General features: G+C 62.7%; 102 protein-coding genes, 2 pseudogenes and 1 riboswitch (2 of these 105 running past the window's edge). Of the genes and pseudogenes, 41 read left to right on the top strand and 63 right to left on the bottom strand.

What is annotated here, in order from left to right; genetic code table 11:
* Positions 1-640, top strand: the final stretch of a protein-coding gene (gene fliI, locus IM737_RS08405; protein WP_236899468.1) for a flagellar protein export ATPase FliI. Its footprint begins 689 nt before the window's first position; the window shows 640 of its 1329 coding nt (coding positions 690-1329); its start codon lies beyond the left edge, outside the window; the stop codon is at positions 638-640.
* A 52-nt stretch (positions 641-692) separates the two neighbouring features.
* Positions 693-1106, top strand: a complete 414-nt coding sequence (gene fliJ, locus IM737_RS08410) for a flagellar export protein FliJ (RefSeq protein ID WP_236899469.1) — start codon at positions 693-695, stop codon at positions 1104-1106.
* Positions 1107-1169: 63 nt separating this feature from the next.
* Here the strand turns inward: fliJ and IM737_RS08415 are convergent, their stop codons facing one another.
* Positions 1170-1817 carry a thiamine diphosphokinase gene (locus tag IM737_RS08415; protein WP_236899470.1) on the bottom strand — a complete coding sequence of 216 codons (648 nt, stop codon included), beginning with the start codon at positions 1815-1817 and terminating at the stop codon, positions 1170-1172.
* Positions 1818-1879: 62 nt separating this feature from the next.
* A riboswitch (TPP riboswitch) is annotated at positions 1880-1976 on the top strand.
* Between the two features lie 70 nt (positions 1977-2046).
* Here IM737_RS08415 and IM737_RS08420 point away from each other — a divergent pair.
* The 3 genes from IM737_RS08420 to IM737_RS08430 all read left to right on the top strand — a co-directional run bounded on the left by IM737_RS08420 (position 2047) and on the right by IM737_RS08430 (position 5435).
* Complete coding sequence (locus tag IM737_RS08420) at positions 2047-3054, top strand: thiamine ABC transporter substrate-binding protein (RefSeq protein WP_236899472.1); 1008 nt, start codon at positions 2047-2049, stop codon at positions 3052-3054.
* 157 nt (positions 3055-3211) lie between these two features.
* Entirely contained in the window at positions 3212-4810 is a 1599-nt protein-coding gene (locus IM737_RS08425) for a hypothetical protein (protein WP_236899473.1), read from the top strand.
* Complete coding sequence (locus tag IM737_RS08430; protein WP_236899474.1) at positions 4797-5435, top strand: ATP-binding cassette domain-containing protein; 639 nt, start codon at positions 4797-4799, stop codon at positions 5433-5435. The genes IM737_RS08425 and IM737_RS08430 overlap by 14 nt, the downstream gene beginning before the upstream one ends.
* 2 nt (positions 5436-5437) lie before the next feature.
* On the opposite strand, the gene IM737_RS08435 is transcribed toward IM737_RS08430, so the two are convergent.
* Entirely contained in the window at positions 5438-7369 is a 1932-nt protein-coding gene (locus tag IM737_RS08435; protein WP_236899475.1) for a hypothetical protein, read from the bottom strand.
* 48 nt (positions 7370-7417) lie between these two features.
* Positions 7418-8707: an adenylosuccinate synthase gene (locus IM737_RS08440; protein ID WP_236899476.1), complete on the bottom strand. Its 1290-nt coding sequence runs from the start codon at positions 8705-8707 to the stop codon at positions 7418-7420.
* 159 nt (positions 8708-8866) lie between these two features.
* Here IM737_RS08440 and IM737_RS08445 point away from each other — a divergent pair, with 159 nt between their 5' ends.
* Positions 8867-9814, top strand: a complete 948-nt coding sequence (locus tag IM737_RS08445; RefSeq protein WP_236899477.1) for a DMT family transporter — start codon at positions 8867-8869, stop codon at positions 9812-9814.
* Here the strand turns inward: IM737_RS08445 and IM737_RS08450 are convergent.
* From IM737_RS08450 to IM737_RS08475, 6 genes are all read right to left on the bottom strand, one after another.
* Positions 9811-10659 carry a DUF3592 domain-containing protein gene (locus IM737_RS08450; RefSeq protein WP_236899478.1) on the bottom strand — a complete coding sequence of 283 codons (849 nt, stop codon included), beginning with the start codon at positions 10657-10659 and terminating at the stop codon, positions 9811-9813. The genes IM737_RS08445 and IM737_RS08450 overlap by 4 nt on opposite strands.
* A 130-nt stretch (positions 10660-10789) precedes the next feature.
* Positions 10790-12373, bottom strand: coding sequence for a phosphoglycerate dehydrogenase (gene serA / locus IM737_RS08455; RefSeq protein WP_236899479.1), 1584 nt, complete (start codon positions 12371-12373; stop codon positions 10790-10792).
* 157 nt (positions 12374-12530) lie between these two features.
* The gene (locus IM737_RS08460) at positions 12531-13706 is read right to left on the bottom strand and encodes a phosphoserine transaminase (RefSeq protein ID WP_236899891.1); all 1176 of its coding nucleotides are present in this window, start codon (positions 13704-13706) and stop codon (positions 12531-12533) included.
* A 1053-nt stretch (positions 13707-14759) separates the two neighbouring features.
* A complete protein-coding gene (locus IM737_RS08465) occupies positions 14760-15002 on the bottom strand; it encodes a hypothetical protein (protein WP_236899480.1) in 243 nt (80 codons plus the stop codon).
* On the bottom strand, positions 14999-15169 hold the full coding sequence (locus IM737_RS08470) for a hypothetical protein (protein ID WP_236899481.1): 171 nt from the start codon (positions 15167-15169) through the stop codon (positions 14999-15001). The genes IM737_RS08465 and IM737_RS08470 overlap by 4 nt, the downstream gene beginning before the upstream one ends.
* Positions 15170-15929: 760 nt before the next feature.
* The gene (locus IM737_RS08475) at positions 15930-16394 is read right to left on the bottom strand and encodes a MarR family winged helix-turn-helix transcriptional regulator (protein ID WP_236899482.1); all 465 of its coding nucleotides are present in this window, start codon (positions 16392-16394) and stop codon (positions 15930-15932) included.
* 49 nt (positions 16395-16443) lie between these two features.
* Here IM737_RS08475 and IM737_RS08480 point away from each other — a divergent pair, with 49 nt between their 5' ends.
* Positions 16444-16977 carry an ester cyclase gene (locus IM737_RS08480; protein ID WP_236899483.1) on the top strand — a complete coding sequence of 178 codons (534 nt, stop codon included), beginning with the start codon at positions 16444-16446 and terminating at the stop codon, positions 16975-16977.
* A gap of 377 nt (positions 16978-17354) precedes the next feature.
* A pseudogene (locus IM737_RS08485) lies at positions 17355-17978 on the top strand (tyrosine-type recombinase/integrase).
* Positions 17979-18270: 292 nt separating this feature from the next.
* Here the strand turns inward: IM737_RS08485 and IM737_RS08490 are convergent.
* Positions 18271-19122 (bottom strand): MurR/RpiR family transcriptional regulator, encoded by an 852-nt coding sequence (locus tag IM737_RS08490; protein ID WP_236899484.1) that lies wholly within the window; start codon positions 19120-19122, stop codon positions 18271-18273.
* A 223-nt stretch (positions 19123-19345) separates the two neighbouring features.
* Here IM737_RS08490 and murQ point away from each other — a divergent pair, with 223 nt between their 5' ends.
* From murQ to IM737_RS08535, 9 genes are read left to right on the top strand one after another with little or no spacing between them, the layout of a single operon-like run.
* The gene (murQ, locus tag IM737_RS08495) at positions 19346-20281 is read left to right on the top strand and encodes an N-acetylmuramic acid 6-phosphate etherase (RefSeq protein WP_236899892.1); all 936 of its coding nucleotides are present in this window, start codon (positions 19346-19348) and stop codon (positions 20279-20281) included.
* Between the two features lie 59 nt (positions 20282-20340).
* Complete coding sequence (locus tag IM737_RS08500) at positions 20341-21861, top strand: ABC transporter substrate-binding protein (RefSeq protein ID WP_236899485.1); 1521 nt, start codon at positions 20341-20343, stop codon at positions 21859-21861.
* Between the two features lie 52 nt (positions 21862-21913).
* Positions 21914-22873 (top strand): ABC transporter permease, encoded by a 960-nt coding sequence (locus IM737_RS08505; RefSeq protein WP_236899486.1) that lies wholly within the window; start codon positions 21914-21916, stop codon positions 22871-22873.
* Positions 22873-23715 carry an ABC transporter permease gene (locus tag IM737_RS08510; protein WP_236899487.1) on the top strand — a complete coding sequence of 281 codons (843 nt, stop codon included), beginning with the start codon at positions 22873-22875 and terminating at the stop codon, positions 23713-23715. Before IM737_RS08505 ends, IM737_RS08510 begins: the two co-directional genes overlap by 1 nt.
* The gene (locus tag IM737_RS08515) at positions 23712-25439 is read left to right on the top strand and encodes an ABC transporter ATP-binding protein (protein ID WP_236899488.1); all 1728 of its coding nucleotides are present in this window, start codon (positions 23712-23714) and stop codon (positions 25437-25439) included. The genes IM737_RS08510 and IM737_RS08515 overlap by 4 nt, the downstream gene beginning before the upstream one ends.
* Complete coding sequence (locus IM737_RS08520; protein ID WP_236899489.1) at positions 25436-26428, top strand: serine hydrolase domain-containing protein; 993 nt, start codon at positions 25436-25438, stop codon at positions 26426-26428. The genes IM737_RS08515 and IM737_RS08520 overlap by 4 nt, the downstream gene beginning before the upstream one ends.
* Positions 26429-26443: 15 nt before the next feature.
* The gene (locus IM737_RS08525) at positions 26444-27562 is read left to right on the top strand and encodes an anhydro-N-acetylmuramic acid kinase (protein WP_236899490.1); all 1119 of its coding nucleotides are present in this window, start codon (positions 26444-26446) and stop codon (positions 27560-27562) included.
* A complete protein-coding gene (locus IM737_RS08530) occupies positions 27559-27990 on the top strand; it encodes a GNAT family N-acetyltransferase (RefSeq protein WP_236899491.1) in 432 nt (143 codons plus the stop codon). Before IM737_RS08525 ends, IM737_RS08530 begins: the two co-directional genes overlap by 4 nt.
* Positions 27987-28856 (top strand): DMT family transporter, encoded by an 870-nt coding sequence (locus IM737_RS08535; RefSeq protein ID WP_236899492.1) that lies wholly within the window; start codon positions 27987-27989, stop codon positions 28854-28856. Before IM737_RS08530 ends, IM737_RS08535 begins: the two co-directional genes overlap by 4 nt.
* A 485-nt stretch (positions 28857-29341) precedes the next feature.
* Here IM737_RS08535 and IM737_RS08540 read toward each other — a convergent pair whose 3' ends face one another.
* The 11 genes from IM737_RS08540 to IM737_RS08590 all read right to left on the bottom strand — a co-directional run bounded on the left by IM737_RS08540 (position 29342) and on the right by IM737_RS08590 (position 43547).
* Complete coding sequence (locus IM737_RS08540; protein ID WP_236899493.1) at positions 29342-30532, bottom strand: ABC transporter substrate-binding protein; 1191 nt, start codon at positions 30530-30532, stop codon at positions 29342-29344.
* A 129-nt stretch (positions 30533-30661) separates the two neighbouring features.
* Entirely contained in the window at positions 30662-32305 is a 1644-nt protein-coding gene (locus IM737_RS08545) for a GMC family oxidoreductase (protein WP_236899494.1), read from the bottom strand.
* 54 nt (positions 32306-32359) lie between these two features.
* Complete coding sequence (locus IM737_RS08550) at positions 32360-33871, bottom strand: GMC oxidoreductase (protein WP_236899495.1); 1512 nt, start codon at positions 33869-33871, stop codon at positions 32360-32362.
* 2 nt (positions 33872-33873) lie between these two features.
* Positions 33874-34989: an ABC transporter ATP-binding protein gene (locus IM737_RS08555; RefSeq protein ID WP_236899496.1), complete on the bottom strand. Its 1116-nt coding sequence runs from the start codon at positions 34987-34989 to the stop codon at positions 33874-33876.
* Positions 34990-34994: 5 nt separating this feature from the next.
* Entirely contained in the window at positions 34995-35876 is an 882-nt protein-coding gene (locus IM737_RS08560) for a carbohydrate ABC transporter permease (RefSeq protein WP_236899497.1), read from the bottom strand.
* Positions 35876-36754: a carbohydrate ABC transporter permease gene (locus IM737_RS08565; protein ID WP_236899498.1), complete on the bottom strand. Its 879-nt coding sequence runs from the start codon at positions 36752-36754 to the stop codon at positions 35876-35878. Before IM737_RS08565 ends, IM737_RS08560 begins: the two co-directional genes overlap by 1 nt.
* Before the next feature lie 115 nt (positions 36755-36869).
* Positions 36870-38126: an ABC transporter substrate-binding protein gene (locus IM737_RS08570; protein WP_442874179.1), complete on the bottom strand. Its 1257-nt coding sequence runs from the start codon at positions 38124-38126 to the stop codon at positions 36870-36872.
* A gap of 87 nt (positions 38127-38213) precedes the next feature.
* Complete coding sequence (locus tag IM737_RS08575; RefSeq protein WP_236899499.1) at positions 38214-39725, bottom strand: aldehyde dehydrogenase family protein; 1512 nt, start codon at positions 39723-39725, stop codon at positions 38214-38216.
* Positions 39722-40501: an enoyl-CoA hydratase/isomerase family protein gene (locus IM737_RS08580; RefSeq protein ID WP_236899500.1), complete on the bottom strand. Its 780-nt coding sequence runs from the start codon at positions 40499-40501 to the stop codon at positions 39722-39724. The genes IM737_RS08575 and IM737_RS08580 overlap by 4 nt, the downstream gene beginning before the upstream one ends.
* Complete coding sequence (locus tag IM737_RS08585) at positions 40494-42095, bottom strand: acyl CoA:acetate/3-ketoacid CoA transferase (RefSeq protein WP_236899501.1); 1602 nt, start codon at positions 42093-42095, stop codon at positions 40494-40496. Before IM737_RS08585 ends, IM737_RS08580 begins: the two co-directional genes overlap by 8 nt.
* 417 nt (positions 42096-42512) lie before the next feature.
* Positions 42513-43547 carry a LacI family DNA-binding transcriptional regulator gene (locus IM737_RS08590; RefSeq protein ID WP_236899502.1) on the bottom strand — a complete coding sequence of 345 codons (1035 nt, stop codon included), beginning with the start codon at positions 43545-43547 and terminating at the stop codon, positions 42513-42515.
* A gap of 491 nt (positions 43548-44038) precedes the next feature.
* Here IM737_RS08590 and IM737_RS08595 point away from each other — a divergent pair, with 491 nt between their 5' ends.
* The 3 genes from IM737_RS08595 to IM737_RS08605 are packed head-to-tail and all read left to right on the top strand — an operon-like array spanning position 44039 to position 48267.
* A complete protein-coding gene (locus IM737_RS08595; protein ID WP_236899503.1) occupies positions 44039-45208 on the top strand; it encodes a Gfo/Idh/MocA family protein in 1170 nt (389 codons plus the stop codon).
* Positions 45209-45229: 21 nt separating this feature from the next.
* Positions 45230-47326 (top strand): FAD-dependent oxidoreductase, encoded by a 2097-nt coding sequence (locus IM737_RS08600; protein WP_236899504.1) that lies wholly within the window; start codon positions 45230-45232, stop codon positions 47324-47326.
* 41 nt (positions 47327-47367) lie between these two features.
* The gene (locus IM737_RS08605) at positions 47368-48267 is read left to right on the top strand and encodes a sugar kinase (RefSeq protein WP_236899505.1); all 900 of its coding nucleotides are present in this window, start codon (positions 47368-47370) and stop codon (positions 48265-48267) included.
* A gap of 162 nt (positions 48268-48429) precedes the next feature.
* Here IM737_RS08605 and IM737_RS08610 read toward each other — a convergent pair whose 3' ends face one another.
* The 5 genes from IM737_RS08610 to IM737_RS08630 form a co-directional block, all read right to left on the bottom strand.
* Positions 48430-48864, bottom strand: a complete 435-nt coding sequence (locus IM737_RS08610; RefSeq protein WP_236899506.1) for a hypothetical protein — start codon at positions 48862-48864, stop codon at positions 48430-48432.
* A gap of 264 nt (positions 48865-49128) precedes the next feature.
* Positions 49129-49638 (bottom strand): hypothetical protein, encoded by a 510-nt coding sequence (locus IM737_RS08615; RefSeq protein ID WP_236899507.1) that lies wholly within the window; start codon positions 49636-49638, stop codon positions 49129-49131.
* Positions 49639-50049: 411 nt separating this feature from the next.
* Positions 50050-51147 carry an alpha/beta hydrolase gene (locus IM737_RS08620; protein ID WP_236899508.1) on the bottom strand — a complete coding sequence of 366 codons (1098 nt, stop codon included), beginning with the start codon at positions 51145-51147 and terminating at the stop codon, positions 50050-50052.
* Between the two features lie 57 nt (positions 51148-51204).
* The gene (locus tag IM737_RS08625; RefSeq protein ID WP_236899509.1) at positions 51205-53733 is read right to left on the bottom strand and encodes an ABC transporter permease; all 2529 of its coding nucleotides are present in this window, start codon (positions 53731-53733) and stop codon (positions 51205-51207) included.
* Positions 53734-53741: 8 nt separating this feature from the next.
* Positions 53742-54443 (bottom strand): ABC transporter ATP-binding protein, encoded by a 702-nt coding sequence (locus IM737_RS08630; protein WP_236899510.1) that lies wholly within the window; start codon positions 54441-54443, stop codon positions 53742-53744.
* A 217-nt stretch (positions 54444-54660) separates the two neighbouring features.
* On the opposite strand from IM737_RS08630, the gene IM737_RS08635 reads away from it, so the two are divergent.
* The 5 genes from IM737_RS08635 (at position 54661) to IM737_RS08655 (ending at position 61020) form a co-directional block, all read left to right on the top strand.
* Positions 54661-55803 (top strand): hypothetical protein, encoded by a 1143-nt coding sequence (locus tag IM737_RS08635; RefSeq protein ID WP_236899511.1) that lies wholly within the window; start codon positions 54661-54663, stop codon positions 55801-55803.
* A 324-nt stretch (positions 55804-56127) separates the two neighbouring features.
* The gene (locus IM737_RS08640) at positions 56128-57903 is read left to right on the top strand and encodes a hypothetical protein (RefSeq protein WP_236899512.1); all 1776 of its coding nucleotides are present in this window, start codon (positions 56128-56130) and stop codon (positions 57901-57903) included.
* Positions 57903-60566: a hypothetical protein gene (locus IM737_RS08645; protein ID WP_236899513.1), complete on the top strand. Its 2664-nt coding sequence runs from the start codon at positions 57903-57905 to the stop codon at positions 60564-60566. The genes IM737_RS08640 and IM737_RS08645 overlap by 1 nt, the downstream gene beginning before the upstream one ends.
* Before the next feature lie 104 nt (positions 60567-60670).
* Positions 60671-60838, top strand: coding sequence for a hypothetical protein (locus tag IM737_RS08650; RefSeq protein ID WP_236899514.1), 168 nt, complete (start codon positions 60671-60673; stop codon positions 60836-60838).
* On the top strand, positions 60835-61020 hold the full coding sequence (locus IM737_RS08655; protein ID WP_236899515.1) for a hypothetical protein: 186 nt from the start codon (positions 60835-60837) through the stop codon (positions 61018-61020). The genes IM737_RS08650 and IM737_RS08655 overlap by 4 nt, the downstream gene beginning before the upstream one ends.
* Before the next feature lie 161 nt (positions 61021-61181).
* Here the strand turns inward: IM737_RS08655 and IM737_RS08660 are convergent, their stop codons facing one another.
* Entirely contained in the window at positions 61182-61766 is a 585-nt protein-coding gene (locus tag IM737_RS08660) for a TetR/AcrR family transcriptional regulator C-terminal domain-containing protein (RefSeq protein WP_236899516.1), read from the bottom strand.
* 920 nt (positions 61767-62686) lie between these two features.
* Positions 62687-63514, bottom strand: coding sequence for an alpha/beta fold hydrolase (locus IM737_RS08665; protein WP_236899517.1), 828 nt, complete (start codon positions 63512-63514; stop codon positions 62687-62689).
* A gap of 116 nt (positions 63515-63630) precedes the next feature.
* Here IM737_RS08665 and IM737_RS08670 point away from each other — a divergent pair, with 116 nt between their 5' ends.
* A complete protein-coding gene (locus IM737_RS08670; RefSeq protein WP_236899518.1) occupies positions 63631-64203 on the top strand; it encodes a TetR/AcrR family transcriptional regulator in 573 nt (190 codons plus the stop codon).
* Between the two features lie 71 nt (positions 64204-64274).
* Here IM737_RS08670 and IM737_RS08675 read toward each other — a convergent pair whose 3' ends face one another.
* From IM737_RS08675 to IM737_RS08715, 9 genes are read right to left on the bottom strand one after another with little or no spacing between them, the layout of a single operon-like run.
* Positions 64275-65714 carry an NAD-dependent succinate-semialdehyde dehydrogenase gene (locus IM737_RS08675; RefSeq protein WP_236899519.1) on the bottom strand — a complete coding sequence of 480 codons (1440 nt, stop codon included), beginning with the start codon at positions 65712-65714 and terminating at the stop codon, positions 64275-64277.
* A gap of 4 nt (positions 65715-65718) precedes the next feature.
* Positions 65719-66807: an ABC transporter ATP-binding protein gene (locus tag IM737_RS08680; RefSeq protein WP_236899520.1), complete on the bottom strand. Its 1089-nt coding sequence runs from the start codon at positions 66805-66807 to the stop codon at positions 65719-65721.
* On the bottom strand, positions 66804-67604 hold the full coding sequence (locus IM737_RS08685) for an ABC transporter permease (protein WP_236899521.1): 801 nt from the start codon (positions 67602-67604) through the stop codon (positions 66804-66806). The genes IM737_RS08680 and IM737_RS08685 overlap by 4 nt, the downstream gene beginning before the upstream one ends.
* Positions 67604-68443, bottom strand: coding sequence for an ABC transporter permease (locus tag IM737_RS08690; RefSeq protein WP_236899522.1), 840 nt, complete (start codon positions 68441-68443; stop codon positions 67604-67606). Before IM737_RS08690 ends, IM737_RS08685 begins: the two co-directional genes overlap by 1 nt.
* A 60-nt stretch (positions 68444-68503) precedes the next feature.
* A complete protein-coding gene (locus tag IM737_RS08695) occupies positions 68504-69514 on the bottom strand; it encodes an ABC transporter substrate-binding protein (protein ID WP_236899523.1) in 1011 nt (336 codons plus the stop codon).
* A 23-nt stretch (positions 69515-69537) separates the two neighbouring features.
* Positions 69538-71004 carry an aldehyde dehydrogenase gene (locus IM737_RS08700; RefSeq protein ID WP_236899524.1) on the bottom strand — a complete coding sequence of 489 codons (1467 nt, stop codon included), beginning with the start codon at positions 71002-71004 and terminating at the stop codon, positions 69538-69540.
* A gap of 7 nt (positions 71005-71011) precedes the next feature.
* Positions 71012-72049: an LLM class flavin-dependent oxidoreductase gene (locus tag IM737_RS08705; RefSeq protein ID WP_236899525.1), complete on the bottom strand. Its 1038-nt coding sequence runs from the start codon at positions 72047-72049 to the stop codon at positions 71012-71014.
* Positions 72046-73761: an alpha/beta fold hydrolase gene (locus IM737_RS08710; RefSeq protein WP_236899526.1), complete on the bottom strand. Its 1716-nt coding sequence runs from the start codon at positions 73759-73761 to the stop codon at positions 72046-72048. The genes IM737_RS08705 and IM737_RS08710 overlap by 4 nt, the downstream gene beginning before the upstream one ends.
* Positions 73733-74335 (bottom strand): amino acid synthesis family protein, encoded by a 603-nt coding sequence (locus tag IM737_RS08715; RefSeq protein ID WP_236899527.1) that lies wholly within the window; start codon positions 74333-74335, stop codon positions 73733-73735. Before IM737_RS08715 ends, IM737_RS08710 begins: the two co-directional genes overlap by 29 nt.
* A gap of 95 nt (positions 74336-74430) precedes the next feature.
* Between IM737_RS08715 and IM737_RS08720 the strand changes: the two genes are divergently transcribed.
* Both IM737_RS08720 and IM737_RS08725 read left to right on the top strand, forming a co-directional pair.
* The gene (locus IM737_RS08720) at positions 74431-75126 is read left to right on the top strand and encodes a GntR family transcriptional regulator (RefSeq protein WP_236899528.1); all 696 of its coding nucleotides are present in this window, start codon (positions 74431-74433) and stop codon (positions 75124-75126) included.
* Positions 75126-75419 (top strand): DUF1330 domain-containing protein, encoded by a 294-nt coding sequence (locus IM737_RS08725; RefSeq protein ID WP_336886235.1) that lies wholly within the window; start codon positions 75126-75128, stop codon positions 75417-75419. The genes IM737_RS08720 and IM737_RS08725 overlap by 1 nt, the downstream gene beginning before the upstream one ends.
* A 30-nt stretch (positions 75420-75449) precedes the next feature.
* Here IM737_RS08725 and IM737_RS08730 read toward each other — a convergent pair.
* The 8 genes and pseudogenes from IM737_RS08730 to IM737_RS08765 all read right to left on the bottom strand — a co-directional run.
* Positions 75450-75554, bottom strand: a pseudogene (locus IM737_RS08730) (bifunctional methylenetetrahydrofolate dehydrogenase/methenyltetrahydrofolate cyclohydrolase); the annotation flags it as partial.
* Positions 75555-75590: 36 nt separating this feature from the next.
* Positions 75591-76475, bottom strand: a complete 885-nt coding sequence (gene purU, locus IM737_RS08735) for a formyltetrahydrofolate deformylase (protein WP_236899529.1) — start codon at positions 76473-76475, stop codon at positions 75591-75593.
* 34 nt (positions 76476-76509) lie between these two features.
* Positions 76510-77817: a type III glutamate--ammonia ligase gene (glnT, locus tag IM737_RS08740; protein WP_236899530.1), complete on the bottom strand. Its 1308-nt coding sequence runs from the start codon at positions 77815-77817 to the stop codon at positions 76510-76512.
* Positions 77818-77865: 48 nt separating this feature from the next.
* Positions 77866-79194, bottom strand: a complete 1329-nt coding sequence (locus tag IM737_RS08745) for an FMN-binding glutamate synthase family protein (RefSeq protein ID WP_236899531.1) — start codon at positions 79192-79194, stop codon at positions 77866-77868.
* Positions 79195-79201: 7 nt separating this feature from the next.
* Positions 79202-79888 (bottom strand): GXGXG domain-containing protein, encoded by a 687-nt coding sequence (locus IM737_RS08750; protein ID WP_236899532.1) that lies wholly within the window; start codon positions 79886-79888, stop codon positions 79202-79204.
* Positions 79889-79891: 3 nt separating this feature from the next.
* On the bottom strand, positions 79892-80788 hold the full coding sequence (locus IM737_RS08755) for a class II glutamine amidotransferase (RefSeq protein WP_236899533.1): 897 nt from the start codon (positions 80786-80788) through the stop codon (positions 79892-79894).
* 232 nt (positions 80789-81020) lie between these two features.
* Positions 81021-81671, bottom strand: a complete 651-nt coding sequence (locus IM737_RS08760; protein ID WP_236899895.1) for a helix-turn-helix domain-containing protein — start codon at positions 81669-81671, stop codon at positions 81021-81023.
* Between the two features lie 99 nt (positions 81672-81770).
* Positions 81771-82742 (bottom strand): GlxA family transcriptional regulator, encoded by a 972-nt coding sequence (locus IM737_RS08765; protein WP_236899534.1) that lies wholly within the window; start codon positions 82740-82742, stop codon positions 81771-81773.
* Positions 82743-82831: 89 nt separating this feature from the next.
* Here IM737_RS08765 and IM737_RS08770 point away from each other — a divergent pair, with 89 nt between their 5' ends.
* From IM737_RS08770 to IM737_RS08785, 4 genes are read left to right on the top strand one after another with little or no spacing between them, the layout of a single operon-like run.
* Positions 82832-84082: a sarcosine oxidase subunit beta family protein gene (locus IM737_RS08770; protein ID WP_236899535.1), complete on the top strand. Its 1251-nt coding sequence runs from the start codon at positions 82832-82834 to the stop codon at positions 84080-84082.
* A 20-nt stretch (positions 84083-84102) separates the two neighbouring features.
* Positions 84103-84366, top strand: coding sequence for a sarcosine oxidase subunit delta (locus IM737_RS08775; RefSeq protein WP_236899536.1), 264 nt, complete (start codon positions 84103-84105; stop codon positions 84364-84366).
* Positions 84363-87323, top strand: a complete 2961-nt coding sequence (locus IM737_RS08780) for a sarcosine oxidase subunit alpha family protein (RefSeq protein ID WP_236899537.1) — start codon at positions 84363-84365, stop codon at positions 87321-87323. Before IM737_RS08775 ends, IM737_RS08780 begins: the two co-directional genes overlap by 4 nt.
* Entirely contained in the window at positions 87316-87894 is a 579-nt protein-coding gene (locus IM737_RS08785) for a sarcosine oxidase subunit gamma (RefSeq protein WP_236899538.1), read from the top strand. The genes IM737_RS08780 and IM737_RS08785 overlap by 8 nt, the downstream gene beginning before the upstream one ends.
* Before the next feature lie 99 nt (positions 87895-87993).
* Here the strand turns inward: IM737_RS08785 and IM737_RS08790 are convergent, their stop codons facing one another.
* The 6 genes from IM737_RS08790 to IM737_RS08815 form a co-directional block, all read right to left on the bottom strand.
* Complete coding sequence (locus tag IM737_RS08790; protein WP_236899539.1) at positions 87994-89754, bottom strand: SulP family inorganic anion transporter; 1761 nt, start codon at positions 89752-89754, stop codon at positions 87994-87996.
* 5 nt (positions 89755-89759) lie between these two features.
* A complete protein-coding gene (locus IM737_RS08795; RefSeq protein ID WP_236899540.1) occupies positions 89760-90119 on the bottom strand; it encodes a beta-lactamase hydrolase domain-containing protein in 360 nt (119 codons plus the stop codon).
* A 70-nt stretch (positions 90120-90189) separates the two neighbouring features.
* On the bottom strand, positions 90190-91083 hold the full coding sequence (locus tag IM737_RS08800) for an MBL fold metallo-hydrolase (RefSeq protein ID WP_236899541.1): 894 nt from the start codon (positions 91081-91083) through the stop codon (positions 90190-90192).
* Positions 91084-91103: 20 nt separating this feature from the next.
* Entirely contained in the window at positions 91104-91544 is a 441-nt protein-coding gene (locus IM737_RS08805; RefSeq protein WP_236899542.1) for a DUF6691 family protein, read from the bottom strand.
* A complete protein-coding gene (locus IM737_RS08810; protein ID WP_236899543.1) occupies positions 91544-91972 on the bottom strand; it encodes a YeeE/YedE family protein in 429 nt (142 codons plus the stop codon). Before IM737_RS08810 ends, IM737_RS08805 begins: the two co-directional genes overlap by 1 nt.
* Entirely contained in the window at positions 91969-92190 is a 222-nt protein-coding gene (locus tag IM737_RS08815; protein ID WP_236899544.1) for a YgaP family membrane protein, read from the bottom strand. Before IM737_RS08815 ends, IM737_RS08810 begins: the two co-directional genes overlap by 4 nt.
* A 75-nt stretch (positions 92191-92265) precedes the next feature.
* Here IM737_RS08815 and IM737_RS08820 point away from each other — a divergent pair, with 75 nt between their 5' ends.
* Entirely contained in the window at positions 92266-92568 is a 303-nt protein-coding gene (locus tag IM737_RS08820) for an ArsR/SmtB family transcription factor (RefSeq protein ID WP_236899545.1), read from the top strand.
* A gap of 142 nt (positions 92569-92710) precedes the next feature.
* Here IM737_RS08820 and IM737_RS08825 read toward each other — a convergent pair whose 3' ends face one another.
* The 4 genes from IM737_RS08825 to IM737_RS08840 all read right to left on the bottom strand — a co-directional run bounded on the left by IM737_RS08825 (position 92711) and on the right by IM737_RS08840 (position 97058).
* Positions 92711-93499, bottom strand: a complete 789-nt coding sequence (locus IM737_RS08825; RefSeq protein ID WP_236899546.1) for an SDR family oxidoreductase — start codon at positions 93497-93499, stop codon at positions 92711-92713.
* A gap of 17 nt (positions 93500-93516) precedes the next feature.
* Complete coding sequence (locus IM737_RS08830; protein WP_236899547.1) at positions 93517-95010, bottom strand: sugar ABC transporter ATP-binding protein; 1494 nt, start codon at positions 95008-95010, stop codon at positions 93517-93519.
* Between the two features lie 18 nt (positions 95011-95028).
* Positions 95029-95961: a substrate-binding domain-containing protein gene (locus tag IM737_RS08835; protein WP_236899548.1), complete on the bottom strand. Its 933-nt coding sequence runs from the start codon at positions 95959-95961 to the stop codon at positions 95029-95031.
* Positions 95962-96080: 119 nt separating this feature from the next.
* Positions 96081-97058: an ABC transporter permease gene (locus tag IM737_RS08840; protein ID WP_236899549.1), complete on the bottom strand. Its 978-nt coding sequence runs from the start codon at positions 97056-97058 to the stop codon at positions 96081-96083.
* 213 nt (positions 97059-97271) lie between these two features.
* Between IM737_RS08840 and IM737_RS08845 the strand changes: the two genes are divergently transcribed.
* From IM737_RS08845 to IM737_RS08865, 5 genes are all read left to right on the top strand, one after another.
* Positions 97272-98081: a transketolase gene (locus IM737_RS08845; RefSeq protein ID WP_236899550.1), complete on the top strand. Its 810-nt coding sequence runs from the start codon at positions 97272-97274 to the stop codon at positions 98079-98081.
* A complete protein-coding gene (locus tag IM737_RS08850) occupies positions 98081-99049 on the top strand; it encodes a transketolase family protein (protein ID WP_236899551.1) in 969 nt (322 codons plus the stop codon). Before IM737_RS08845 ends, IM737_RS08850 begins: the two co-directional genes overlap by 1 nt.
* Positions 99050-99130: 81 nt before the next feature.
* Entirely contained in the window at positions 99131-100600 is a 1470-nt protein-coding gene (locus IM737_RS08855; RefSeq protein ID WP_236899552.1) for an FGGY family carbohydrate kinase, read from the top strand.
* Positions 100601-100622: 22 nt separating this feature from the next.
* Positions 100623-101573, top strand: a complete 951-nt coding sequence (locus IM737_RS08860; protein ID WP_236899553.1) for a sugar-binding transcriptional regulator — start codon at positions 100623-100625, stop codon at positions 101571-101573.
* 46 nt (positions 101574-101619) lie between these two features.
* A complete protein-coding gene (locus IM737_RS08865) occupies positions 101620-102405 on the top strand; it encodes an SDR family oxidoreductase (RefSeq protein ID WP_236899554.1) in 786 nt (261 codons plus the stop codon).
* 6 nt (positions 102406-102411) lie between these two features.
* Here IM737_RS08865 and IM737_RS08870 read toward each other — a convergent pair whose 3' ends face one another.
* Positions 102412-102768 (bottom strand): DUF2200 domain-containing protein, encoded by a 357-nt coding sequence (locus IM737_RS08870; protein ID WP_236899555.1) that lies wholly within the window; start codon positions 102766-102768, stop codon positions 102412-102414.
* 68 nt (positions 102769-102836) lie between these two features.
* On the opposite strand from IM737_RS08870, the gene IM737_RS08875 reads away from it, so the two are divergent.
* On the top strand, positions 102837-103796 hold the full coding sequence (locus IM737_RS08875; protein ID WP_236899556.1) for an aldo/keto reductase: 960 nt from the start codon (positions 102837-102839) through the stop codon (positions 103794-103796).
* A 3-nt stretch (positions 103797-103799) separates the two neighbouring features.
* Here the strand turns inward: IM737_RS08875 and IM737_RS08880 are convergent, their stop codons facing one another.
* From IM737_RS08880 to IM737_RS08895, 4 genes are all read right to left on the bottom strand, one after another.
* Positions 103800-105710, bottom strand: a complete 1911-nt coding sequence (locus IM737_RS08880) for an ABC transporter ATP-binding protein (RefSeq protein ID WP_236899557.1) — start codon at positions 105708-105710, stop codon at positions 103800-103802.
* Between the two features lie 5 nt (positions 105711-105715).
* Positions 105716-106864, bottom strand: a complete 1149-nt coding sequence (locus IM737_RS08885) for an ABC transporter permease (RefSeq protein WP_236899558.1) — start codon at positions 106862-106864, stop codon at positions 105716-105718.
* A gap of 167 nt (positions 106865-107031) precedes the next feature.
* The gene (locus tag IM737_RS08890) at positions 107032-108024 is read right to left on the bottom strand and encodes an ABC transporter permease (protein ID WP_236899559.1); all 993 of its coding nucleotides are present in this window, start codon (positions 108022-108024) and stop codon (positions 107032-107034) included.
* Between the two features lie 281 nt (positions 108025-108305).
* Positions 108306-110297 (bottom strand): ABC transporter substrate-binding protein, encoded by a 1992-nt coding sequence (locus IM737_RS08895; RefSeq protein ID WP_236899560.1) that lies wholly within the window; start codon positions 110295-110297, stop codon positions 108306-108308.
* Positions 110298-110588: 291 nt separating this feature from the next.
* On the opposite strand from IM737_RS08895, the gene IM737_RS08900 reads away from it, so the two are divergent.
* Both IM737_RS08900 and IM737_RS08905 read left to right on the top strand, forming a co-directional pair.
* Positions 110589-111620 carry a LacI family DNA-binding transcriptional regulator gene (locus tag IM737_RS08900; protein WP_236899561.1) on the top strand — a complete coding sequence of 344 codons (1032 nt, stop codon included), beginning with the start codon at positions 110589-110591 and terminating at the stop codon, positions 111618-111620.
* 124 nt (positions 111621-111744) lie between these two features.
* Complete coding sequence (locus IM737_RS08905; RefSeq protein ID WP_236899562.1) at positions 111745-113010, top strand: HAD family hydrolase; 1266 nt, start codon at positions 111745-111747, stop codon at positions 113008-113010.
* A gap of 16 nt (positions 113011-113026) precedes the next feature.
* Here the strand turns inward: IM737_RS08905 and denD are convergent, their stop codons facing one another.
* The 3 genes from denD to glmM form a co-directional block, all read right to left on the bottom strand.
* Positions 113027-114010: a D-erythronate dehydrogenase gene (denD, locus tag IM737_RS08910; protein ID WP_236899563.1), complete on the bottom strand. Its 984-nt coding sequence runs from the start codon at positions 114008-114010 to the stop codon at positions 113027-113029.
* A gap of 136 nt (positions 114011-114146) precedes the next feature.
* Complete coding sequence (locus tag IM737_RS08915) at positions 114147-114902, bottom strand: outer membrane protein (protein ID WP_236899564.1); 756 nt, start codon at positions 114900-114902, stop codon at positions 114147-114149.
* 172 nt (positions 114903-115074) lie between these two features.
* On the bottom strand, positions 115075-115343 hold the 3' end of the coding sequence (glmM, locus tag IM737_RS08920; RefSeq protein WP_236899565.1) for a phosphoglucosamine mutase. It continues 1075 nt past the right edge of the window; only the last 269 of its 1344 coding nucleotides appear in the window; its start codon lies off the right edge, out of view — the gene reads right to left on this strand; its stop codon occupies positions 115075-115077.

Genomic DNA, 115343 nt, shown 5'->3' on the forward strand with positions numbered 1-115343 from the left:
GGCCGCCTATATGAGTCTGGCGCTATCGGAATATTTCCGCGACCAGGGCAAGCGCGTGCTGTGCATGATGGATAGCCTCACCCGCTTTGCCATGGCGCAGCGCGAGATTGGCCTCGCCATCGGCGAGCCCCCGACCGCCAAGGGTTATCCACCGACGGTTTTCACCGAATTGCCACGATTGCTGGAAAGAGCGGGTCCTGGCACAGCTACGACGGGTTCTGTTACCGGACTCTTTACCGTTTTGGTCGAAGGTGATGATCACAATGAGCCCATTGCGGATGCCGTTCGCGGTATTCTTGACGGGCACATCGTGATGGAGCGCGGGATTGCCGAACGGGGTCGTTACCCCGCCGTCAACGTGCTCCGGTCCATCTCGCGCACCATGCCAGGTTGCGTGCCGGTCGATTTTCGTCCGGTCCTGGCCAAGGCAAGAGAACTCATGTCGATTTATTCCGACATGGAGGAGCTGATCCGGCTGGGGGCTTACCGGAAAGGGTCAGATCCACACGTGGACCGTGCGATCGCCATCTATCCCGCGCTTGAGGCTTTTTTGAGCCAGAGCCGGGAAGAGACGACGACCATCGCCGAGGGCTATAAGATGCTCGAAGCGATTGTTGCCGAAGCGGGCGCGGCGGCCTGATGGGACTGCGTATTGGTCCCGGAACTGACTTGGTGTGTAAGGAGTACAGGTCTTGAAATCGCGCAGCGAGAGCCTCATTCGGCTTAAGAAATTTCAGGTGGACGAGAAGCGGCGTCAGGTCGCTCAGATCGAGATGATGGTCAACGACTTCGAACGCATGGCGTCCGAACTCGACCAGCAGATCGAAATCGAGCACACCAAGACCGGCATCTCGGATGTCGCCCATTTTGCCTATTCGACCTTTGCCAAGGCCGCGCTCAACCGCCGGGACAATCTATTGGCTTCGGCCAACGATATGCGCGGCAAGCTCGAGGCGGCACAGGACGCCTTGGCCGAAGCCATCGAAGACCTCAAGAAGGTCGAACTGCTGGACCAGCGCGAACATCAGCGCGAGGCTGCCGAGCAGCTCAAGGTCGAACAGGCCGAATACGACGAAATCGGCCGGCTCCGCTTCCGCGGGCAGTAAGGTTCTGGCGGAACGCAAACGGGGCCCGCAAGCGCGGGCCTTTTGCGTTGCCACCTCGTGCCACTAAGCCTTCATCAAATCCCACAACCGCTCCTTGCCCAGGATCAGCAGCCACGGCGTCTCGCCGACGGGAATGATCTCTACTCGTCCGCCAATCCCCTCATTGGACGTGCCGATCAATCCGCCAGGCTCGAGCAGCAACCCATCCATTGGATAAAACAAGCCGCTCGACCGCTCGAACCGGATCGGCGCCAACGGATGGATCGACACCCGCTCGCGCAAGTCCGCCTCGAACGACGCCGCCCCGGTAACGGCCAGTGCCACATCTACCTCATCCACCAGCAACAACCGTCGTGTCGGCGCGTATTGCAACACGGCGCTGAGTGCCGCCAACGTATGGTCCAGCCGCTTGCCGGTCATTCCCAGCGCCAGAGTGACCGGTGCCTGCGTCGAATAGAGCGCCTTCTGGAAATCGGTGGTGATCTGCTCGGGAATATGAATGACACGTGTCCGGCTCTCCCACGCCACCCGATCGCTGATGGAATCGAGATCGCCGATGATCGCTACCGGCACCAATCCGGCATCGCCGATCGCATCGGCGCCACCATCGGCACCGACCAGGGCCACGCCTCGCTCCGCCAAGTCCCGCAGCAGACCAGAGTCCACGGCCCCCCCGCCGACAATGGCCATGGGGCCGTCGAATACGACCATTGGCGCATCCGTGGGGCGTACGGAAGTGTCTTGCACTGTCACAAAGCTCTCATTAATTGTGGGGCGTCTCGCTGGGGTGTTCCGGGTTTCCGGAGCTGAGAGTTACCCATTGAACCTGAACCAGGTCATGCTGGCGGAGGAAGTTCGAGATGGCAAGGGCGCCTCTCGTCGCGTCCGCCATTGACACACATCCCCTTCTTCATGGCCGCAACACCGAAGGGAATGACCCATGGTCAAATCTGCCCACCTCGTTGCTGCGGTCCTTACCGGACTGCTTGCTGCCCCGTCTTTCGCCGAAGAAGTGCCGATCCTCAAGATATACACCTATGACGGTTTCGCTTCCGAATGGGGCCCCGGCCCGGGCCTCAAGGCTGGCTTCGAGGCCATCTGCGGCGGTTGCATCGTTGAATGGATCGCTGCCGACAGCTCCATCGGCACGCTGCGCCGTGTCCAGCTCGAGGGCGACACGACCGAGGCGGATCTGATCGTCGGGCTCGACACCGCCATTGCCGGCGAAGCCCGTGATACTGGCCTTTTCGTCGACCATGGCCTCGATCTGAGCGGCCTCGACCTGCCCACGCCGTGGACGGATGCGCAGTTCGCCCCCTTCGACTATGCCCATTTCGCCTTCGTCTACGACACCGATAGCGTTGCGACGCCGCCAAAGTCCTTCGAAGGGCTGATCGCGCTGCCTGAAGATTTCAAGATCGCCATCCAGGATCCTCGCTCCGCCACGCCCGGCCTCGGTCTGGTGCTGTGGATCAAGGCCGCCTATGGCGATCGCGCGCCCGAAATCTGGGCCGGCCTCAAGCCTCATATCCTCACCATCACCCGCGAGTGGAGCGAGAGCTACAATCTCTTCCTCGAAGGCGAGGCGGATATGGCGCTGAGCTACACCACCTCACCCGCCTATCACATCGTCTCGGAGCAAGACGACACGATCAAGGCCGCCCTGTTCGACGAGGGCCACCTGGCCCAGACCGAGGTTGCGGGCATTCTCAAGTCATCCGATCACCAGGAACTGGCCAAGCAGTTCCTGGCCTACCTGACCTCGGTTGATGGCCAGAAGGTCATCCCCACGACCAACTGGATGTTGCCGGTCATCGATCTGGGTGCCGACCTTGACCCCACCTTTGCCACCCTGCCCCAGCCCGCGAAGACGCTTGTGCTGACCGACACCGAGATCGAAGCCAACAGCCAGGCCTGGATCGACGAAATGCTGGCGGCGGTACAGTAGTCCGAGCGAAGATTGTGGTTATGACCACCCCCACCCTCATTTCCTCCCCACAAGGGGGAGCGAAGCTCGCTCCGTTGCGGTGGCCGAACTTTGCCACGGGCCGCAGCCCCATCACCTCCCTCCCCCTTGTGGGGAGGGACCGAGGGGGGGGGTTGTGATGCCTCAACTAGCCCTGCCTCCCCGCCCCCTGCGCGTGGCCTCGGCTATCACCCTCGCGCTGGCCATCACCATCCTCATCGCCCTCGTCCTCTGGGCCATCCTCGCCGCCGCCACCGACAGTGAAGGCTCCGGCTCGCGGGTCGATATCGCCCACCTGCTGCGCATGACATCGATCCAGGCCGGCCTGACCACTGTGCTGTCCCTGGCCGTCGGCACGGCCCTCGCATGGGCGCTCAACCGCCTGCGTTTCCCGGGGCGCGACCTGGTGGTCGGCCTCTTCGCCTCGGCCATCGTCACTCCAGGTATGGTGGTCGCCTTCGGCATGCTGTCGATCTGGGGCCGCAATGGCTGGATCAATCAGGCCAGCGAAGCCCTGTTCGGCGTGCCTTTGGGCAATCCGGCCTTCGGTCTCTCCGGCATCCTCTTCGCCCATGTCATCCTCGACGGCGCCTTCGCCGCCCGCATCATCTTGGCCCGGCTCGACGCCATTCCGACCGCACGCCTCAAGACCGGCCAGTCCCTTGCTCTATCGGCGTGGCAACGCTTTTCCATCATCGACTGGCCGGCTTTGCGCGGCACCCTGCCCGGCCTCGCCGCAATCATCTTTCTCCTCGCCTTCACCAGCTTTCCCATCGTGCTGCTGCTCGGTGGCGGCCCCGCCAACCAAACGCTCGAAGTCGCCATCTATGCCGCCGTGAGGCAGGATTTCGACCTAGTGGGCGCCGTGCGCTTGGCTGCAACACAGATCGCCGTCTGCTCTGTCGTGATCCTGGCGGCCTCCGCTTTGGCACCCATTCCCGCCAGCTTCGGCGCCTCAGTCGCTCCGCGCTGGCGTGACCGCTCCGTGGCTCGGACCCTGCAATGGTTGGTGCTGGCCCTGTCGACCGTGATCTTCGTGCTGCCGCTGGCCTCCGTACTGGTCAACGGCCTCACCACTGGCCTCGGCAGCCTGGTGGCGCAGCCTGCCTTCTGGCGGGCGACAGTCAGCAGCCTCGTCATAGGCTCGGCATCGGCAGTCTTCACGCTCGCCCTGGCACTGCTGCTGGCACTCGGCCGGGCTGCAACGCCCAATCGCCTCATGCGAACCCTGCTCGGCATGCCCGTCTTTGCCTATCTGGCAGTGCCAGCTGTGGTTTTGTCACTCGGCTTCTTCCTGCTTGTTCGTACACTGGGAGTGTCACCTGCCATCGCAGCGCCCTTCGTCGTCATCCTGGGCAACAGCCTGCTTGCACTCCCCTTCGCCATGGCGACCCTCGGACCGCCGCTCGAGGCAATAGCCCGCACGCGCGGCAAGCTGATCCGCTCGCTTGGACTCTCCGGCTGGTGTCAATTCGCCTTTGTCGAATACCCCCTGCTTGGCAAAGATATCGGCATCATGCTGGCGCTGGCCTTCTGCTTCTCCCTCGGCGATCTCGGCGTCATCGCCCTGTTCGGCACGCAGGACTTCCAGACCCTACCCCTGATGATGTTCCGCGCCTTGGGCGCCTATCGCGGCAATGACGCGGCCGCAATTGGCGCATTGCTGCTGCTTGGCACCATCGTCGCCTTTGTGGGTCTGCCCCGCCTCTTCGAAAGGATCGCCAATGCTACGCGTTGACGAACTGCGCTTCGCCCATCCCGGCCAAAGCGAGCCCTACAATTTCAGCTTCATCGCCGCGCCCGGCGAGGTTACTGCGATTTCCGGTGCCAGTGGCTCCGGCAAATCCACTCTGCTCGACTTGCTTGCCGGGTTCCTTACGCCCCTTAGCGGACGCATCGATCTCGACGGCAAGGACTTGCTGGCATTGCCACCGGAAGCCCGCCCGGTCTCGCTGCTGCTGCAGTCGGAAAGCCTATTCGAGCACCTGCGCGCCGATCGAAATATCGAGCTTGGCCTGCCGGCCCATACTGGCCGATCGGAAGCCGCTGCCCGCATCGCACAGGTATTGGCCGAAGTTGGTCTCGAAGATGTCGGCCCCCAGGTCGCCTCGACCCTGTCGGGCGGCCAGAAGCAGCGCGTCGCTCTGGCGCGAACCCTGTTACGCGACCGGCCCGTGCTGCTGCTCGACGAACCGTTTTCAGCGCTCGACGACGAAACCCGCGTCACGACCCGAGACCTGGTTCTGACCCTGACCCGGCGCCACGCTTGGCACACCATTCTGGTCAGCCACCACGCCGACGACGTCGCAGCATTAGCCAGCCGACGCTATCGGCTGGCCGCGGGGCGTTTGCTGGAAGCCTGAACTTACTGGGTCCAGGTACCGAAAACCTTGTCAAACAGCGCCTGTGCCGTCTCATCCTTCTCGAGGGTGATGATGGCGTTCCGGCCAGTGCCATAGACGACCGCCAGATCCATCCACTTGCGGTTCTCGAGCAGGTCGGTATTGGCCGTCGCATCGTCTGGCGATGCGCTCAGAGCGAACAGGAACGAGTTGCCGACGACGCGCGCCGAGGCGCCCACCAGCGGCGTGCCCGGCACGAGTTCCTCATCCTTGAGCAAGACACCCGGCAGGCTGGCAATCGTGCCACCGATAAACGTGTCGTTGACCTCGAAATCCACCTCCATCAGGTGGCTCGCTGGCAGGCTCGGATCGGAGTTCTTGCGAATGGTGACGTTGACGCCCAGATTGCGCGCCGGAATGCTGGCATGGCCAATCAGCGTGGGCAGGCCCAGTTCGTCGACCCCTTCGCTCCATTCCACCGTACCGGAGAACGGCACGGCGCCGGTCGTGCCGCTCGGGCTGGCCTCCAGCAGCAGCGACTGGCTGCCTGCCAGCACCGCCGGATCGACCGAAGCCGCCGGATCATTGGCGGCAACCGTTGTCGCATCCTGTCCCGGAAGCCGCTCCTCGGTCTTAATTTCACCGGTACCCAGATCGGGCAGCGTGGTTTCGTTGCCGGTCGGCACGACTGGCTCAGGAGTAGGCTCCAGCCTGTCCTCAAGCTCCAGACCTTCCAGCGCCGTCGATGGTTCGGTTGCGGCGTTAGTCGCCGTATTGCCGGGCGCCGCCGCAGGATCGGTCGATGACACCGCTGGCGCGGGTTCGACAGGATCGAGCGTGGGCGTCGGCACGGCGGGCGTATCAGTGGCCTCGGCAACAGTAGTTGTCGGCTGATTGAACATCTGGTCGAGGTCGATATAGCCCTCGCGCCACGCCCAGAAGCCGGCTCCGCCGACACCAGCCAGCAAAATCACGAAAACGATCAGGAATATCGTCAGGCCCGGCCCCGAACGTCCGGTAGCAGCAGTCGATGCAAAGCCGCTATCGTCGACCGCTGCACTGTCGGTGCTCCTTGGCGCCGCGAACATCCGGTCAGCCGCAACTTGGGCCGGTTCCGGCAATTCGGGCGTCGTCTCGCCACGGGCTTCGCGATCCAGCGTCTCGATTGCGCTTGCGATCGCGCCTTCAGCCTCGATCGTATCGGCTGGCTGAATGGCCTCGAGCTCGACCTCGCGCACGCTCGACAGAGCCGGCTCGACATGGGCGACAGCCAACGGCGTCACGACCTGAAGCGCGACCGCCTGATTGCCGCTGATCGACGGCTCGATACGGCTGCTGGAGCGAATGGGTTCGGCAGCCGAATTGGCAGCCAGCGGCATCGAATCGCGGCGCGGCTCGAAACTCGGCGATTTGAGCGGCGCATCGATCTGCCGCACATTGGAAGGCGGTGAAGACGGCTCGGATCGCGACGGTCGAGAATCGATCTTGGGCTTGGCCGCCTGCACCTCTGACACCTTGGCGCCAGACGTTGCCGCTGCCTGCTCGATAATCTCTTCGATCGACATCGTGTCTGTCGACTTTTCGGCCACGGGCGCCGGCTTGGGCGCCTCTGGCACCACGACCGGCTTAGTCTCGACGGGCTTTATTGCGGCTGGTTTGGGTGGCTCGACGGGCTTCGGCTCGGGCGGCTTGGCGGCCTCCACAGGCCTGGGCGCCATGGCGTCGCGCCCAAGCGTGATGATCGCCTCGCTGGCTTCCTGCTCGACCTGGCGGATGCAATCCTCAAGCTGCAGACGATGCTGGGTAATATCGCGCGCCGGCAATGGGGGCGTAATCGCCCGCAGTTGACCCACGAGAGCTGAACGCGCCTTCTCATAAACCGCACGACGTGCGGCCCCATTATTCTCTGGCAGCGCCGAGATCGCCCGGCGCAACAGCTCTTTGTAGTCCGCCATTGGTTACTTGGTACTCACGATTGCTGCGACGTGTTGTAACAAAAAAACTTAGTCTTGGAATGGGTCAACCACAAGGATGGTATCCAACCGTTCCGGGCTCGTCGAAAGCATCGCGACCGGAGCCCCGATCAGCTCTTCGATGTATCGGACATATTTGATCGCCTGTGCGGGCAATTCGGCCCAGCTCCGGGCGCCGGCGGTGGTTTCCGACCAACCTTCGAGCGTCTCGTAAATCGGCTTAACCCGCGCTTGTGCCCCCATTGAGGCAGGCAAATAATCAATCCGTGATCCATCGAGCTCATAGGCCACGCAGACCTTGATCTCCTTGAGGCCATCCAGCACGTCGAGCTTGGTGAGCGCGATGCCCGAAATGCCCGAGGTCTTGACCGTCTGGCGCACCAGCACGGCATCGAACCAGCCGCAACGACGCGGGCGGCCGGTATTGACGCCGACTTCACGGCCCACCGTTGCCAAATGGCGGCCGATGTCGTCGTCGAGTTCACATGGGAACGGGCCTTCGCCGACGCGGGTCGTATAAGCCTTGGTGATGCCAAGGACGTATCCGATGGCTGTCGGCCCCAGGCCCGAACCAGCTGCCGCCTGCCCAGCCACGGTGTTCGACGAGGTCACGAACGGATAAGTGCCGTGATCGTTGTCGAGCAACGCACCCTGCGCGCCCTCGAACAGGATACGCGCGCCTGCCTTGCGCTTGTCGTCGAGCACCTTCCACACCTGGTCCATAAAGGGCAGGATTTCAGCGGCGACGGCCATCAGCTCGTCGTAAATCGTCGCCGCCTCAATCTCGACCAGGCCAAGGCCGCGCCGCAGCGCATTGTGGTGGGTCAGCAACCGCTCGATCTTGGCCAGCAGCGTATCGGGCTCGCTGAGATCGATCAGACGGATGGCGCGACGGCCAACTTTGTCCTCATAGGCCGGACCGATACCGCGTCGGGTCGTGCCGATCTTGAGCCCGGAATTGGCGTCTTCGCGGATACCGTCCAGCTCGCGATGGAGCGACAGGATCAGCGGGGCATTGTCGGCGATGCGCAGGATTTCCGGGGTGATCGTGATCCCCTGCCCGCGCAGCTTTGCCATTTCTTGGACGAAGTGGTGCGGATCGACGACCACGCCATTGCCGATGACCGAGAGCTTGCCCTGCACCAGGCCCGAGGGCAGCAGCGCCAGCTTGTAGCTCACGCCATCAATAACCAGTGTGTGCCCGGCATTGTGGCCGCCATGGTAGCGCACCACCACATCGGCGCGCTCCGAAAGCCAGTCGACGATCTTGCCTTTGCCCTCGTCACCCCATTGCGAGCCGACGACAACCACATTAGCCATTGAAATTCTTCTCCAGGATAGGCGCGACACAAAGGGCCCGGCGTCCAGCGCCGCACCCTTCCCCACTTGGACGTCTGTCCCCCCGGCCACCTTGGGTGTGATTTTGATCGTGGCCGAATAACTGCTAAGTCCGACTGTCCATACATCACCCTGAAGACGATGACAAAGCCGCAGACCAACGAAAATCGCGGCATATCGGCCCGCCTGCTCGACCAACCATACCTGCTGCTGATTCTGGCGCCGCTGTTCTGGGGCGGCAATGTCGTGGCCGCCAAGCTGGTCGTCGGCGAGATCGACCCGTTCCTGCTGCTGGCGGCCCGCTGCGTCGGCGCAACACTGTTCATTCTGCCGTTTTCATGGCGATTTTTGAAAGCGGACTGGCCGGTCATCAGCCGCACTTGGCCGCTCCTCATGGCGTTCGGCGCCATCGGCTATGCACTCTTCAACGTGCTGCTCTATGTGGGACTGAGCACAACCACTGGCGTGAACGCCGCTATCGTCCAGGCAGCCCTGCCCATGATGATTCTTGCCGCCAACTTCATTGTTTTCCGCACCCGCGTGAAACCGCTCCAGATCGCGGGCGTCATCATCGCCATCATGGGCGTCATGCTGACTGCCACGCATGGCGACCTCGGCCGCATCCTCGGCCTCGACATCAATGTCGGCGACGGCTTTGTTATTCTGGCCTGCCTCGCCTACACCGCCTACACGCTGGCCCTGAAGTACCGCCCCAATGTCCACATGATGAGCTTCATGGCCGTCGCCTTCTCCGGCGCGGCTCTGACCGGGCTGATCATGTTGCAGCTTTTCGGGAATGGCATAGCTTCGTTCGCCACCATCCCGCAGATGTCGCCCACCGTTTGGGCCGTCATCATCTACGTGATGATCTTCCCATCCATGTTCAGCCAGGTCTTCTATGCGCGTGGCGTCGAACTGGTCGGCCCAAACCGGGCTGCACCGAGCCATAACCTGATCCCGGTATTCGGTGCGTTGGGCTCGGTCATCATCCTGGGCGAGCGGCTGGAGCTTTACCACTACATCGCAGCGATCATCATCGTCGGGGGTATCGTTCTGGCGGAATGGACCGCGCGAGGCAGGCAGATCTAGGTGCCGCGCCGACCGAACTGCCCCCTTGCTGTCGAACGCGGTGCTGCGACCGGAGATGCTGAAATAACCGGCGGGCGAACGGGGCGCGTTGGCGCAGCAGGTGGCGGAATCGAATCGCGCAATGCCTGCGCGCTTTTGGCGAATCCCCAAATTCCCAGGATCAGGAACACGAGCTGGGCAGCAACGAAGTAGAGAGCGAACTGTAATGAGAACGAGAAATCCAGCTCGCTTCGCGATGGATCGAGCGGGTCGTAGGTGACCTCGGCGGCACCAGCCTTGACCGTCCGCGGCGCGGTGTACTCGAACTGGTTTGCCGTGCCGGTGACGATCTGACCGTCCTCGGTCAAGAACTGATAGTGAATTCGTCGGATATCTGGGCCGATATCGGGGGCAGGCTCTGCGCTCAATATCTGGGCAACAACCGTCCGCCCCTGCTCGGCCAACCGATAATCATCGACCAGCGGACCGATGCCGAAGGTCAGCCCATAGGCGCCGTAGAGGGTCCCAGCGCTATAGATGCAGAGCGACAGCAGCCGGGTTGGCGTTGTCGTGCCGACGCCCTCCTCATCATCGGGCAAGCCGGCGCGGATACGCGCCAGCATGAAGGCGACAGCGACGGCAACAATTGCAATGCCGAACATGATAGGCAGGAGGTGTTGCGCCACGACCAGGGTCGCCATGTCGCCACGAAAGCCGCTATGCGGCAGGTCAGAACCCGCCATCGTTGTTGCGATGAACAGTGCGCCGACAAAGTGCACGAGGCCATAGGCCAGAACGCCCAGCCCGGCTAGAGCACCCATTGTGCCGAGTGCCAGAGAAACGCAGTAGCGCATCAGTGAAATCATGAGGCCCCTCCTGCACCACCTTTGGCACAAGGTATCGAGGCGTCAAATCACTGGCTGCCCAGAGGGTTAAGCCTTGGTGGCATGATGGCCCGGGGGTGTGCGCACCACCCGGGCCGGAGTCAGGAAATGCCTAGAACCGCAGCGCCTTAGCTTGCTTGACGCCTTCGAGCGCGGCGATCTCCGCCAGTTGCGGGTCGGTCAGCGTGCCATCGATCGACACCAGCGCGATCGCATCGGCTCCGACATCGGCGCGGCCGAGGTTGAAGTTGGCGATGTTGATGCCGAGCTTGCCGAGCAGCGTGCCGAGACGGCCGATATGGCCCGGCTTGTCCTCGTTGGTCACATAGAGCATGGATGGCGTCAGTTCGGCCTCCATGTTGATATCCTTGACCTGGATTATGCGTGGCTTGCCGTTGGCAAAAATCGTGCCGGCAACGCCGCGGACCTGACGCTCGGTGGTCACCGTCAGACGAATGTAGCCCTCATAGGCCCCCTGGCGGTCACGGGTCGTGGTCTCCACGGAAATCCCGCGATCCTTGGCGATCTGCGGTGCCGAGACCATGTTGATATCGCCCAGCGACGGCTTGAGCACGCCATTGATGGTAGCGGCAATCATCGGCTTGACGTTGAGGTCGGCGACATTGCCCTCGAACTCGATCTTGATCCCGGTGATGGCGGTTTCGGTGAGCTGGCCAGCGAAGGAGCCCAGCGCTTCGGCCAGCTTGACCCATGGCGTCAGGATGGGTGCTTCCTCGGCCGAGATCGACGGGAAATTGAGCGCATTGGTGATTTCGCCGCTCATCAGATAGGCCGAGATTTGCTCGGCAACCTGCAGGGCGACGTTTTCCTGCGCTTCGGTGGTTGCAGCGCCAAGATGGGGCGTGCAGATCACATTGGGCAGATCGAACAGCGGATTGTTCTCGGCCGGCTCTTCAAGAAACACGTCCAGCGCCGCACCGGCCACCTGGCCAGACTTAAGCGCATCATACAGAGCCGTCTCGTCGATGAGACCACCGCGCGCGCAATTGATGATACGCACGCCCTTCTTGGTCTTTCTGAGGGCCTCGGCACTGATGATGTTGCGCGTGGCATCGATCAGCGGCGTATGCAGCGTGATGAAATCGGCGCGTGCCAACAGATCGTCGAGCTCGACCTTTTCGACGCCGAGCGTCTGCGCGCGTTCCGGGGTGAGGAACGGGTCGAAGGCAATGACCTTCATGCGCAGACCAATGGCGCGATCGGCGACGATCGAGCCGATATTGCCGGCGCCGATCAGACCTAGCGTCTTGTTGGTGACTTCGACGCCCATGAAGCGGTTCTTTTCCCACTTGCTGGCGCGGGTCGATGCATCGGCCTCCGGCAGTTGGCGGGCCAAAGCCATCATCATGGCAATGGCATGCTCGGCCGTTGTAATGGAATTGCCGAAGGGCGTGTTCATCACGATAATGCCCTTCTTGGTCGCCGCCGGAATGTCGACATTGTCGACACCGATACCGGCGCGGCCGATCACCTTGAGATTGTCAGCAGCAGCGATGATCTTTTCGGTGATCTTGGAGGCCGAGCGGATGGCCAGACCATCATACTGGCCGATCACGGCGAGCAGCTTGTCCTTGTCCTTGCCCAGATCGGGCAGATAATCCACCTCGACACCGTTGTCCTTGAAGATCTGGACGGCGGTAGGGCTGAGCTTGTCGGAAACGAGAACCTTGGGCATAGGAGCCCTCCTGATGAATGAGTGTGTGGAGAGAACCCCCACCCTAGCCTCCCCCTGAAGGAGGGGGAGGAGTGGCTCCGCGTTCGGGGCAGCATGTTGCCCGAAACTCGATCAGCCCCCTCCCCCTTAAGGGGGAGGTTGGGTGGGGGTGGAGCAGTTAAGCAGCAGCCTTGTTCAAGGCGGTCAGTTCTTCAGCAAACGCATAATCCAGCCACGGCACCAATGCTGCCAGATCCGACGTCTCTACCGTCGAGCCGGCCCAAATGCGCAGGCCTGACGGAGCGTCCTTGTAGGCACCGATGTCATAAGCCACACTGGCCTTATCCAGACGCGACACGATAGCCTTGGCGAACGCCGCCTGCTTGTCGGCATCAAGCGCCGTCACTGCAGGATCAACGATCGAGAAGCACACCGATGTATTGGAGCGGTTGGCCGGGACCTTGCCCAGGAAGTCGACCCAGTCGGTCTTGGCGACCCAGTCGGCCAATACGTTGAAATTGGCGTCGGCGCGGGCCTGCATGGCCTTGAGGCCGCCCAGCGACTTGCCCCATTCCATGGCGTCGATGGCATCTTCAATGCAGATCATCGACGGCGTGTTGATCGTCGCCGCCTCGAAGACTTCCTCAAGCAGCTTGCCGCCCTTGGTCAGGCGGAAAATCTTGGGCAGCGGCCGATCGGGCTTGAACGTCTCCAGCCGTTCGACGGCGCGCGGCGACAGGATCAGCACGCCATGTGCGCCTTCTCCACCCAGCGCCTTCTGCCAGGAGAACGTGACGACATCGAGCTTGGCGAAATCGAGGTTCTGCGCAAAGGCGGCCGAGGTCGCGTCACAGATCGTGAGGCCCTTGCGGTCCGCCGCGATCCAGTCTCCATTCTCGACGCGCACGCCCGAGGTCGTGCCATTCCAGGTGAAGACTACATCGCGGCCGAAATCGACCTGGCCGAGATCGGGAATTTCGCCATAGGGCGCCTTGAGAATGCGAACGTCGTCGAGCTTGAGCTGCTTGCTCACATCGGTGACCCAGCCCTCGCCGAAGCTTTCCCAGGCCAGCATGTCGACGCCACGGGCACCCAACATGCCCCACATGGCCATTTCGACGGCGCCGGTATCGGACGCGGGGACGATGCCGATCCGGTAGTCGGCTGGGACTTCGAGCAGTTCGCGCGTCAGGTCGATGGCGCGCTGGATGCGGGCCTTGCCCGGCTTGGAGCGGTGCGACCGGCCGACCAGCGCATTGGCCAGCGCCTCAACCGTCCAGCCAGGACGCTTGGCACAGGGGCCCGACGAAAAATTTGGGTTTGCCGGTTTCACCGCCGGCGCGATCAGTGGCATTGCAGCCATATCAAGCGACCCTCCCAGGTCTATGCGTCTCGCGTTAGGGCGAGATGTCCTGAGACCGGAGATACGCCCAATGAACGGCGATCGTCAATGGGTCTTCAAGTGTTGGTTTTTTTTGATCTGGTCACCAAAAGATTCCCTTTTGGCCAACCAAAACGGCGCCTCGCAGTCAGCGGATTCAATCAGCTAACCAAATTTGGATCGAAAAAAGCACGCTGCAAAAGCAGACCTTCTGTCCTTGAGGTGCGATGCCCCAGCCGAGCATAACTCTCTCAAACGGCCCTTTGGCTCTTGGCGAGGCCGGTCTCCCTTGACGAGTCTGAACAAGATGGTGGCACGTTGCTCACAGAAGACCGCCTGCACACAGAGGCCGCACCCATGCGAAAACCCGCCCGAGATCCTTTATCGGTGCCCACTGACACGGAAGCTGGCGCGCCTCGCACGCCACCACGCAAAGATGGTCGGCGACCGCTCGTGGTCTACCTCGAACCTTCGTTGATCAAAGATCTCAAAATGGAGGCCCTTGATCGAGACATCAATGTGTATGAGTTGGTCGAGGAAATCTTGAAGAAGCCGAGGGCGCAATCGTAGCCAGTCCACGTGGGACGTACCAATCGGCGCCGCACGTGGTTAGAACGTTTCACTGCCACAATGGCCCCCGGCCAGGTCCCAACCCTTCTGAAACAATCAGTCAGCTTCGGCCTGCCCTTCTGCTTAGCGCCCCATTTCGGCCGTTCAAGTAGCCTTGGCGATTTCCCCAAAAGCTGCCGTCCCCAAAGGTGCGGCAGACGGCTCAAATCGGGTGGAGGGGACAGGCAGTTTTTTGATGCCCAGACAATCAATGCGGACGCTGGATGATCGTCTCGTCAGGGCCGGGAGGCATTCCTTCAGTTCATGGTACCTTCAGGCAAGTGGCGGCCATACTGCTGGTGAAAACTGGTGCCTGAATTGGCCCAAGCTGCCATTGGCGAGTAACCAGCAGAAACGCCCGATGTGGCCACGAGCACCGGACATGGACAGCATGGACAGCCATGGATCACCAAGGCGCTAGCCTGTGATCTTGATCGAAAGCTCTACGTCCCAGAGGAGCTTGCGGGGCTCCACGCGATAGTCGGTCAGGTAGGCCTCGTAGCGGCTGACATAGGACTCCGACAACCCTGGATCGATGGGCTCGAACGCAGTGCAGGTCTCGCGGCCCCATTGCATGAGAGCCTGGTTGCCGCGCAGCCCATTGCCTCGATAAACCAGCGAAGCGTAGCGGCCACCGGGGAGCAGGCCGGGCGTGATCACGGAATTTCCGGCGCCGCCGCGTCGGTGAGAAAGCCCGCCTCGATCTCCATGACAGCGTTCATGTCGCAGTGGTAGTAGCGCAGGAAGTAAGGACCGTCCTCCTGCGTACCGGTGGCCTTGCTCCAGGTCCGCAACGCCTTGAGCGCACGGGTCGCAACTGCAAACATGCCTGAGAACGGAGTATGCAGGCGGATGCCCACGTATCGCCGATCTGGCTTCTCGACGACGCTGATCGGACCGATGATGTTTTCAGCCTTAATATCCCTCTCCCAGAACGCAGCCGCGTCGCCACGACGGCTTGAGTTTGACCCACGTTTGCACGGTGCTGAGCGCTTTTCCTGCTCGACAGCAGTCGACCTCATTTTGTCGTACGGGCCTCAGGGTTCGACATCCTAAAAGCTGCATCCGCCGTTCGCTATCGGGTGCCAGCATCGGTGCCCCTATTTCTGCCCTTGAGGCCCGTTCTTGGCTAGTCCCAGTCATGGAAGAAGATCCGTTACCGCGCGGCCACTTCCGTCCATTGCCATCGGAAAACTGGCGTGCTCATGAACGATTTTCCATAGCCCCACGCTGCGCCGCAGCACGACAGCCTGGAACTGCCCGGCATCCCAGGGACGAACTGAATACACCGTCGCCATGATGCGATAAGGCGTTCGAGCATTCCCATCTTGTTCAACTGGGCGGGCGCCCCACGGGATGGCCTGGGCGGCGGCTGTCCTCGGCACCCTTCCGACCAGGACCTCGTGCCACCGACTGTCCAGTCGCCGGAAACCGGGCACTGCAAGGGCTCGACCGGTCGGCCCTTGCATGATCGAGTTCAAAGCCCGGACCTTCGATCGGGGTCGGACTGCTATGCTTGCCGGGGGCAGATGACACATTCCCGCCTCGACAACATCGGCAGCCGACGCGCTTCAGGCTATAGGCTCGTCACCGGTTCGGATCCGCCTTGGCGATCTCGGTCAACTTGCTGCTCACTTGCCCCAATATCTTCGAGAACGCGTCAAGTTCCGCTACGGACAGGTGGCCGAAGAGCTGCTTGGCAAACTCGGTGGTCTCCGCCTTCAAAGTGGAGAATGCTTGCTGACCCTTTCCTGTCAGAACGACCAGTATCGCCCGTCTGTCGGTGGGATGTGCGGTGCGCTTCGCAAATCCGGTTTGCTCGAGGGCATCGATCAATGTGGTCACATTGCGTGGAGTGACCTTGAGTTGGGCAGCAAGGTCCCGCTGCGTCATCTGCGTGGCTTCGCCGAGGAACCAGAGCACCTGAGCCCTGGTCAGCGTCAGGCCCCGATCGGCGAGGCCACTCTCCATGTCCTCCTCCATCAGCGTCGTAACGAGAAGGAGCTGCGACAGCGTGTCGCTACATTTCGCCGTATGATCATCATCGTGCATATTATACACTATGTGTGCTGCTCAATTAAGTGTCAACCTGGAGTGCTCGATGAAGGTAACGTCGGCCAACGAAAACATCGAGATTATGAGGAACGCCTTTGCCGCCTTGGCGAGGAAGGACATCGACACCTGCATATCGTTTATGACGCCCGACTTCATCATAAACTTGGCTGGCGTACCGTACCAGATGCGTGGCCCCGACGCTTGGCGCAAGAATGCCGAGATATTCTTCAAAGCGTTTCCCGACATCAAGTTCGTCGAGGAGGATATGTTCGCAAGTGGCGACCGCGTTGCGGTGCGGTTCCGCTTCACTGGGACGCACAATGGCGATTTCCTTGGAAATGCCGCCACCGGCAAGAAGGTGTCGTACGACAGCTACGAGTTCTACCGCATCGCCGATGGCAAGATAGCCGAGGAGTGGATCTCCTCCGATATGCTGACCATCCTGACGCAGATCGGCGCCTTTCCCCCGCATCAGCTCATAGCGATGTACCTCTCAGGGTATCGTGTCTGGTTCGCGGCAATTCTTGGATTGGCTGCCGGCGCTGTAGCAGCGCTCACCCTGGGGTCCATGTTTAGTTAGGCCCTAAGGTTGGCCATTTTCTTCGAGGTGCACTTACACCTTATCGCGGTTGGCATGTAATATCTGCGTCCAACAGGAGCATGCCAAAGGCTGGGAGGGGCGCAGCGCGTAGAGTTTTCGGACCTACTTGCATTCCCAAGCGTCCCTGCCAGTATCCACGGAGCCTTCATGGCAATACATGACAGGGCTTCCAGCCCTCGTGTTGTCCACAATTAGCCCAGATCGCTCGCCAAACCCTGCCCGACCCGTCCGGAAAGGTGGGCGTTTTGCCGCCCTTTGCCACACTTTGCATGGCCTTGAATTTCCGGAAGCTCCGCCGCCAGTGAGGTTGCCATAGTCGTTCCTCCCACGGCCGCTTTGGTCGATGGAGAAGAGTGATGGGTATCTCACAGTACGACCCTGCTGCAGCAGGGAGGCCTGCATGGAATGCCGGCAGGCAGGTTGGAGCCAAACGCGCCCTAAAGATCAGGCAGATCTGGTCGATCCGCTTCTTTCTCGACCGAGAAGGCCGGATGAGAGACCGGGCGCTCTTTGATCTCGCTATCGACAGCAAGCTTCGAGGCTGCGATCTAGTGAAGGTCAAGATCGGCGCACTGTGGCTGGACCGGCCATCCGGTCCAAATCGATTGTGATCCAGCAGAAAACGGGCAGACCTGTTCAATTTGAAAACACCTCTGACACAAGAACCAGCCTGCTCGCCTGGCTCGAAAGACGAGGCGGCACGGTCGATGACTTCGCCTTTCCAAGCCGTGTTATTGCGCATGGTCACTTGAGCACCCGTCAATATGCAAGGCTGGTCGATGAATGGGTGAAAGCTATCGGCCTGACGCCTGAGGAGTACGGCACTCACTCGCTCCGCCGCACCAAGGCGTCGCTGATCTATAAGGCAACGGGCAATTTGCGAGCTATCCAGATACTGCTCGGTCATAGAGAACACAGTCCGCTATCTGGGCGTGGACGTCGACGACGCCCTCTCATTGTCCGAGGCGACCGAGATCTAGTGTTCAGCGTTTCGCCGGCGGTCATATGTCCAGTCGGCGAAGCGCCCCATTTCGGCCATTACCATGCTGCGGCCGCTGCCCGAACCGGACATGACCTAGAAGGGGGCATATCGGCACCTTTGCGCCCCATTTCAGACGTTCGGGCAGGCTTTTCGATTTCCTGAAAGCGGACGGTCCGATTCTGACAGCGGGAAAAACCAGACGCTTACCCTACGTTGTCGATTGCCAACCGCCCGACTGATCCGCACGCGCGGCCGTGCTCTCGGCCCCGCGCTCCGCCAGGGTGGACTGATTAACGCGGGTGTGTCACGTCGCGTGTCTTGAGCAGGGCATTGACCGTTTCGTCATAGCTCTGCCGGGCGACCCCCAAAAACAAGCAGTCGACAATGGTTAGCTGCGCGATGCGGCTTACCATGGCGCCAGCGCGCAGCCGGCTTTCGCGCGCATGGCTGATGAGGCGCTCCTGGGCCGCTTCTGCCAGCGGTGAACCGGGCGACCCAGTGACGGCCACTGTCAGCGCCCCCGCCTCCCGGGCGATCTCGATATAACGCACGGTGTCGGCAGTGCTGCCCGAGTGAGAAAAGCCCAGTGCCACTGTGCCCGCGGGCGAGAGCAGGGCGGCCGACCAGGCCTCATGGGAATCGGCCAACAGGAACGCATTGCGCCCGATGCGGAACAGCTTGTGGTGCAGGTCCTGAGCCACGAAATGGCTGGCACCGATGCCGAACAGCAGGATACGGTTGGCGCTGTCCAGGGCGGTGACGACGCGCCCGAGGGCGTCAAAATCGAGGCTGGTCACGGTCTCCTCGATGGCCAGCATTTCCAGTGACGCCAGTTTTGACGCCATTTCTTGCAAGGTGTCGGAGCGTGCGATTTCTGCGCCCAGCGTGATCCCGCCGCCAAACTGGGCGGCTTCGCGCCCAAGCTCGGTTGCCAGCGACATGCGCAGTTGCGCGTAGCCCGACAGGCCCAGCATTCGGCAGAAGCGGACCACGGTCGCGACAGAAGTAAGGCAGGCAGCGGCAAGGTCCGAAATGGTCATATCAAGGACCACGCCGGGATTGTGGCGGATAACGGAAGCGACCCGTTCCATGGCCGGGGTGAGCTTGTCGGACGACGCCTCGATGGTCGATTGTATTCCCAAGCTGGCCACCTCCCCCGTTCAGATGCCTTTCATGCATGAGTCGCAGGCCTGCGACGAGCAACTGTAATGGCGCTGAAACAAATATTCAGGAAATCTTCAATTTCTGAAAATCATTGACACATCTGCCCCGTCCTTTCTAGTCTCCCGCCCAGACCGGTCCAGATCTAAAGGATGATCGATGGTTCTGCCCCCCCCGCTCGGCCCAGCTCGGCGCATCGACAGCATGAGCATCGCTTTCGACGGACAGCGGGCCCTGATGAGCGAACTGGACCTGCTGGTGTCCGAGGGGCGCAATCCCGGCACGATGGGGATCGACATGATGTCGACCCGCGAAATCCTGACCACTATCAACAACGAAGATGCCAGCGTCGCCCACGCCGTGCAGGAGGTCATCCCGCAGATCGAGCGCGCGGTCGATGCGACCGTCACCGCCTTTGGCCAAGGCGGCCGGTTGATCTATTTGGGCGCCGGTACCAGTGGACGTTTGGGCGTGCTCGACGCATCGGAATGTCCGCCAACCTTTGGCGTGCCCTATGGTATGGTCGTGGGGCTCATTGCTGGTGGTCCCGATGCGCTGATGCGCGCCACCGAAGGCGCCGAGGATCGTGCCGAGGATGGGGCAGCAGACCTTACGGCTATCGACTTAACGGCGCGCGACGTCGTGGTCGGCATCGCGGTCAGCGGTCGTACGCCCTATGTCATCGGCGGGCTCAACCATGCGCACGCGGTGGGCGCGGTGACGGTTGCGCTGTCCTGCAATCCCGGCTCCACCATCGCGCAGATCGCCGATATTGCTATCTCGCCCGTCGTCGGGCCCGAGGCCTTAACCGGCTCGACCCGTCTCAAGTCTGGGACGGCACAGAAACTGGTACTTAACATGCTGACCACAGCCAGCATGATCCGCATCGGCAAAACCTATCAGAACCTGATGGTGGACCTGAATGCCAGCAACAAGAAGCTGCTGGCCCGCGCCGTGCGCATCGTCATGCAGGCCACCGATTGCAGCGCGCCCGAAGCTGAGGCGGTGCTGGGAAAGACCCATAACGACGTCAAGCTCGCCATTCTCGTGCAACTGACCGGCCTCGATGTCGGGGCGGCGGGCGCAAGCCTTAAATCGGCCGGTGGCTTTCTGCGCCGCGCCATCGAGGGCGGCACCTAACGGCGGTTTCCAATCCTGCCGGAGTACCGGCAGGCATGTTTTCACAGGAGGGATACCAAATGCACTGGACGAATTCGCGTAAACTTCTCGCTGGCCTGGCCGTTGCCACGGCTTTGTCTAGCGTCGCGCTGGCCGTACCAGCCCAGGCGGCAAGCCTGCGCATGGCCTGGTCGCAGGACGCCACTGGTCTTGATCCACACAAGCAGACGGCGTTCTCGTCGCTGCGCCTGCTCGAGCTGATCTATGAGCCGCTGGTGCGGCTCGACACCGATCTCAATGTCGTCCCGGCGATTGCCACCAGCTGGGAATTCGCCCCTGACGCCAAGACCCTGACCTTCAAACTCGACCCCAATGCCAAGTTCACTAACGGAGCACAGGTGACTCCGGCTGACGTCAAGGCGTCGTTCGAGCGCCTGCTCGATGAAGAGACTGCCGCCGCCGCGCGCTCGAACTTCCTCTCGATCGAGAGCATCGATACGCCCGACGCTGAGACTGTGGTGTTCAACCTCAGCACCGCCGACGTGCCGATCCTCGTCGCCATGGCGACGATCAATGCCGCCATCGTGCCAGCCAGCGAGATCGAGGCGGGCAGCATCGGCACCACCGCTCTGGGGTCGGGCCCGTTCAAGCTCGATTCCTGGGAGCCCAATGCAAGCGAAGTGCTGAGCGCCAATGCCGACTGGGCCGGCGGTGACCTTGCCATCGAAGGCATCACCATCACTGTATTGCCTGACGAAACGGCCATCCTGGCATCGCTACGCGCGGGGCAGATCGACTTTGCCTTGCTCAACGACCCGCTGGTGGCCACCATGGTGCCCAACGAGCCCAACCTGCAGCTCAACCGCGTGACGGGCCTGGCCTATAACGTGCTCCAGCTCAACCCGGCCCGCGCGCCGATGGACAACCTGATGGTGCGCCAGGCGATTTCCTGTGCGGTCAACCGCCAGAGCATCATCGACGCGGCGCTGGCCGGCGAAGGTGCCGTGACCGGTCCGCTGACCATGCCAGCTTTCGCCCAGGACCCGAACAGCCTGTTCTGCTACGAGCAGGACGTGGAAAAAGCCAAGCAGCTGATGGCCGATGCCGGCTTTGCCGACGGCTTCACCGCCAAGGTGATCGCCGCGACCGGCGAGCCGCCGGTGGCGTCGGCAGAGGCGCAGGTGTTGCAGGCGCAACTGGCCGAAATCGGCGTCAATCTCCAGATCGAACTGATGGAGCTCAACGTCTATGTCGACACCTGGCTCAAGGGTGACTTCGACATGGCGGTGGCGCAAAATGGTGGCCGGCCCGACCCCTATCCGATGTACAACCGCTACTTCACCAAGGACGGCAACTTGCAGGCCGTATCGAACTTCGTCGATGACGAAATCGACAGCCTGTTGAAGCAGGGTCAGGCTGAGACCGACCCGGCCAAGCGCCTCGAAATCTTCCATGCCTTCGAAAACCGGCTGGCTGAACAGGCGCCATGGGTCTGGCTCTCGACGGCCTATAGCTATACCGCGCAGCTCAAGACGGTTTCGGGTTATGAAGGTTCCCCGACCGGTACTCTGTTCGGCCTGACCAAGGTCACCCTCCAGTAATCGAACCGGGACCGGCCCCAGGGCCGGCCCCCCCCCGAAAGCGGGCAGTTCCATGAACTATGTGGCGCAGCGGCTGCTGACGTTTCCTCTGATCCTTCTTGGCGCGTCGGTGCTGGTCTTTGTGTCGATCCGGCTGATCCCGGGCGACGCCATCACTGCCATGCTGGGCACCGAGGCAGGAATGATGACGCCGGCGCAGCGCCAGTCGCTGGCGGTGTATTTCGGCATCGACCAGCCGGTCTGGTCGCAATATCTGCGCTGGCTGGGCGGGCTGTTCCAGGGCAACCTGGGAATTTCCTCAATCTATGCCAAGCCCGTGCTCGCCGTGGTGCTTGAGCGGTTCCCGCTCACCCTGCAGCTGGCGCTGATGTCGATGGTCATTGCGCTCAGCGTCGGCGTGCCGCTGGGCGTGCTAGCGGCGACGCGCAATGAGCGGGCGAGCGACCTTGCGGTGCGCGTGCTGGCAATGCTGGGCCAGTCCATCCCCGGTTTCGTCATCGGCATCCTGATCATCTATGTCCTGTCGGTCTATTTTGGCGTCGTGCCATCGATGGGTATTTTCACACCGCTCTTCGTTGATCCACTGGCGAGCCTTGGGCAATTGTTCTTCCCCGCCGTGACGCTGGGCTTTGCCTTTGCTGCGTCGGTGACGCGGATTTCGCGCTCTGCAATGCTGGACGTGCTGAGCGACGACTATATCCGTACCGCGCGCTCCAAGGGCGCATCGGCCATGAGCGTGGTCTGGCACCATGCGCTGCCCAATGCGCTGATCCCGGTGGTGACTCTCTCGGGCGTTGAATTCGGCTACTTGCTCGGCGGGGCTGTCATCGTCGAACAGATCTTTGCGCTGCCGGGCCTGGGGCGACTGGTGCTCGATGCCATAACCCAGCGTGACTATGCGCTGGTGCAGGGCACGGTATTGTTCATTGCATTCAATTTTCTGGTCATCAACCTGCTCGTCGATCTCGCCTATGTGGCGCTCGATCCACGCATCCGCCTGGGGAGCCGCTGATGGGCCTTATGCTGGTTGCGCTGCTGCGTCATCCGTCAGGACGCATCGGGCTGGTCATTATCGGGGTCTATCTGGTTGCCGCGATATTGGGCGCTGCCGGACTGACGCCACATGGCGCGCTGCAGCAGTTCATGCTGGATCGGCTAAAGCCGCCCAGCAGCACCTACTGGATGGGCACGGACCTGCTGGGGCGTGACACGATGAGCCGGCTGATGGTCGGCATCGGCCAGTCGATGATCATTGCCTTCGCCTCGGTTGCCTTCGCTACGATTGCCGGAACCATCATCGGCCTCGTCTCGGCCTGGTGGGGTGCGCTGTGGGACGGCGTCCTGATGCGGCTGATGGACGTGCTGCTGGCCTTTCCAGCGATCCTCTTGGCATTGCTGATCATTGCCATTGCTGGGCCGGGCACGATGACCAGCGTGCTGGCCATCGGCATCGTCTATACGCCGATCTTTGCCCGAGTGGTGCGGGGCCCTGCTTTGTCGCTGAAGCAGCGCGACTTCGTCGATGCTGCACGCACTTTTGGCAGCTCGCAGCGCTACATCCTCAGCCGCCACCTGCTGCTGAACCTGGTGGCGCCGCTCGCCGTGCAGGTGACCCTGGCGCTGGCATGGGCCCTGCTGACGGAGGCCGGCCTGTCCTTCCTCGGACTCGGCACCCAGCCGCCGACGCCATCGCTTGGCCTGATGCTGGCGGAGAGCAAGAACCTGATGCAACAGGCGCCGTGGCTGATGATATTTCCGGCCTTGACCATCATGCTCGGCATTTTGGGCTTCAACCTCACCGGGGACGCGCTGCGCGACATTCTCGATCCGCGCACGCAGAGGAGGACAGCATGACCCCGCTGCTTTCCGCTCACGACCTACGCGTCGGCTTCGGCCGCGATGCCCAGGCCAATGAGGTGGTCAAGGGCGTCAGCTTCGAGCTGATGGCGGGACAGACCCTGGGTATTGTCGGGGAATCGGGCTCGGGCAAATCGGTCACGGCAATCTCGCTCAACCGGCTCATCGATTTCGGCGGCGGCCGAATTACCGGCGGATCGATTACCCTGCAGCGCGCCGACGGCACGTCGCTGGATGTGACAAAGGCCAGCGAGAAGACCATGCGCGGCGTGCGCGGCCGGGACATCAGCATGATCTTCCAAGAGCCAATGACCTCGCTGAACCCCCTGCATACGGTGGGCGCACAAATCGAGGAGGCCTTCCGGCTCAATCGCGGCCTGCGCGGCGCCGACGCGCGGCAGGCGGCGCTAGACGTGCTGGATCGTGTCCGTATTCCGGACGCCAAGGCGCGACTGGAATACTATCCGCATCAGCTTTCTGGAGGCATGCGGCAGCGGGTGATGATCGCCATGGCGCTGGCCAGCAGCCCGCGCCTGTTGATTGCCGACGAGCCCACCACCGCGCTCGACGTGACAGTGCAGGCCCAGATCATGGCGTTGCTGGCCGAATTGCGGGTCGAGACCGGCATGGCGATGATCTTCATCACCCACGATATCGGGCTCGTCGCCGGCATTGCCGATCGGATCATGGTGATGCAGCAAGGTGTGGTGGTGGAGCAGAACGACACCGGCGCCGTGCTCGATAGGCCGCAGCATGACTATACTCGGCATCTGCTCAAGGCGGTGCCGCATTTCAATGCCGGCAAGGCGGCCCGCAGTGACACCAAGCGCGGTGGCCCAGCGGAGCCGATCGTTTCAGTCGATGGTCTGGTTGTGCGCTTCCCTATCGGCAAAGGACTCTTCCGGCGCCGGAGAGCCGTGCATGCCGTTGATGGCGTGGACTTCGACCTGTTACCCGGCGAGACGCTGGCGATCGTCGGCGAGAGTGGCTCGGGCAAATCGACCACAGCACGAGCCCTGCTGGGCCTCGTGTCGCGGCAGCGTGGCGAAATCGCTACCAAAGCCGGGCAGTCGCGACGGCCGATCCAGATGGTGTTTCAGGACCCCTTCGCATCGCTCAATCCAAGACTCAATGTAGAAGAGCTGCTGGCCGAGCCCGCTATCGCCAATGGTCAGCACCTCGACTCCGCCCTGCGCGAACGCATGGGTTTCCTGCTCGAGCGGGTGGGCCTGAGTGCCGATGCGCTGACCCGCTATCCGCACCAGTTTTCCGGCGGGCAACGCCAGCGCCTGTGCATCGCGCGTGCGCTGATGCTCAATCCCGAGGTGGTGGTGCTTGACGAGGCGGTATCGGCGCTCGACGTCTCAGTGCAGGCGCGCGTGCTCGAACTGCTGATCGATCTGCAGCATGAGTTCAAGCTGGCCTATCTCTTCATCTCCCATGACATGGCAGTGGTCGAGCGCATCGCCCATCGGATCGCGGTGATGTATGCCGGCCAGATCGTCGAGATCGGTGATGCAAAGTCCGTCCTGTCGACGCCCCAGCACAGCTATACGCAACGCCTGATCGCGGCAGTGCCCGCCATCGAGCGGCGCAACCAGCATTTCACCATCGACGCGACGCAGGTGCCCTCGCTGGTGCGCCCGCCGGGACATGAACCGCCGCCGGCGCGCTGGCGCGAGGCGGGCCAGGATCATCGCGTGCGGGAGGAGCAGACGTGAGCCGCGCCATCGCCCAGTTCGACGCCGCCTTCGCCATCCTGTCTGCCTCGGTCGAGGCCGGACGCATACCCGGTGGCGTACTGGGGGTGGTCACTGCGGATGGCAACCGGATGGTGCGGGCAGTCGGTTCGGCGCAATTGGTGCCGGAACGGCGGTCCATGCGCGAAGACACGTGGTTCGACCTGGCCTCGCTGACCAAGGTGCTGTTCACCACCGAACGCACCCTGGCGCTGGCAGAAGCGGGCCACATCGACCTTGATGCGCCGCTGACCAGCGTGCTGCCCGATTTCCGCCAGTACAATGCGGACAATTGGGAGCGCAAGGTCACATTCCGCCACTGCCTGGGGCACCAGACGCCGTTCCCGGCAGTGTTCCCGCTCTATACCTATGGCCGTGATCCGGATCTGTTGCGCACCTTTGTGCTGCAGCATGAATGGACCGCAGGCCCGTCGGTCTATTCCGACATCAATTTCATCCTTCTTGGACTGGCGCTTGAGCGTCTCGAGGGGCAGTGGATCCGCGCGATGGACGCCGGCCCCGGTTTCGCATGGTCGGCTGATCCACCCGATACGGCGGCCACCGAAGACTGCTATTGGCGCCACCGCGTGCTGGTGGGTGAAGTCCATGACGACAATTGCTCGGCGCTCCAGGGGGCAGGGCATGCCGGCCTCTTCGGCACCGCCGATGGGCTGCTCGACTTTGCGATGGGCAAGCTCGCATCTGCCGGGCCAGACGCGCTGATCCGCAAGCCCCTCTCGGCCCGCCGTACCCATGGATGGGAGCGGCCCCATGAGGGCTGGTCGGGCGGCGAAAGCTGTTCGCCCGATGCTATCGGCCATACCGGCTTTACCGGCACGGGCCTGTGGATCGATTTCGCCCGCGGCCATGCCTGGACGCTGCTGACCAACCGCATTCACCCCACGCGGCATTTCGACAGCGGCATCATCGCCCTACGCCGCGCCGTAGGCGATCTGATCAATGCCGACTAGACCAGGGAGACGAGGATGGAGCCGATCTGGGCCGTGGGCCTGATGACGGGAACGGTGCTGGACGGGAATATCGACGTGGCGCTGCTGCGCACCGATGGCGAGACCGTGGAGAACTTTGGCGCCTATACCCTGGCACCCTATCCGCAGCGCATCCGCACTCTGCTCGAGGCCACCCTGGATGCAGCACGGAAATGGAATTTCGTGGGACCGGACCCCGCCATCTTTGCCGAGGTTGAAGAGGCACTCACCCGCGCCCAGTCGGCGGCGGTGGCTGACTTGATCGCGGATGCCGGTCTCACCCCGGCCGATATCGGCGTTATCGGTTTTCACGGCCAGTCGGTGCTGCATCGCGCGCCCCAGCCTGGGCGCGTCGGCGCCACGCGGCAATTGGGCGATGGCAGGTTGATGCACGAGCTGCTCGGCATTCCAGTGGCCTATGATTTTCGCTCCGCCGATGTGAGGGCCGGGGGGCAGGGCGCGCCGCTTGCGGCGCTCTACCACCAGGCGCTGCTCCGCAAGATCGGCGCCGATGACGGCCGCACCGCCGTGCTCAATCTCGGGGGCGTCGCCAATGTCACCACCTGGGATGGCAAGGATCATCTGGTGGCCTTCGATACCGGCCCCGCCAATGCCCCGATCAACGACTTCATCAAGGGGCTGGGCCTGGGCGACATGGACCGCAATGGCAATATGGCGCTGCGCGGCACGGTGGACGAGGCCCGGCTGAGTCAACTGTTGACCCACCCCTATCTCTCCGCGCCCTATCCCAAATCCCTTGATCGCTTCGACTTCCTCGCCAGCATGGCCGAAGGGCTGGCTCCCGAAGCTGGCGCGGCCACTCTCACCGCATTCACGGCAGGGGCCGTCGGCAAGGGGCTAGATCTCCTTCCCACGCGCCCCGAAAGGCTGATCGTCTGCGGCGGCGGGCGGCACAATCGGGCCCTCATGGCCATGCTGGGGACGCGCGCCGGGGTTAAGGCCATGCCGGCAGAGGCGGCGGGATGGCGGGGCGATGCCATCGAGGCGGAGTGCTTTGCCTTTCTAGCGGTGCGTGTCCTGCGGGGCCTGCCCATCAGCCTGCCCACCACCACCGGGGCGCCGCATCCGCTGACCGGCGGCGAGCTGGCCGCATGACCATGACCGGCCTTGCGATCAGCGTCAGCGACGATCCGGCGCCGGACGATGTGGCGCGGATCGGCAGCGCGCTGACGGATTTCAATGCGGCCGATGTCGGTCCGGCCGGGCGGCGGCCGCTGGCAGTGTTTGTACATGACGCGGCCGGGGAAATGGTGGCCGGCATTTCGGGCTATACCGCCTGGGGTTGGCTCTATGTGCAATGGCTCTGGGTCTCGGCCGAGATGAGAGGCCAGGGGCTGGCGGGCCGCATGCTGGCGGCGGCGGAGGCGGAAGCCCGCGACCGGAGCTGTCATGGCGCCTATATCGACACCTTCAATCCCCACGGTCTGCACGTCTATCAAAAGGCGGGCTATGCCGTCTTCGGCGCGCTGGCCGACTTTCCACCCGGTCGCACCCGTCATTTTCTTTCCAAGAGCCTTTCATGACCCCGCGCACCAGTGGTCTTGTTCTCAGTGCTGCTGGCATTGCCCTGATGTGTTGTATGGACGCGGTGGCCAAGGCGCTGGGCGCAGAGCTGACCGCCTTTCAGGTGGTGTTCGTGCGCTTTCTCGGCGCCGCCATCTGGCTGGCGCTGTGGATTGCCCTAACCCGCGGGGTGTGGCCGCGCCTGTCAGATCTCGGACGGCAGCTCATCCGCGGTGCCCTGCTTGTGGCGACCGCCACCATGTTCTTTTATGCCGTGGCCAATCTGCCGCTGGCCGTGGTCGCCGCCCTGGGCATGACGGCCCCCCTCTATGTCACCCTCATTGGCGCCGTGGTGCTGAAAGAAAAGCTCGATGCCAGGGCCTGGGCGGCCTTGCTGCTCGGCAGCTGCGGCGCGGCTATCATCATTCTGGGTGGTGGCGCCATCTTGTTGTCGGGCATGGAGGGTGATCTTTTGGCTTGGGCTGCGGCGCTGCTGGCCCCGGTCAGCTATGCCACCATTCTAGCGCTGCTCAAGCACCATTCGAGCAAGGAAGAACCGGCGGCGATGACGCTGGGTCAATCGGTCGTCGCTGCCCTGGTGGCCCTGCCTTTGGCATTGGCGCAGTCCTTTCCCGGCATCAGCCCCATTCTTGTCGGCCAGACCGTGTTGGTGGGGTTTCTGGGCGCTGCCGGTTTCGTGTTGGTGATCAGCGGCCTGCGTTTGGTGCCAGTCTCGGTCTTCGCTGTGGTCGACTATACCGGCCTGATCTGGGCGGCGGCCCTGGGCTTGGTGTTCTTCGCCGAACTACCGGGCCTGGCCTTTTGGGCAGGCGCCGTGTTGATCGTGGGCGCCTGTGTCATCAACAGTCGGCGGAGACTGGCGTAGCAGCAAATGGGACTGCTCATTGGCCCCCAAGCTCACTAGTCAGACTCCGAATGACCGGACTTTGCATTTTGGCGTCTGCGATTTGATGACAGCTAATGCCAAATCCACCCCCAGAAACGGCCTGTCTGAAGCCGGCCCCATTGCGGACGAAGAGTCCGACAGTCCTGAGTGGTTGAAAGGGGGCCGATTCCGGACAGTCCGGTTTCGGTGCCGTGAGTTCGATAGCCGCCGTTCAGCACTTAATCAGCAGCCCGCCATTGCAGGCACTTATGGCCAGTCACGGTATGGTGCGCACAACTTCCGCCATGGGATGCTGCTGGTATCGGTTCGACGAACGACATGGGCGGCGCAGCGAGTGCACATTATTCAGGGCCTGCGGAGCAGGTTGGCGAGGATGTGGCCCGAAGAGGTGACGGATTCTGTCCAGCAGGATGTTCACTAGGTCCAATGGGCCGGCCGAATCAGCGGGCGGCCCATCAGCTGCTTCAGCGCAATGAATCGACAGCGGCGGCGAGCATGTTCGCCGCTTCGGTCGAAGAGGCGTCGGAGTTGAAGTGGGTGGTCACCACATCGCTGATGGCACCCACGACGGCGCTTGGCGCGGCATGAGTGAACGCAACAGTGGGCAAGGCCGTACCCGATACCGCAGCGGCCTCAAAATCGGCTATGGCGTCGAGGGCACATTGGTCGAAGCCCTCGGTGGAAACGCCCTTGACCGCCGGAATAGACCCCTTGGCGATGTTGAACTTGCGCTGCACTTCGGGATCCATGATCGCATTGGCAAGGATCGCCTGCCCAGCGCGTGCTTCGTCGCTGGGCTGGGTAAACATCGAGAAGGAGTTTACCAGGAACACGAAGTCGCCATCTGTGCCCGGCGAAGGGAAGCACAGGTAATCCTCGCCTGCCACCTTGCCGGCATTGGTGAACTCGCCCTTGGACCAGTCGCCCATGATCTGCATCGCGGCTTTGCCTTCGATGATCATGGCAGTTGCTAGGTTCCAGTCACGCCCGGCGAAGTTCGCGTCCACCATGCCGCTAAGCACGCGCATTTGGTCAAACACCTGCACCATAGTCTCGCCGCCGAGGGTTTCAGCGTCCAGGTCGATGAAGGCCTTCCGATAGAAATCGGGACCGCCGATACCGAGTGCCACGCTGTCGAACAGGGTCAGGTCCTGCCAGGCTTGGCCGCCATGGGCCAGCGGGATGATGCCGGCCTCGGCAAAGCGCTGGGCAAGGGCATTGAACTCCTCCCAGCTCGTGGGCGGTTCGGCGCCGATGGCTTCGAATGCGGCCTTGGACGCCCAGACCATGTTGACGCGATGCACGTTGGTCGGCGCCGACACCCAGCGTTCGTCGATATAGGTGAACTCCTTGACGGGGTCGGGCAGGATTTCGGCCCAGTTTCCCGCTTCGGCGACGTCCTTGAGATCGGTCAGCATGCCGGCGCCGGCCCAATCCTTGATGTCGTAGCCCAGCATCAGCATTGCCGCGGGCTGGTTGCCGGCCGCGTTGCGCGCCTTCATGGCAGTGATGGCCTGTTCGCCGCCGCCGCCGGCGATTGGGGCGTCGAGCCAGGTCACGCCCTGGGCTTCAACCGCTGCCTTGACTTCGGACAGTGCGGCGGCCTCCCCGCCCGATGTCCAGAAGTGCATCACTTCAACCGAACTCTGGGCCATAGCCGACCCTGTCAGCAAACAGGAAAGGCAGACAGCCGACGCGAAAGGAAGTTTGGAACGTTCCAAATTGGGCATGTGTTAGTCCTCCGGGATTGGCGCATCCTTGTTGTCGATATCGGGCCGGGCGCCTTAGCGGCCGATGCTGGGAGCTTCGTTGAGATTGGCGCGGAATAGTTGCGGCGGCAGGGGATCGAGGCCGCGAATGAGGTCGCTGCCCTTTTCGCCGACCATCACGGCTGGTGCGTTAGTGTTGCAGGATGGGACCCGGGGAATGATCGAGGTGTCGCAGACCCTGAGGCCGGTCAGTCCGCGTACCCGCAGTTGCGGGTCCACCACCGCCATATCGTCCACGCCCATCTTGCAGGTGCCCACCGGGTGGTGATCGGTCTTGGCACTGGCGCAGGCATAGTCGAACAAAGCTTCGTCCGAGACCTTGTCCGATCCCGGCAGGCGCTCATCGAGTATGTAGGACCGAAGGGCGGGTTGCCGGAAAATCTCGCGCGCCATGCGGAGACCCTCGAGCGACATGGCTCGGTCATATGGATCAGCCCAGTAGTTGGGATCGATCAGCGGCGCAGCTGTGGGGTCGGCAGCGGACAGGCGCACTGTGCCGCGTGAACGCGGTCTCAAATGTGCCGAATTGAGCGTGACTCCGGCATTCCGCAGCCGCGTCACGCCGGCCTCGATCCCTGAACCCAGGCCCAGGTGGAACTGGATGTCGGGCGCCTGCGCCGCCTTGTCGGCATACCAGAAGCCACCTGTCTCGAAGAGGCTCGATGCGACCGGGCCTGTCCTGAACAGCACATACTGGATGCCGGCCCAAAGGGTCCGATGCAGCTTGGCCACACCATCATAGGTGTGGTCGCCGGTACATTCGGCAATGACGAAGAGATCGAGGTGATCCTGCAGATTGCCGCCAACGCCGGGCAAGTCATGCGTCACCGGCACACCCACCGAGCGCAGATGTCCCGCCGGGCCGATCCCGGATTGCAGCAGCAGTTTGGGCGATCCGATGGCGCCGGACGAGACGATCACCTCGCGGTTGGCGCGCGCGGTTAGCATCTGCCCGCGCTCGGCATATTCCACGCCCACCGCCCTTTGGCCTTCGAGCAGGATTCGGTGCACATGCGCGCCGGTCCTGATCGTCAGGTTCTTACGGCTACGGATGGGCGCGAGATAGCTCATCGCCGCCGAGGAGCGCCGCTGGTCGCGCTGCGTCAGCTGATAGTAGCCCACGCCTGCCTGCTGCCTGCCGTTGAAATCGGGATTGTAGGGCATGCCATATTCCTGCCCAGCCCGGATATAGGCATCGCAGATGGGCAGTGGCGCCGATGGCATTGAGACGCCAAGTGGCCCACCATAGCCATGATAGTCGTCGGCGAAGCGCTGATTGTCCTCGGCCCGCTTGAAATAGGGCAGAACGTGGCGATAGTCCCAGCCCTCGGCACCCTCCTCACTCGCCCAAGAATCATAGTCCGCGGCATTGCCGCGCGTGTATATCTGGGCGTTGATGGAGGAGCCGCCGCCAATCACCTTGGCCTGTGTATAGCGCAGGACGCGGTCTCCCAGATGCTTCTGGGGCACGGTTGACCAGCCCCAGCTGCCGACGCCCTTGGTCATCTTGGCAAAGCCGGCCGGCATGTGGAACAGCGGGTGCCGGTCCGAGCCGCCGGCTTCAAGTAGTAATACCTTGACGGTGGGGTCTTCGCTGAGCCGGTGTGCCAGAACACAACCGGCAGGGCCAGCGCCAGTAATGATGTAGTCGTAGGTCATGGCGCTATCCGCTGGCCTCGAGGGAAAATCGCTGAGTGAGACGGAGGGCCTTGGTCATCGGCCAATATCCTCGCTGGCAATGTGATCCGCAACGCGCAAGGCCTGGGCCGCGATCGTCAAGGCCGGGTTGAGTGCTGCGGACGATGGGAAGAAGCCGGCATCGACCACAAAGAGGTTCGGGTGGTCATAGGCCCGACAGAAAGGGTCCAGAGGGGCGTCACTCGGGTCGTTGCCCATGCGAACCGTGCCGCATTGATGGGACGGGGTGCGTTTGTCGAAGGGCTTGGCGAAGACAAAGGGAAACCCCGCATCGCGCAGATGTTGCTTGAGAGTGGCCACCAGCTTCTCATGCGCCGCCAGATTGGTCTTCTTCCACTCCAGCGTCAGCCGGTCGCCAGAGATGCGAACACGATTGTCCGGCGAGGGCAGGTCTTCGCTCATGGCATAGAAGTCGATGCCGAATTTGGCCACCAGTTGCAGGATGGCCTCTGGCACCAGCGGCATGCCGGATTTCAGGATAGCTCCGCCCATGCGGCCCAGCAATTGCACATTGCCCAAAGGCGGCCCGCCCCTGCCGTCGGACAGGTAATAATCGTTGAGACCAAAGCTCTTCTGGTAGATCGCGGTATTGCGGAAGCGCGGGTTCACAGCCACAACGGCAGTGGCATTGTGGTTCATGAAGTTGCGCCCCACCTGCCCCGAACTGTTGGCCAGTCCTTGCGGGTGGTCATCCGTCGAGGAGGACAGCAGCAGCGCCGCCGATTGTATCGCCCCAGCCGACAGGATGAACTGGGGGGCCTGCAATGAGACTGTCCGGCCACCCCTCTCGTATGTAATCGACGCAATCTTGTTTCCACCCGGTTCGGTCACGAGGCGCCGAACATGTGCACCGGTCAGCAGCGTCACATTGGGATGACGCAGGGCCTCGGCCAGTGGTCCGGATTCCGCGTCGAGCTTGCCGCCTGAAATGCTGTCCGGATAGCCGTCCCAGGGTGTCTTGCCATTGGCCAGCCAGCGGTCGAGATCGATGGCCAACGGCAGGGCATAGGGGGTGAGACCCATGGCAGCCAGCCTTTCGCGCACCGCCGCCACTGGGCCTTCGTCGGGCACAGGCGGGTGCGGATAGGGGACCGAGTGGAAGGGCTCGGTCGGATCCTGCGCCGCATCCCCACGCACCTGATAGAGCTGTTCGGCGCGCGTGTACCACGGTTCGATCTCGTCATAGTCGAACGGCCAGGCAGGCGAGGTGCCGTCCTGATGCTCCATGGCGAGGAAGTCCTCGCGCCGGAAGCGGCACAGCACGGCGCCGTAGAACTTCGAATTGCCGCCGACATTGTAGTAGTTGCCCGGCTGGAACGGAGTACCCTGCCCGTCGAACCAGGTTTCATCCGGCCGGAAAAAGCCGCGCTGGAAGATGGCACGGGCATCCCGGTTCTCCGGCCGTTGCGGCAGGCGGTCGCCGCGTTCGAGGATCACGATGCGCGCCCCAGTCGGGGCGAGCCCCGCCGCGATGGTGGCGCCCCCGATGCCGGAGCCGACAATGACGATGTCGGGACGCTCGGTCATGGTCAGCCGATGCGCTTCTGCGTTGCCGGATCAAAGTACACGGCCTTGTCGAGGTTGAAGGTGAGCATGACCCGTTCGCCCGGCCGTACCTGAGCATCGGCCCGCAGGCGGGCGGTTGCTTCCTTGCCACCAAGACGCGTGACCGCGAATGTGTCCGAGCCGGCGGGCTCCACCACGTCGATCAGGCATTCGCCATCGACCACATTCTTCGCATTGCGATCGGCCCCGTCAGGGTCGGTCAGCGCCTCAGGACGAATTCCGAAGACGATTTCCTTGCCGATAAATGGCGTCAGCGCCGCTCCCATGTCACCGACGGGCAAGGATAGCGCGGGAAAGCCAGGACGCTCGACAACGCAGACCACTGCGCTCGCTGCCGTCTCGACGCGGGCCGGCAGCAGGTTCATCGCGGGAGACCCCATGAAGTCAGCCACGAAGAGGTTGGACGGCCGGTTGTATATCTCGGCTGGCGTGCCGAACTGCTGCAGCACGCCATCCTTGAGCACAGCGATCTTGGTGGCCAGCGTCATGGCCTCGATCTGGTCATGCGTCACATAGGCTATGGTGGTGCCCAGGCGCTGGTGCAGCCGCTTGATCTCGGTGCGCATATCCACGCGCAGCTTGGCATCAAGGTTGGAGAGCGGCTCGTCGAACAGGAACACCTGCGGCTGTCGCACCAGGGCGCGTCCCATGGCGACTCGCTGGCGCTGGCCACCCGAGAGCTGGCTCGGCTTGCGATCGAGGAGGTGACCGATCTGGAGGATGTCGGAGACCTCCTTGATCGCCACTTCCCGCTCGGCCTTGGGGACTTTGCGCACTTCCATGCCGAAGGCGATGTTCCCGCGCACCGTCATGTTCGGGTAGAGCGCGTAGGACTGGAACACCATGGCGATGTCGCGCTTGGAGGGGTGTAGCCCGGCCACCGACCGGCCGGCGATCTGGATTTCGCCCGACGTGATGCTCTCGAGCCCGGCAATGGTGTTGAGCAATGTGGATTTGCCACAACCGGATGGGCCGACCAGCACGAGAAAGCCGCCCTCCTCGATCTCGAGGTTGATGTCCTTGAGGATGGAGACGGCGCCATAGGACTTGTAGAGATTCTTGATGGAGAGGAAGGACATGGCAGTCATCCTTTGACCGCACCCGACATCAGCCCGCGCACGAAGTAGCGGCCTGAAACCAGGTAGACGATGAGGGTGGGGAGCGCAGCGAGGATCGCGCCGGCAAAGTGGACATTGTATTCCTTGACGCCCGTGGATGAGCTGACGAGGTTGTTGAGCGCCACGGTCATGGGCGTCGAGGTGACGTCTGAAAAAGCGGCGCCGAACAGGAAGTCGTTCCAGATGTTGGTGAACTGCCAGATGACCGAGACCACGATGATGGGTCCGGACGAGGGCAGCATGATGCGCCGGAAGATCTGGAAGAACCCTGCCCCGTCGATCTGCGCCGCCCGCACCAACTCAGTCGGGAAGGCCTCATAGTAGTTGCGGAAATAAAGCGTGGTGAAACCCAGGCCATAGACCACATGCACCAGCACCAGCCCTGCCGTGGTGCCCGCCAGGTTCAGCATGCCCAGCACGCGGGCCATGGGGATGAGCACGATCTGGAACGGGATGAAGCAGGCCAGCAGCAGCATGCCGAAGACGATCTGATGTCCCGGGAAGCGCCACTTGGTCAGCACATAGCCGTTGAGCGACCCGAGGATGGTGGAAATGAAGACGGCCGGCACCACCATGAGGATGGAGTTGATGAAGTAAGGCCGCAAGCCGGTGGGTTGCACGCCGATCTGGGCGGTCGACCAGGCCGACAGCCAGGGGTCAAGGGTCCAAACCTGCGGCAGGTTGAGCATGCCGCCCTGCCGGATCTCATCGAGCGGCTTCAGCGAATTGACCACCATGACGTAGAGCGGCAGTAGGTAGAAGGCGGCAAAGAAGAGGAGCGCCGCGTAGATCAGGCCGCGCGTCAGGCGGTTGTGGCTGATCGCATTGGCTGGGCCGGACTGGCTCATCAGCGCTTCTCCCCGCGAAGTTCGGAATAGAGGTAGGGCACGATGATCGAGAAGATCATGACCAGCATGATGATCGCCGAGCTTGCGCCAATGCCCATCAGGTTCCGGGTGAAGGTGTAGGAATACATGAAGGTAGCAGGCAGCTGCGTGGCCTGGCCGGGTCCGCCGCCGGTCAGCGCAATGACCAGGTCATAGGCCTTGATGGCGAGGTGCGCGAGCACCACGAAAGCCGACAGAAATACGGGCCGCATCAGCGGGATAATGATCCGCCGATAGATGGTGCCGGTAGAGGCGCCGTCCATTTGCGCGGCCTTGATCACCTCGTTGTCGACGCCACGCAGTCCCGCCAGGAACATCGCCATGACGAAGCCGGATGACTGCCAGACAGCAGCAAGAACCACGCAATAAATGGCGAGGTTGGAGTCCTTGATCCAGGTGAACGAGAAGTCCGTCCAACCCCAGAGCTGCACTGTGTTCTGCAGGCCGATGCCGGGATCGAGGAACCACTTCCATGCGGTGCCGGTCACGATAAACGACAGCGCCATCGGATAGAGATAGATCGGCCGCAGCACGCCTTCGGCGCGGATTTTCTGGTCGAGCAGGATGGCAAGACCCAGCCCCAGCACCGACGAGATGACGATGTAGAGCCCGGCAAAAATGCCCAGATTGGCCAGCGATTTGTGCCAGTGTGGCAGCGCCCAGAGCTTCTGGTAGTTTTCCAGTCCGACAAAGCCGTAGGACGGCAGCATCTTGCTGTCGGTTACCGACAGGTAGCCCGTGTACAGGATGAACCCGTAGACGAAGACCAGCACGAGGGCGGCGCTGGGGCTGATGACCAGCCGCGGCAGCCAAGCCTGCGCTTGTTCCTTGATGTTCACCGCTGTTACTCCCTATTGGAATTTCACGGAACCCATCCCCCAGCGATTGCAGTCGGACGAGGGGATGGGCCCGGGAGGCGCGGGGCGACCGTTTTGGTCGTCCCGCGTTGGAGGACTACTGAACGGCGGCTACTGCAGCGACCAGTTCGGCCACGGCGTCTTCCGAAGAAAGGTCGCCGTTGAACTGGCGGGTCACCACGTCATAAATGGCGTTCTTGACGGCGGCGGGGTTGGCGTGGCCATGGGCCATAGAGCCAAACAGCGTGCCGCTGGTATTGGCCGCGGCGAGATCGGCGATGGCCTTCTTGCCGCAGTCGTCGAACGCTGCATCCGAAACGTCGGTGCGGGCCGGGGCGGAACCCTTGACCACGTTGAATGCCGACTGGAAGGCCGGATCCATGATGGCTGCAGCCATGGCCATCTGCGACACGCGGCGCTCTTCGCTCACATTGAACATGGCGAACTGGTCGGAGTTGAAAGTCACCGATCCCTGCGTGCCTGGAAAGCGCATGCAGACGAAGTCGGTACCTGGCACTTTGCCAGCTTTGATGAACTCGCCCTTGGCCCAGTCGCCCATGATCTGGACGCCGGCTTCGCCATTGATGACCATGGCCGAGGCCAGGTTCCAGTCGCGGCCCGAGAAGTTCTCGTCCACATAACCGCGCAGCGTGGTCATGCGGTCGAAGGCTTCCTTCATCTGCGCGCCGCCCAGCGCCGCCGGGTCAAGGTCGATAAAGGCAGCCTTGTAGAAGTCTGTGCCCAGCGACAGTACGACGCCGTCGAAGACAGTGGCTTCCTGCCAGGGCTGGCCGCCATGGGCGAGTGGGGTGATGCCCTGCGCCTTGAAGGCGTCGAGCAGTGCGATAAATTCGTCCCACGTGGCCGGCCCAGCACCGCCCGCAGCATCAAGCGCCGCCTTGTTGATCCACAGCCAGTTGGTGGAGTGGACATTGACCGGGGCGGCGATCCAGTTGCCTTCATACTTGGAAAACTGCTGCAGCGCGGTCGGCACCACGGCATCCCAACCCTGTGCCGAAGCAACGTCGTTGAGATTGCCCAGCGTGTCCTGCTGGGCCCAGTCGAGAATGTCGTAGCCCAACATCTGCACGGCGGTCGGCGGATTGCCGGCCGTGACGCGGGCGCGCAGCACAGTCATGGCGTCGCCACCACCGCCACCAGCGACGGGCATGTCTTCCCAGGTAATGGCCTGCTCGCTAAACAGGCCATCCTTGAGCACCTGCAAAGCGGCGGCTTCGCCGCCTGAGGTCCACCAGTGCAGCACTTCTACGCCCTGATCCTGGGCATGAGCGGGAACGCCAAGGGCAGTCCCCATCAGAACGGCAATCGCCGTGGTCGTCATAAGCCTACGCATCGTTGTTCTCCCTATGCAGGCATTAAGCAGGCCCGAAAGCCTGCGCTCCTCCCTCTGCCGGAATGCCCGGCAGGGATTGCTTTGGCGCTATGTGCGCGGCACCCACCAATTGGTGCGGGCGCCGATATGCAGGTTCAGCGTCTTGGTTTCGGTGTAGTCTTCGACGGCGTGGCGCCCGAGCTCGCGGCCAAGGCCAGATTGGCGGTAGCCGCCGAAAGGCAGCTCAGAAGCGCCATCCATAAAGGTGTTGACCCAGACCGTACCGGCGCGCACCCGGCGCCCGATGGCCAGGCATGTGTCGATGTCGCGGCTCCAGACTGAAGCGGAGAGCCCATAGTCGATCGCGTTGGCGATGTTGATGGCTTCCTCGGTGGTGCCAAAGGTCAACACCGAGAGAACTGGGCCGAACACTTCCTCGCGTGCCACAGCCATGTCGGGAAGGACGCCAGTAAGAATGGTGGGAGCCATGAATTGGCCAGCGCCCAGGTCGAGCGGACCGCCGCCCACGTATACAGTCGCACCGGCGCGCGTGGCGCCATCGACATAGCTCGCGATCTTGTCGAGATGCGCCGTCGAGATGATGGCGCCTACCTTGGTTGTCGGATCGAGCGGATCGCCCACCCGCACCTGGCGCGACAGCTCGGCGATGCGCGCCACAACCTCGTCGGCAATATCGGCATGCAGGATCAGGCGCGATCCGGCATTGCAGCATTCGCCGGCATTGAAATAAGCCCCGAACACGGCCGCATCGACGAAGGCTTCGAGGTCCGCATCCGGAAAGACGACCTGCGGGTTCTTGCCACCCAGTTCGAGCGATACCTTCTTGAGTGTCGCTGCGGCATTGCTCATGGTCAGCTTGCCGATCCCGGTCGAACCGGTGAAGGAAACCATGTCCACGTCGGGGTGGCTGGTGAGCGGCGCCCCAGCCTCGGCGCCCGTTCCGGCAATGATGTTGACGGCGCCGGCGGGTAGCCCCGCCTGTGTGAGGATTTCGCCCAGCAGCAATGTCGAACCGGAGGTTAGCTCGCTTGGCTTGACGACACAGGTGCAGCCAGCGGCGAGGGCAAAGGGCAGCTTCTGCGACACGATGAGGAAGGGGAAGTTCCACGGCGTGATGATCGAGACCACCCCGATGGCCTCGCGCAGCACCACGCCAAGGGTACCGTCCCCCAGCGTGTTGTAGCTCTCGCCATGCAGGTCGCGCGCCAGTGCGGCGGCATAGCGCCAGATGTCCACGGAGCCCGCAATCTCGCCTTTGGCCTGGGAGATCGGCTTGCCCGATTCCAGGGTGTCGAGCAGCGCAATCTCGTCCGCGCGCGCCTCGATGATCTCAGCAGCACGCAACAATACACGGGCCCGATCAGCGGCGGTACGGCGCGGCCAGTCTCCTTCGTCGAAGGCGCGGCGGGCCGCGGCGATGGCGCGGTCGGCATCCTTGGTCGAGGCCACGTGGTAGCGCGAGACCACGACCCCATGCGCCGGTCCGACGCGGTCCATGGTTCGGCCATCGCTGCCGGACACGTGCTGCCCGTCGATGAACATCTTGAATTCGCGGACAGCGCGATCAGCGAGGGGACGGGGGCGCAGATGGACGGTCATGACCAGTCTCCCTTGAAATTTGGTTGGCGTTTTTCGGCGAAGGCGGTGACCCCCTCGGAGCGATCCACGGTCCCGCCCACCAGGATGGAACCCAGTGTCTCGGCAGCGCTCCCACCGCCTTCGCCCTCGGCCAGCGCAATCAGCAGTTTGGCGGTCTGCACAGCAGCGCCCCCGCGCCGAGCAATGGCGGCAGCATAGTCCTGAGCGAAAGCCAGAGAGGCTCCGCTGTCCACGACATGATCCACGACGCCCAGGGACAACGCCTCCTCCGCGGTCAGCGTCTCGCCCCCAAGCACCATCCGCCGCACCACTTGCGTGCCGAACCGCCGCGCCAGGCGCTGAGTGCCTGACCAGCCCGGGATCATCCCAAGGCCGGTTTCCGGCAGGCCGATCTTGATGTGCCGCTCGGCAATACGGATGTCGGCCGCCCCAGCGAGTTCCAGTCCGCCGCCAAGAGCATGTCCGTTTAGAGCGGCGATCACCGGCACGCGCAATCCGGCCAGCCGGTCGAACACGCGATGGCCGAAGCGCACCCATTCAAAGCCAAACGCTTCCGGCGACATGGCGCCCCAGGCCTTGATGTCCCCACCCGCCGAAAAAGCCTTGCCGGCGCCTGTGAGGATTACCGCACGGATCGTCAGGAGAGCATCGATGCGATCGCAGGCACCGGCAAGCTCGCGCAGCATGTCGAGGTCAAAAGCATTGAGCTTGTCCGGCCGATCCACCGTCAGGGTGGCCGCGGCATTCTCGACGGCGAGGGAAATGCGTTCAGACATGGACCTGCCTCGCTGGCTTGACCGGCAGGCTGAGCCCGATTGACCCCTCGCCGAACAGGTTGGCATCCATGACCTTGAGGTCGGCCGAGACGAAAAGCGGGAACTCGGACTGCGCCAGCACGTCGCGCTCCAGGTCCACCCCCGGCGCGATTTCGGTCAGCATGATACCCTCGGGACGGAGCACCATCACGCAGCGCTCAGTGACATAGGTGATGTCCTGCCCCTGCTCGATGGCGCGGCGGCCCGAGAAGGTGACGTGCTCGACCTGGTTGACGAGCTTCTTGAGCTTGCCTTCCTTCTCGATGACCAGTCTGCCATCGGCCATGGAAAGTTTTGCGCCGGCGTTGAACATGCCGGAAAACACGATCTTCCTGGCGCGGGCGGTGATATCGACGAAGCCCCCCGCACCCGCCGTCACATGCGGACGGAAGCTCAGGCGCGACACGTTGACCGAGCCGGTGCGGTCGATTTCGAGAAAGCTCAGCAGCGAGGCGTCAAACCCGGCGCCCTGGAAATAGGTGAACTGGTGTGGCGAGGGTACATAGGCCTCCGCGTTTGCAGCGCAGCCAAACGCAAAGTCGAGCAGCGGCACCCCGCCGACCGGGCCTTGTTCGATGACCCAGGTCACCGCGCCATGCAGCCCCTCTTCGAGCAGGATGCGCGGCACATTGGCCGAGATGCCGAAGCCCAGGTTGACGGCACTGCCTGCCTCAAGCTCCTGTGCCACGCGGCGGGCGATCACTTTCTGGATGCTGAGTTCGGGCAGGCGGAAGCTATCGAGCGGTCGGATAATCTCGCCCGAAATGGCTGGATCATAGAGCGTCTGGGTGGTCTGCTTCTGGTCGGGATCGACCACGACATAATCCACCAGGATGCCCGGGACGCGTACGTCATGCGGCCGCAGCGAGCCGTCCTTGGTGATGCGCTTGACCTGCGCGATGACCACGCCCCCATTGTTGCGGACAGCAAGGGCCTGGTCGAAGCCGCCCAGATAGGCGCCCTCATGCTCGTAGGTCAGGTTGCCGCGCTCGTCAGCGGTGGTGGCGCGTATGATCGCCACATGGGGGATGATCGGCTTGAAGAATAGCCAGGTCTGATCATCAAACTCAACACGCCGCACCACTGGAGTGGCACCTGCAGCGGCATTCATCGCACAGCCCTGCTGCTGCGGATCGACAAAGGTATCAAGCCCAACCTTGGTAAAGACACCGGGGCGCTTGGCCGCCGCCTCTCGATGCATGTCGAAGAGAATGCCTGAGGGAATATTGTAGGCCTCAACATCGTTGTTCCCGATCATCTGCCAGATCAGCGGCGGCTCGGCACTGGATGGACCCGATGGATACGACCCCGCGATGATCGTCTTGAGCAGGCCCTTGCGCGCTAGGTGGTCGATGCCCATGATGCCGCTCATGTCCCCCGCAGCGATCGGGTGCAGCGTAGTCAGGTTTTGGGGATGGCCGGTCGCCTCGAAGCGTTCGCCAATGGCCTGCAGGGTCCGGTCCGGACACCCCAGCCCCGATGATGATGAAACCGTCACCACCGCGCCATCGGGAATGAGCTGTGCCGCCGCCTGAACTGAAATGACCTTGCTCATATTGCGCTACACCACGACCCGGTAAGCGCTCGCGTCTGCAACGGCATGCCGGGGAGCGGGGAACGATGTTGGGGGACGAGTCGCCGGCCAAGGCCGAGCCAGGCTATGCGCCGTGAATTCCAAGCGGCACCAACGCAATCTCCATGGACGCCCCTCACCCCAAACTCCTGCATGCAAGTATCCTCGCCTTCCTGTTCGATTGTTCGAACTCTTGCTGTTGGATCGTTCTATTGGATCGTTCCAAATCTGTCAACTCATTGAACTGACGAGTCGATAGGCTCCAGGAGAGTCCTCGTTATCTATATGATATTGTTGCTCATACCGCCCTCTGAACGGGCCGTTTGCCGGTCGCCGATCAGCGATCGCATGAGCAGAACGGTTGGATCGTTCCAGAAATTCTCCTGGGCAGGATAGGTGTCAGACCGTGTCCGACACTCTGGCCCGAGTCGTGTCGCGAACCACCAGTCGCACAGGGGTACGGAAGGTATCGACTTCGATCCGCTGCGCCGTGATCTGCCGGAGCAGCAGGCCCACCGCCCGCTGGCCAATCATTTGCGGATCCACCGCGATGGTAGTCAGCTTCGGGATGGAGGAACCGGCCTCGATCACGTCGTCAAATCCGACCACGCAAAAGTCTGCGCCGGGCTCCAGGCGGCGGGCGCGCAGCGCATCCATGGCCCCGAAGGCCACCGCATCATTGAAACATTGTGCCGCAGTCGCCCTACCGCTGCCCGCCGCGAACAGCTTGTCGATCGCCGAGATACCCCCCGCGCGTGAGGGAGCCGACGGCACGACCAAAGAGGGATCGACATCGATGCCGGCTGCTGAAAGGGCATCGAGATATCCTTGCCGGCGTTCTTCGAACACTTGGATGTCTGGGAAACCGCCCAGAAAGGCTATGCGTCGGTGCCCGAGGCCGATCAGATGTTCCACTCCCATGCGCGCGCCGGCATAGTTGTCAGAAAGCACGGACGACACCTTGGCGCCCGGCACCCCGCGGATAGCGACCACGACGGGTATGCCATGGCTGATGATCGGCTTGAGGTCCGCGATCGTGGTCCCCCGTGCCGGCGAGATAATCATGCCGGCAATGCCATGTTCGCGCATTGAGGCCATGACCTCGCGCTGCCGCGCGACATCCTCTCCGGTATGGGCGAGCAGTTGAACATAGCCTGCCGACTGCAGGACATAATCCATGCCCACAGCCAGTTCGGCGAAGAAGCTGTTGGTCAGGTCATTGACCACAATGCCGATGATCTTCGAATTCGGCATACGCATATTGGCGGCGCCGCGATTGTAGACATAGCCGAGCCGCTCGATGGCATTGCGCACCTTTTCGCGGGTCGCCTCGTGAACCACCGGATTGCCCTGCAGCACCAGCGATACGGTCGACTTGGAGACACCGGCCGCCTTGGCAACATCTATGACGGTAATGGACTTTTTGGTTGTCACCGGTGATGCACCAATATGTCTCCAATCGCTGAAATCCGGCACTCCAGAGAGGTTAGTGCAGCTCTATGCCGCCCTATGCCGGGTCCACAGTCCATCGCCCGACCATAGCTTACCCGAGCCGCTCTCCGTAGCGCCCGGGCACCTGTTCACGAGCTCAAATTACGCTGGTTTTGGGCCGAAGAGCCTTACGCCGACAGCTGGAACGATCCATGCACCAACTAGAATCCAATCATCAAGTACGGCACCCTCGCACAAATCTCAAGAAGGGTCCGCCATTTCTCCATCGAGCCCCGCTCAAACATCATCAAGCGCGACCCTTGACAAATTTGGAACGTTCCAATTATCTTTGATCGTGGTCAAAGAGGCACGCCTCTGGTGGCGCGGTTGCGGCGACATTCCTCCGCCTGCGATCGCTGAAAGGCGATCCATAAGCGCAGACCGAGCGAAACAACGATGCGGCCGTCACCTCGGCCAATGAAAGGGCGAAAGCCATGTCTGAAATCAGGGTAGCGATCCTTGGAGCATCCGGGTGGATGGGGAAGGTTCATGCCATGGCCTTCCAGACCTTTCCGCACTTTTTCGGCACATCGGGCGGCACGGCTCGGGTCGTCGCGCTGGTCGAAGCGAACCCCAAGCATGCTGACGAACTGGCAAGTCGCGTGCCCGGCGCCAAAGTCCTTCAGGACTGGAGGGCTGTGGTCAACGACCCGGAAATCGACCTGATCGACATCTGCCTTCCCGACTCCCTGCATTACGAAGTCGCCAAGGCAGCCTTGTTGGCCGGCAAGCACGTCTATTGTGAAAAGCCACTAGCCAACACGGCCGCAGAAGCACGCGAACTGGCCGACCTGGCACGGGCCAAGGGGGTGATCACTCGGGTCGGCCATGCCTTCCCGCGCAACCCCGTCCACGACTTGGCGAGAGAGATCATTACCGCCGGCGAGATCGGCGAGATCAAAATGTTCCGTGGCTGCCAGCATATTGACATGTATGGCGATCCCAACGCGCCATTCATGTGGCGTGCCGATGGCAAATTGGCCCCCACCGGTATCGTCGGCGACACCGGCTCCCATATCTTCAGCTTCATGTCGTTCCTGGTTGGCCGTGTCAGTGCCTTGGTGGCCGAAAACTTCATCACCACGCCCAGGCGTCCGGTGGTCGAAGGTTCCGCCCTGGGCGCACAGGCCGCGCTTACCGGCAACGAGGCCTGGGCGGACGTGACCAACCCTGACGCGACCAACCTGATTTGCCGTTTCGAGAACGGCGCCCGCGGCATTGTCGATTTCAGCCGAGTTGCGACGGGCCGCAAGTTCATGCAGACCTACGAGGTCTATGGCACCAAAGGCAGCATTGCCTACACCTATGACGAGATCAACCGGCTGCGGTTCTATTCCAGCGCGGACCCATCCGGTCGCGCCGGCTTTCGGGAGATCGATGTCGGACCCGAAAGCGCCAACTACCGCGCCTTCCTGCCCTTGCCAAACTTTGGTCTCGGCTACAACGAGACCAAGATCATCGAGGCAGCGGAAGTCATCCGCTCCATCGTCCACAAGACGCCGATGTGGCCCACTTTCGACACTGGCCACCACATCTGTCAGATCGTCGACGCCTGCATGGAATCGGGCCGCCAGCAGCGCTGGGTCGACATTCCGACCGCCTGAACAAGTCCAGGGATGCCCGCGATGACCATGGACGTTCCGCAGCACATCCTCGATACCCTGACCGATGTCGACATGCCGCGCTTGCCGGCGGAGCCCGCCGCATCGGACATGCTGCATCTGGCAGGCCTTGATGTGCCGCTTTATCGGAGCGGCTGCATCATTGTCGGATCCGGTGCCGCCGGCCTGCGCGCTGCCGTCGAGCTGAAGCGTCGTGGCAGTGATGTGGTGGTGATCAGCCAGAGCGCCTGGGGCGGCACGTCGGCGTGCTCAGGCTCGGACAAGCAGACCCTGCACACAGCCAATACCGCCGACCAGGGTGACAATTACCAGTCCATGGCGCATGCCATCCGCGCCGGCGGCGCCATGGATGAGGACACTGCCTATGTCGAGGCGGTCGGTTCGCCCAGGATGATGGCGACCCTGCAGTATCTGGGACTGCCGCTGCCGCAAGAACCTCTGGGCGGCACGCTTCGCTACCGGACAGACCACGACGAAGTCGGGCGAGCAACCAGTTGCGGCCCCAGGACATCCAGGCTCATGGTCCAGGTCCTGGCTGAAGAGGCCCTGCGGCTGAACGTCCCGATCTTCAACCACACGACTGCAGTCAGCCTGTTGGTGGATGAGTATGGCCCGTGTCGTCGGATTGTTGGCCTTGTAACGATGCGCGCTAGCGACCGATCAAAGGGCAATCCATTCGGCTTGGCAATCTTTGCCTGCAACACGCTGGTTCTTGCCGCAGGCGGGCCGGGCGAGCTCTATCGGGACAGCGTCTACCCCAATGGGTGTTTCGGCGCCCTCGGACTGGCCCTGGAAGCCGGTATCGAGCTAGTCAACCTCACCGAAAGCCAGTTCGGCATCGGCACCCGTCGGGAAGGCTTCCCTTGGAACCTGTCCGGCACATACGTCCAGTCTATCCCCCATGTCTATTCGGTGGACTGTAATGGTAACGAGCACCATTTTCTGGCTGACTACTATCGGACAACACAGGAACTGGCCTCAAATCTGTTCCGCAAAGGCTATCAGTGGCCATTCCACGCCACTCGCATGCTGGATTTCGGGTCGAGCCTGGTGGATCTGGCGATCCATCGAGAATCCGCGTTGGGCAGGTCGGTCTTCATGGATTTCAACCGCAATCCACTCCAGATACCCGGCGACCTGCCTTTCAGCCTGGAGCGACTAGACCCCGATGTTGCCGACTACTTAGGTAAGGCAGGTGCCTTGCAAGACCTTCCTATTGCGCGGCTCCAGCACATGAACCCGCTCGCGATCGAACTATACCGCCGTTACAAAATAGACATTGCGCAGGACCCGCTGGAGTTCGCGGTGAACAACCAGCACATGAACGGCGGCATAATGGTGGATTGCTGGGGTCAAACCAACCTCAGCGGCTGCTACGCCATCGGGGAGGCAGCCGGCACTCACGGCGTGACCCGACCTGGCGGTGCCGCACTCAATGCCGGCCAGGTCTTCGGTACCCGTGCTGCCGAACACATCGCCGGAAGCCGCCCAGCTGGCAAGACCTCGCCTGGCGAGATTGCGCGCATAGCGGGACAACGCGTCGACGAGCTCTTGGCGTGCCTGCGTGCCGACAGCCCCAATACCGTCAAGTCCGTGCGCACCGAAGTACAGGCCCGCATGAGCGAGAAGGCTGGTCTGATTTGCGATGTCGAAGGCGTCAGCTTGGCACTGGCGGAAGCTCAGAACCTGGTCCGCAGCATCTCGGCCAAAGGCATCGGCTACTCCCGCTCGGCCGAGGCTGCGCGATCACTGCAATGGCGGCACATGGCGGTGGCGTCCGAAGCGGTGCTCACCGCCCTTGACCACTATGTCCGCAATGGCGGCGGCAGCCGTGGGGCGCGAGCCATCTGCGATCCGGCGGGAGGGGCTGTGCCATCGAGCAAAGACGGGCCTATGGCCGACTATCGCTTCCGCATCGAGCAGGCGGCGCATAGGGACGAACAGATCGTTGTCTGGCGTGAAGGCGATGTCCTTCGCGTCCGGACCCGGCCGAACCGGCAACTCGACAAGTCGACGAAATCCTTCTTTGAGCGCGACTGGCCCGACTGGCTGACTGGCCGCATCTACGGTGCGTCTCAGGCAGAGACGGCCCGATCGTGATCAGCTTTACCTCAAGGCGCGCGGTATCGATCGGCGAGGCCATGGTCGAATTCGCGCCGGCCGGTCCTGAATTGTTTCGCAGGGGCTTTGCCGGCGACACGTTCAATACGATCTGGCACATCGCGCAGCTCATGGGTCCGACCGCCGATTGCGGTTTCGTGACACGCGTCGGCAACGACAGCCACTCGGATCGCTTCGTTGCCGCAATGGCGGCGGATGGCCTCGACACCAACAATGTGTCGCGGGACCCCGACCGCCAGATGGGTCTCTATCTGATCGAACTGGACGGCGCTGAGCGGCGATTTCACTACTGGCGGCAGGGCTCCGCTGCGCAGCGACTTGCCGACGACACTCCAGCGCTGCGCAACGCGATCTGCCGGGGTGGTTTGATCCACCTGTCTGGCATCACCCTATCCATCCTCTCAGTCGATGCACGGTCCAGATTGTGGGCGGCACTGCGTGAAGCCCGTCAGGGCGGGGCAATCGTGTCCTTCGATCCCAATGTCCGTATGCGGCTTTGGTCATCACAGGAAGAGGCCCGTGTTGTCATCGACCGCATGCTGGGCATGACGGACATCGCCATGCCAAGCTACGATGACGAGCGCGCGCTCTGGGGCGATGCCTCCCCCTACGACACTGCGGCCAGGATTGCCTCCTATGGTGTTCAAGAAGTCATCGTGAAGGACGGCGCCAATCCGGTTCATGCCTGTTTAGGCGGCCAGTTCCATACCTTCTCCACCCCCGCCGCCAACCAGGTGCTCGATACCACCGGCGCAGGGGACTCCTTCAACGGAGGATATCTTGCGGGGCGTCTCCTCGGCCTCCGCAACGAGCCCGCGGTTCGCCTTGGCCAGCAACTAGCTGATGAAGTGATTAGGACCTACGGTGCGCTTGCAGCGCGGGAGCGTGTCGTCGAACTCCGTCCCAAATCCGAAATCTAGGGGATCCGTTCCACGAACGTCCGCTTTCGCGGCGATCGCCAAAGCGTCCTGAACGGCCGAAATGGGGCGCAAAGCGGTCGGCTTTTCGCTTGAGGATCGTCAATTCGGGTACTCGAAGCGTCGCTGGAAGGGCGACACGTTCTGTGTGCCAGCCTGTCGCCGCTAGTGCAGCAACCTTATGTTTGGCGCGGCCGGAACAGCGGCGAACCTTCTCCCATCAACGCGCTCCAGCTCGTCGACGTTCTCAAGCAGCACTGCCGACGCCCGAGCTAGCGTCGCCTCCATCCGTCGTCGCACGCTGGCAACTGCTAGTGGCGAAACTGCAGGGCGATGGTCGGGCCGTCCAAATAGATCACCCCACATTCGCCAAAGCCAGTTTTTGAACTCTAGATCGCTGGCAATCGCCGTCGCTACGGCCAAGTCGGAACCTGGGATGCCAAATCCGAATGTGGAAACATCACCGAACACGATTTCTTCCCCCGCGCGGCCGGCCATGATGACAGCGAGCAGATCATTGCAGGTCTGCGCCGTGTGGAAACGCTCCCCAGACAGGGTCTTTTCCAGCTGACGAGCGAACTCACCGGCATTGGGGGCCATCTCAGCCAGCCCAAGCTCCCGCGCCACAATCCTTTGTGCGTTTCGGTAGATAGCGATGCGGCGGCGGACCCCGGGGCAACAGCTTGTCTAAGGGATCCGGAACCTGCGCTTCGGCGACACTGTCTGTCACGTATGCCGCGCTGAAACGTTTCGGACTGCAATCCCACACGATCGCTCTCTCCGTCCACGAACAGGCGTTGCCGCTGGCACAGCGGGCGGCACGCGAACTCAAGCTGCAGGACGAGGGGTGCGCTAGCGACCCGCCTAACGCTCGCGGCCTTCGATATGGACCATCCCTGCACCGCCGGTTGCCTCGTTGTGCGCCCAACTGGCGAGGTCGGAGTCGATCACGATATAGCTCCCCGCCGGTAGGGTGAGGTGCGGGCGCACGGTCCAGTAGGCATTTTGGACGCCACCTTGGCCGGGGGAACCGTGTGATGCCCACGGCCCGTAAAGGCGCCCGTGGGCATCAACCAGGGCAATGCTCCCCGGATCGGCACCCTTGCCGTTGTTCCAGTGGTAGGTGGTGATCGCCGTAATTCGCGTTTGTCCTTCGAGCCGGACGATCGGAGCTGCGATCGGTTGCGTGTAGACGGTGTGGATGTTGCCGTTGTCGAACACCACCGGGTCGGTCCGTGGCACCTCCCATGCGACGAAAGCAACCGCTTTCTCAACTGGTCGAACCATCGGCTGGGCTGCAGAGGCCTGCTGAGGACCTGCGGCCAGAACGATCAGCGCAAGTGCAATGGCGGAAAGCTGGCAAAGCGAAGACATGTCGGAACTCCATTTCAGTTTGGACGCTGTCCCGACGGAAGGCCCAGGTCGCGTCCTGGAGGTCTGAGTCGGCCACCCGCCCGACCGTTGCCGACGGAAAGTGTAGACCCAAACATCTTGGCCGCTCCTGCAGAACCGTATGCAGCATGGCCTGCCTCAGTGGGCCTGACCTTGACGTGGATCAAAACCGCTAGGCTCCTGCCAGACCAGCGCAGGCCCCCGCAACCGCCAGCTGGGGCGTTTGGATTCCAACGCAAGGCTTTCGATCACGGCCAGAAGGTGGCGGTAGAGCGGAACTCGGCGCTGGGCCTAGCGGAGCGCCTTCGCCTCGGCCGCGTTCGCTGCGGTTGAAACTTCCCTCTGTCCATTCAACTGCACAAACTCTCGGATCCTATGCGGCGGTCTCGGTAGTCAGCGGGGCAGCTGAACCACGACCGTGTTGCCGCTACTTTGCAGGTCGTGACCATCAGAATTGCGTATCAGCGCCTGAGCAAACCCAATCAGGTCCGGCTTGGCCATGGCGTTGATCATTGCCATTAGGTCCGGCTGACCACCGACGGCATAGTGCGCGACCATACCGCCGCTCAGGGAGTTTGCCGTATCAACGACCATGAGGGGCAGTCCGTCGAAGGCTGATGAATCGTGTACGGAGCCGACACGGACTTGTTGGTCCGACATGCCTGCAACTAGATCCAGAACCCAATCCTTGCTGGACGAATAGATAACCACTGGCGCCCTCAGATTGCTCAGGGCGGCCTTGAACTCAACGATGGGCATATCGGGCGACAACAACGCAGCACCGCCAAACCGTGCGAAAAACTGATTGCTGCCATGCTGGCGCATTCTCGCCAGTGTATGCATGACAATGTCTGCGCCCATGGAATGTCCAACAACGACTACGCGCGACGCCCCGGCACGGGTCAAGCCGACCAGGAGGGTTTCCAGAGCGAGTTCGGCCTGCCGGGCCCGGCCTAAGTCAGCATCGTAGGCGACCAGGTTGTGGGCGTTGGGCCAGGAGAACTGGATCGTAGCGGCAGGAATGTCCATATCCACGGCCAGTTGGGTCGCCCGCATCTGGGATGTCCAAAAGGTCGTATTGTACCCATGTACGATCACCACAACCTCGCTTGTTCCGAACCTTGCTCGCGAGTATCCGACCACCTCCCGAGCAAAGGAACCTAGTGTTGAAATGCGCCGGCTCACCTTGGTCACGAACTGGTCGATATACTGACCCGGTCGACGGTCGGCCCGAACCTCCATATCGTAGTGCAAGTAGTATTGCGGTGCGGTGTCGGCGGATGTCGGTCCCGACAGCGCTGCCCGGGTGGTCGCCACGAAGATATCTTCGGCTTGCGCGGGTGTGGCTATCAGGAAGGCTTGCAGGACTAGGACGACCGCTAACAGGGCACGATGGGATGTCATGGAGGTCATTTCTCTGGTTATGCGATCACCCTCACATTTGCGTCGTCGTTCGCATTGAGATGGATCAAATGCGATCGAGGTTTCCAAGGTCTGAGTGTTCGGGGCAATGATCAGAAAGCACTGTCTCCAAAGGCTCCGATCGCCCTATCCCTGCCGGAGATAGGATGCCGGGGTCCTCGACAGCGTATTCCAGGTGATAATCGCCCCGACCCCGACGGTCAGAAGCATGGCCAGCGGGGCAACCAGGGCGAGCAGCACTGGATCTGCCGAGAAGCCGAATTGGAGCACGATGGTCACGAAGGCCCAGGCCCCCGCAACGCCGAGCCCTACGGCAAGCAGTGCCGCTATACCACCCACCAAGACATACTCCACCAGGAACGATGCGATCAGATCGGCGCGCGTCGCCCCTAGCACTTTGGCCACGATGGAATCGGCTTCGCGCTGCCGCCGGCCGGTGGCCAGCACACCGATCAGGACGAGCAGACCGCTGGCAAGGGCGATTGCCCCGACGATCGAGATCGTGGTGGAGACCGTCGTCATTAGTCCACGCACCGCATCGATCGCCTCCTCAATCGGCAGAAAGACGAGTTCAGGATATGACGCTGCTAATCCAGACTGGAGACTCTGGATCGTCCCCTCCTTGGCTTTGAACAGCCCGAAATAGGACGACTGGTAGCCATCGAGGGCGCCCGGCGAAAGAACATAGGGAAAATTGACACCGCCGCGCTGCCAGTCATAGGCACGGAAGTTGGCAATTCTGGTGGATACAGGATCACCAAAGATTAGAAAGGTGATCTCGTCGCCAAGTTCGAGACCAAGCAATGACCGCATATCTTGGGACACCGACACAAGCGGCGGGCCAGCATACTCAGCGGGCCACCAATCCCCACTGACCACTCTTGACCCTTCGGGGATCGCGACGGCGTAGGTCAGTGGCTGCTCGTCACCGAAATAGATCGTGAGGTCCTTGGGCGGCTCTTTGATCTCGGGTGGTGCATGTCCATTTATTGTAAGGGAGCTGGCGCGAACGAGGGGGATTGCTGTGAAGCTCGCAATCCTGGCATCCGTGGCGGAGAGTGCCTGGAACGCCTCAACCTCGTCGGCGAAAAGGTCCATATAGATCAAGTCGGGCGCATCGATCCGCGCTTCGGGGTCGAGTTGGTGGCGCAGATTGCTCTCGCTGAGTGCAATTAGCAGTAACAGTGAAATACCAAGCCCCAGCGACAGGATCACCGCGGAGGCGGGCGATCCGGCACGATGGATGGACTTGACCGCATTCCTGATCAAGGCATTGGGTGCCGGCGGGACAAGCCTCAGTCCGCGTTGCAAGACTTGCGAAGCCCCGCGCAGGACAGCAAAGGCTACAGACGCACCAACCGCGTACCAGAACACGATCTCTGGCCACCCGGTGTCGAAGATCGCCACGGCAATCAGTCCGGTCAGGGCCCCCAGCATCGGCAGGAGCACCCGCGGTTGTAGCAGCACGCGCAGATGCATCGCCTTACCGGATGAAGATACGGTCGACCGGAATAACTGCGCTGGCCGCATTGCCTCGACGCGGGTGAGCGGCAGATAGGCAAAGAGAAAGCTGGTCAGCAGACCAAAGGCGACCGACGCCGCGATGGATGGTCCGTCGATGATCGGCATCAGGCCCATCCCGATCATCGGTCCGATGCGCGGCAGAAGTGCCACGGTGGATGTCAAACTGAGGGCAAGGCCGAGAGTGATACCAACAAGGGTCAGGATCAGAACCTGGATCAGAAAATGCAACAGCACGCGGTTGCTCTCCGCACCCAGGGCTTTCATGGTTGCAATGGAACGCTGCCGTTCCGTTATGTAGGCGGAAACGGCGTGAGCAACACCCAGTCCGCCCACCAGCAGAGCCGATAGACTGACAACCGTCAGAAAGCGCCGGAGCAGCTCGAAGTAGCGAGACAGTTCCTCGGTGGCATCACCCGGCTGACTAATCCGCAAACCGACATCGGGGAACGCTTCCTGCACCGCTTTGACCGCAAGTGCGGCGTCTGTGCCCACGGCCAGGTCAATTTTGTACCGGTAGCGCGCGAGACCGCCCGGCTGAACGATCTCGGTGTCCGCTAGGCCGTCGGTGGAGATGAGAAGAGGATAGCCGATAGCGACGCCCTGGCTCACCTGGTCGGGCACACTGTGCAGGATACCGCGGATCTCGAACTCGGCCTTGCCTAACTGGATGCGGTCGCCGATGGCTATCCCGAGCCGGTCGAGCAGTCGCGGATCGGCGACCGCCCCGCGAACCCCGCTTCTCGATCCCAATTGCCGCTCAAGCGAGCCTTCGCCATCCACCTCGACAACGCCGCGGAGTGGATATGCCGCGTCGACGGCTCGCACGGCAGCGAGCACACTTCCATCCTGTGATTGTGCACGCCCCATCAGGTCAATGACCTCGCTGACCTTACCCAGGTCTGCAAAGAAAGCACGTTCGTCGGCATCGGCTGGCCGATGGGTCAGGCGGATTTCGATGTCTCCGCCCAGCAGCAACCGGGCGTCCCGCGTCAACGCGGACTGCAGAGATTCGCCAACCGAGCTGACCACAGTAACGCTGGCAACACCGAGCGCAATGCAGGCGACCAAAATCCAGAGGCTGCCAAAGCCCCCGCGCAGATCGATCAGCGCGACCCTGATCAGACTGAACAAGGACCGCCTCAAACCGTCACACCCTGAATTGCAGGGGGCGTTTCGTGGAGACTTCCCTGGTTCATGCTTAGCGTTCGGTCTGCACGAGCGGCAAGCTGAAGATCGTGGGTGATGAGCAGGATCGCTGTTCCCTCAACCCGAGCTAGCGCAAACATGCGCTCTATGACGCCACCACCAGTGGTCTGGTCGAGGTTGCCCGTTGGTTCGTCGGCGAGCAGAATTCGCGGCTCGCCGACAATGGCGCGGGCGAGGCCGACTCGCTGTTGTTCCCCGCCTGACAGTGCGCTTGGCAAGTGCTTTGCCCGATCGCCAAGCCCGACCGCCACCAGGGCATCCTGCGCCGCCTGACGAATACTGCCGTAGGGTCGCGAGGGATCGGCGATTTCAAGCGTGAAGGCGACATTCTCCAACGCCGTCATGGAGGGAATGAGGTGGAAGTTCTGGAACAGGATGCCAAAATTGTCGCGACGGAAGACAGCGAGCCGATCTTCGTCAAGGCCGACGATGTCTGTCCCATCGATCAGAATGCTGCCGCTCGTGGCTTTCTCCAATCCTGCCAGAACCATCAGCAGTGACGACTTTCCGCTGCCCGATGGACCAACGACAGATACGACTTCACCTGGCTGCAGAGCGAACGAGACGTTGCGCAGAACGTGCAACTCCTCCCCGGCGTTCTTGAGGTACAGGTTGACGTTGCGGACCTCAAGCAATGGGGCGGAAACCGACAGGGGATCGCTCTTCAGTTTGAATGAAATTGGGTCGCGACTGTCACTTGCCGCTCCGATGCATGCCGCAGAACATAGCCTTTGCCCGAACAGCGATATTGACCCACGTCAAGGCTGGCGAGTTTCCTTCCGATACTTGGTGGGTGTGGGGATGCTTGCGGGCGCCCTTCACTGTGTGTCGGTCCTAACAGGTAACCACTTCATGAATGCAATCCCGGCAGAGGTCGTCGTCATGCCCGCCGACGAGGGACAGGCCTTTTGCGACTTCATTGACCTGCCCTACCGCGTGCGTGGCGGAGACCCCGATTGGGTGCCGCCGCTTAGAATTCAACAAAGGGACGCACTGGACCGGATCAGGAACCCGTTCTACAGGCATGCAGAGCTTCGGCTGTTCATCGCCTACCGGGCCGGCCAGCCGGTCGGTCGGATCGCCGCCATCAACAATGCTGTGCACAACCAGACCCATGGCGAGCGCACCACGCAATGGGGCTTCTTCGAGTGCGAGAACGAAAAGGTCGCGGCGTCCGCCCTCTTTGCCGCCGTCGAGGACGCTGCCGCGGGCTGGGGACATGATCTGCTCCGTGGTCCTTTCAATCCGTCCGTCAATGACGAGATTGGCCTGCAGATCGATGCCTTCGACAGGCCGAGCTTCATCATGATCCCCAGCAATCCCGCTTATTACCGGCCTCTGGTTGAGGCGGCCGGCTACTCCAAGACAGTCGACCTTTACTGCTTCTGGATTGATGCAGGCACGCTGTCGGGCGAGCTGACGCGTGTTGGGCCCGCCACGATCGCCCGCGGCAACATCCGTTACCGCAAGCTCAACAAAGCGACGTTGGACAGGGACGCCGAGAAGATATGGCGAGTGTACAATAGCGCCTGGGAGAAGAATTGGCTCTGGGTGCACGCCACCCGCGAGGAGTTCCTGCATCTCGTCAAAAACCTCAGGCAGATCGCTGACTTCGATCTGGCCTGGGTCGCCGAAAACTCAGACGGTGAGATGGTCGGCATTTCCATCGCTATCCCCAACATCAATGAGGCGATCATGCCAATACGGGATGGGCGGCTGCTACCACTCGGCTGGTTACGCCTGTTGTGGGGCAGTCGGCGCGGGGCGATCAAGGGCTTGCGCTTCCTCGTCATGGGCGTGCTTGAGCCCTGGCGCGGTCAAGGCATTGATGTGGCATTGAACTACAATCAACTCCAAGAAGCTGTACGCGGGGGCTACACCCACGCCGAAATGAGCCAGATACTCGAGACCAACACGTCGATGCTCAACGCTGCAACACGGATGGGCGGTGTCCGGTACAAGACCCACCGCATGTTCGAAAAGGCCCTGCACTAAGCGTCGTCTCAACGACAAGCCATGTCGGCCACCTGCCGGAGGGGGATTCGCTGGGAGCTCGGCCCGAGCAGGGCCCGCCCACCAAAACCGAGTTTCTGCGGGAGCCGTCGTCGCGACCGCCTCGTGCAAAGCTCTTGGCGCCGCCCAGCTGCTGAATGTGCTCAACGCTATTCGGCTGCCTCGGCTCAGGTTCTTGCCGTGTTGGCGCTGCCGGTTTGATCTCTTGACATGGATCAATGCTCCCGCGCCCACACGGCCCATTATCGTGCCCAGCATTGAAGGATATCGCAGGTGAGGCTCTGGGCATTTCTGGCGATAGTAGGCGTGGCGGCAGGTCTAGCTGTCGGCAGCATTGCACAGGACTCTGGCGTCATCGGCGACAACACAGGCTTGCTGGCACCGCAGACGGAAGGTCGTGGTCCCAGTGAGTCCATTGTCGAATTTGTAGTAGCCCCCCACGCGGCCACGGTCCGCCTCTCCGAAGCCGGGATCGCGGTGCTTGCGGAGAGCTTCGTGGCCGATGCAGTAGCCGCGCGGCGCAACGCCGAGCTTGAACTCGGAATCCAGGCGGTCGGCGACAGCGCAGGCGGCCTTGGCGTGTTGGCGACGCTGGCCGAACACGCACTGTTCGCCGACCAATTTGGCCCGGTGAACAACGCCCTGACCAACATAGGCGGCGTGCTAGCCTTGGCGCAGGTTTCGCGCGATATCTGGAACGGACGCACCGACGCCGCCCTGACCGGAGCGATCAAGGGCTGGATGAGTTTTGCGATCGGCAAATGGGGCTGGGGATCGCTGCAGGTCGGCGGGATTGCGCTATTCGTGGTCGATGTGACGCTGCGCGAATGGCAAAGGGGCGTCAGCGACATCGCTGTCGAGGGACTTCGCTGCCATTACACCGCCTGGTACCGTGAAAATCCGCGCCCGATCAGCGACTGGAAGACCCGTGTATGGCAGCTCTACCTGCTGGCCGAGCAGGAAGGCAGGGAAGGCTTCGCGGCTTATCTCGATATCGAGCTGAACCGCTACGCCAACCTGGCGTTGCAGGATCCGGAGTGGATCACCTATGGCGACTGCAGCACGTCGACAATGGGACTTGGTCACAGCGACATCGAGGCGAAGCTGACCGATGAGCACAAGCTGTTGCTTGGCAAGCTACTGGTCGAGGAGGTGTTGCCCGAGATCGGCGAGCGAGCCTGGCGGCGAAATCTCGACGCACAGGTCATCTGGGCCAATACACATCTGCTGCCGCGGCTGAACAAGGTGCTGACGCTCGAGATCGCCACCTACGGTTTCCCCGCCGGAACGCGGATGGTGATGCCGCTGCCAAACGGCGGTGAATGGTCTGGCAAGCTACGCCCGGACGGCACCTTCAGGGCGGCGATCACCAAGTTCGCGCTGGCCAAGGCCGGGTTCCCCGAAGTCGTCCGCATCGAGACCGAGGCCGGTATCGAAGAACGCCGCCTGTCACTGTCAGGCGACCGGCTGGTTGCGATGTTTGGCACCCCCGAAACACCGCTAGTCTCGCGCTTCCAACTGAGCGAACAGGCTGGCCAGTGTCGGATAACCCGTATCGCCGCCGACGGCAGCCGCGAGGAAGAGGTCCAGGACATCGAGATCCATGCGCCGCAGGATGTCGATTTCGCCATGCTGCCGAACGGCAACTGGGTAATGGGTCACTACGCACAGAGCGGCGGATGGTCCATCGCCTCGCCCGGGGCGACTGTCGGCGATCGGATCGATTTCGGAGCGCCGCTGTGGGACGGGATCACCGGATTCAAGGGCTGCGTCATCAGCTTTCTAGGTGACGACCAACTGGCCCGCACCACCTGCAGCGTCGAACGCTTCGACAGCAAACAGGTCAGTACCCGGCTGCGGATCGACAGGCTGTGTTCGTCCCCAGCCCAGCTCGACATTTCTGGCGTCTTCACCGCCCTCGTCGCCGGCGAGACCACCTACTACCCGCTCGACGGGCCCGAAGGACAGGTGATCGTCGACACGCTCAAACGCGGGATTGGGGAAGGCGTCGTCGGTGGTTTTCCCAGCATGCCGGACTTGCCCGATCTGTCCCGAATGCCGGCTCTGCCAGGAGGCAATTGATGCGCAGGATACTGATTTCACTGTCAATTCTGGCAGTGCTTCTGGCGCCGGCCAGTCGGGCGCAGGACTTGGAGGACTATGACGAGTTTGGCGTGGTAGATGACGGCAAGAGCCTGGACGAGGTAGCGCCCGATGACGGCAGCCTGCCACCATCAATGCCGGCCCCTGACGATGAGGCCGCCGAGGCGCCCGAGGACGCCGACGCCGCGCCCGACGCTGGTGCGGGCGCTGTCGTCCCGCCCACCCCGGCCGCTGATGCGATCGCCAGGATCACGCCTCCAGCTGACTGGCAGGCAGTCTCGTTCCGAACCCTCACCGCCGCGCTACCGCCCGAATTCCAGTTGGGCGACGACGCGGATGACGGTCGCATGTGGTTCCTCGGCGACATGGCGACTCATAAGGGCGTGATCTTTGGCTTCACTTTGGGCAGCGAGCGCGACATTTTTCCAGACCACGCCGAGATCCACGTCGACCGCGCCGTAACACTCGACGGCGTCGCCTACCGCTGGCGCGAAATCACCGCTGACCTGGGCGATGGCACGATGGCCGACCTGCTCCTGCTGTCTTCAGTCGATCCGGTCGATGGCGACGAAAGCCAGCTGATCACTGGCACGACCATCGGCGTGAGCTTCGAGGAAAATCGGCAGATGCTCGAAACCGCGATCGGAACCATCCGCATCGGGACAGCGCCGCCGCCGCCGGAGACCCAGGACGGCACGGCGCTCGACGGTCTAGTGATCTATTCGGTGCCCGAGGACTGGAATGTTCTAACCAGTCAAGGCGGCCTGCAGGTCGGCTTCTGGCCCCAGGTGTATTCCGGCTATATCGGTATTGCCCGCGGCGAGGCCGTTACTGGCATTGACGGGCTTCAGCACGACATCCCCGAAGACATAGAGCTGCAGGCGGCCGAGGTTCTCGGCCAGATCGCCGACAGCTACTACTGGGACGGGACCGAGGACGAGTTCCAGTTTGGCGGCGCGATGGTGCCAGGCATGTTCACCTACTACCGCCTGCTCCGGTGCGTAGACGGCGACCCGGTCATGGTCACCCTTGTCGGCGCTCGAGGCTGGGCTTGGGAAGACGAGTTCTATGCCGTTCTCGACGGCATTACGCTGGACGCTGACAAGCTCACGTCCTGCTCCAGGGACGATGTCGGCAGCGCCGGCGCCCCGCTGCCGCAGGAAGACATCCCAGCCGCAGAGCCGTCAGTCCCCGTCGCGGCGCCCGTTCCGGCCCCAGGGGCCGCCGCCGCAGCGGTCACGGGGTCGCCCGTCGATGTCGGCGGCGTTACCTTCCTTCTGCCCGAGGGCTGGAAGGTGACCTACGACACCCAGGACGACAAGCAGTTCGTCAGCCCGGACGGTCGCTGGACACTGCTGAGCTTCTGGTGGCTCCCCGACGAACCCCTGCTGGGCTACACCGACATCACCAGCGTCGAGAACCTTGTTCTCGACCACGAGCCTGTGATGCGGATCTCCAGTTGGTTCGAAGGCTTCCGCACGGTGCAGACGGTGACCGAACGCGCGCGCAGCGACGGAAAGCGGTTCATGTTCACCGTCGAGGGCCAGAGTGCGACGGATAGCGAAATCACCAGTGTCGTCGCCGCGTTGACCGCCAACCTGCACCTGCAGGGCGGCTTCGATCCGTCGAAGATGGTCGATCCACTCGCCGCTGCCGCCCTGGCAACCCAGCCCGCCGCGCCTTCCACGCTGGCGGATGAAAGCCCCGGCGGGGTCGGCAGGGTGGTCGACTTTGCGGACGGGCCGCAGGGTTGGATCGGCGACCACGCGACGCTGACGGCGGAGCGTTCCGGCGGCCCTTCGGGCGGTGGTGTGCTCAAGGCGTTTGCGCCTGGCGACGGCGTCAATGGCTACCTGATCGCGCCGCCGCAGATGTTGGGCGACTGGGTCGGTGCGCAGGGAATGACAGTCACCATCCGCACCGAAAGCGGCACCTACGTCGCCCCGTTCGACTATGGCGGTCGCGGCGACATCTACATCGAAAGCCGCGGGCGTACCGCCGCGATCGACTTCCCGCTGCCGGTTGGCACTGCATGGACCACCGAGGCTATCCGCTTCGATGCGCCAGGCTGGCGGCTTTCCGGAGCCGCGTCGATGGCCGAACTGCTGGCCGATGTCACCGCGCTTCATGTCCGCATCGAGTTTCTGAGTGGCGACGCCACAGCGTGGGTTTCCAGAATTGAGCTGGTTGGAGGCGACGCGGCCGCAGCGTTGGTTCCCCCGAACGGCGATGCAGGCTGGACGGCCTATGTGAACGCTCGCTTCGGCACAACGATCGAATACCCGTCCGGGCTCCTCGCCATGCAGCAGGCGCCCGACAACGACGACGGCCGCACCTTCCGTAGTCCGGACGGAACGGTCACATTGCTAGTGTTTGGCCAGTACAATATCGACGGGCTCGACGGCCCTGCAATGGTGGCCCGTGATCGCGACTGGGGCGACTATGGCGAGGTGACATACCAGAGCGCAAAATCCGATCGCTACGCGCTTTCGGGTTACTCCGACGACCGGGTATTCTACCGCGCCGCCCGCATCGACAATCAAACCGGTGTGGTCCACGTGTTCGAGATAGAGTACCCCGCCGCAGCGAAAGCGACATGGGACCCGATCGTAACCAGGTTGGCGAAGTCATTCCGGGAGTGATGACCCGGTTTTCGAACCGGACCATCGCCCCGCGTTCTTCGTCTCCAAGGTCGCTACGTGATTGGACTTATCCACTCTGGAAGCCTAGGGGAAGGGAGTACATCATGCCCGACCGGTACGACACTTTTCTACACAACGAGAACATCAAAAACTTCGAGGCAAAGATCAGGGTCGAGACGGATCCTGTTCGTCTTGCCTGGCTGCATGACATGCCGGCGCAAGAAATGGCGGGGACTCTAGTCAAGAAGCCCCCTATGGGAACACTCAAATGAAGGCCGCTCTGCTGGTCCGGCCGCCTTCTACTTCCCGTTCGCCGTCGGTTTTGAGCTGCTTGGGCGCCTTCATCACCCGCCGTCCGCTTCAAAACCTCGAGCGGATCGCCATGGTGGATGAGGGCTTCAAGGTAATCGTTCAGGCTGAACAGAGAATGCGTGGCCACGATGACGCTCAATGATCGGGCGACATCAGTGAATGATGACTGCACCAAAGGCACGAGGGTTTTTGCGGGCGTCCAGCTGACGCGGCGTGCGACTGCTGTTGGTTGGTTGGGGACTGCGTAGCTCCGAGCCATGGACCGGGATCGATCATGCAAAGGTCTTACGGCCGCAGAAGGTTTTATGGTCTCGCCACGAGGCGGGCGCGTTCGAGGGCGTCGAGGATCAGGCTGAGACCGTAGGTGAACTCGTCCGCTGGGTTGTAGTTACTTCGCGTGAGTTCGTTGGCGCTCTCGTTCAGGTAGGGGTACTCTTGCGGGGGCAGTTGCGGCAGGAACACCTCGTGGATCATGTCCGCAAGCTCGTCGGCGCCGGCGAAGGGAAGGGTCGCCTCCTGGAGGGCGAAGCCGTAGATATAGCTGTCGAGTAGCCAGTTTGCGTGTGTGGCCATCGGGATCGAGAAACCGGCCGTGCGCAGCGAGGCCTTCACAGCCTCGTGGTGCCGCAGGTTGGCGGGTCCCGAGTTGGTCCGTGACGCCATGAGGCTGATCGCCCAGGGGTGGCGGGCCAGCACCTCTCTGGCAGACACCGCCCGCGCTCGCATCGCCGTTTGCCAATCATCCCGGCTTTCCGTTAGCTCAATCTCGGCGAAAACGAGGTCCACCATGCCGTCGAGCAACTCCTCTTTGCTGGCGACGTGGTGGTAGAGCGACATCGCCCCGACGTTGAGCTCCTGCCCCAACCTGCGCATGCTGAGCGCGTCCATGCCCTCTCTATCGGCGAGAACAAGGGCTTGGCGCAGCACCCTCGCCTTGCTGAGCGGGGTGGTGGCTCCTGCCCCTCGTCCAGAATCTGCGCCCATGCGGCGGCCTCCTTCGAACACGGTCTTGACATTTCGCACAGTGTACGGTTATCGCATCTGGGCACTAATCATACAGTGTACGGTTAGCGCGGTGTGAAGTCGACGTCACCAGCTGACGGGGCCGACTCACAGTCACTGTAAACAGAGAAGATTCGGCAACTCCGAGCAGAGCACCTGGTATTTGATCGCGACGTCGAGTTCAGTGACGCGCTTACAGTCGGAAAAGCGGCATCGTCTCCACGTAATCTCGCGAATCCGCTGACCTAGACCAGCAATGTTAATGGCCCCAGGATATCTATCCTGGGGCCATTTTTTGCTCTTCCATTCGGATCGCCCGTTCCCTTGAGCCGCGAAGTTCATTCCGCCTTTTTGCCTAAGGCCATTCTAAGACTTCAATGGATCGCCCCTTACAGTTCAAAGGGTTAACCCCTATCTGTTCTAGAACTATCGAATAGCGCACAGTTGGTTTTTTCTGAGGAACTCCAAAATTGCTTGGGGAACACATACTGGGAGGCCGATACGAGCCATTTCAATGGCGTAGGCCAAATGCAAGTCAAGCACGGGTGGCTACGAGAGCGAATTGATAGTGGCAATGGCTGGACACCACGCCCTCGGCAGAAGGCTCAGCAGAGGTTCAAAGACCCGCTTAGCGCGGCAACCGGCGCTGCCGAGAGATAAGTGCGAAGCCTTGCCGCAGTTCGGCAAGGAAGACGGCAGATAGGCCAGCCGATATGCCGCGCAACCAGACGCAACCATTGGATTGGCGGCAGTTGGTGCCATCACGCTCGAACCGCCAGCCAATTGTGCTGCAGACGGCCATGCTGTCAGCGAAGGAAGGCGAGAGCCTCCTGAACGAACACGGCGTGATGCTGGAAGATGCCGCCATGGCCGGCACCCGGAAAAATGCTCAGCTGGGCATTGGGGAGTTGGCGCGCCAGTTCGAAGGAATTGATCGTCGGCACCATGACGTCATTGTCGCCATTGGCAACCAGGACGGGATGCTGAACCGCGCTGAGCCCAAAGGCGTCACCCTGCCCCCACGCCTGAATGGCCGCCACCTGAGCCTGAATGGTCTCGTTGCTCACCGGCGCATCGCGGCCTTCCTTACGTTCGTTCAGCCGCGCAAGGAAGGCATCAGCTGCGGCCTGACCATCGCTCGTCGGGGAAAAGAACAGAAAGTGCTTGGGATGCTTGCCAGAACTTCCAGCTTTGGCAATGGCACTCTGCAGTACCGCGCCGACATTAACGATGCCTTCGCCACCGGCAGGGCCGGCGCCGGCGATGATGACCTTGCGAACAAGGTCAGGCTCTTGCTGGACGATAGCCTGGGCAATGAAGCCACCCAGAGAAAAGCCCAGCAGATCGACCCTGCCCAGTCCGAGCGCATGGATGAACGCGACCGCATCGCGCGCCATCTCCCCGACGGAGGTCTGTGTCTGGCCGCCTGAGCCGCCCACCCCTCGATTGTCGAACGCGATGACATGGTGCTTGGCTGCCAGGCCATCGACCACCCGGGGGTCCCAATCGTCGAGCACCGCCGTCAGGTGATGCAGCAAGAGCACCGTTACACCGCTCTTTTCTCCGAACTCTCGATACACAAAGGACGTGCCGTTCACGTCGATCGATCTGGTCGGGGCATTTTCAAAGGTCATAGCCAGGCTCCATTCAATAGGCCACGCGGTCCATGGCGACCGGCTTGGCGGATAAGATAACGATCGCTATATAACGATCGTTATCTTACAAGGCAAGACGTGTTTGGAGGTTGGCAATGAGATATCCGCCGGATCAAAAGACGAAGGCCAGGGAGGCGATCCTGCAAGCTGGAGCACGGGCGCTCAGGACAAACGGCTACAACGGGATCGGGGTAGACGGCCTGGCAGCTGCAGCTAGCGTGACGTCGGGCGCCTTCTACTCGAACTTCCCGAACAAAGAGGCACTATTGGAAAGCGTCATCGACGCCTGCCTTGGAGAGCCCTTCATCGATCCTGACACGGGAACTCCAGATGAACGGCGGGACCTTCTAAGGCAATGGCTCGCCAACTACATCAGCGTCTACCACCGGGAAGATCCGGCAGCTGGCTGCGTCATGCCGACCTTGAGCGCCGATGTCGCTCGTGCCAGCCAGCCAGTTCGCGTGGCCTACGAGGGCAAGATGCTCGAGCTGATCCGAAAGATGGCGGGGGTCCTCGACGGTCCCGACGCTGATCGTGAGCGGCGCGCCTGGAGCATCGTCGCCATGATGGTTGGGGCGATTGCGATCTCGCGGGCCATGCCAGACGGCGAGGAAGCGACCGCTCCCCTCGACTTCACCTTGCAGACCGCGACTTCCCTTGTCGGCTGAAGGCACCCCACAGCCATGACTGTCAGCTCAGATGGTGAGCACACTCTGGGCGTCGTATGCAGACGGCGCAGTCACACGGACACACACGCGTATTTCAGTTCGAGATAGTCCTCGATTCCATAGTGCGAACCTTCCCGGCCCATACCCGATTGCTTGATGCCCCCAAACGGGGCGACCTCAGTCGAAATGAGGCCGGTATTGATGCCCACCATCCCACATTCGAGCCGCTCCATCACCCGCCAGGCGCGGGCGAGGTCTCGGGTGTACACATAGGAGGCGAGGCCGAATTCGGTGTCGTTGGCCAAAGCGATGACCTCATCTTCCGATTCAAAGCTGAAAACGGCGGCAAGCGGCCCGAAAGTCTCCTCACGCGCCAGTTTTGCCTGGGTTGAGACGCCTGCCAGCACAGTTGGCTGGAAGAACGTGCCCTCCAATTGTGCCCCGCCGAACAACAGCCGCGCCCCGTTGGCCAGTGCATCAGCGACATGATCCTGAACCTTGGCCAGAGCAGCCAAACTGATCAGCGGACCAATCTCGACCCCATCTGCGTCGCCCGGCCCAACCTTCAGTTTGCTGACGCGCTCGGCGAGACGATGGGAGAAGACTTCGTGGATTCCGGCCTGGGCATAGATGCGATTGGTGCAGACACAGGTTTGCCCGGCATTGCGGAACTTGGAGGCGATAGCGCCGTCCACCGCGGCGTCGATATCTGCGTCATCGAACACGATGAAGGGGGCGTTGCCGCCCAGTTCGAGCGACAACATCTTGATCTGGTCGGCGCTCTGCCGCATCAGGATGCGGCCGACATTGGTCGACCCGGTAAAGCTCAGCTTGCGGACTGCCGGGTTCTGGCAGAATTCGAGGCCCAGTTCCGCACTTCGTGACGATGGCACTATCGAAAGAACACCTTTGGGCAGGCCTGCGCGCTCCGCTAGGACGGCCAGCGCCAGGGCTGAAAGTGGCGTCTCAGCGGCGGGTTTGGCGACGATCGTACAGCCGGCAGCCAGTGCCGGCGCCAGCTTGCGGGCGATCATGGCATTGGGGAAATTCCACGGCGTTATGGCGGCGACCACGCCGACGGGCTGCTTGAGGACCAGCAGACGCTTGTCGCGCTGATGGCCCGGAATGATGTCGCCATAGATGCGCTTGGCCTCTTCGGCGAACCACTCGATATAGGCGGCGCCATAGAGAATCTCGGCCTTGGCTTCAGCAAGGGGTTTACCCATCTCGGCGGTGAGAATGCGGGCAAGGTCGTCCGCGTTGGCAACGACGAGATCATGCCAGCGCCGCAGATGGGCGGCCCGCTCCTTGCCCGTCAAGGCGGCCCATGCCGGCTGCGCCCTGCCAGCGCGAGCGATCGCTTCGGCCGCCGCAGCGCGATCGCAATCGGCGACCTCGGCCAAAAGGTTGCCACGCGCGGGATCGCGCACCGCCAGGCGCTCAGACGAGCCGATCCACTCGCCACCGATGAAGGCGTCAGTGGCGAGCAGCGAAGAATCCGACAGGTGCATTTCCTTACCCCTTGGCGAAGGCGCTGGCGGTTTCTGGGTTCCAGCGCACATGCATTGCGTCGCCTCTCTTGATACGCCCAGAAAGCGGGTGACCGAAGCCAATGCGGATGACAATTTGCTGTCCCCAACCCGTCCGGACCGAGACCAACATGGCATTGCCCAGGAAAGCGGCATCCTCGACGGTGACGGGCAGAGAAGCGCCGGTCCCTCCCGGTTCGGCGGCAAGGTCGACCCGCTCGGGCCTCAACAGCAGTTCGGCGGTCCCGCCACGGCGGCCGTCGCCGTGCAGGCGCACCGGGGACAGTTGCGTGCCATCGGAGAAGCGCAGGCTGACCTTTCCGTTGGCAAGCTCAGCAATCTCCCCGGCAAGAAAGGTGCTGTCTCCGATGAAGTCGGCAACGAAATGGGTGGCCGGATTCTCATAGAGCTCGGGACCAGTACCGACCTGCTCGATCCGGCCGCGATTGAAGATCGCAATACGATCAGACAGGCGAAGGGCTTCGTCCTGATCATGCGTGACATAGAGGATGGTGACGCCTGTCTCCTGGTGAATGCGCCGGATTTCGACCTGGATTTCCTCGCGCAGCTTCTTGTCGAGCGCCGAAAGCGGCTCGTCCATCAGCAGCACAGGTGGATCGTAGACGAGGGCACGGGCCAGGGCGACACGCTGCTGCTGTCCGCCCGAGAGCTTGGCTGGCATGCGGTCCTCAAGGCCAGTCAGCCTGACCAATGCCAGCGCCCGCGTCACCCTTTCTGCAATCTCAGACTGGTTCATCCGCCGCACGCGCAGCGGGAAGGCGATATTTTCACCAACGCTCAGGTGAGGAAACAGCGTGTAGCGCTGGAACACCATGCCGATTTGGCGCTTGTGCGGCGGGATCGAGAGGATGGACTTGCCGCGGATGCGGATATCGCCCCTGGTGGGGTCCTGGAAGCCGGCCAGGATATAGAGCGTCGTCGATTTGCCGGAACCAGACGGCCCCAGAAAGGTGACGAGCTCACCCTGCTCGATCGTCAGATCGACATTGTCTGTCGCGACCACGTCGTTATAGACCTTGCGGACGCCATCGATGTGAAGATACGGGCTGCTCATCTGGACTTGCCTTTGCGGATCAGGGCCGCCGCCGCCATGAGCAGCAAGGTCAGCACGACGAAGAGGGCGGAAGCAGCCGCGACCACGGGTGTCAAATCCTGCCGCAGCGTGGACCAGACGCGCACGGGCAGCGTCTGAAGCGTGGGTGACGCCATGAATATGGACAGCACCACCTCATCCCAGGAAATAAGGAACGAGAAAATCGCGGCCGAAAACAATCCATGACTGATGGCCGGCATCGTGACGCGGAACCGCGCCTCCCAGGGGGAAGCGCCACAGAGCACGGCAGCGTCCTCAATGGCAGGGTCAAATGTCTCGAGCGCACCCGAAATGGTAATGATCGCAAAGGGCAGCGCAACGATCACATGGGCAATGACGAAGCCGATGAAGGTGCCGCTCAGACCCACACGCAGGAAGGCGGCATAGAGTGCTACCCCGATGATGGCCACGGGCAGCACCATAGGCGTCAGGAAGAAGGCGCGCAGGATCGAGCGGCCGGGAAATGTGCCGCGGACCAGCGCGAGAGACGCCAGGAAACCAAGAACGACCGAAATGATGGTGACCACCACGCCGATGCGGGCGGAGGTGAAGGCGGCCTCCAGCCAGCGCGGATCGGACAGCAGTTCCTGGTACCACTGGAGTGTCCAGCCCGGCGGTGGAAAGATCAACCAGCGCGAGTTGCCGAAGGACAGGGCGACGATAAAGACGATGGGTAGCAGCAGAAACAGCGCGGTCAGCAGGCAGATGCCGAGCAGCAGCCACTTCCAACTGCCCAGCTTGTGAAAATCGAGCAGCATTAGCGGCTCCCCACCGGTTCGAAGAGGCGCAATTGCACGGCGTAGAGGGCCAGCGTGACCACCAAGAGCACGAAGGCAGCGGCCCCGCCCATGCCCCAGTTCACCAGGCTCTGCACCTGCTGCACGATGAGCTCGGCCACCATCATGTTGGCGGTGCCTCCTAGCAAAGCGGGGGTGACGAAGTAGCCAAGCGACATGACGAAGACCATAAGCGCTCCGGATGCGATGCCGGACATCGCCAGTGGCAGCAGCACACGGGTAAGTGCCTGCCAGCGGGTCGCGCCGCACAGGCTGGCGGCTTGGAGCGTCATCGGGTCGATCTTGCGAATGACACCGTAGAGCGGCAGGACCATGAATGGGATCATGATGTAGACCATGCCGATGGTCACGCCAACGAGGCTGTTGGTCAGTTGCAGCGGCTGCTCGATGACGCCGAGCGCCTGGAGGATGCGGTTCACCACCCCGGTCTGCTGCAGCATGACCATCCACGCATAGGTCCGTGCCAGAAGGTTGGTCCACATCGACAGGATGATGATGCCGAACAGGATGGCGGCGAGGGGTTTCGGCATGATGGCCAGGGCCCAGGACACCGGGAAGGCAATAAGCACCGTGATGATCGTTACGAGCCCGGCCACCATGAACGTGTTGAAGAAGATGCGTAGATAGGTCGTGCTGCCCAGGAGCGTCGCATAATTTTGCATCCCCAGGACAGGCTCGGTGACCGAGCGAGCGAGCAGCAGGGCAACCGGCACCACAAAGAAGGCGACCAGCAACACTGTGGCCGGCATCGCAAAGCCAAGACCCGAACGGCGCGACGAGACCACGGCAGCACCAAGCATGTTAGGGTCCTCCCCAAAAGCGCATTGGCAACCCCGACCGTGGCCGGGGTTGCCCGGATCTTATTGAGCCTGCCAAGCGTACCAGCGATTGCCGATCTCGTCCCGGTTCGTGGCCCAGTAGGCAAGATCCGCATTCACTTGCTCGGCCGTCTGCGCATCGGGGAGCGTCGCCCGGACGGCGGCATCCATCAAGTCGGCCGAATCCAGATTGATCGGGGCGTAGCCCGAAGCTGCCGCGAACGCCGCCTGCCCCTCTGGGCTGGTTGCTTCAGCGATGAACTTCATCGCAGCGTCCTTGTTGGTCGTACCCTTGGGGACGACGAGCGCGTCGGCGGCAGTGACATTCTGCTGCCAGCTGATGCCCACATCCACACCCGACATTTCGAGCGCTGCGAGGCGTCCGTTCCAGAAGAAGCCGATAGGGGCCTCGCCCGAGGCAAGCAACTGCTGGGACTGGGCGCCGCCGTCCCACCAGATGATTTCAGATTTGATCGTGTCGAGCTTGGCAAAGGCCCTGTCGAGATCAAGCGGATAGAGCTGGTCGGGTGCGACGCCATCGGCCAGCAACGCTGCCTCGATCACGCCGGGCGCAGCCCACTTGTAGAAGGTGCGTTTGCCGGGAAATTTTGTGGTGTCGAAGAGATCGGCCAGAGTGGCGGGCTGGTCGCCGGTGAAATTGGCCGGGTTCCAACCCAGCACGAAAGAGTAGTAGAACGAGCCCACCGCGTAGTCGGAGACGAACCGCGGATCGAGCCGGGACTTATCGATGATGGTGAAATCCAGCGGTTCCAGCAGCCCTTGCTCGGCGGCCTGCAGGGCATAGTCGTACTCGACATCGACCACATCCCACACCACCGACCCAGCCTCGACCATGGCTTTGATCTTGCCATAGTCGGTGGGGCCGTCCTGGGCCACCACGGTGCCGGTTGCATCGCTGAACGGCTTGGCCCAGAAGGCGCTTTGCGCATCCTGGGTGGTTCCGCCCCATGACGTGAAAACAATCGTCTGCGCTTGGGCGGCCGAAACCGCCAGCGTACCCGCGAAAGCCAAGCCGAGCAGTAAACGTTTCATAGTCGTCTCCTTTGCATTGTCCCTCAGCGCATGACGAACGGGTCCGGGATCGGACTGTCCGAGGTGCGCAGCCACACGGTTTTCACCGTCGTGTAGTCGAGTGCCGCTGCCAGGCCGCCTTCCCGGCCGAAACCTGACAGACCGTGTCCGCCGAAGGGCGCCATCGGCGAAACGGCACGATAGGTATTGACCCAGACAACACCGGCGCGAATGCCGCGGATCATGCGGTGGGCGCGGGTGAGGTTCTGCGTGAAGACGCCCGACGCCAGCCCGTATCGGGTCTCATTGGCCAGCGTCAGCGCGTGCTCCTCATCCTTGAAGCCAAGGACCGAGAGGACGGGCCCGAAGAGCTCTTCGGTCAAGCAAGGTGCTTGTGGCGCATCCGAGCAATCGAGAATGGTGGGAGGATAGAACTGTCCCGTGTCAGCGTCCGGCGTGCCGCCAGCGATCAGGCGAGCGCCGCAAGCCAGGGACTCCGCGACGACCCGGACAATGCGATCTCGCTGCCGCGCGGTGCAGAGCGGACCGACTTCGGTGGCCATGTCGTCGGGCGCGCCCATACGCACGGCTTCCGCCTTCTGCTTGAGCCGGGCGAGCAAGACGGCCTTGACGCTCTCCTCGACGAGCAGGCGCGAGCCGGCGACGCAGCTTTGCCCAGTGGCCGCAAAGATAGCCGCCACCTGCGCGTTTGCTGCACTTTCCAGATCGGCGTCCGCAAAGACGATAAAAGGCGACTTGCCGCCCAGTTCGAGCGAGGTTCGCGCCAGGTTTTCCGCCGAACCGCGCACCACGTGGCGGGCAGTCTCGACCCCGCCGGTAAAGGCGATATGGGCGACCTTGGGATGGGTGGTCAGCACCTGACCGCAGGTTGCTCCGAAGCCGGTAATGATGTTGACCACACCAGGCGGAAAGCCTGCCTCATGGACGAGTCGGGCGAATTCGAGCAGCGGAGCCGGGCCATCCTCGGAGGCCTTGACCACCAGGGTGCAACCGGCCGCCAGGGCGGGCCCGATCTTGACAGCCGACAGGAACAACTGGCTGTTCCAGGGCACGATGGCGGCGACCACGCCCACCGGCTCGCGGCGCAGCCACACCTCCATGTCCGGCTTGTCGATCGGCAGGTGAGCCCCTTCGATCTTGTCGGCGAGACCGGCATAGTAGCGGTAGTAGTCGGCGACATAGGCGATCTGGGCGGAGGTTTCGCGGATGATCTTGCCGGTATCGCGCGTTTCGATTTGGGCGAGGCGGGGGGCCGCCTGCTGCACGAGATCTGCCAACCGCATCAGTAGCTTGCCACGGGCGGTGGCCGTGAGTCCGGCCCATTCCGGCGCCAGGAATGCACGATGGGCGGCCTCAACGGCGCGCTCGACATCGGCGGCGCGGGCCTCGGGCATCATCGCCCAGGGCTTGCCCGTGGCGGGGTCGATGCTTTCAAAGCTCGCCGCCCCGGGTTCGAACTTGCCATCGATATAGAGCTGAAAGCGGTCCATCTGATCCTCAGGCGAATGCCGGCATGACATCGCGGATGAAACGCTCGAGCGAGGCGCGCTTGCGCTCAAAGCTCATGCCGCTGTCGATCCAGAACGAGAACTGATCATAGCCCATTGCCGCATAGGATCTGATCCTGTCGATCACCTCGGGCGCCTCACCGACGATCTGGTTCTGGCGCATCGCCTGCGGCGAGTAGAACGGGTGGGCCGCGATCTCCTCAGGCGTCAGGGCTTCAATGAGCCCCATGGAAATGGGCCGCTCATTTTTGAACCAGGCGCCGAAATAGTTGTAGAAGGTGTTCAGTTCCTCGGCGCCACGCTGCGCATCGGCCTCGTTGTCGGCCACGTAGGTATGGCGCAGCACCATGATCTGGGGACGCGGCTGCTCGGGAAATTTGGCGCAGGCCGCGTTGAAGCGATCCATCAGGCTCTGCACTTCCTCGTCGCCGAAATGGAGCGGCGTCACCTGCACGTTGCAGCCGTTGGCAACCGCGAAATCATGGCTGTTGGGGTCGCGTGCCGCCAGCCAGATCGGCGGGTGCGGCTGCTGCAGCGGCATCGGCGAAGAGGTCGTCTTGGGAAAGCTCCAGAACTCGCCCTCATGGGTATAGTCGCCCTGCCAGAGTTTTTTGACCGCGGGGATCAGCTCGCGCATGCGTTGCCCGGCGCCCCAGGCGTCCAGCCCCGGGACGAGCCGCTCGTATTCGAAGCCGTAGGCGCCACGAGCGATGCCAAGGTCGAGCCGCCCGTCCATGATGATGTCGGCCATTGCCGCTTCGCCGGCCAGGGCAATGGGGTGCCAGAAGGGGGCAACCACCGTGCCGGTCCCTAGCCGCACCCGCGAGGTGCGGCGCGCTATGTCGACCAGATTGAGCAGCGGGTTGGGCGCAATGGTGAAGTTCATGCCGTGGTGTTCGCCGGTCCAGATGGCGTGCATGCCGCCCTCGTCGGCCATGCGGCACAGTTCGATCATTTCTTCATAGAGCTGTTTCTGGTCGTCGCTGGCCGAAACGCGCTCCATATGGACAAAGAGCGAGAACTTCATGGCGCTAGCCTTTCCGCGACAGGCGTCACGCGCCCCTGCTCGTGATTGCCGAAATAGACGCCGTAATTGCCCATGCGGGACTCCTCGGCCAGACGCTGCAACATGACGCGGATGGCCGGATCGGCGACACGGGACATGCTTTCCACCGTGAGATCGACCAGCATGCCATGGGCAGGAAGGCCGCTGGCTGTCGGGCAACGGAAGGCGATGTGCTGGGAGCCGCGCTCGACATTGTCGTAGACGGCGTAGATGGAGCCCGGCTCGGCCTGGAGGCCGGTTTGCCCGATCAGCTTTTCAAGCGATGCCTGAACGCCCGCCCGCTCGACGCGCATCGATGGCAGCGTCAGCGCCCCGGTGCCATCGTCGATCAACAGAACCTGTCCAGGCGCCTCCAGGATTGCCGAAATCACGACGTCGGGCCCGGTTGGCAATTTCACCGCAGTTTGCGCGGGGGTGACGTACGCGCCGCGGTAATAGCCAAGGCCAGGCGCCTGAGTAACGTCAAAGTCGACGATCTGCCCGATGAGAATGGTGTGGTCACCCGCACTCACCACCTGGTGCATGTCACAGTCGAACCAGGCCGAGGTTCCAGCGATCACCGGCGATCCGGCGGGACCGTTTTCCCAGGCGAGACCAGCGAAACGATCTTCCACCGGCTTGGCAAAGGTTGCCGAGACAGCCTTCTGGTCCTCGGCCAGGATGTTGACGGCAAAGCCGAGTGCACCGACGAAGGCGGCATGGCTGCGCGAGGTATTGGCGATGGACACCAGCAACAATGGCGGGTCCATCGATACCGAGGAAAACGAGTTGGCGGTAAAGCCCAGCGGCTTACCATCAGGCCCGTTGGTCGTGACCACGGTCACGCCGGTCATGAAGCAGCCGAAAGCATCGCGGAGGGCACGGGGCGTCCGGCCGGTGACGGGGGGAGCCTGGCGCATGTTCAACCACTCGCTGAGTTTGGCGTTGACCAGGTCTGGCGCGGTCAGCGCGACCATATGACGGTGCCCGGGAATGACCGCCGCCACCCCCGATTGTACGGCATTTGCTATGGCTTGACTCATGTCCGGCGACGAGTTGGCGTCGTCTTCCCCGGTCAGTATCAGCGCCGGACAGGCGATTGCGCCCAGCCGGCCGACATAGGCCGTGTCGCCTTCGGCAAAGGCCCGATAAGCGGTCGCATAGCTCTGGCGGTCCATGCCGCCAAGCCAGCCGGCGACCCGCTTGCGGAATGGCCCGTCCTCATCGCCGAACCAACGCGCGATCGGTCCGTTGATACCGTTTTCGCCCCGCGCAATTTCGTCGGCACGCGCCAACACCGACTGGCGCAAGGCCGCCCCGCGTTGGTAAACGGCGCTGAGCAGCGCCACCCGACGGGTCAGGTCGGGACGTGCTATTGCAAGCCCCGCTGCAATAAGTGCGCCCATCGAGTGCCCGGCCACATTGACCGGCCCAAGGGCAAGCGCCTCGACGACGCTGGCGCCCCAGTCGACGTAATCCTCAAGGCGCGCCGTCGGCGCGAGCGGGTCGCTGCCGCCGTGGCCGGGCATGTCAATGGCGATCACGTGGTGATGGTCCGAAAGTGCCGCAATCTGCGGCTCCCAGACTTCGGCCCGCAGCCCGACACCATGGATGAGAACCAGCGGCTCTCCGGCCCCTGCCTCGAGCAGCCGGACCTTGCGACCGTCAGATAGCAGCAGGATTCGCGACGTCATGGCCCAAATCCTTGAGATCCTGATAGCGATCGCCAATCCGATGGTGGGGTCGGCCGCCAATGGACGCACCCAGGGCCACGACGATCTCGTCGGCGGACGGAGCATCGGGAATGGCAAACTGAATGGTGAGGTAGTGCGAGCGCCGACCTTCGTCGACCTTGTCCATCAGCGGGATCATAATGGGGCAATTGGCAGGCCCGCGGGTATTGGTGAAAGCCAGATAGGTCTTGGCGCCGACCGCTTCCCGATAGTGGTTGCCGAAGCGGAGGGTGTGAATGAGCGCCGAAGCATGCTCGATCTCGCCATCAAGGCCGACCACGGCCGCCTTGCCATAGCCCTCGACGGCTGCGCCGCCACCGGCCGCATCGCAGATCATCTGGGTCAGAAGGGCTCCCAGCTCGGGCGCCACATCGTGAATTTCCGGCTTGAGATCGGCAACGAAATCACGCCCTGCCCAGGGATTTGTCACGACCGCGGCCGCCGCGATCAGCTTGAGTGGACGGGCAGCGGGACGTCTGCCTTCAACAAGTGTCGTCTCAATGGAAAGAAACGTCTTTCGAATTTGCGCAGCCACAGCATGCTCCTCAGAAGCGTTGCTGTAAGTTGGTATACCATAAGACGGAATGTCAAGGCATTGCGTTGCTAACCTCACCCAATTATGGTGCCGGTATGATCATCATGCCGAATCTCAAGATCGAGTCTTTCCCGCAAACTCTGCGTGAAATCTGCGTAGACCGGCTCCGCCGGGCTATCATTTCGGGTTACTTCGCACCCGGTGAGCGGTTGGTAGAGCGAGCCCTTTGCGAGCAGCTGGATGTGTCGCGCTCGGTAGTCCGGGAGGCGATCCGATATCTCGAGGCAGAGGGCTTGGTGGTCCTCCTGCCCCGCAGCGGGCCAATGGTTGCCCGGCTCGACTGGGAGCAGGCCCGGCAAATCTATGATATTCGATTGCTGCTTGAGGCGGAGGCTGCCGCTGACTGCGCCCGCAAGGCCGATGCGGCAGCCAAGGCCGCCCTGAGTCAGGCGCTGACCGCCCTCGAGGCCGCCAGCCAGGCCCCTGAGCCTGATCGGTTGTATGACGCGTCCACCCACTTCTATCAGGTCATTTTCGAGGTCGCAGGACACGACGTTGCCTGGGAAATCGTGCAGCGGCTCAATGGCCGCATCTCCCGCCTACGGGCGCTGACATTGGCGACGACCGACCGGCATGTGTCGGGTCCAGCGCGGATGGCGCGCATCGCCGGCGCCATTGCTGCAAATGACCCTGCGGCGGCTGCGACTGCGGTTCGGGAGCATCTTGCGGAGGCGGCTGAAATCGCGCATCGCCTGCTGGAAAAGCCAAATGGCGCGGCGGGCACAGCCTGATGGCCGCCTACTGGATAGCGCATGTCACGGTCACCGACCCTGACGCCTATGCCGGCTATCAAGCACTCGCCCCCAAAGCCTTCGCCCAGTTCGGGGCACGCTTTCTGGCGCGGGGTGGCACGGCGGAGACTTTGGAAGGCCCGGCCTTTGCACGTCATGTGGTGATCGAGTTTCCAGATCTTGCGGCGGCGCGGGCTTGCTACGAGTCCGACGCGTATAGCGCAGCCCGCGCCAAACGAGCGGGGGCCGCGAACGTTCACATCGTCATCGTCGACGGCGTCAAGCTTGGCTGAGGGCCTGCCACCGATGGAGGTACAGGACATCGGCGATGGCCGGCCGGTAGCGCGATACGCGGCGGTCACCGTATTGGCCATTAACATGGCAATGGTCATCGGACCGACGTCGCCAGGCACTGGCGCAATGACAGCGCCCATGGACGTATTTCGAACAGTGGGTGAAAGGTCTTAGCCCAGCCGTTCTGAGGCATAGCTGCCGGGGCTCGGTGGGAAGACGATCGTACGGCTGCCATTGAGCAGCACACGACGGTGGATGTGGGCGTGCACGGCCCTGGCCAATACCTGGCTCTCGACGTCGCGACCGAGGGCGATGTAGTCGGCCGGACTCTGGGCGTGGGTAACACGGACAATGTCCTGCTCGATGATCGGACCTTCGTCGAGATCCTCGGTCACATAGTGCGCAGTGGCGCCGATCAGCTTTACACCACGCTCATAGGCCTGCTTGTAGGGGTTGGCGCCCTTGAAGCTGGGCAGGAACGAGTGGTGGATATTGATGATCCGCCCCGACATCTTGCGACACACCGCTTCGGACAGCACCTGCATGTAACGCGCCAGAATGATCAGTTCGGTGCCCGATTGCTCGACGACGCTCATCAACCGAGCCTCCGCCTCTGCCTTGTTGGCTTTGGTGACGGGGATGTGGTGGAACGGAATATCGTTGTTGACCACCACTTTCTGATAGTCGAAATGGTTGGACACCACCCCCACGATATCGATCGGCAGGCCGCCGATCTGCCAGCGATAAAGCAGGTCATTGAGGCAATGACCGAAGCGCGACACCATGAGCAGCACTTTCATCTTGTGCGCGGCGTCATTGATGGTGGCGGTCATGCCGAAGGATTTGGCGACCGGCTCAAATCCTTCAGTCAGCGCCACCCCGTCGTGGCCTTCCTCGCTGACGAAGGTCACGCGCATGAAGAAGCGCCCCGTCTCCTGATCGTCCATCTGGGCGCTGTCAGTGATGTTGCAGCCCATGCCGGACAGATATCCGGCGATCGCGGCGACGATGCCGCGGCGCGACGCGCAGCTGACGGTTAGGACGTAGGCAGTCATCGATGAACCTTTTGGCTGCGGGACTTGGGCGAGCTCAGATATCGAGCGTGCTTTCGCGTTCCCATGCGGTGAAGTGGGACGCATAGGCATTCCATTCGCCATGCTTGAGCTTGAGATAGGCGGCAGAAAATTCCGGGCCCATTGCCTGCTTGAGGCTGTCGTCCTTGTCATATTCGCGCAGCGCGTCCAGCAGGTTGAGCGGCAGACGTGGCGCGTCTGTCACCAGATGCCCTTCCTGATACATGTCGATATCGTAGCGCTTGCCGGGATCGGCCTTGCGCCGAACGCCGTCGAGCCCTGCGGCGATGATGATCGATTGCAGCAGATAGGGGTTCACCGCTCCGTCAGGCAGGCGCAGTTCGAACCGCCCGGGACCTGGAACGCGCACCATGTGGGTGCGGTTGTTACCAGTCCAGGTCACCGAATTGGGTGCCCAGGTTGCACCCGAAATCGTGCGGGGGGCGTTGATGCGCTTATAGGAATTGACCGTCGGATTGGTGATGGCGGCCAGCGCGGAGGCATGGGTCATGATGCCGCCCAGAAAGTTCCGCCCCTTGGCGGAGAGCCCCAGTTCCATGGACTTGTCGGCAAAGACGTTGGTCGTGCCGGCCTCGTCCCATACCGAGACATGGCAGTGGCAGCCATTGCCGGTCTGCCCCTCGAAGGGCTTGGGCATGAAGGTAGCGCGGAAGCCGTGCTTTTCGGCGACCGACTTGATCATGAACTTGAAGAATGAATGCCGGTCGGCCGTTTTGAGGGCATCATCGAAGGCCCAGTTCATCTCGAACTGACCATTGGCGTCTTCATGGTCGTTCTGATACGGGCCCCAGCCCAGCTCAAGCATGTAGTCGCAGACTTCGGTGATGACGTCGTAGCGACGCATGACGGCCTGCTGATCGTAGCAGGGCTTGGCGGCCGTATCATACTGGTCCGAAATCTGCTGGCCATCGGCACCGATAATGAAGAACTCGGCCTCGACGCCGGTCTTGACGTGCATGCCTTCTGCAGCCGCCTCAGCGACCAGGCGCTTGAGCGTATTGCGCGGCGCCTGGGCGACCGATCGTTCTTCCATCACGCAATCGGCGGCAACCCAGGCGACTTCGGGTTTCCAGGGCAACTGGATCACCGAGGACGGATCCGGTACGGCGAAGAGATCTGGATGGGCAGGGGTGAGGTCAAGCCAGGTTGCGAATCCAGCAAAGCCGGCGCCGTCCCGCTCCATGTCGGCAATGGCCTGGCTCGGCACCAGCTTGGCGCGCTGGCCACCAAACAGGTCGGTGTAGCTGATCAGGAAATACTTGACGCCACGCTGCTGGGCGAAGTCCGCAAGTTCGCTGCTCATAGGAAGTCCTTTCAAGGCATCGGCTCAGGCAGTGAAGGGTTAGGGGCGTCAGAATCCGGACCGGCCGGGAATCCAGTCGGTGCCCGCGAGCGGAACGCCGGCCATGGCCGCTGCTTCCAATGTCAGCGCACACAGGTCCTCGGGTTCGAGATTGTGCACATGGTTTTTCCCGCAGGCACGCGCGATGGTCTGGGTTTCCAGGGTCATGACCTTGAGGTAGTTGGCGAGGCGACGGCCTGCGGCCACCGGGTCCAGCCGCTGGCTAAGCTCTGGGTTCTGCGTGGTGATACCCGCCGGGTCCTTGCCCTCATGCCAGTCGTCGTAGGCGCCCGCCGTCGTGCCCAAAGCCTGATACTCGGCCTCCCAGCGCGGATCGTTGTCCCCGATGGCCACCAGCGCCGCCGTACCAATCGAAACGGCGTCGGCACCCAGTGCCAGCGCCTTGGCGACATCGGCGCCGTTGCGGATGCCACCTGAAACCACCAGTTGCACCTTGCGGTGCATGCCCAGGTCCTGCAGCGCCTGCACGGCTGGTCGGATGCAGGCCAGGATCGGCTGGCCGACATTTTCGATGAACACTTCCTGCGTGGCGGCGGTGCCGCCTTGCATGCCGTCAAGCACGACAACGTCGGCACCGGCCTTCACCGCAAGCGCAGTGTCATAATAGGGCCGCGCGCCACCGATCTTGACGTAGATCGGCTTTTCCCAATCGGTGATTTCGCGGAGCTCCATGATCTTGATTTCAAGATCATCCGGTCCGGTCCAGTCAGGATGGCGGCAGGCCGAACGTTGGTCAATGCCCTTGGGCAGCGTGCGCATTTCGGCGACGCGATCGGAGATTTTCTGGCCGAGCAGCATGCCGCCACCGCCGGGCTTGGCCCCTTGACCCACCACCACTTCAATAGCGTCGGCGCGGCGGAGATCGCGCGGGTTCATGCCATAGCGCGAGGGCAGATACTGATAGACCAGGACTTGCGAATGGCCCCGCTCTTCCTCGGTCATGCCGCCATCGCCCGTGGTGGTGGAGGTACCCGCCAGGCTGGCGCCTCGCCCCAGGGCCTCCTTGGCCTGGCCCGAAAGCGAGCCGAAGCTCATGCCGGCAATGGTAATGGGGATCTTGAGTTCGATCGGCTTTTTGGCAAAGCGGGCGCCGAGCACGACACTCGTGTCGCATCGCTCGCGATAGCCCTCGAGCGGGTAGCGCGAGATCGAAGCGCCCAGGAACAGCAGATCGTCGAAATGGGGCACCTTGCGCTTGGCGCCACCGCCACGGATGTCGTAGATGCCGGTCGCCGCGGCCCGGCGAATTTCAGAAAGGGTATAGGCATCGAAGGTGGCCGATTGGCGCGGAACGGTAGGCGGATTTTGATAGCTCATCTTGGCCTCAATACGCGTCGGCGTTGTCGATGTTGAAATTGTAGAGCGTGCGGGCGGAGCCGTAGCGAGTGAACTCGGAAGGCTCGACATCATCGATGCCGGCGCGTTCGAGCAGGTCCGCCAGAATTGCCAGATGCTCGTCGCGCATCGGCTTCTCGACGCAGTCGGCACCCAGACTCTTGACGCTGCCGCGAACAAACAGGCGCGCTTCATAGAGGGAGTCGCCAAGCGCCTCACCGGCATCGCCCAACACGACAAGATTGCCCGACTGGCCCATGAAGGCCGACATGTGGCCCACGCTGCCGCGCACGACGATGTCGATGCCCTTCATCGAAATGCCGCACCGCGAAGCGGCATTTCCGTCGATGATCAGCAGTCCACCGCGCCCGGTCGCACCGGCATACTGGCTGGCATCGCCCTTGATGTGCACAATTCCTGACATCATGTTTTCGGCGACGCCGGGGCCGGCAGAGCCATGCACCGTCACCGTGCCCTGGCTGTTCATGCCGCCGCAGTAATAGCCGACGCTGCCATGCACATCGACATGCAGCGGGGCATCGATGCCCACGGCGACCGAATGGGCGCCGCGCGGGTTGAGAACCTCCCAGGCGGTGTCGTTGCTGCCCGATTGCGTGGCGTGCAGTTGCGCATTGAGTTCGCGCAAGGTGGCGGTCGCCAGATCGAAAGTGGCCATGACCTAATGCTCCCAGAAATAGACGGTGGCCGGCTCCGGCTCCCAGACGCGGGCGCTCTCGATGCCCGGCAGGTTGACCAGTGCGCGATATTCGGAGCCGAACGCCACATAACGATCGGTTTCGGCCATGATGGCCGGTTTGCAGGCGATGGGGTCGCGGACGACGCCAAAGCCTGAGCCCGTACCCACGACAAAAGTGAAGAAGCCGTCGAGATCGCTGAGACCGCTCTCCAGCGCCTCACCCAGATTCATGCCGTGCGCGATCTTGTTGGAGATGTAGGCGGCGGCAACTTCACTGTCGTTTTCGGTTTCAAAGCGAACACCGTCGCGCTTGAGCTCCCGCCGCAGATTGTTGTGGTTGGAGAGCGAGCCGTTATGCACCAGGCACTCGTCCGGGCCGGTCGAGAATGGATGGGCGCCCATCGTCGTCACGGCGGACTCCGTTGCCATGCGGGTGTGGCCGATGCCGTGTGTGCCGCTCATGCTGGCAACCGAGAACCGCTTGACCACCTCGGCGGGCAGCCCCACTTCCTTGTAGATTTCGACGCTTTCACCCCGCCCCATGACGCGGATCGCGGGGCGCAGCTCAGCGAGTGCGGCACGGGCCAGTTCGAGGACCGCCAGCGGGAGGGTGATCACGGCGTGGCTGCTCTTGCGGATAACCGCAACTGGAGCAGCAAGCGTCTCACCTAGAGCCGTTTCGAGACCGGCAAAATCAACGTCGGGATTGGCCGACTGCACGGTGATCTTGGCCTGTCCGGGCGTGGCTGAACCGTAAATGGCAATGCCGGCGCTATCGGGTCCGCGGTCGGTCATAACGATCAGCATTTCGGACAACATCGCGCCGAGCTGCGGTTCCAGCGTCTTGTCCTTCAGGAATAGCCCGACGATTCCGCACATATTTTAAGCTCCGCTCGGTTCATGCCCAATCGGTAGCACCTTCACTTCATGATTTCAACTAGTACGAATATTACTTTCGTACAGAGAAACATTCGGGGCGGGCGTGGCCGGTCCTGCGCTCGAAACGCAGGCAGGCGCAGCGTTGCGGGGAACTGCCCCGCGATCACACTGAGGGGATTAGCCCCACGGAACGCGGACAAGTCGGCGAGGCAGGCAGCGGTGTCGGCCGGAACTAACGCTGCGGGTAGGAAATAATCGACAGGAAGCGGATGGGCAGGGTCACCAACACCTCTGGCCCATGCGGCGCATCGGCGTCGAAAAAGAAGCTGTCCCCGGGCTGCAGCGTGTACAGCGTGTCACCGTGGCGATAGTGGACCTCACCCTCGAGCATGTAGATGAATTCCATGCCCTCATGCTGGAAGGCCGGAAACACGTCAGAGTTGGCCGTAAGGGTGATCAGGTAGGGTTCTACGGTGACCCCGCTGGTATTGTCACCGAGATGGCCCAGCAGATTATATTGATGGCCCGAGCGCGTCCCGCGCCGTTCGATCTCGACCCCCTCCCCGGCCTTGACCAGCACCGCGCTGTGGCTTTCTTCAAAGCCGCGAAACAAGGCCGATACGGGCACGCCCAGGGCCCGCGACAAGGACTGCAGTGTGCGCAGCGATGGAGAGATTGTGCCGTTCTCTATCTTGGACAGCATGCCCATGGAGATGCCGGTCGCCGACGATAGATCGGCACCGGTGATGCCCAACTGGCGCCGATACGAGCGGACCTCGCGTCCGATTGCCAGCTCAAGATTGTATTCCTTTGGCTCTCGCAGCGCGTGCGGATCCTGGGTCAGCGCCGGCACTTGGCTGATCGCCGCAGGCTGGGTGGGCATTGTGGAACCAGGCTGGGTTTGGCGCTTTGATTTCTTGTCCATGCAACACAATGCGCTGCGCGCCAAAGGTTTCAACCGATACCTTGAAGAACATTTCCGTTATCCAGAGGAAAGCCGCTGACGGTCAGCCCGTGGCGACTGGCCGAAATGGCGGCGATAGGCGCGGGAAAAATGCGCAGGCTCGGAAAATCCCGCCGCCAACGCGATCTCCGAGATCGAGAGCAGGCTCTGCCGGACGAGGCGCCTGGCGTGGTCGAGCCGGATGCCACGATAGACGTCGGTGTAGCTGCGCCGCAAATGGATGGCGAATAACCGGTCCAGATGACGCGGCGTGATGCTGACAAGTCGTGCCATGGCGGCACGCGGCAACGGCGCTTCGATCCGGCTTTCCATGGCTTCGAGCGCCGCCAGAAGTGTGGGATGATGTGCGCCATAGCGTTCGGCCAGACTGGTGCGCTGCGGCGCTTCGGACGGATCGATATGGGTATGCAGGAACCAGTCGCTGACGCGGTGAGCGAAGTCAGCACCCTGACGCTCGGCGATAAGCGCGTGCATCAGATCGAGCGGAGCCACGCCGCCGCCGCAGGTGATGCGGTCACCATCGATGACGAAGCGGCTACGCTCGGGGACCAGATCGGGAAATGTCTCGACCAGCATTGGCGCATGTTCCCAGTGGATGGTGAAACGGCGCCGCTGCAGCAGGCCTGCGGCCGCCAACACATACGGGCCACCCGAAATGCCGCCCAGGCGGACCCCGTCAAGGGCCATGCGGCGAAGGGTTGCGATGACCTCTGGATCCAGCCAGGCGGCCGGATTGCCGCCGGCACAGACAAACACTGTATGCAGCCCCCTGCCGTTCCGCGGGAGGGGCTCGGCGGCGATGGGCAGATCGGCCGACGCGCTGACCGCCCTCCCACCGGGCGCAAAGATGCGCACCCGATAGAGTTCTGCACCTGCCAGCAGGTTTGCCGCGCGCAGGGGTTCGATTGCCGAGGCGAATGACATAAGCGCAAAGTCCGGCAGCAGGATGAAACCGATTTCCTGGGCAACGGCGGGATCATGATCGGACATGTCCGTTCTGTACCAAAATGTGTCTGTGCAAGACAAGTCTGCTGCGCGATTTGGCGCATTGTCGGGGCAGTTGGAGCCAGACCCTCGCCATGCGCTACTCTGCCCTATCGCTGTTCCTGAAGGGCCTGGGGGGCAACAAGGGTTGGGCGCCGGCCTGGCGCAGCCCCGACCCCAAGCCGCATTACGATGTCATCATTGTCGGCGGCGGCGGGCATGGATTGGCGACGGCCTATTATTTGGCAACCGAATTTGGCATCACCAACGTCGCGGTGCTGGAGAAGGGCTGGCTCGGTTCGGGCAATATCGGGCGAAACACCACGATCATCCGCTCCAACTATCTGCTGGAAGGCAACGAGCCCTTCTACGAATTTTCCATGAAGCTGTGGGAGGGGCTGGAGCAGGCGTTCAATTTCAACGCCATGGTCTCCCAGCGCGGCGTGCTCAATCTCTATCACTCCGATGCGCAGCGCGATGCCTTTACCCGACGCGGCAATGCAATGGCCATGCACAGCGTCGATGCGGAACTGCTCGATCGGGAAGCCGTGCGTAAGATGGTGCCGTTTCTCTCGTTCGACAATGCACGCTTCCCGATCCGTGGCGGGTTGCTGCAGCGTCGCGGCGGCACTGTGCGCCATGACGCGGTTGCCTGGGGCTATGCCCGCGGCGCCGATCAGCGCGGCATCGATATCATCCAGAACTGCGAAGTCACCGGCATCCGCATGGATGCCGGCCAGGTGGTTGGCGTCGAAACCAGTCGCGGCTTCATCGGCACCAAGCGGCTGGCACTGGCGGCGGCCGGTAACTCGACGGTGGTGGCGGATATGGCCGGGCTGCGCCTGCCAATCGAAAGCCATGTGTTGCAGGCTTTCGTGACCGAAGGGCTCAAGCCCTTCATCGACACTGTCGTCACCTTCGGCGCCGGACACTTCTATGTATCGCAGTCCGACAAGGGAGGGTTGGTGTTTGGCGGCGATATCGAGGGCTACAATTCCTATGCCCAGCGCGGCAACCTGTCGGGCGTGGAGCATGTCGCCGAAGCCGGCGTCGCCATGATCCCGGCGCTATCGCGCATCCGCTTGCTGCGCTCCTGGGGCGGCATCATGGACATGAGCATGGATGGCTCGCCCATTATCGACAAGACCCCGATCGACAATCTCTACCTCAACGCCGGCTGGTGCTATGGCGGGTTCAAGGCGACGCCGGCTTCCGGCTGGTGCTTTGCCCATCTGATCGCCCGCGACCAGCCCCATCCGCTGGCCCGCGCCTTCCGGCTGGACCGCTTTGCCCGCGGCTTTGCCATCGATGAAAAGGGCGTCGGCGCCCAGCCCAACCTGCACTAGGTCAATCGGAAAGCACCCTCATGGCCAGCCTGTTGTCCTGCCCCCATTGCGGCACCCGTCCCAGGGAGGAATTCACCGTGCGCGGCGATGCCACGCTGATCCGTCCGGCCGCGGACGCGCCGCAAAGCGAATGGGAGGCGTATGTCTTCCTGCGCGACAATCCGCGCGGCTGGCACAAGGAGCACTGGCACCACACCGGTGGTTGCCGGCGCTGGCTGGTGGTGGAACGCCACACCGTCAGCCACGCGATCAGAAGCGTCGTGGATGCGGGGATGCGGGCATGACCTCCTATCGCCTCGCCTCGGGCGGACGCATTGATCGTACAGCGACTGTCCGATTCAGCTTCGACGGCCTAGCGCTTACGGGCCACCCGGGTGACACGCTGGCCTCGGCGCTGCTGGCCAATGGCCGCCAGCTGGTGGGGCGCAGCTTCAAATACCATCGTCCGCGCGGCATTCTGACGGCAGGCGCGGCCGAGCCCAACGCTCTCGTAACGCTCGGGGAAGGCGGCCGAACCGAGGCCAATACCCGCGCGACCATGGTGGAAATCCATCCCGGTCTCGTAGCGCGCAGCCAGAACCGCTGGCCCTCGCTTGATTTGGATCTGGGGGCCATCACCAGCCTGGCGGCGCCGTTTCTCGGTGCCGGATTCTACTACAAGACCTTCATGTGGCCGTCTGCCTTTTGGGAACGGGTCTATGAACCGTTGATCCGCAAGGCCGCCGGCCTTGGTCGCGCCAGCTTTGAAGCCGACCCGGACAGCTATGAAAAAAGCTGGGCTCATTGTGATCTTCTGGTCGTGGGGTCGGGACCATCAGGGCTCGCCGCCGCGCTGACCGCCGCACGGGCCGGCGCCCGCGTCATCCTGGCGGACGAAAGTGCCGAGCTCGGAGGGTCGCTGCTGGCCGAGACCGGCTCGGTCGATGGCGTTTCCGCCGCCGGCTTCGTCGCCGCAACATTGGCGGAACTGGCCAGTTTCCCCAAGGTCAGGCGGCTGGCTCGAACGACAGTTGTCGGCTGGTACGACGATGGTGTGTTCGGGGCGCTGGAACGGGTCCAGAAGCATGTCGGCGCAATCGACCCAGACCATCCAGTCGAACGGTTCTGGCGCATCCAGGCCCGGCAGGCGATTGTGGCCGCCGGGGCCGAGGAACGTCCGATGGTCTTCGGCGGCAATGATGTGCCGGGCGTGATGCTCGCCGGGGCGATGCGCACCTATGCCAATCGCTACGGCATCGCCCCCGGCCGTCGCGTCGCCGTGTTCACCGCTGGTCCCTCCGGCTATCGCACCGCAGCAGACCTTGAAGCCCTGGGCGTCGAGGTCGTGGCTATCATCGATCCAGGTGAACCCGCGCCGGGCAGCTACACCGGCAAGGCCCGGGTCTTGAGCAATAGCGTGGTTGCCGGGACCGGTGGGCGAAAGTCATTGAGCGGCATCACCGTGCGCGGACCCAACGGCGAAGAAACCATCGCCGTTGACGCGCTGGCCATGTCGGCTGGCTGGAGCCCGATCGTCAACCTGGCCTGCCATCGTGGCGACAAGCCGGTATGGTCCGAAAGCCACGCCGCGTTTCTACCGCCGCAGTCGCGTGATGGCCTAGCCGTGGCCGGTGCGGCAGCGGGGGTCTATGGCATCGCCGCCGGCCTGGCCGATGGTGCCGACCAGGCGGTTATCGCACTGAGCGCATTGGGCATCGGGGCCAAGCCCGCCGTTTTCGATGCCGGACAAGCAACGCCCGAGCGGCCTGGCAAAGCGTTCTGGTTTGTGGAGCAGCCGATTGGCAAGGCGTTCGTCGACTATCAGAACGATGTCCACCTCAAGGATCTGGGGCTAGCCGTGCGCGAGGGCTATGGCCATGTGGAACTGGCCAAGCGCTACACCACAAACGGCATGGCGACCGACCAGGGCAAACTGTCCAATATCAACGCCATCGGCATCCTCGCGGCGGTACGGGGCGTGTCGCCCGATGCTGTGGGTACGACGACTTATCGCCCGTTCTACACGCCGGTCTCCTTTGGTGCGCTGACCGGTGTGTCGACTGGCGCCCATTTCCAGCCGATGCGGCGCTCGCCTTTGCATGATTGGGCCGAACGCCAGGGCGCCAGCTTCGTCGAGACCGGCCTCTGGTATCGCTCGGCCTGGTTCCCGCGCCCGGGTGAGACGACCTGGCGGCAGAGCGTCGACCGGGAGGTCAACGCCGTCCGCACCGCCGCCGGGCTGTGCGATGTCTCCACCTTGGGCAAGATCGAGATCGTCGGTGCGGACGCGGCGGAGTTTCTCAATCGCGTCTATTGCAACGCCTTCCTCAAGCTGCCCGTGGGCAAGGCCCGCTACGGCATCATGCTGCGCGAGGACGGCATGATCTATGATGACGGCACAACCAGCCGCCTGGGCGAAAATCGCTACTTCATGACGACGACGACAGCGCTGGCGGCTGGTGTTCTCACTCATCTCGAATATTGCGCCCAGGTGCTCTGGCCAGAACTCGATGTGCGGCTGGCATCGGTAACCGACCAATGGGCGCAGATGGCCGTAGCCGGACCCCGCTCGCGCGACATCCTCGCCGGCATCGTCGATGCCGACCTTTCCGAAGCGGCATTTCCGTTTCTCGCGGCACGCGAGGTGACGCTGTTCGGTGGCCAGATCGCGGCGCGGCTGTTCCGGATTTCGTTTTCGGGTGAGCTGGCATTCGAACTGGCGGTGCCGGCCGGTTTTGGCAGCGCGGTGGCCGATGCAATCATGCAAGCGGGCGCTGCCATGGGGATCACGGCCTACGGCACCGAGGCACTGGGCGTTCTGCGCATCGAAATGGGCCACGTCACCCATGCGGAGATCAACGGCACCGTGACACCGGGCGATCTGGGCTTCGGGCGCATGGTGTCGGCCAACAAGCCCGTTTTCATCGGCAAGGCCATGCTGGGCCGCGAGGGTGTACAGGCCGCCGACCGCCCGCAACTGGTGGGGGTCAAGCCGCTCGACGCCACCGAAAGTTTTGCTACCGGCGCCCACCTGCTCGCGCCAGGGGCGGCCCCGTCGATGGCCAATGATCTGGGCTATGTCACCTCAAGCTGCTTCTCCCCGACGCTCGGGCACACGATTGGTCTGGCACTGGTGCGCGGCGGTCCGCAGCGCCTCGGCGAGGAGGTGACGCTCTGGAACAAGCTGGCCGGAAAGACCACCCGCGCCGTCCTGTGTTCGCCGGCATTTTACGCTCCGCAGGGAGAACCAGCGCATGTTTGATATCAGACTTGTCAGCAAGGCAGCGCTGGCGGACGCACGATTTGGGCAGTCTGGCGCAATCGGGCCCAAGGGCCCTGGAGTGGTCCTGTCCGCCCTGCCCGAGACATCGCTCCTGTCGCTGCTGGCCGCTCCTGATGCCGTTGCCTTACTGGAGCGTCTGGCTGCACTTGCGACGCATGAACAGGCGCAATTGCGTTCGGCTGGCTATGCGCAGTGGCTGTTGATCGGTGCAGTTGGGACGTCGTTGGACCTCGTCGCAATTGAGGCGGCACTGGGCCGGGACGCCGCCTTGGTCGATCTGGGGCATGCCCGTGTCCGCATCAGTATTGCCGGACCCAGTGCAGCGGACGCGCTGGCAAAGGGATGCGCGATTGATCTCGACCCCGAAGCCTTTCCACCGGGTCGATCTGCCCAGACCCTGCTCGGCCACATCGGTGTCCATCTGACCCGGATTGGGCCTGAGGCGTTTGAGTTGATCGTCATGCGCAGCTTTGCACTCAATCTGTGGCAGGACCTGCTTGTCCTCAGCCGCGCGTTCGGAGTTGACGCCCGTGCGGCAACCGACTTGTAGGGGATGACGATGCCGCCACAACCCGCACCCAGAACGGCGACTTGAGCCATTCGCGGCCGTCTCACACCTCGTTGGATAGCCCGTGGCCTGCCATTCGATCTAGATCACCGCTCCGAGGTGCTGCTTGTAGGTATCAGCAGGGGCAGACAGGCGGCGCGCCCCGATGGCCAGCATGGCCTGATGCTGGCTGAGGTGTAGCCCACCACTCAGATGCTCAAGAAACGCCGTCTTGTGCAGGTGGTCGGTGACCGGCCCCTTGACCTCGGACAGATGCAACCGCACGCCCAGATCGGACAATTGCCGCTGGATGGCCTCTAGGCTTTCGAGCGCTGACATGTCGATGGCGTTGACCGCTGAACACATCAGCACCACGTCCTTGACCGTCGGGTCGGATGCGACCTGGTCGTAGATCAGGTCTTCCAGATAGCGCGCATTGGCAAAGTAGAGGCTTTCGTCGACGCGGATTGAGAGCACGCCGGGGATGGTCTCGACCCGATGGCGCTTGACGTTGCGATAGTGCTCGGTGCCCGGCACCAGCCCGACGACAGCGGCATGGGGACGCGACGAGCGATATAGGAAAATCAGGATCGAGGCGCCGACGCCCAGCGAAATGCCAACCTCCACCCCCAACAACAGCGTGCCCAGTAGCGTGATGGCCACCGCTGCGAAATCGGCCTTCGAATAGGCCCAGGCCCGCTTGAGGATAGAAAAATCCACCAGCGTCAACACTGCGAGTACGATGGTCGCCGCCAGCGTCGCCTTGGGCAGGACGGCGAGGAACGGGGTCAACAGCAGTGTCGCCCCGGCAATGCCGATGGCGGTGAAGGCGCCGGCCGCCGGGGTGGCCGCCCCGGCGTCGAAGTTGACCACCGAGCGGGCAAAGCCGCCGGTCACCGGATAGCCGCCGCCAATGGCTGCAGCCAGGTTCGACGCACCCAGCCCGATCAGTTCCTGGTTCGGATCTATGCGCTCCCGCCGCTTGGCGGCGAGGGTCTGGGCTACCGAGATGGATTCGACGAATCCAACGACCGAGATGATCAGCGCCGGCAGCAGCAGCGCCTGCATCGTGTCGAGATTGAAGCGAGGCAGCGACAGCATCGGCAGGCCCTGCGGTACCTCACCGACCAGCGCAACACCCTTGCTGCCGAGGTCGAACATCGCAGACCAGGCCATGGTGAGGAAGACTACGAACACCGGACCGGCCCGTACGATGACCGTGGCCACGCCTTTGGGCAGGCCGAAGCGATTGAGCCAATTCTTGAGGTCGAGCCGGATCCACAGCAACAGCGCCAGTGCCACAACCCCGACAGCCACAGTGTTCCAGTTGATGGAACCGACATTTTGCACAATCGAGGTTACCAGTTGCGGCAGCGCATGGCCCTCGGTCTTGATGCCGAGCAGACCACCCACCTGGCTGGTGGCGATGATCAGACCCGATGCGGTGATGAAGCCAGAGATCACCGGATGGGAGAGGAAGTTGGCGATGAAGCCAAGCCTGAACAGGCCCATTACCGTCAGCATGACACCCGACAGCAAGGCCAGCAGGATGGCCGCGCTGGCATAGTCGGCCGTACCTTCGACCGCCAGCTTCCCGACGGCAGCGGCCGTCATCAGCGAGACGACCGCCACGGGGCCGACGGCCAGTGCCGATGATGTGCCGAAGATCGCATAGGCGACCAGCGGCAGCACCGAGGCATAAAGACCCACTTCCGGCGGCAGGCCGGCCAGCAGCGCATAGGCCAGCGACTGCGGGATCAGCATGATGGTGACGATGACCGCTGCGACGAGGTCGCTGGTCAGCGTCTGCCGGTTATAGCGCCGGCCCCAGTCGAGAATGGGGAAGTAGGTCTTGAGATTCATCCGTCTTACTTGGACAGCGTGGCGTAGAGGCTGCCGGCGCGGGCGCCGGAGCGGCAATAGCCGAGCATCGGCTTGGGCATCTTCTTCCAGGCGTCATGGAAACGGATGATCTGTCCCTCGCCCAACCCGCCGGACACGGGAATGTGGACGATTTGCAGCCCCAGCGTCTCGGCAGCGCGGGCCACCTCGTTGAAGCTGGGCTGTCCCTGCTCCTCGTTGTCGGGTCGCGCACAGACGATGGACTTGTATCCGGCATCGGAGACAGACTGGACCTGCTCGGGCGTAATCTGGCCTGTGACGGCAAAACTGTCGTCGACCTTGCGAACGTTCATGGTGTTGGCCTTGGATTTGAAAAGGGAGAACATGTTGGGGGCTTTCTGAAGTTGCTCCTCCCCTCGCAGGAACGAAGGGAGCCGAGCTGCGACTGGGGGACAGCTACAGCCCGTTAACGGGAACCTTGAGATAGGTCTTGCCGTCGGTGTCCTTGGGCGGCAGCCGGCCGGCGCGCATGTTGACCTGCAGCGACGGAATGATCAGCTTGGGCATGGTGAGCGTGGCGTCACGCGCCTCGCGCATACGGACGAAGGTGTCCTCGTCGGTGCCGTGCCCGACATGGATATTGTGGTCGATCTCATCGCCAACGGTGGTCTCCCACTGGATGTCACGCCCATTGGGGCCGTAGTCGTGGCACATGAACAGGCGCGTCTCGCGCGGCAGAGCCAGCACGCGCTGGATCGACCGGTAGAGCGTACGCGCATCCCCGCCAGGAAAATCGGCGCGGGCCGAGCCGCCATCGGGCATGAACAGCGTATCGCCCACAAAGGCGGCGTCGCCCGCCACATGGGTCATGCAGGCCGGGGTGTGGCCCGGCGTGTGCATCGCATAGACGGTCAGCCCGCCGATCTGATAGCTGTCACCGTCCTTGAACAGGCGGTCGAACTGGCTGCCATCGCGCTGGAATTCGGTGCCCTCGTTGAACACCTTGCCAAAGGTGTCCTGCACAATGGTGATGTTCTCGCCGATCCCCAGCTTGCCGCCGAGCTTGCTCTGGATATAGGGCGCGCCCGACAGGTGGTCGGCATGCACGTGCGTCTCGATCAGCCATTCGAGCTTGAGCTCGTGCTCCTCGATATAGGCGATGATTTTGTCTGCACCATCATAGGTGATCCGGCCCGCTGCATAGTCAATGTCCATGACGCTGTCGATGACAGCGCAGGCATTGGAATCGGGATCTTTGACCACATAGCTGATGGTATTGGTCGGGGCGTCGAAGAAGGCGGTAACCTCCGGCTTGGCCGAGAGATCGGGCGTAAAGGGAAGTTTGCTCATCGCGGTTTCCTTTCCAGGGGTCAGGCGGTTTGCGTCGCGCGGGATTCCAGCGCGAGGCGGACAGTGCGGGCGGCGAAGATTCCCGCCAGCATGGTGCCGACGAAGATCCAGACCGAGCTCTCCCCCAGGCCCAGCGCCGGAATGGCGCCGCCGGGACAGAAGCCGGACATCCCCCAGCCCACGCCGAAAATGGCGGAGCCGGCGATCAGCGGCAGATCGAGCTTTCGCCCGGTCGGCAGGTGGAATCGGGCTTCCACAACAGGCCTGTCGCGCCGCAGCACGATGCGATAGCCGATGGCGGTAACCACAAGGGCACTGGCCATGACCAGCGCCAGGGAGAGGTCCCAGCTGCCGGCGAAGTCAAAGAAGTTCAGCACCTTGGCCGGGTTGGACATGCCCGAAAGTGCCATGCCGGTGCCAAAGACCAGGCCGATCAGGCCGGCAATGATGGTCCGCTGCATCACAGGCCTCCCATCACATGCCGGGTGACGAAAACGGTCGCCGCAGTCGTCGCCATGAAGATGGCTGTGGCGGCGATCGAGCGCGGCGACAACCGCGCCAGGCCGCAGACGCCGTGGCCCGAAGTACAACCGGAGCCGAAATAGACGCCTACGCCCACGATCAGCCCGCTGACCGCCAGCCAGGAGGTAGGGACCGGACTGTCGAACCCAATCGCCTGGCCGGACAGCATCACGATCAGCATAGGCGCCACGATGGCACCGGCGATGAACGCGGCGCGCCAGCCCCAGTCCGCTGCAATGGGCGGCAACAGGCCCGTCAGGATGCCGGTCATCCCGGCGATGCGGCCATGAAAGGCCATGAGTAATACGGCAGAGAGCCCGATCAGCGTGCCGCCAGACAGCGACATGAGAGGGGTGAATTCAGTCATCGGCTCGGAACCTTGCAGGTGGAAAGACCAAGAATGGCGTAGAGGGGGCAGAAGCGGACCAGGGCGGTGACGATCAGCACGACGCCGACGATCACCGAGGCCCACAGCCAGACGGGGTTGGCGAACAGGGCCATGCCCGAAACGAACGGCAGCAGAACCAGCACGGCCCCGATGACAATGCGGGCAATCCGGTCGGGTGTTCCGACATTGATTCTCATGGTGGTGTCCTTGAAGCTTGAGGAAATTCGGCAGATATTGACGTTACTCACAGTCGTATATAAGAACATTCTAATATGATCAAGATGGAAATCGACAAGATGGAGGCCAATGCCGATCAGGCAACGCGCCTCCTCACGGCCATGGCCAACTCAAAGCGGTTGCTGATCCTGTGCAACCTGCTGGAACGGGAGATGAATGTGACGGAGTTGGGCGACAGGGTCGGCTTGGCGCAGTCACCCCTGTCGCAGCACCTGTCCAAGCTGCGCGCCTGGGACTTCGTCAAGACGCGGCGCGATGGCCAGCAGGTCCACTACAGCCTCGCCTCAGATGCGGTGAAGCAGGTGCTGACGACCCTCTACGGGATCTATTGTGCATAAGGAACAGCGCCAATTGGACGACAGGCCGAGCAACGGCCTGCGCAATGTTCGCCATTTGAAGGACTAGTCGTGAAATTTCTGACGTTCAGATGAACCTCATTGGCGCAGCTGGCGCCGCTTCACCCAACTGAGTCATCGCCGTTTACCAGCAGCAGAATCCGCCATCGACCAGCAGGTCGATGCCTGTCACGTAATTCGCCGCATTGGACAGAAGGAAGACCGCCGGCCCCACCATTTCATTGACATGGGCCATCCGTTGCATTGGCGTCTGCTCTTCGAAGGACTTGGTCTGGTGCACCATTTCGGGGCGGGTGTTCATCGGCGTTGCGGTGTAACCAGGGCTGATCGTGTTGACGCGGATACCGCGCCCGACCCATTCCATCGCCATCGACTTGGACATGTGGATCACGCCAGCCTTGGACGCATTATAGTGGCATTGGTTGAGCCCGCGGTTGACGATCACCCCCGACATCGAGGCGATGTTGACAATCGCGCCGCGCCCATGCGCCAGCATGGCCCGCGCCTCGGCCTGGCAGGACAGGAAGACGCCCTTGAGGTTGATGTCCATCATGGTCTGGAACTGACTCTCTTCCATGTCCTCGGCGGCGTTGGCATTGGCGATGCCTGCAGCATTCACCGCCAGGCTTAGTGCGCCCAACTCGGCCTCAGTGCGGGCCACGGCATCATTGAGTGCGGCGCTACTGGTGACGTCAGCCGCGATCTGGATGCTGCGACGGCCGGCCCGGGCGATGAATTCGGCGGTGGTGGCCAGCCCGTCATCGGTGCGGCGGTCGAGCAGGGCGACATCGGCGCCACATTGTGCCAGCCCCATGGCGATGCGCTGGCCAATGCCGCTGCCGGCACCGGTGACCAGGGCGACATTCCCCGTGAGATCAAACAGGGTCGGCGCATTGAGCGTGATGTCGGCCATCGTCTAGTATTCCTTGTTCAACTTGTCGCCAGTTCCATGACCGAGACGTCATTGGCGTCCTTCCGGTCCAGAATTCCAGCCTGCTTTCCATGCGCCATGACCATGACGCGGTTCGAGACGCCCAGGACCTCTTCGAGGTCCGAACTCACGACAATCACGGCAACGCCCTGCCGGGCCAGGTCCATGATCGTGTCATAAATGGAGGATCGCGCGCCGACATCGATGCCACGCGTCGGTTCATCCAGCACCACGACCTGTGGATTGCGCGCGAGCCACTTGGCCAGCACGACCTTCTGCTGGTTGCCCCCGGACAGCTCGCCGGCATCCTGGCCGCCACGGCCCTTGACGCCAAACCGGGCAATGAAGGTATCGGCAAACTGGGCCAGCTGGCCCGACGTCACCACGCCGCGCCGCGACACAGTGTCGAGATTGGCATAGCCGATGTTCTCGGCAATTGAATGGTCGAGCACTAGGCCCTGCAATTTGCGGTCTTCCGGCACCAGCACGACGCCGTTCCGGATCGCCTCGGCCGGTGAGCGTGGCGTTATGTCCTTGCCGTGCAGGATGACTTGTCCCCTGGCAATCGGATCGGCGCCGGCAATCGCGCGCACCAGCTCGGTTCTGCCAGCGCCAACCAGCCCGGCGATGCCGAAGACTTCGCCCTGCCTCACCTGGAAGTTGATGTCGTTGAAGGTACCCAAAGGTGAGGCAAGATCGCGGACCTCGAGAACCACCTCGTCGCTCGGCGTGGGTATGGCCGGGAACATCCGATCCAGGGAGCGGCCAACCATCGCTTCCACGATGGTCCGCACAGGCACGTCACCGCTGTCGAACTCCTGCACCTTGGAGCCGTCCCGCATGACCACGACACGATCGGCAATCTGGTGAATTTCGTCCAGCCGGTGGGAGATATAGACGATCCCGACGCCAGCCGCTTTGAGGCGCTCGATCTGCCGGAACAGCAACTGGGTTTCCTCGCCGCCCAACGCCGCCGTCGGCTCGTCCAGAATCAGCAGCTTGGCATTGAGGGTTAGCGCCTTTGCGATCTCGATCAATTGCTGGTTCGCCGTCGACAGCCCTTCGACCAGCCGGCTTGGCGATATCTCAAGGCCAAGCCGCTGCAGGCCCGCGTAGGCCCGCTCCTCCATCGCCTTGCGATCAATCCGCCCGCCGCGCATCAGGTAGCGCCCGACAAACACGTTCTCGGCGATCGACAATTGCGGAAGGAGCCGCAGTTCCTGGTGGATCATCCCGACGCCGGCATCAATCGCGGCGCGCGGATTGGCCGGGGCATAGGGCGCCCCGAGCCAGGTCATGTCACCCGAACTAGCCTGAACAGCGCCGGAAACAATGCTCGACAATGTCGACTTTCCGGCGCCGTTCTCGCCCAGCAGCGCCACAACCTCGCCTGCGCGGACGTCGAGATCGACACCGTGCAGAACCTCAAGAGATCCGTAGGATTTTCGGATCTGCCGCAGGGTGAGGATGGGAGCGGTATCGCTCGCGGTCATGGCGCTACTTTCTTCCGATCAGGGATGCTCGGCGACAAACTCGGCGGCATTCTCCGGCGTTGTCAGGAAGCCGGGCAGCAGCTGCTCGGCCGGCAGCGTTTCACCGGCAGCCAGCTTGATGGCGCTGTCGACGGCCAGACGGCCGATGCCGCGCACCTGCTGGGTCGCGGTGGCGTCGAAGCCACCTTCGGCCAGGATCGGCAGTGCGGTCGTGTCACCGTCGAAGCCGCCGATATAGACGCGCTGCGCGACGCCCGAAACCTTCACGGCCTGGGCCGCGCCAAGGGCAAGACCATCGGCCTGGGCGAAGATGAGCGTGACTTCAGGGTTGGCCTGCAGCAGGTTCTGCCCGATATTGAGGCCTTCGGCCTGCGACCACTGCTCGCTCCACTGCTCGGCGACCAGCTCGACGCCCGGATTCTCCGAGATCGCCTGCATGCAGCCCTTGGTGCGTTCGACTTCCGGGGTCGTGCCCTTCTGGCCGTGGATCATGATCATCTGGCCCGCGCCGCCGGCCAGGCCGATGATGTGCTTGCACACTTCGTAGGCCGAGGTGGCGTTGTCGGTGGCAATGAACGTGTCGCCCGGCGCTTCGTCCGCATTGCGGTCGACGTTGACGACAGGAATACCGGCTTCCTTGGCGAGGCGTGTCGGCACGGCGGCGGCGGCGGCGCCAGCCGGGATATAGATGAAGGCGTCGATCTCCTGGGTCAGCAGGTCTTGCACCTGGCTCACCTGGGTGGCGCTATCGTTCTTGGCATCGACCGTGATGACCTCAATCCCCAGTTCAGCCGCATAGGCCTCGACGCCGATCTTGATCTGGTTGAAGTAGTCGGCCTGCAGGTTCGAGACGGCGAGGCCGATTTTCTTGACCTCGGCAGCCGATGAGGCGAGCGGGCTGAGCGCAGTCGTCGCCAGGATGGCGGCCATGATGGCAGTCTTGAGCTTCATGATGTTTCTCCTCCGTTGATTCCGGTATCCGCATTGGCGGGACCGAAGCTTTTGCCTGGCGTTGAGCCCGGCGATTGACCGGCGGCTAAACCGCCGGTTATTGGCAGGCGCCAAATTCGCTATCTCTTCTTGAAGGCCTCCGCACCGACCGCTAGGGCGATGACGACGCCGATGACCACGGCCTGGGTGAAGGGCGACACGCCCAGCAGGTTGAGCCCGTTGCGCAGCACGCCGATGATCAGAACGCCGACAATCGTTCCCACGACGCCGCCCTTGCCGCCCGACAGGCTCGTCCCGCCGATGACGACGGCCGCGATCGTGTCGAGTTCATAGGTCACGCCCGCCGTCGGCTGCACCGAGTCCAGCCGCATGGCCAGCACAATGCCCGCCAGACCCGCCAACAAGCCCGAGACCACGTAGACGCCGATGGTGAACAACGAGACGTTGATCCCGGCCAGGCGCGCCACTTCGGGATTGCCGCCAATGGCATAGAGCGAACGGCCGCCGCGCGTGAACCGCAGGTAGAGCCAGCCCAATAGGAATACCACCAGCATGATGGCGACAGTGGCTGTGAGGAAACCGCCATAACGATTGTAGGCTAGGAGGCTGAACCAGGACGGAAAGCCCACGATCTGCTGGCCATCGGTGATCATGTTGGCGAGGCCGCGCGCCACCGACATCATGGCCAGCGTAGCAATGAAGGCTGGCACCTTGAAGATGGTGATCAGCCCGCCGGAGACGGCGCCGCTTGCCGCCGCGACCAGCAGCGCCAGGACCATGGCGATGGGGAATGGGTAGCCCAACTGGTTGGAAAGGTACCCCATCACCATCATCGCCAAAGCGAGGACCGATCCAACCGCCAGGTCGATGCCGCCAATCAGGATGACCAGCGTCATCCCGACGGCCATGATCCCCAGCACGGTGATCTGGTCGAGGATGTTGAGCACGTTGCGCACCGACATGAACTTGTCGGTGGCGAAGGTCAGGAACAGGCAGAGCAGGATGAGGCCGATCAGCGGCCCCGTCGCGCCTTTGAGAGCCGACATCGCTACGCGCGCGGCCCCTCCCTCCTCGCGATCCTTCACCGATGCAAGCATCACGGCTCCTCCTCCCGCATTCGATCTACCGTTTCGCAAACCGATACGCATATTTATTCAAGTACGTCTGTAAATGCGTAGCCGATCAGCGCCCACCGTGTCAACATGAATCCCCAATGCTGGATTTTGGTCGAGGCTGCCATTTTCGCTTGACTTGCTTGGGCGTCGCGCAAATATATGGGCAACAGTATATTTATGCACAACGAGAAAATCATGCAGCCGAACGATCTCGAGCGCATCGCCCGCCAGATTCGCCGCCGCGACCTGCAAGCCGTCTACGAAGCCGGTGCCGGCCATATCGGCGGAGAAATGTCGGCCATCGACATCCTGACGGCGCTGTATTTTCACGTGCTCAGGATTTGGCCTGACCAGCCCCGGCACCCCGATCGCGACCGCTTCGTGCTGTCAAAGGGGCACACGGCCTGTGCACTTTACGTGACACTGGCCAAGCGCGGCTTCATCCCCGAGGAAGAGATTTCCACGTTCCTCAAGCCGCATTCCCGGCTGAACGGTCATCCCAATACGAACAAGGTTCCGGGCGTCGAGACCAATACCGGTCCGCTCGGACACGGCCTGCCGGTCGCCGTCGGCATGGCCAAGGCCGCCAAGATAATGGGGGCCCGCTATCATACCTACGTCCTGACCGGTGATGGCGAGATGCAGGAAGGCTCGAACTGGGAGGCGATTTCGGCAGCTACCCAGTTTCGCCTCGACAACCTCACGCTGATCATCGACCACAACCGTTTCCAGCAGGGCGCCTCGCTCAGCGACACCAACGATCTGGCGCCGTTCCGCAGCAAGCTCGAAGCTTTCGGCTGGCACGTGTCGGAGATCAACGGCAACGCCATGTCCGAAGTGGTGCCGGCGCTGCAGCACCGGAGCCAGGGCCCGCATGCCATCGTCGCCCATACCAACAAGGGCCATGGCATTTCATTCATGCAGGATCGGGTCGATTGGCATCACAAGGTGCCCAATGCCGAACAATACCAGCTCGCCCTGGCCGAGCTGTCGGAGACTTTGTGATGAACGCGGTGACCAACTCCCCCAAACTGCATGACTGCCGCGACGCGTTCACGGCCATGCTCGAACGGCTTGGCGCGGAGAACGAGCGGATCGTCGCCGTCTGCAACGACTCCGTCGGCTCGTCCAAGCTTGTTGGCTTCAAGGCCAAATGGCCCGGGCGGCTGGTCAATGTGGGCATCGCCGAACAGAACATGGTCGGCGTCGGTGCCGGTCTCGCCAATGGCGGCCTGCTGCCCTTCGTCTGCGCGGCGTCGTGCTTTCTGACAGGCCGTTCCCTCGAGCAGATCAAGGCGGACATCGCCTATTCCAATGCCAACGTGAAGCTGGTCGGCATTTCCTCGGGCATGGCCTATGGCGAGTTGGGCCCCACCCATCACTCGATCGAGGATTTTGCCTGGACCCGCGTCCTGCCGAACCTGCCGGTCATCGCCCCCTGCGATTCCATCGAGACCGCAGCGGCCACCGAGTGGGCGGCCAGCTACCAAGGCCCGGTTTTCCTGCGCCTGTCGCGCGTCGGCGTACCGGACCTGCTGCCCGCAGGGCATAAGTTCGAGCTCGGCAAGGCCAACCTGTTGCGCGACGGCAATGCCGTGACCCTGATCGCCAATGGCACCCTGACCCATCGGATGATGAAAGCCGCAGATCTCCTGGCGACCAAGGGGATCGAGGCACGCGTCCTGAACATGGCGACCGTCCGGCCGATCGACGTGGAAGCCGTGGTCGCCGCCGCGCGCGACACCGGAGCCATCGTAACGGCCGAGGAGCATTCCATCTATGGCGGCCTGGGTTCTGCCATTGCCGAGGTCGTCGTCGCCGAGTCACCGGTACCCATGAAGATCCTGGGCGTACCGGGCATTTTCGCCCCGACCGGCTCGGCCGAATTCCTGCTCGACGAATTCGGCATGGCGCCGGCGGCCATCGCCGAAGCCGCGATTGTACTCATCGCGCGGAAGGCTTCTCGCGCGTGACCCTCGCGCGCTACCTTCTGCGCCGGGCACGGTAAGTCCTCCCGACTACCGTGCCCACTTCCTACCGCTGCCGGAGTTGCGATGATCCCCGCCATCCTAGCCATCGACCAGGGTACGACCAATTCCAAGGCGGTGCTCGTCTCCACGTCAGGGCAAATCCTGGCGCGTGGTTCGTCCCCCGTGGGGGTCGTGCATCCACATCCCGGCTGGGTGGAACAATCACCACTGCGGGTCTGGACATCGGTGCAGGAGGCGATTGCCGCCTGCCTCAAGTCCGGGCCGGACGTCGACATCGTCGGAATCGGTATCTCAAACCAGCGTGAATCGGTGACCGCCTGGGACGCGAAAACGGGCGAACCGCTTGGTCCGGTGGTCAGCTGGCAATGCCGACGCACGGCCGATGCCTGTGCCGGCCTGGTCGCGGCCGGCCATGCCGAGCGGGTGCAGGCGCTCACCGGTCTGCCCATCGATCCAATGTTTCCCGGCCCTAAGATGCGGTGGCTGCTCGACTTTGTGCCTGATGGCCGCGATGTCCGCCTTGGCACCATAGACGCCTGGCTGATCCATTGCCTGACAGCCGGCGCAGTCCATGCCTGCGACGCCTCCAATGCGGCACGCAGCCAGCTCTACGACCTGAGCGCCCAGTGCTGGAGCGACGAGCTCTGCGCTCTATTCGGCGTGCCTGAATCCATGCTTCCCGCCGTGCATGACAGTTCCGCGCGCTTCGGCGTCACCAGGAATGTGCCCGGCTTGCGCGACGGCATTCCCATCTGTTCGACGATCGGCGACAGCCACGCAGCTTTGTTCGGCCACGGTGCATTTCATCCTGGTGACGGCAAGGTGACATTTGGCACCGGATCATCGGTGATGACGACCCTGCCCGGCTTCGTGGCACCACAACGCGGCATTACCACGACGATCGCCTGGGCCATTGACGGCCGACCGACCTACGCCTTCGAAGGCAACATCCTCGTGTCCGCAGCGGCCCTGCCCTGGATGGCCGACATGCTCGGCCTGGCGGACGTGCAGGCATTGACGGACCTGGCGGCCACTGCTGAGCCGGGTGGTCCGGGCTTCGTTCCGGCCTTTGTGGGGCTGGGTGCGCCACATTGGCAGGCCAATGCGCGAGCGCTGTTTTCCGGCATCGACTTTGGCACGACCCGGGCGCAGATGGCGCGCGCGGTTACCGACTCCATTGCCTTCCAGGTCCACGACGTCTTCGCTGCCATGTCCGCGCAATCACCAACTGCGCTCGGTCATCTCTATGTCGATGGCGGCCCAAGCCAGAACAGCTTCCTGATGCAATGCGTGGCCGACATCATCGATCATGGCCTGATCCAGTGCGACGCGCCCGAGGCCTCGGCATTGGGGGCCGCTTATCTGGCCGGCCTTTCGCTGGAAATCTGGCCCGATCTGCCAGCGATCGCGGCACTGCCGCGGGCCGAGCATCTGCTGTCGCCGCGCGCCACCGATTCTGCAGGACAATTGTCGATTTGGCGGGATGCCATCTATCGCGCATCGCTGCCAAAAGCTAAGTCTGAGGGTGAATAAAAATTCACACCTGGAGGCGTCGATGGGGCGGATCAATGAGTTGCGGCTGATTGCCCGGGTAGCGCAGATGTACCATGTCGAGCACAAGCGACAGGCCGAGATCGCCGACGTGCTGCGCATGTCGCAGGCCACGGTGTCGCGCATGCTCAAGCGTGCCGAGCAGGAGGACATTGTCCGCACCACGGTCATCCCGCCGGCGGGCACCTTTGCCGAGCTGGAAACCGCGTTGCGGGAACGCTACGGCCTGACTGAGGCCATCGTCATCGACTGCTCCGAGGACCGCGACGGCGCCATCATGGCGCGCATCGGCGAGGCCGCGGCGCATTTTCTCGAAATCACCCTGCAGCAGGACGAGATCATCGGCGTCTCCAGCTGGAGCCAGACCATCCTGCGCATGGTGGACAACATCCACCCCATGAAGGGCACTCACGCGCGCTACATCGTACAGACGCTTGGGGGCATGGGCGCACCATCGGTGCAGACCCATGCGACGCAGCTGACCGCCCGCCTGGCCAAGCTCACTGGCGGCGAGGCGCGTGTGCTGCCAGTGCAGGGCGTGACATCGTCGCGCGAAGCCAAGCTGGTCATGCTGGCCGACCCCTTTGTGCGCGAGACGATGGACCTGTTCGACCGGATCAGCCTGGCCATTGTCGGCATCGGCGCGGTCGAGCCGTCCGAACTGCTGGCGCGCTCAGGCAACGTCTTCTCGCCGCAGGAGCTGGCGACGCTGAACGAGGCGGGCGTGGTTGGGGAAATCTCGCTGCGCTTTTACGACAAGACCGGCAAGCAGGTCAAAACGCCGCTCGACGAGCGGGTGATCGGCATCACCCTCGAAGAACTGACCAAAGCGGATCGCGTCATGGCACTGGCCGGCGGCGAATCCAAGACCAATGCGATTGCCGGCGCCCTCAAGCTCGGCGTCATCGATGTGCTGGTCACAGACAAGTTTACCGCAGCCCGCCTGACGGCCTGAGCCCTTCGGGCCTCCGTCCGGCGCGTTGCCATGATGGAGAAGAGGCATGACTCGGTTTGCGGAACAGACGGTGTTCGTCACAGGCGGCAACAAGGGCATTGGCCGAGGCATCGCCACCCGCTTCGCCCAGGAGGGCGCCAGGGTCGCCATCGCGGCCATCGAGCCCGACACGCCAACGATTGCCGCTGAGCTGGCGCAGGAAACCGGTGCCCAGGTGCTGGGGCTGACACTTGATGTCACCGATGCGAAGGCCGTGCGCGAGGCCTATGGCGAAGTCGAGGCCAAGCTCGGGCCGCTTTCGATATCGGTGCAGAATGCTGGCGTCATCACCATCGCCAAGGTCGAGAACCTGAGCGAGCGGGAATGGGATCTGAACCTCGACGTCAATACCAAGGGCGTCTTCCTGTGCTGCCAGGAGGCGATCCGCCGGTTTCGCGCCAGCGGTATCAAGGGCCGCCTGGTCAACACGGCATCGGGTCAGGCCCGCGATGGGTTCATCTACACGCCCCATTACGCAGCGTCCAAATTCGGCGTCATGGGCCTTACGCAAAGCCTGGCCAAAGAGGTGGCGCGCGAAGGCATCACGGTCAACGCGATCTGCCCCGGCATCATCCATACAGAGATGTGGGACTATAACGACCGCGTCTGGGGGCAGATGCTTGGAGATTATGGACCCGGCGAATTGATGCATGAATGGGTGCGCGGCATCCCCATGGGCCGCGCCGGAACGCCCGCCGAAGTCGGTGCTCTGGTGGCATTTCTGGCATCTCCCGATGCGGCCTACATCACGGGCCAAACCATCAATGTCGATGGTGGCTTGATCATGTCCTGAGCAGGCCTATTGCCGCAGGATCTTTGCCATCGGCCTGCCCTTGGCCAGCTCGTCCACCAGCTTGTCGAGATAGCGTATCTCCCGCATCGTGGGTTCCTCAATGTCCTCCACCCGAACACCACAGACGACGCCGGTAATCAGCGCGCGCGATGGATTCATCTTGGGCGCCTGCGCGAAGAAGTCCTCGAAGCTGGTCTTGTTTGACAGCTCATCACTCAAACCTGCCTGACTGTGGCCCGTCAGCCAGCAGATGATCTCGTCAACCTCGGCTTTGCTGCGTCCCTTCCGCTCCGCCTTGGCGACGTAGTGGATGTAAACGCTCGCCACGCTCATCGCGTAAATGCGGTGGTTCTTGGTTTCCATGGTCGCTTCCTGCTCAAGAGCGGTCGATCGATGTCTGGCGTGCGCTTGCCACACTTGAATGGTACAGCATGCCCAACCACACCAGCTGGATCAACCCGATGAAGACCTACACTTTCCCGACCACCGACCGCCCCGTCTCCAGCGTCATTCTGGGCCTGATGCGCATCGCCAGGATGAGCAATGCCGAAATCCAGCAACTGGTTGGCGCCGCCCGCGATGCCGGCATCAATGTGATCGACCATGCCGACATCTATGGCGGCGAGCGTCATCTCTGCGAAGCCCGCTTCGGCGAGGCCATCACCCTATCATCCGCCGAACGCGATCAACTGTTCATCCAGAGCAAGGTCGGCATCCGCAAGGGCTTCTTCGACTTCTCCAGCGAGCACATCCTCAAGACTGTCGACGAATCCCTCGCCGCCCTCAAGACCGACTATCTCGACCTGCTGCTGCTCCACCGCCCCGATACCCTCGTCGAGCCCGAGGACGTCGCCGTCGCCTTCGATAAGCTCAAGGCCTCCGGCAAAGTCCGCCACTTCGGCGTCTCCAACCACACACCCGGCCAGATCGAACTGCTCAAGCGCTCGCTCAACGTGCCGCTGGTGGCCAACCAGGTGCAGCTCAGCATCACCCATGCACCACTTTTCGCCCAGGGCATCGCCGCCAACATGACCGGCCTCGACCAGTCGATCAGCCGCGATATCGGCCTGCTCGACTATTCGCGCCTCAACGACATGATGCTGCAGGCCTGGTCGCCCTTTCAGAAGGCCTTCTTCGACGGCGTCTTCCTCGGCGATCGCGAAAACTTCGCCGAGCTCAACGACGCCATCGACGAGATCGCCGCCAGCTATGGCGTCACCCCGACCGGCATTGCCGTGGCCTGGATCACCCGCCATCCGGCCAATATCCAGGTCGTGCTCGGCACCACCAAGCCCAGCCGCGTCATCGAAGCCGCCGCCGGCTCATCGGTGCCGCTGACCCGCCAGGAATGGTACCGCCTGTTCACCGCAGCCGGCCACACCCTGCCCTGACCGCTACGGTTCGGCTGGGGCGTAACCCGCATCCTGCCGAACCGCCATCGCCCGCCGCGCACCCCGGCCCGGAATCGCCGCCAGCAGCGTCTTGGTATAATCGTGCTGCGGATTGCGGAAAATCGCCTCCGTCGGCCCGATCTCGACGATCTTCCCCGCCTGCATCACCGCCACCCGATCACTGATATTGGCGATCACCCCCAGGTCGTGGCTGACGAACATATAGGTCAGCCCCAGCTCGGCCTGCAGCCCCTTCATCATGTTGATGATCTGCGTCTGCACAGACACATCGAGCGCCGACACCGCCTCGTCGGCAATCACCAGCCGCGGGTCCGACGCCAGCGCCCGCGCGATGGCGATACGTTGCCGCTGCCCGCCCGAAAACGCATGCGGATAGCGCTCGGCATAGTCGGGGCTCAATCCCACCTTCGCCAGCAGCCCCTGCACCTTGTCCTCGATCTCGGCCGCGCCATACCCGCCATTGACCTGCAACACCTCGCCGATGATATCGCGCACCCGCATCCGCGGATTGAGCGACCCCGTCGGGTCCTGGAACACCATACGAATATCGGTGCGCAACCGCTTTGCCGTCGCCCCCTTCGCCGCCAGCAGATCGATCGACCCATCGCCATCGGCAAACTGCACCGCGCCACCATCGGCCTGATGCAGCCCCACAATCGTCTGCCCCAGCGTAGACTTGCCGCAGCCGCTCTCACCCACCAGCCCCAGTGTCTCGCCCGGGTAAATCTCGAACGAGACATCGTTGACCGCCTCGACCTTCCCCACCTGGCGCTGGAAGAAGCCGGCGCGAATGGGGAAATGCTTGTGCAGGTTGCGCACGCTGAGCAACGGCTCAGCGCCTACCGCAGGCCGTGCCGCCACCGGCGCTGGCATTGCCGCCTGCGCTGCGGGTCGCACAAACTCGGCCGCGCGCGGCCCATAGGCATGGCACGCCGCAATGTGCTCATTGCCGAAATCCGTCAGCCCCACCGGCACGACATTGCAGATTCCCGCCACCGCCCAGTCGCAGCGCGTATGAAACGAGCATCCCGCCGGTCGCAATGCCGGTGGCGGCACCATGCCGGGAATCGCCCTAAGCGGCGCCTTGAAATCCCCATCCAGACGGGGCATCGAGGCCAGCAGCCCGCGCGTATAAGGATGCTTGGGATGCTCCAGCACCTCCTGCACCGGCCCGCGCTCGACTATCTTGCCCAGATACATCACCGCCACTTCGTCGGCGATCTCCGCGACCACACCAAGGTCGTGGGTGATGAACAGCACCGCCATGCCGGTCTCGCGCTGCAATCGCGCCAGCAGGTCAAGGATATTGGCCTGCGTCGTCACATCCAGCGCCGTCGTCGGCTCGTCGGCGATCAGCAAGCGCGGCTGGTTGATCAGCGCCATGGCGATCATGGCGCGCTGCCGCTGGCCGCCCGACAGCTGGAACGTATAGCTGTCATAGCGCCGCGCCGGCTCCGGCATCCCCACCTGCTCGAGCATCGCAATCCCGGCCGCCCGCGCCTCCGCCTTGCTCACCTTGCGATGCAGCGTCAGCGCTTCGCTGATCTGGTTGCCGATAGTGTAGAGCGGCGACAGGAATGTCATCGGCTCCTGGTGGATCATGGCGATATCGGCGCCGCGCACATGCTGCATGACCGGGCTCGACGGCTTGGTCGCAGCGATATCGAGCACCGTGCCATCAGGTTGGCGCAGATTGATCGTCCCACCCGAAACCCGGCCGGGATGATCGATCACCTGCAGGATCGCCTTGGCCGTCACCGACTTGCCGCAGCCACTTTCGCCGACGAGGCAGAGCGTCTTGCCGGCGGGAATATCGAGACCGAGCCCCGTCACCACCTCGACGGACCCCGCGAAGGTGATCTTGAGGTCGCGGATTTCTACGAGGTTATCCATGCGCCTCAATCCGAATAGGGGTCTGCGGCATCACGCAGACCATCGCCGAGAAAATTGAGCGCCAGCACCGCAATCACCACGGCACCACCAGGCAACAACAGCCATGGCGCCGAGGCGATGGTCCGCACATTCTGCGCCTCCTGCAGCAGCACGCCCCAGCTGACGATGGGCGTCCGCAGGCCGATACCGAGATAGCTCAGTGCTGTCTCTGCCAGGATCATCCCCGGAATGGCCAGCGACACCGTCGCGATGATGTGGCTGAGAAAGCTGGGCAGCATATGCCGGAAGATGATGCGCACAGGGCCGCAGCCATCGAGCCGCGCCGCCTTGACGAAATCCTCGTTGCGCATGGCGAGGAATCTTCCACGCACCACACGCGCCAGGCTGGTCCAGCCGAGCACCGACAGGATAATGGTGATCAGGAAATACACCTGCAGCGGCGGCACCGATGCAGGAATGGCCGCCGCCAGCCCAATCCACAGCGGAATGGCCGGCACCGACTGGATAAACTCGATGAACCGCTGGATCAGGTTGTCGACCACCCCGCCAAACAGCCCCGATATGCCCCCGATCAGGATGCCGAACACCAGGCTCAGCGCCACGCCGATCAACCCGATCGTCATCGAAATGCGCGTGCCATAGATAGTGCGACTGAGGATGTCGCGCCCCAGACGATCGGCCCCAGCAATGAAGAACGGTTGGCCGACCTCTACCGGTCCGAACAGGTGTCGGTCAGCGGGTATCAGGCCAAACAGCCGGTAGGGCTCGCCGACCACAAACAGGCCAATATCGATCGGCTGCTCCGGATCGGTCACGAAGGTGCGACGGCCGGAATTGTAGTCGATCTCGGATGTGTAGGCGTTGACATGCGGCGCAAACCGCCAGCCATCCCCATCGTCCCGCCCCCACTGGATCGCCTGCGGCGGCGCATAGCTATAGGCCGGATTGTAAGCTTCGAGCGTCACCGGCGCGAGGAATTCGGGGATCAGCGCGACGATATAGGCGAGAATGACGACAACCCCACCGGCGACCCCCAGCTTGTGGCGCAGGAACTTCTGCCAGACCAGCGCCCAATGCCCATCGTAGCCTCGGCCACGCTGATGCTGCGGCGCGACGGGGGCAACCAGCCCGGTGGTTTCGTCGAACGTGCTCATGGATGTGGCTCCCACGGACTTTCACCCAACCACCGGGTCATTCCGGCGAAGGCCGGAATCCATGTCCGTGGCCTGCCGCAGCATCCAGATTGATGCGGGGTCACCGCATGGATCCCGGCCTTCGCAGGGATGACACCGCGAATGTGGAAAGACATGGCCATCCGCCCCTACCCCTGCTGATACCGGATGCGCGGGTCCAACCACGCCAGCAGCAGATCGCTCAGCAACGTCCCGATCACCACCAGCACGCTCAGCATCAGGATGAAGCTGGCCGCCATATACATGTCCTGCGTGCGCAGCGCGTCGAGCAGCAGCGGGCCCGTTGTCTGCAACCCCATGACGATCGCCACAATCGTCCCACCCGAGACGATGTCGACAAAGATGTCGTTCTGCCCCGACACGAACGGGTTGAGCGCATGGCGCACCGGATACTTCATCAGCAGCGCGAACTCGCCCTTGCCCTTGGCCCGCGCCGCCGTGACATAGGGCTTGTGCAACTCGTCCATCAGGTTGGCGCGGATCACCCGGATCACGCTGGCCGTCCCAGCCGTGCCCAGCACGATCATCGGCAGCCAGAGGTGGTTGAGCAGGTCAAGCACCCGCCCCCAGCTCCACGGCGCCTCGAGGTACTCCGGCGAGAACAGCCCGCCGACATTCATGCCAAACCAGGCAAAGGCGATGTACATCACCGCCAGTGCCAGCAGGAAATTGGGAATGGCAAGGCCCAGAAAGCCAAGAAAGGTCGCAAGATAGTCCCCCGCTGAATAGCGGCGCACGGCCGAGTAGATGCCGATTGGAATGGCGACCACCCAGATGAACAACAGGCTCGCGACCGACAGCACGACGGTGAGGCCGAGCCGCGGCCAGATCACGTCCTTGACCGGCAGGTTGAATGAGAATGAGAAGCCAAAATCGCCGCGCAGCAGCACGCCCGATATCCAGTTCCAGTATTGCACCATGACAGGCAGATCGAGCCCATAGGCCCGGCGCATGGCCTCCTGCTCGGCCAGCGGCATGATATCGCCCTGGGCGGCGCGTAGCTCTGCGGTGCGGGTGATGAAATCACCCGGCGGAATGGCAATGACGAGGAAAGAAATCAGCGACACCGCGATCAGCGTCGGGATCACATAGATGATCCGGCGCAACATGAATGATCCCATGGTCGGTCTCCTTTCCGTGCGGCGTTTGCCGGAAGCAACCCCACCCTCATAGGGGGAGGGAGGCGCATGACCACATTCCGAGGATCGCTCGATGCAGCCTCAAGGCACCGGCCAGGCTTCCCTCCCCTTGTGGGGAGGGAATGAGGGTGGGGGTTCTGCGAACGCCGAGGCTCCGCCGCTCCCTCACCAAATAGAAACAGGCCGGCTCCGCTAAAGGGAATGAAACGGAGCCGGCCCCAGTTGGGATGGCCCGATACGGGCCATCCTGCTCGTGGAGAGCGTTACTTGAAAAAGAAGGTCGAGAAGTTCGCTGGCGCCGGGCCCGGATAGAGCCAGCCTTCGATCAGCTCAGCCGGCACGTTGTGCAGGTTGTTCTTGACCGAACGGTAGTAGCCCGCCGGGTTGGCGATGCCGATGGTCAGGAACTCTTCGGCCAGCAGGTCGGTGAATTCCTTCATCAGCGCGGCCTGCTCGTCTCCAACCGTGGTCGGAATGGTCGAGCGCAACACATAAAGACGCTGCACATTGGCCGGTGGCTCGATCGGCGCCCAGCCTTCGGGCAAGGTCGCCTCAGGATTGAGCCGCAGCATGTCCCAGGCGGCCCAGCCGGACCAGTTGCCCAGCGACCAGTAGCCATAGTCGTTCATGAAGCGACCAAGATTGAGCAGTGGCAGCTGGCCACAGCCGTTCTCGCCCACCCACACGGCCGCATCGGCATCCGGCTTGGCGCGCGCATTACCGAACAGCTCGTCCGAGTGGTAGTTGATCGTGACATCGAGCCCGGCCTGCTTCCAGGTGCGTTCGATCAACTGGAACGCGTCGACCGTATCAGGCTTGAAGTCGGCATTGATCTCGACCGAGAACTTGAACGGCTGGCCGTCCGGCCCGACACGCACCCCATCGGGTCCCATCGGGATGATCTTGTCGAGATGCTCAGCCGCTGCAGCCGGATCGAACTCGGTGAATTCCTTGGCCAGCGTCTCGTTATAGAACGGGGAGTTCGGCAACGGCGCCGGCTGGAACGGCTCGCCCTGACCCAGATAGATCGTGTCGATGATCTCCTGGCGATTGATGGCCAGCGATACACCGGCGCGGAAGTCCTTGGAGCCAAAGACCTGCGCCTTGATCGGATCGGGATGGTTCACCGAGAAGCCCAGCACGGCCGTGTTGTAGTCGCAGCTCGTCGCCGGAACGAGGCGATAGTCGCCCGCTTCCTGGCTGTCGAAGAACACGGCACGGTTCTGTGGGGTCGACACATTGCGCGGCGACATGGTGATCTGGCCCTGGATCGACTGCAGCAGCGTCACTTCCGGGTCAGCCGCGACGGTCCACACACGCTCGTCGATATAGGGGAGCTGCTGGCACGAGGGATCGACAGCGAAGTAGTAGGGATTGCGGACATAGGTCACGCGTTCCTTGCCCAGCAGCGTATCGGTGCCGATCCAGGCATGGATCGACGGACGCTCTGGATTGTTGAACTGGGCGGCGTCGCCATAAGAGCCGACATTGCCCTTCCACCAGGCCGCATAATCGGTCGCCCCGGCGGCGGCCATCATCTCGGCCACACCATCGGGGTTCAGGTCGATATCGAACTGTTCCATGTAATGGGCCGGAAACTGCACGACGCGCTGGCCATAGGGGCCGGCCATGTTCTGCAGGAACAGGCCGTTAGGCTGCTCATAGGCGAAGGTTACGGTGTAGTCGTCGACCTTGGTGACGGTGGGCACGGCGCCATTGTTCTTGAGCTCGGCGCGCGGTCCGCCGGTCATGACCTTGGGATTGTTCTCGACGCGATCCCACCAGAAGATGATGTCGTCGGCGGTGAAGGGCTGGCCGTCCGACCACTTCATGCCCTCGCGCAGATGGAAGGTATAAGTCGTCGCGTCCTCGCTGACGTCCCAGCTCTTGGCGATGCCGGGCACCACTTCCGAGCCATCGACGCTCCAGCGCACCAGCGGCTCATAGCCGAACTGACGGAGATCGGCGACGTTGCCACCGCCCCAACTATCGATGAACTGGCCGCCATAGACGCCGATTTCCTCGGCTGGCTGGATCACCAGCGGTTCGAGCGGCAGGCGCTTCGCCACCGGTGGCAACGTGCCCGCATCCACCTGCGCCTTGAGCTGCGGCGCCTCAGTGAAGCCGCTGGCACAGGCATTGGCCACATCCTGCGCCTGCACCGGCAGCGCAATAGCGCCGGGCAAGGCCGTTGTGCCGAGCAGCACCGACGTCACCGTCAGCAGTCGCGTTATGCCAAAACGATCCTTCTGCATTTGCAATCCCTCCCACGAATGAAACTTCGCATCCTCCGAGGTCCGGCCGGTGGGTTGAGCCGGAAGCCTCACCTTCCAAGGGTGCTTATGCACCTCGTAACTAGACCCCACACCTATCGGTTGGATGACGATATGTTGTAAACGTTTTCAAAACAAGGTAGGAATTCCCGACTAGGTCGGCGTCTGCTTTTTTGCTGGTCCGAACCCGGGCAAGACCTCCAGCATGCTGGGGATTTTGATGGCCATTGACGGGTCAACGTGATTGCTAGCTGGGTAGAGAGCGGCGCGACTATGGTGACTATCAAGGATGTGGCGAAGGCCGCCAATGTCTCGATCGCCACGGTATCGCGCGTGGTCAACAACTACGCCCATGTCCGCCCGGCCGTGCGCGAAGCTGTAGCCAAGGCCATTGCCGAACTGGGCTATCGCCCCAACGGCCTCGCCAGCTCATTCCGCACCCAGCAGTCCAACATCGTCGGCGTCCTGCTGCGCCAGCAGCGCACGCCCTTCAGCAGCGCCCTCGCCTACGCCATCGAAACCACCATGTTCGACCAGGGCTACCGTGTCCTGCTCTGCTCCACCAACGGCGACCCCGAGCGCGAGGAAGCCTATCTCGAGACCATGCTCGACATGCGCGCACAAGGCGTCATCATCCGCCCCAGCGCCGCCACGGCCCGCACCGTCAAACAGGTGAACACCCTGCGGGACCGCGGCATTGCCGTCTCCTTCGTCGACATGAAGCCCAAGATGGCCGCCATCAGCTCCGTCGTCTGCGACAATTTTTCCGGCGGCTACCAGGGGATGCGCCACCTGATCGAGCTGGGCCATCGCAAGATCGGCATCGTCGCCGGCAAGATCGCCCAGAAGGGCGGTAGCTTCGACGTTGGCAGCGAGCGCGTGCGCGGCATACGCCAGGCCGCACAGGATCTAGCGACCGATGTCGAGATCGTCTTCTCGCCGCCCTTCGACATCGCCAGCTTCGAAGTCGGCCGCGAAGCCGGCCAGGCCATGATAACGGGTCATCGCGGCCTAACCGCCATCTTCGCCACCACGGACATGCTGGCCATCGGCGTCATGCACGCCGCCCACGCACTCGATCTCGACCTGCCCCGCGACCTGTCGATTCTCGGCTATGACGGCGTCCTCGAATCCTCGGTCACCTTCCCCACCCTCTCCACCATCGCCCAGCCCATCCACGAAATGGGCCAGATCGCTGCCACGACCCTGATCGACCACATGACCGGCGCCAGCAAATCCCCCCGCCAGGTCGTCCTCGAAAACACACTGATCCAACGCAGCTCCACCATCCCCCTCCCCGAGTAGCTCCGCCAAGCATGCTGGAGGTCTTGCTGGCGACAGCAAATTTTACCCTTCAACATGACTTGCAGATAAAATCTGAAAACGATTACAAGATAGCAACCGCGTCCGCACTCCAAGAAGGCACGTCATGTCGTCACCATTCCAGGCCGCCACACCGGCGGAGATAGAACTGGCGCGCCGCCTCGCTCCAATGATCCGCTTCGGCGACAACGAGCCGTTCCTGCCATCGCGCGTCGGTGTCTCGGTGCTGACCAACCCCGGCCGCTCGCCTTCCGCGCCACTCGATATCGCCTTTGCCCCCGGCATCGCCAGGGTCATCGAATATGCGATCTGGTGGGACTGGGACATCCAGCATCTCTACGAGCTTGAACACATCTGGCTGCATCTGGACGCATCCGACGCCCTCGTTTCCGTCGAGGCCAGCGCCCACGGCGGGAAATTCGCCATGCACACAGCCGATGGCGCCCTGCCCATCGAGGCAGGACGCGTAACCCTGATCTCGACGCCAGGCAAACACGCCTTCACTGCCACTCCCGATGGTCAGCGACCGCATGCTGAAATGACGACCGTATGCTGCCAGGAACTCGCCGGGCGCGGTGGCGTGTTGATCAACGACATGTTCCGTGACCAATTGGCCGATGTCAGCCTTGAAGACCATCGCGCGGTTAAACGCTACCTCCAGGCTCGCGCCTTCCTGCCTAGTTTCAGCTTCGGCCAGGTGTTCGACCTGGCTTCGGTAGAGATTGTCAGCTGGCATGATCTGGCGGCTTGGATACCGGGCCAGGTCAAGGCGGTGCTGGACCAGGTGCGGCAGGAACAGCCCCTGCTCAAGGCGGTGTTTCTTGACAGCGGCGATACGCTGGTCGACGAGGCCAGCGAGAAATTCGATGCCGACGGGTATGTGATCGAGGCTGACCTCATCCCCGGCGCGCTCGAAATGGTGCGCTCGCTGGCCGAAGACGGCTATCGGCTGGCACTGGTGGCTGATGGGCGCGTGCGTAGTTTCTCAACGGTCCTAGGTGGCCACGGCATCGCGCCGCATTTCCACGCGCAGGTGATTTCGGAAACAGAAGGATGCTCCAAGCCGGATGCGCGCATGTTCCAGAAGGCCATGAGTTCGCTGGGATTGGAATCCGATGATGCCGAGGCCATCGTGATGGTCGGCAATCACCTGGAGCGCGACATTGGCGGGGCCAACCGGCTCGGCATTGTCAGCATATGGCAGAGCTGGTCCAAGAAGCGTAGCCACGTCCCTGCCGAAGCGATCGAGGTTCCCCGCTACACCATCCGCACCCCCGGCGAACTGCCGGGCCTACTGGCCGATATCGAGCGCCAGATGGCGCGCGACAAAGCCAACCCGGTGCCAGGCTTTGAAGAGTCGCGCCCCACGTAGCGGGAGGAGCGCCGCTTTAGCCGATCTTCCCACCCAGTTCGTCCTCGATATGGATGCGGATGATTTCGTCGAAATCAGCATCGCCGGCAAAGCCAAGCGCGCTGGCACGACGGGCATCGAAGGCCTTGGGCCACCCGGCGACAATGCGGATGATGGTTTCATCGGGTTCGCGGCGGATAAGCGCTGTCGCCTTTGGCCCGGCAACGCGCTCCAGCGCAGCGATCTCTTCACCGACCGTGGCGGCAAGGCCCGGCATGGTGAGATTGCGCCTGGCACCGAGCGCATCGGTATCCATCTCTGCGGCGTGCAGCAGGAAGCCCACCGCAGCGCGCGGGCTGGCAAACCAGTGTCGCACATCCTCGGCAACAGGCAGGATCGCTTCCATGCCGGCCAGCGGTTCACGCAGTATGCCGGAGAAGAAGCCAGACGCAGCTTTGTTGGGCTTGCCGGGTCGGACAACGATGGTCGGCAACCGGATACCGACCCCATCGAGAAAGCCACGGCGCGAATAGTCGGCCAGCAGCAGTTCGCCAATGGCCTTCTGCGTGCCGTAGCTGGTCAGCGGCGTATGCTGCTGGGTATCGCCGATCACCTCTGGTAGCGGCTCACCGAACACGGCGATCGACGAGGTGAAGACCAGTCGCGGCTTGTAGCTGTGCTGGAGACCCGCCTGACGGATCGCCTCGAGAAGATAGCGGGTGCCGTCGAGATTGATCCGATATCCCTTGTCGAAATCCGCCTCAGCCTCCCCCGAAACGATGGCTGCAAGGTGGAAGATGATATCCGGGCGATCTGCGATCAGAGCTGCGGCCGCGCCTTGAGCGGACAAGTCGGTCGCCACCCGGGTGATGGGGATGCTCGCCGTAACGGGACTAGGCTCGACGACATCGGCCAGCGTCAGTCCGGCGATCTCGCGCCCACCGACTTGGCCGGTCTTGAGCAGAGCCGCCACCAGCTTGCGCCCCACCATCCCGGCTGCGCCGATGACCAGTATTTTCATGTGACGATTCCTCCATTAGCCTATGCTGTGCATGGCAAGTATGGGGTGTCCAGCAGGCCTGGCATAAAAACGGCGCCCTTCTGGGCGCCGTTCAATCGGACTTTGTGGTGCGCCGTCGTGGCTGGCGCGCCGAGGATTAGTTGAAGCGGTAGCGGAGCGTGCCGCGCACTTCGTGCAGCCAGTTGTTGTCGGACCAGACGGTGTCTGGTTCTGCCGCGCCGTTGGTAAGCGAGGCGATGTAGACACCGCGGTAGCCAATATCGGCCACGACGGCACCGAAGTCATAGCCGACGCCAGCCATGGCGGCTGCGGCAAAGCTGGTATTGCCGCCCGACGGGACGACAACGCCGGCAGGAGAAGCGATATCGACATGGCTGAAGGCCGCACCGGCACCCACGCCGACATAGCCGAAGGCACCACCAGCAGCGCCGTAGCCGTAGTCACCGCCGAAGGAGAAGTCGTAATAGGCGTTAGCCATGGCCAGAGTCGAGCGCAGCTTGACAGTGTAGTCGCCGGCGCGAACGCCGTAAGATGCATCCTTGGTGACCTTTAGGCCTTCATTGCCGACATAGTCGATGGTGGCATCGAAGCGCAGGCCCGTGCCAGTTTCGTAACCGAAGCCGGCACCGACGCTGTAGCCGTAGCCCATGGCGACGAAGGGGAATGTCGTGACGACTGGAGGGCCGCAGACCACGCATTCAAAAGCGTAGGCCTCTTTGGACCACAACACGTTCGCGGCGGCGCTGCCACGGAGGTAGAACGAGCCCTGGACGCCATAATCCACATCCGGGATTTCGATGATTGGCGGATATTCCGGGAAGTCGGCAGCGAGTGCCGGACCAGCAATGACGGCGGCTCCTGCCACCATGATCGCAGCGATGAGCTTGCGCATGAAATTCGTCCTTTGGGTTGCCACGACACCAGTCGATTGAGCCCAATATCCGTCAATTTCCTTAAAGCTCACTTAACCTAAAAATTTAACCCTAACAGCAGCATAAGGCGGCCAGTCGATAGTTTACAGACGGTAAACAAGACTAGCCGACAATTGTGCTGCGGGGATAACTTCAGGCAACTTCGCGGATGGCTGCTTCAATCTGCGCCACCACTGTCGAGACCAGGGCTGCATCATCGGCCTCGCCCATGACGCGGATTACCGGCTCTGTGCCGGAAGCGCGCACGACAAGGCGCCCGCCAGTACCGAGCATGGCCTGACCATCGGCTATGGCGGCGATGACCTGCTTGTGTTCAAGCGGCTTACCCGACTTGAACTTGACGCTGCGCAGCAGCTGCGGAACCTTGTCGAAGCGCGCGCAGATTTCCGAGACCGGCCGCT

This window comes from Devosia sp. SL43, from assembly GCF_021729885.1.
In the GTDB taxonomy this organism is placed as follows: Bacteria; Pseudomonadota; Alphaproteobacteria; order Rhizobiales; family Devosiaceae; genus Devosia.

What these genes read in the sequence shown, in the direction of transcription:
- IM737_RS08600 (WP_236899504.1), top strand. Translation starts at nt 45,230, where the DNA reads ATGACCATGGACGTTCCGCAGCACATCCTCGATACCCTGACCGATGTC.
- IM737_RS08660 (WP_236899516.1), bottom strand. Translation starts at nt 61,766, where the DNA reads ATGGACGCGCTCAGCATGCGCAGGTTGGGGCAGGAGCTCAACGTCGGG.
- IM737_RS08430 (WP_236899474.1), top strand. Translation starts at nt 4,797, where the DNA reads ATGCTACGCGTTGACGAACTGCGCTTCGCCCATCCCGGCCAAAGCGAG.
- IM737_RS08795 (WP_236899540.1), bottom strand. Translation starts at nt 90,119, where the DNA reads ATGTTCTCCCTTTTCAAATCCAAGGCCAACACCATGAACGTTCGCAAG.
- IM737_RS08500 (WP_236899485.1), top strand. Translation starts at nt 20,341, where the DNA reads ATGCACTGGACGAATTCGCGTAAACTTCTCGCTGGCCTGGCCGTTGCC.
- IM737_RS08905 (WP_236899562.1), top strand. Translation starts at nt 111,745, where the DNA reads ATGTCGTCACCATTCCAGGCCGCCACACCGGCGGAGATAGAACTGGCG.
- IM737_RS08915 (WP_236899564.1), bottom strand. Translation starts at nt 114,902, where the DNA reads ATGCGCAAGCTCATCGCTGCGATCATGGTGGCAGGAGCCGCCGTCATT.
- IM737_RS08850 (WP_236899551.1), top strand. Translation starts at nt 98,081, where the DNA reads ATGAACGCGGTGACCAACTCCCCCAAACTGCATGACTGCCGCGACGCG.
- IM737_RS08725 (WP_336886235.1), top strand. Translation starts at nt 75,126, where the DNA reads ATGGCCGCCTACTGGATAGCGCATGTCACGGTCACCGACCCTGACGCC.
- IM737_RS08765 (WP_236899534.1), bottom strand. Translation starts at nt 82,742, where the DNA reads ATGTCCGATCATGATCCCGCCGTTGCCCAGGAAATCGGTTTCATCCTG.
- IM737_RS08555 (WP_236899496.1), bottom strand. Translation starts at nt 34,989, where the DNA reads ATGTCCTTCCTCTCCATCAAGAATCTCTACAAGTCCTATGGCGCCGTC.
- IM737_RS08415 (WP_236899470.1), bottom strand. Translation starts at nt 1,817, where the DNA reads ATGGTCGTATTCGACGGCCCCATGGCCATTGTCGGCGGGGGGGCCGTG.
- IM737_RS08825 (WP_236899546.1), bottom strand. Translation starts at nt 93,499, where the DNA reads ATGGCCGACATCACGCTCAATGCGCCGACCCTGTTTGATCTCACGGGG.
- IM737_RS08435 (WP_236899475.1), bottom strand. Translation starts at nt 7,369, where the DNA reads ATGGCGGACTACAAAGAGCTGTTGCGCCGGGCGATCTCGGCGCTGCCA.
- IM737_RS08550 (WP_236899495.1), bottom strand. Translation starts at nt 33,871, where the DNA reads ATGACCGAGCGTCCCGACATCGTCATTGTCGGCTCCGGCATCGGGGGC.
- IM737_RS08890 (WP_236899559.1), bottom strand. Translation starts at nt 108,024, where the DNA reads ATGGGATCATTCATGTTGCGCCGGATCATCTATGTGATCCCGACGCTG.
- IM737_RS08755 (WP_236899533.1), bottom strand. Translation starts at nt 80,788, where the DNA reads ATGTGCGGAATCGTCGGGCTATTCCTGAAGGACAAGACGCTGGAACCG.
- IM737_RS08570 (WP_442874179.1), bottom strand. Translation starts at nt 38,126, where the DNA reads ATGCGTAGGCTTATGACGACCACGGCGATTGCCGTTCTGATGGGGACT.
- IM737_RS08580 (WP_236899500.1), bottom strand. Translation starts at nt 40,501, where the DNA reads ATGTCTGAACGCATTTCCCTCGCCGTCGAGAATGCCGCGGCCACCCTG.
- IM737_RS08865 (WP_236899554.1), top strand. Translation starts at nt 101,620, where the DNA reads ATGACTCGGTTTGCGGAACAGACGGTGTTCGTCACAGGCGGCAACAAG.
- IM737_RS08750 (WP_236899532.1), bottom strand. Translation starts at nt 79,888, where the DNA reads ATGGCCACTTTCGATCTGGCGACCGCCACCTTGCGCGAACTCAATGCG.
- IM737_RS08420 (WP_236899472.1), top strand. Translation starts at nt 2,047, where the DNA reads ATGGTCAAATCTGCCCACCTCGTTGCTGCGGTCCTTACCGGACTGCTT.
- IM737_RS08560 (WP_236899497.1), bottom strand. Translation starts at nt 35,876, where the DNA reads ATGAGCCAGTCCGGCCCAGCCAATGCGATCAGCCACAACCGCCTGACG.
- IM737_RS08515 (WP_236899488.1), top strand. Translation starts at nt 23,712, where the DNA reads ATGACCCCGCTGCTTTCCGCTCACGACCTACGCGTCGGCTTCGGCCGC.
- IM737_RS08875 (WP_236899556.1), top strand. Translation starts at nt 102,837, where the DNA reads ATGCCCAACCACACCAGCTGGATCAACCCGATGAAGACCTACACTTTC.
- IM737_RS08445 (WP_236899477.1), top strand. Translation starts at nt 8,867, where the DNA reads ATGACAAAGCCGCAGACCAACGAAAATCGCGGCATATCGGCCCGCCTG.
- IM737_RS08595 (WP_236899503.1), top strand. Translation starts at nt 44,039, where the DNA reads ATGTCTGAAATCAGGGTAGCGATCCTTGGAGCATCCGGGTGGATGGGG.
- denD (WP_236899563.1), bottom strand. Translation starts at nt 114,010, where the DNA reads ATGAAAATACTGGTCATCGGCGCAGCCGGGATGGTGGGGCGCAAGCTG.
- IM737_RS08475 (WP_236899482.1), bottom strand. Translation starts at nt 16,394, where the DNA reads ATGCACGATGATGATCATACGGCGAAATGTAGCGACACGCTGTCGCAG.
- IM737_RS08785 (WP_236899538.1), top strand. Translation starts at nt 87,316, where the DNA reads ATGTTTGATATCAGACTTGTCAGCAAGGCAGCGCTGGCGGACGCACGA.
- IM737_RS08470 (WP_236899481.1), bottom strand. Translation starts at nt 15,169, where the DNA reads ATGTTTGCAGTTGCGACCCGTGCGCTCAAGGCGTTGCGGACCTGGAGC.
- IM737_RS08820 (WP_236899545.1), top strand. Translation starts at nt 92,266, where the DNA reads ATGATCAAGATGGAAATCGACAAGATGGAGGCCAATGCCGATCAGGCA.
- IM737_RS08870 (WP_236899555.1), bottom strand. Translation starts at nt 102,768, where the DNA reads ATGGAAACCAAGAACCACCGCATTTACGCGATGAGCGTGGCGAGCGTT.
- IM737_RS08655 (WP_236899515.1), top strand. Translation starts at nt 60,835, where the DNA reads ATGAAGGCCGCTCTGCTGGTCCGGCCGCCTTCTACTTCCCGTTCGCCG.
- IM737_RS08535 (WP_236899492.1), top strand. Translation starts at nt 27,987, where the DNA reads ATGACCCCGCGCACCAGTGGTCTTGTTCTCAGTGCTGCTGGCATTGCC.
- IM737_RS08505 (WP_236899486.1), top strand. Translation starts at nt 21,914, where the DNA reads ATGAACTATGTGGCGCAGCGGCTGCTGACGTTTCCTCTGATCCTTCTT.
- IM737_RS08810 (WP_236899543.1), bottom strand. Translation starts at nt 91,972, where the DNA reads ATGACTGAATTCACCCCTCTCATGTCGCTGTCTGGCGGCACGCTGATC.
- IM737_RS08540 (WP_236899493.1), bottom strand. Translation starts at nt 30,532, where the DNA reads ATGGCCCAGAGTTCGGTTGAAGTGATGCACTTCTGGACATCGGGCGGG.
- IM737_RS08855 (WP_236899552.1), top strand. Translation starts at nt 99,131, where the DNA reads ATGATCCCCGCCATCCTAGCCATCGACCAGGGTACGACCAATTCCAAG.
- IM737_RS08695 (WP_236899523.1), bottom strand. Translation starts at nt 69,514, where the DNA reads ATGAAACGTTTACTGCTCGGCTTGGCTTTCGCGGGTACGCTGGCGGTT.
- IM737_RS08780 (WP_236899537.1), top strand. Translation starts at nt 84,363, where the DNA reads ATGACCTCCTATCGCCTCGCCTCGGGCGGACGCATTGATCGTACAGCG.
- IM737_RS08710 (WP_236899526.1), bottom strand. Translation starts at nt 73,761, where the DNA reads ATGACGTCGCGAATCCTGCTGCTATCTGACGGTCGCAAGGTCCGGCTG.
- glnT (WP_236899530.1), bottom strand. Translation starts at nt 77,817, where the DNA reads ATGAGCAGCGAACTTGCGGACTTCGCCCAGCAGCGTGGCGTCAAGTAT.
- IM737_RS08880 (WP_236899557.1), bottom strand. Translation starts at nt 105,710, where the DNA reads ATGGATAACCTCGTAGAAATCCGCGACCTCAAGATCACCTTCGCGGGG.
- IM737_RS08460 (WP_236899891.1), bottom strand. Translation starts at nt 13,706, where the DNA reads ATGCCACTGATCGCGCCGGCGGTGAAACCGGCAAACCCAAATTTTTCG.
- IM737_RS08615 (WP_236899507.1), bottom strand. Translation starts at nt 49,638, where the DNA reads ATGTCTTCGCTTTGCCAGCTTTCCGCCATTGCACTTGCGCTGATCGTT.
- IM737_RS08805 (WP_236899542.1), bottom strand. Translation starts at nt 91,544, where the DNA reads ATGCAGCGGACCATCATTGCCGGCCTGATCGGCCTGGTCTTTGGCACC.
- IM737_RS08510 (WP_236899487.1), top strand. Translation starts at nt 22,873, where the DNA reads ATGGGCCTTATGCTGGTTGCGCTGCTGCGTCATCCGTCAGGACGCATC.
- IM737_RS08830 (WP_236899547.1), bottom strand. Translation starts at nt 95,010, where the DNA reads ATGACCGCGAGCGATACCGCTCCCATCCTCACCCTGCGGCAGATCCGA.
- IM737_RS08840 (WP_236899549.1), bottom strand. Translation starts at nt 97,058, where the DNA reads ATGCTTGCATCGGTGAAGGATCGCGAGGAGGGAGGGGCCGCGCGCGTA.
- IM737_RS08685 (WP_236899521.1), bottom strand. Translation starts at nt 67,604, where the DNA reads ATGCTGCTCGATTTTCACAAGCTGGGCAGTTGGAAGTGGCTGCTGCTC.
- IM737_RS08545 (WP_236899494.1), bottom strand. Translation starts at nt 32,305, where the DNA reads ATGACCTACGACTACATCATTACTGGCGCTGGCCCTGCCGGTTGTGTT.
- IM737_RS08790 (WP_236899539.1), bottom strand. Translation starts at nt 89,754, where the DNA reads ATGAATCTCAAGACCTACTTCCCCATTCTCGACTGGGGCCGGCGCTAT.
- IM737_RS08645 (WP_236899513.1), top strand. Translation starts at nt 57,903, where the DNA reads ATGCGCAGGATACTGATTTCACTGTCAATTCTGGCAGTGCTTCTGGCG.
- IM737_RS08450 (WP_236899478.1), bottom strand. Translation starts at nt 10,659, where the DNA reads ATGATTTCACTGATGCGCTACTGCGTTTCTCTGGCACTCGGCACAATG.
- IM737_RS08720 (WP_236899528.1), top strand. Translation starts at nt 74,431, where the DNA reads ATGATCATCATGCCGAATCTCAAGATCGAGTCTTTCCCGCAAACTCTG.
- IM737_RS08885 (WP_236899558.1), bottom strand. Translation starts at nt 106,864, where the DNA reads ATGAGCACGTTCGACGAAACCACCGGGCTGGTTGCCCCCGTCGCGCCG.
- IM737_RS08700 (WP_236899524.1), bottom strand. Translation starts at nt 71,004, where the DNA reads ATGGACCGCTTTCAGCTCTATATCGATGGCAAGTTCGAACCCGGGGCG.
- IM737_RS08845 (WP_236899550.1), top strand. Translation starts at nt 97,272, where the DNA reads ATGCAGCCGAACGATCTCGAGCGCATCGCCCGCCAGATTCGCCGCCGC.
- IM737_RS08610 (WP_236899506.1), bottom strand. Translation starts at nt 48,864, where the DNA reads ATGGCCCCCAATGCCGGTGAGTTCGCTCGTCAGCTGGAAAAGACCCTG.
- IM737_RS08745 (WP_236899531.1), bottom strand. Translation starts at nt 79,194, where the DNA reads ATGAGCTATCAAAATCCGCCTACCGTTCCGCGCCAATCGGCCACCTTC.
- IM737_RS08665 (WP_236899517.1), bottom strand. Translation starts at nt 63,514, where the DNA reads ATGACCTTTGAAAATGCCCCGACCAGATCGATCGACGTGAACGGCACG.
- IM737_RS08775 (WP_236899536.1), top strand. Translation starts at nt 84,103, where the DNA reads ATGGCCAGCCTGTTGTCCTGCCCCCATTGCGGCACCCGTCCCAGGGAG.
- IM737_RS08860 (WP_236899553.1), top strand. Translation starts at nt 100,623, where the DNA reads ATGGGGCGGATCAATGAGTTGCGGCTGATTGCCCGGGTAGCGCAGATG.
- IM737_RS08815 (WP_236899544.1), bottom strand. Translation starts at nt 92,190, where the DNA reads ATGAGAATCAATGTCGGAACACCCGACCGGATTGCCCGCATTGTCATC.
- IM737_RS08680 (WP_236899520.1), bottom strand. Translation starts at nt 66,807, where the DNA reads ATGAGCAGCCCGTATCTTCACATCGATGGCGTCCGCAAGGTCTATAAC.
- IM737_RS08835 (WP_236899548.1), bottom strand. Translation starts at nt 95,961, where the DNA reads ATGAAGCTCAAGACTGCCATCATGGCCGCCATCCTGGCGACGACTGCG.
- IM737_RS08895 (WP_236899560.1), bottom strand. Translation starts at nt 110,297, where the DNA reads ATGCAGAAGGATCGTTTTGGCATAACGCGACTGCTGACGGTGACGTCG.
- IM737_RS08670 (WP_236899518.1), top strand. Translation starts at nt 63,631, where the DNA reads ATGAGATATCCGCCGGATCAAAAGACGAAGGCCAGGGAGGCGATCCTG.
- IM737_RS08800 (WP_236899541.1), bottom strand. Translation starts at nt 91,083, where the DNA reads ATGAGCAAACTTCCCTTTACGCCCGATCTCTCGGCCAAGCCGGAGGTT.
- IM737_RS08635 (WP_236899511.1), top strand. Translation starts at nt 54,661, where the DNA reads ATGAATGCAATCCCGGCAGAGGTCGTCGTCATGCCCGCCGACGAGGGA.
- IM737_RS08900 (WP_236899561.1), top strand. Translation starts at nt 110,589, where the DNA reads ATGGTGACTATCAAGGATGTGGCGAAGGCCGCCAATGTCTCGATCGCC.
- serA (WP_236899479.1), bottom strand. Translation starts at nt 12,373, where the DNA reads ATGCCCAAGGTTCTCGTTTCCGACAAGCTCAGCCCTACCGCCGTCCAG.
- IM737_RS08650 (WP_236899514.1), top strand. Translation starts at nt 60,671, where the DNA reads ATGCCCGACCGGTACGACACTTTTCTACACAACGAGAACATCAAAAAC.
- IM737_RS08705 (WP_236899525.1), bottom strand. Translation starts at nt 72,049, where the DNA reads ATGAAGTTCTCGCTCTTTGTCCATATGGAGCGCGTTTCGGCCAGCGAC.
- murQ (WP_236899892.1), top strand. Translation starts at nt 19,346, where the DNA reads ATGAGCATCGCTTTCGACGGACAGCGGGCCCTGATGAGCGAACTGGAC.
- IM737_RS08585 (WP_236899501.1), bottom strand. Translation starts at nt 42,095, where the DNA reads ATGAGCAAGGTCATTTCAGTTCAGGCGGCGGCACAGCTCATTCCCGAT.
- IM737_RS08575 (WP_236899499.1), bottom strand. Translation starts at nt 39,725, where the DNA reads ATGACCGTCCATCTGCGCCCCCGTCCCCTCGCTGATCGCGCTGTCCGC.
- IM737_RS08425 (WP_236899473.1), top strand. Translation starts at nt 3,212, where the DNA reads ATGCCTCAACTAGCCCTGCCTCCCCGCCCCCTGCGCGTGGCCTCGGCT.
- IM737_RS08525 (WP_236899490.1), top strand. Translation starts at nt 26,444, where the DNA reads ATGGAGCCGATCTGGGCCGTGGGCCTGATGACGGGAACGGTGCTGGAC.
- IM737_RS08440 (WP_236899476.1), bottom strand. Translation starts at nt 8,707, where the DNA reads ATGGCTAATGTGGTTGTCGTCGGCTCGCAATGGGGTGACGAGGGCAAA.
- IM737_RS08770 (WP_236899535.1), top strand. Translation starts at nt 82,832, where the DNA reads ATGCGCTACTCTGCCCTATCGCTGTTCCTGAAGGGCCTGGGGGGCAAC.
- IM737_RS08480 (WP_236899483.1), top strand. Translation starts at nt 16,444, where the DNA reads ATGAAGGTAACGTCGGCCAACGAAAACATCGAGATTATGAGGAACGCC.
- IM737_RS08760 (WP_236899895.1), bottom strand. Translation starts at nt 81,671, where the DNA reads ATGCCCACCCAGCCTGCGGCGATCAGCCAAGTGCCGGCGCTGACCCAG.
- purU (WP_236899529.1), bottom strand. Translation starts at nt 76,475, where the DNA reads ATGACTGCCTACGTCCTAACCGTCAGCTGCGCGTCGCGCCGCGGCATC.
- IM737_RS08675 (WP_236899519.1), bottom strand. Translation starts at nt 65,714, where the DNA reads ATGCACCTGTCGGATTCTTCGCTGCTCGCCACTGACGCCTTCATCGGT.
- IM737_RS08605 (WP_236899505.1), top strand. Translation starts at nt 47,368, where the DNA reads ATGGTCGAATTCGCGCCGGCCGGTCCTGAATTGTTTCGCAGGGGCTTT.
- IM737_RS08530 (WP_236899491.1), top strand. Translation starts at nt 27,559, where the DNA reads ATGACCATGACCGGCCTTGCGATCAGCGTCAGCGACGATCCGGCGCCG.
- IM737_RS08690 (WP_236899522.1), bottom strand. Translation starts at nt 68,443, where the DNA reads ATGCTTGGTGCTGCCGTGGTCTCGTCGCGCCGTTCGGGTCTTGGCTTT.